Source organism: Bradyrhizobium sp. USDA 4369 (assembly GCF_054056435.1).
Genome location: NZ_JBSRYH010000001.1, coordinates 8,207,085 through 8,322,427, shown reverse-complemented (window position 1 = coordinate 8,322,427; position 115,343 = coordinate 8,207,085). Strand labels below are relative to the sequence as shown.

The following is a 115,343-nucleotide window of genomic DNA, read 5'->3' as shown; positions in this document are numbered from 1 at the left end:
GTCGCCGAGCCCGGCGCCGATCGTATCATGGCCCAAACACGTGCCATCGAAGCTTTTGCCACCAGTGCACGAATCCGGGCCGATGGCGTGGAATTTATCGATCTCCTGGAGGAGAACGCGTCGCTGATTGTAAACAAGAAAGACGCTTAGCCGGCGTGAGATCCAGCGCGCAAGGCGCGCCGCCTCGTTCGTTTGCTCGTAGAGGGCAAGTCGCGATGGTGAAGCGAAGGACCGGCATCGTACTGAAGGCCATCCAACAGTAGGCTCTGCAACATCACAATCAATTCAGACAGCGAATAGTATCCATCGCGTTGGCCCTTTTCTGGATTGAACCACTCTACAGTCCAGTTGAGCGCTCCCAGCATGGCCTGCCGCAAAGGCACAACCTTGATATCGGAGCGCAGCTCACCCGCTTCCTGCGCTTTGCGTAAGCAGTCATCCCAAAGGTTCGCGTACTTGTGTCGTATTGGCTGATGACGTGCTCGCACCTTCTTGGGTAGCTGCCCGAAAATGCGGATATTCGCAGACGTAAATTCGCTCAAACGAAAGAGGTACTCCATATGGGTACGGATCGCTGCGGCGATCCGGCTGCGGTGATCGGGAAACTGATGTGTCTTCGAAATGGTCGACGACATTCCGCGCAGGACCGCTCGCAATCCAATATCGAGCACTTCGTCGAGTATCTCATCCTTTGAATTAAAATGATAATAGATGCTGCCTGCTTCCATGCCGGCTTCTTGCGCGATATCTCGCATTGTTGCAGCCTTGTACCCTCTGTCGCGAAAAATCCGCGCTGCAGCGGAGAGCACTTGGACGCGGGTGCGGGATGATTTGCTGTCGTCGGAATCAATCAGGTCCAGGGTTTCCAGTTCGATTGGACCTGGCTGTTTCAATGGCATGCCGCGTGCGGTGGACATTCCGTCCAAAAGAAGTTTACACAAGCGCTCAGACAGCATGCTTACGGGATAGCGCGTCGCATCATACCATTCGACTGTCCAATTCATTGCTCCCAGCACGAACTGTCGCAGCGGTACGACTTTGATGTCGCTCCGAATGTCCCCGGCCGTTTGAGCCTCTGCAAAGAAATTGTCCCACACGGAGGTGTAGGCTTGGCGCAGTGGTCGATGGGTCACGCGCATGTCCTGAGGAAGCCTCGAGTAATTTCGGATATTTGCCGAAGTGAAATCACTTTCTTTCAGGAAATACGTCAAGTGCGCGTCGATCATCAAGGCGAATGTCTGTCGGAAATCCCTGCCGGAGAGCCGGCAATCCTCTCGGACCTTCTGCACGGCGTCGAAAACGTGCCGTACGCCCAATCGAAGGATTTCGTCGAAGATCGCCTCCTTCGACGCAAAGTGATAATATAGGCTACCCGCCTCCATACGCGCAGCCTTCGCGATCTTGCGGAGCGTCGTGGCATCGTATCCTTCATCTCGAAATAGCTTCGCGGCGGCGCTCAGGATGAGGGCGCGCGTCTGCTCCGACTTGCCATGATTTTTTCCAGTAGTTCCAAGCTGCGGTGAGGGCGAATTCATATTGTGTAATTTGCCTCTAGACATCGAAATAGCAAGTGCGATAATCTAACATACGTTAGAATTTGGTCGCCTAAGGTTAGAACACCTATGGCGTATCCGCGGAAGGGAGGGGTGATAACCATGCGCGGGCTAAAAGGGAAGCGGACAATCGTAACCGGCGGCGGCAGCGGGATCGGACGCGAAGTATGCAAGCGATTCGCCGAAGAAGGCAGCGAGGTCGCCGTATTCGACATAAATGCCGCGGGTGCGACTGAAACTGTGAAGATCATAGGGGACGCAGGTGGCAAAGCGACTGCCCACGCCGTTGACATCACCGAACGTGCGGCAGTCGATGCGGCTGTGGCCGAGGTGGAGAAAGGCGGGCCCATCAATGTTCTGGTCAACAATGCCGGCTGGGACGTCCCTCGACTTTTCCTGGAATCCGACGCAACGCTCTGGAAAAAGGTTATTGACATTAACCTCTACGGTCCCCTGAACATGCATCACGCGGTACTTCCGGGCATGGTTAGAAACGGAGGCGGGCGCGTGGTCAATATCAGTTCCGACGCGGGCCGCGTTGGCTCCTCAGGCGAAGCTGTTTACTCGGCCTGCAAGGGCGGCATTATCGCCTTCACCAAGACAGTGGCGCGGGAATTGGCGCGCAAGGGAATACAGCTCAATGCCGTGGCCCCAGGGCCGACCGACACACCGCTTTTCGCCGAATTCTCGAAGGGCGAAGGTGGCGAGAAAATCGCGGAAGGTCTCAAGCGTTCCATTCCGATGCGACGGCTCGCGCAACCGACCGACTACCCGGGGATCATCTGCTTCCTTGCCTCCGACGACGCTGGTTTCATCACCGGCCAAGTGATTTCGGTCTCCGGCGGGCTGACGATGCATGGATGACGCGCGCGACGGCGGCGCCCTCAACTTGTGGATTGATACGGCCGGACCGTGCCGAGATACCGTATCGGATGAAATGGTATGTTTACGCCATCTAAAGACATCCAGGACTGCAGCGCGATCAGAGCTTTTCTCACGCGCTGCGGCCTGACAGATTACGAAAGTCTCGTCGCGCGGGCCGACGCTGAACCCGATTGGTTCTGGTCACAAATTCTCGATCTTGCGAACGTGCGCTTTTCGCGTCGTTACCGAACGTTGCGGGACGTGAGCGGTGGGCCAGCCGGAATCCGTTGGGCCGCGGACGCCACTCTCAACCTCACCGAGACTTGCCTTGACGCTCGTATCGAAGTTGGGCTCGGGGAAAAAGCCGCCATCGACTGGATCGGCGAAGACGGGGAACGGCGCGTCTGGACCTACCGCGATCTCGCCTGCGAAAGCGCCCGGGTTGCCAGCGCCCTGGCCGCCCGCGGCGTAGGCGCGGGTGATGCGGTTGGCATCTACATGCCGATGGTGCCCGAGATCGAAGCGGCCCTCCTGGGCGTTGCGAGGCTCGGCGCTATCGCCGTCCCCCTGTTCTCCGGATACCCGGCGCCGGCCGTGGCGGCACGCTTGAACGACTGCACGGCCAAAGCGGTTTTGACGGCCGATGCGAGTAGGCGTCGCGGCAGGCCTGTTCCCATGGAATCCGTGCTGGTTGAGGCTCTGGCCGACGTATCCAGCGTGCACACGGTGATCAGCCTGCGCCGCTTCGGCGGCAGCGCCGCCGACCCACGGCGGGATCTGGACTGGGCTGCCACAGTCGGGGCCGCAAAGGCGGATTTTGCACCTGTTCCGGTTGCATCAGAGGCGCCGCTGATGATTGCCTACACTTCTGGGACAACCGGCCGGCCCAAGGGGGTGGTTCACACGCATCTCGGTGTGCAGGCGGCGGCAACGACCAATTTCTTGTTGTGCCTCGACTTGAAGCGCGAGGACCGGCACCTGTGGATGACCGATATGGGCTGGGTTATGGGCCCGCTGACCCTAATCTCGACGCTTCTGGCGGGCGCGACACTGGTGCTGGCCGAAGGGGCGCCCTCCACGCCGGACGATCCATTCCGCCTGCTGCGCCTCGCGAGCGAACACGGCGTTACCCATCTTGGCGTCGCGCCCACGTTGGTGCGACAGTTTATGAGAAGCGATCCCGGTCCGCTGGCGCGGTACAATCTCTCCGCTCTGCGCATCGTCGCTTCCACCGGCGAACCCTGGACCGAGGATGCCTGGCTCTGGCATCTGGAACACATCTGCCGCCACAGGGCGGTGCCACTCAACATCTCCGGCGGGACTGAGCTTTTTGGCGCAATCCTGACGTCGACCGTGCTGCACACGTTGCGGCCCTGCGGTTTTTCCAGCGAGGCGTTGGGCGTCGGGGCGAAAGTGCTGCGACCGGATGGGTCCGAGGCGACAGACGGCGAGATGGGCGAGCTGGTGGTCACCAAGCCGCCGCTGGGCCTGACCCCGACGATCTGGCGGGATCACTCGCGATATCTCGAGACCTACTGGTCCGATTACCCCGGCGTTTGGCGGCATGGCGATTGGGCGCGCCGCGATTCCGACGGAACATGGTTCATTCTCGGCCGTTCGGACGACACACTCAACATTGCCGGCAAGCGTATCGGCCCGACCGAGATCGAGGCCGCACTAACCGCCACTGGTAATGTAATCGACGCCGCTGCAATTGCAGCGCCGGATGATCTAAAGGGCCTAGCTGTGGTCTGCGTCTGCGTCCTCGCCCCCGGCGTGAAAACCGACGACACCTTGGTGGAGCAACTGAAGGACAATGTAGCCGCCGCGGTCTCCCAACCTTTCCGCCCGCGCGAGATACACTTTGTCGAGGCGCTGCCAAAGACTCGCAGTATGAAGACCATGCGCCGCGTCGTCCGCGCGGCGTTTCTGGGCGAGAATCCGGGCGACCTGTCGCCGTTGCAGAATCCCGAGGTCATTGCTCCCATCGCTGCATTGAGGAACAAAGGCCGCTGAACGCCGTCTTGGAAGGGAGCGACAGGCTGCAACTCATCGACCGCCCCGCCAAGGGGGATCGCCGCTTTGGTATGGTATTGTCGGTCCTTCGAGGCGCGGTGCCCCAACAGGTTTCTTTTCGATAGCTTGGCCGCAATGCCGACGGCCCGCTGCGAGCGGGCTAGCTGTGAGCTTTCAGGAGGTTGTCCATTCGACCGCAACCGTGAACGCTGATGTCGCCAAACACACAGTGATTCGCGGGGGATCGAATGGACACTCACAAGAATGCGCCTCTGACGCCCAAAGGTCGAGAGGCCATGGTGCGCAGTGTTGTTGAAGGAGGGCTCAGCAAGGCCGCAGCCACGCGCCAATTCAACATCACCAACGATTGTCGCCAAGTGGGTCACCCGCTTCCGCACAGAAGGCGTGGATGGGCTGCGGGATCGTTCCTCACGGCCCCATTCATTGCCAGGCCAAACCCCGGCAGCTACATGTGCCACTGTCGAGGCGTTGCGTCGGCAGCGCCACACGGGCAGGCAGATCGCTGCCGAAGTCGGAATATCGCCCGCAACCGTCAGCCGCATCCTGCGCTGGCTCGGCCTGAACAGGTTGGCCGAGCTGGAGCCGGCCGAGCCGATCCGCCGCTATGAGCGCGAGCACTCCGGCGAGCTTATCCACCTCGACATCAAGAAGCTCGGCCGGATCGGCTCTGTGGGACATCGCATCACCGGGCGGTATCCCGGCGCGATCAATCGCCACCATGGCATCGGCTGGGAGTTCGTCCATGTCTGCATCGACGATGCTTCACGCATCGCCTTCGTGCAGGTGATGGCCGATCAGCGCAAGGAAAGTGCAGTGGCTTTTCTTGAGGCCGCTGTCACTTACTTTGCCAGGCTCGGAGTCCGCGTCGAGCGCGTGATGACTGATAATGGCTCGTGCTACCGCTCAAGGATGTTCCGAGCAGCTTGCAGGCGCCTTGGTCTTTCACCAAATCTTCACCAGGCCATATACCCCGAAGACCAACGGCAAGGCCGAGCGCTTCATCCAAACTTCCCTTCGCGAATGGGCATATGCCCGCGCCTACCAGAACTCAGATCAACGATCAGCCGAGCTGGTGCATTGGCTCATCGCTACAATTGGCATCGGCCGCATGGTAGTCTGAAGGCCAACACTCCCATCAGCCGACTCGGTTTAGCCAGGAACAACCTCTTGAGGCCCTACATAGACCAATGTCAACAGACGATATCATCCACCCTTAAAGCGATTGTGCCAGCCGGATGCCCTCGTCAATCGCGCGTAAGGCGTCCAGTTCGGTGGCTTCCTTGGCCCCGCCGACTACTGTGGCCGGGATGCCGCGCTCAATCAGTGCGGCGTGAAGCGCGCGCTCAGACTCCTGCCCGGTGCAAAGCACGATCGTGTCAGCTGCGATGACCTGACGTCGGCCGGCGATCTTGATGTGTAGGCCCTCATCGTCGATTCGCTCATAGCTGACGCCGCCCAACATCTCGACGCCGTATTTGCGTAGCGCGTTGCGAACGATCCAGCCCGTGGAAACGCCGAGTCCGTCACCGGGCTTAGTGGTCTTACGCTGCAGCATGACGACTTTGCGGGTGCCGCCCACCGGTGCTTGCGGATCAGCCTTGAGCGCGCCGGGCGCGGAGAAATTTCCATCCACGCCCCAAGTGTCGAAAAAAGCCTCGCTGCCGTTAGCCTCGGCGGTAGGAGTGACGAGAAACTCGGCCACGTCGAAGCCGATCCCGCCAGCGCCCACGATGGCGACGGTCTTTCCCGCGACCCGTGTGCCCGATAGGATTTCCGCATAGGTTGCCACCTTGGGATGGTCAACGCCCGGCAGATCGGGGATGCGGGGGCTGACGCCGGTAGCAATCACCACATGATCGTACCCGCTCAGATCCTCGGGGGAGGCGCGGCGGCCAAGATGCAGGTTGACCCCGTGCTTGTCTACCTGGCGTCGGAAGTAACGCAGAGTGTCGTCGAACTCATTCTTGCCAGGAACTGCGCGCGCCAGCGTAAGCTGTCCTCCGAGCGTTTGAGAAACTTCGAACAACGAAACAAAGTGACCGCGTCGCGCCGCTTCCGTTGCGGTAGCCATCCCCGCCGCGCCGCCGCCGACCACCGCGATCTTTTTCCGGACCTCCGCGGGCGTATCGCGCAGCTCGGACTCGCGGCCAGCGCGAGGATTTACAAGGCAACTCACCGCGCGGCCAGAGAAGATGTAGTCCAGACAAGCCTGGTTGCAGGCGATGCAGGTATTGATCTCGTCCACTCGTCCATCGCGGACCTTGTTGGCGAAGAACGGATCGGCCAGCATTGGCCGCGCCATAGAGATGAGATCTGCATCGCCGCTCGCGAGGATGTCCTCGGCCATCTCCGCGGTGCTGATGCGGTTGGACGCGACCACGGGGATGGAGACGGCAGCGCGGACCCGTGCGGCGGCCTTGCGCCAAGCTCCTCGTGGCACGGGGTAGGCGATAGTAGGCACGCGGGCCTCGTGCCAGCCAATTCCAGTGTTGATAATGTCGGCACCTGCGGCCTCCACCTTGCGGGCAAGGGCGGCGATCTCATCCGCCGGTGCGCCGTCTTCGATGAGATCGGCAGCCGAAATGCGATAGATGATCAGTAGATCCGGACCGCAGCGCTGGCGCACCGCGCGCACGACCTCGACAGGAAAACGATGGCGGTTCTCCGCGCTGCCGCCCCAAGCATCTTCGCGCTTGTTGGTGTGGGTCACCGTGAACTCGTTAATGAGATAGCCCTCGGATCCCATGATCTCCACACCGTCAAAGCCTGCAGCCTGCGCGTTCGCTGCCGCCTCGGCGAATTGGCTGATTGTGCGGAGAATGTCGCTATCGAGCATCTCGCGCGGGATATGGCGGTTGATTGGTGCCCGAATTGGGGAAGGCGCCACGCAGCCCGCAATCTTTGCATAGCGCCCTGCATGAAGGAGCTGCGCGCAGATGAGAGCGCCCTCGTGATGTACTGCATCGCAGATCGGGCGAAGCGCCTGGGCCTCTTCGGGATCGTCGAGCCGCGGTCCTTGAGCGTCAAGCACGCCTTCGGCGTTAGGCGAAAACCCCCCGGTGACGATGAGCGCAACGCCGCCGCGCGCACGTTCGACATAGAAGGCAAGTTGCGCGGCGATCGGGTCGGGCTTGCATTCGAGCTTGGTATGCATTGAACCCATGATGATCCGGTTGCGCATTTCGTGGCGCCCGACCTTGAGCGGTGAGAGCAATCTGGCGTAGGTCGACGAAGCCGTCGTGTTCATAATTTTCCTCCCTTTGGCACTTGCCGGGTATTCTAACGTTTGTTAGGTTTCTTGGAAAGTCGATTTAAGACGCTCCGCGGGAGGATCATTCAATGCCCTTTCAGCCGACCGAAGATCAGTTCGCCTTTCGGGAGGTCGCACGGCGTTTTGCGCGCGAAAGATTGGCCGATGGCTATCAAAAGCGCGCCAAAGGCCATGTCCTCGATCGGGGACTGATCCGTGAAATGGGCTCGCTCGGTCTGATTGCGCCGGATCTTCCTGAGAAGTTTGGCGGAATGGGTGAAAGCTCCGTCACGGCCGGGTTGATCACCGAACAGATCGCCTATGCCGATTTCAACGTCAGCTACGTGCAACTCCTGGGCTCGCTCATGGGCGGCATGGTCGCAAAACACGCCTCGGAGGACATCGCCCGCGATTGGGTGCCGCGAGTGATTGCAGGGGACGCGGTGATCGGACTTGGCCTTACCGAACCACGCGGCGGTTCGGACGCGGCAAATCTTCAGCTGCGCGCCGAGAAGTCAGGTAATGGCTGGCGGCTGAATGGCGAAAAGACCTCCATGAGCTTTGCTGCGCAGGCAGACGCTGCAGTTGTCTTCGCCCGCACCGGCGATCCAAAAGGCGGGTCGCGTGGCGTCAGCGCTTTCTTTGTTAACCTGACGGAAAAGGGGATCAAGCGGACCCATTTTGACGACATCGGCACCAAGCCGGTCGGCCGTGGCTCGGTTTTCTTCGATGATGTCCATGTGCCGGCTGAATGCTTGATGGGCGAACAGGACCGAGCCTTCGGGACCATCATGGCGGGCTTCGACTATAGCCGCGCGCTGATCGGGCTGGAGTGCCTCGGTCCGGCGCAGGCCTCTGTCGACGAGACCTGGGCCTATGTCCAGGAACGCGAGGCGTTCGGCGCGCCGTTGGCTCAATATCAGGGCGTCACCTTTCCGCTCGCCGAGGCCGAGACGCAACTGACGATGATGCGCCAGCTCTGTTACTATACCCTCGACCTGCGCGATCGCGGCATGCCGCATACGGCCGAGGCGGCCATGTGCAAATGGTATGTGCCAAAGACTGCCTGCGAGATCATCCACCAGTGCCTGATTTTGCACGGGCACTATGGCTACACAACCGACCTGCCGCACCATCAGCGTCACAACGACGTGCTCGGGCTTCAAATCGGCGACGGCACGGCGCAAATCCAGAAGCTCGTCATAGCGCGCGAGAAGGTAGGGCGCGTGGCGCTCCAATACGACAAGAGAGCGAAGGGGGCGGGAAAATGAGCGTTCCGGTCAAGATCCGAACCGAAGGCAGCACCGGGATCATCGAGTTGAGCCGGCCGGAGAAGCTCAACTGTCTTTCGCTCGAGGTACATCAGCTTATCGATGCCGGTCGTGCGAAATTTGAGGCCGACCGCTCGGTTCGCGCTGTTCTGATCTGCGCCCAGGGCAAACATTTTTGCACCGGAGCTGACCTCGTCGAAGTGAAAGGCAAGATGGACGATCCGGCGGCGCTGGATCGCTTCATTGGTTTCGGCATAGGCGTGTTGCGCCGGCTCGAGCAGAGTCCCCTACCGGTGGTCGTGGCGGTCCAGGGGCTGTGCCTGGCGGGGGGCATCGAATTGATGCTGTCGTGCGACGTCTGCTTCGCGGCGGAGACCGCGCAATTTGGTGATCAGCATGCGCAGTTCGGTCTCATTCCGGGTTGGGGCGGCAGTCAGCGGTTGGTCCGTCTTATGGGACTGCGCCGAGCGCTCGATCTGATGTTCTCTGCGCGTTGGTTGAAGGCGGACGAGGCCAAGGAGGCTGGACTCGTAAACTATGTCGTGGCCGATGATCAACTCCACAGCGCGGCCTTGGCTTACTGCCAGAAGATCGGCACGCGCTCGCGGCAGGGCATGGCTGAGATGAAACGGCTGGGTCGCGAGGGTCTGGAACTGACGCTCGACCAAAGCATGCGTCTTGAGCGCGACGCTGCATTGCGTCACCTGCCGGGAGCGGAGGTGGCCGAAGGGCTGGATGCCTTCGCCAATCGCCGCGAGCCGAGATTTGAACAATAACACCGCGTCGGAGTTCAATATGGATTTCAACTTGAACGATGAGCAGCGCCAGATCTACGAATACGGCGCCCAGTTGGCACAGCGTTTCGACAACGCCTATTGGCTCGATCATGCGCGTCGGCATGTTTTTCCGCGAGAGATGTTCTCTAAGATCGCCGATGATGGATTTCTGGGGCTTATGGTGCCTCAAGAGTTTGGCGGGGCCGGCCTCGGCATGACTGAGATGGCTTTGTTCATGGAGGGGACGGCCAATCACGGTATTCCGCTTCTGATGATGGTCGTCGGGCCGACCATGTCCTTGGCGCATATTGCGAACCATGGAAGCGAGTTCCAGAAAAAGGAGCTCCTGCCGCGGGCTTGTCGTGGCGAAATCCAGTTCTGTTTTGCGATCACAGAGCCCGGAGCTGGTTCGAACACGATCAAGGCTCGAACATTGGCAAGGCAAAGAGGTAACCGCTTTTCATTATCGGGGGAAAAGACCTTTATTACCGGCGCTGATGTCGCGGACTACTGCTTGGTAGTAGCCCGTACCAAGCCGCACGAAGAGGTCAAGCGCAAGACCGATGGCTTCACGCTTTTTGCGGTCGATCTGAAAAAGAAAGGCGTCGACAAACAACGGGTGAAGATTTCGATTCCACTACCCGAAGAACAATGGACGCTATTTTTCGACGAGGTTGATCTTGGTCCCGAAGATGTTGTGGGCCAAGTGGACGAAGGCTTTTCGATTCTTTTCGACTCGCTTAACCCCGAGCGCATCATCCTGGCTGCTCTATGCTGCGGAATTGGCCGATTCGCGCTAAATAAAGGCGTCGCCTATGCGTCGCAGCGCAACGTTTTCGGCCAGCCGATCGGTGCGCATCAGGGTGTCCAACATCCGATGGCCAAGGCCCACACCGCAGTCGAAATGGCGAGCCTCATGACCCGCCGCGCCGCTTGGGAATTCGACAACAGCCTACCCGCTGGCGCCTCGTCCAATATGGCCAAATATGCTGCGGCGGAGGCTGGCATCGAGGCGGTGGATGCGGCGCTCCAGGCTCATGGCGGATCGGGGTTTACCGAAGATACCGGCATTTACGAGCTATATCCACTGATGCGCTTGCTGCGCACGGCCCCAGTGAACCGCGAGCTTTGTCTGAGTTTCATCGGCGAAAAGATCATGGGCCTGCCACGCTCTTACTGAGAGCTGCGGATCGGCAAGGAGGTTAAGCAATGAATCTCGGGATGCGTTTCCGACGAGCGGACGCTCACGACAAGTCAAGCGCGCGCTGCTGGCATGCGATCGAAACAACGCCGCTCAGCGAAGTCCGACGCATTCAAGAAGAGAAGCTGATCGCGCAGATGGCCTACTTGCAGGCCAACTCGGAATTCTATCAGAAGAAGCTGGGCGCGGCCGGTGCGAGGTTCGACGACGTGCGCACTATCGATGATCTGCAGAAGCTGCCCTACACGTTCAAAGCGGAGATCCGCGACAGTCTTGCCGCTCGCAAGCCTTTCGGCCTCCACCTCGCGGCCAAGCCCGAAGATATAATTCAGATGCAGGCGTCCTCCGGCACTACAGGCAGCCCATCTTACGTGGCTCTGACCGAATCCGACGCCGCAATGTGGCATGAAATGTCGGCACGCTGTTTTTTCGCAACCGGCGTGCGGCCCGGCGACATGGTGCTGCATGCCTTCTCGCTGGCCAAAGGCTTTGTTGGCGGCATCCCGGTCATGCAAGGTTTGCAATACTTGGGCGCCATCGACATCCCGATTGGTGCCGATGGCGGTGCCGACCGTCTCATCCGAGCTTGTGCCGACATCCGCCCGCGCTGCGTGGTCGGTGCGCCAAACTTTGTTCTGCACTTGGGTGAGAAAGCGCCTGAGATCCTTGGCATTCCCGCATCGCAGCTTGGCGTCGAGCGGGTCATCGTGGGTGGCGAGCCGGGCGGTGGCATCCCCACCGTCCGCCGCCGCATTGAGGAGCTGTGGGGCGCAAAATGCACCGAGTTACTTGGTGGCACGGACCTCGGTGTGACCTATTGGGCCGAGTGCGACGAACAGTCGGGCATGCACATGGTCAGTATGGACTACATTATTACCGAGCTGCTCGACCCCGAAACTGGCAAGATTATCCCGTTCCAGGACGGGGCCCGTGGTGAGATGGTCTATACGGCGATAGGCCGTCAGGCGAGCCCGCTGCTGCGCTTCCGCTCCGGCGACTACATTGACGTCCTGGCCACCAGCTGCTCGTGCGGGCGAACAGGGCCAAAGATCCGTTGTATCGGTCGCGCCGACGATATGCTGATTGTCCGCGGTGCCAACGTCTTCCCCTCAGCCATCCACAGCATCATCAACGAAATGATGCCCGAGACCAACGGGGTTGTCCGCGTTGTTGCCGATTTCGAGGGGCATACGACGCAGTCGGCACTCAAAATCATTGTCGAACGCGGACCCCACCGTCCGCCCAACAGGGACGACGAACTAAGAAACAAGATCGAGACGCGTCTTCGCGATGCGCTGGTATTCAAGGCCGACGTCCGCATTGTGAAGCCCGACACATTCGAGAAACCCGGCGCGGCGAAGGTTGCGCTCACTCTTCGCAAATACCCCGATCTGTCATGACAATCCTTAAATCACTTCTCGATAAGGGTTCGGAGAATTTCCGGGCCAATGAGACGCACTATCGCGCGAGAATCAAAAGGCTGCACGAACTGCGGCTGGAGCAACGTGCCGGCGGCCCGCTGAAGGCACGGGAGCGACACGAGGAGAAGGGCAAGGTCCTGCCGCGTGATCGCGTCGAACGGCTGATTGATTCAGGCACCCCCTTTTTGGAACTGGGTGAACTTGCGGGCTTGAATAAATATGAAGGCGTGCCCCCTGGCGCTGGCATCATTACCGGCATCGGCATGATCGAGGGCCGGCATTGCATGATTATTGCAAACGACGCCACCGTAAAGGGCGGCACTTATTTCGGGATGACGAGCAAGAAACACGTTCGCGCCCAGCGCGTCGCTTGGACCAACCGGCTGCCAGTGATCACACTGGTCGACAGTGGTGGGGCTTTTCTGCCCGAACAAGCAAATATTTTTCCCGACGAAGGCCAGTTCGGCTCCATCTTCCACAACCAAGTGGGCATGTCGGGCGATGGCATACCGCAGATTGCTGTTGTGATGGGACCATGTACCGCGGGTGGTGCCTATATCCCGGCATTATGCGATGAGGTCGTGATCGTGCGCGGGCAAGGATTTATGTATCTTGGCGGGCCCGAATTAACGTTTGCCGCGACTGGCGAGAAGGTCGACGCCGAGACTTTGGGCGGCGGGAAGATGCATTGCGCGATCTCCGGCGTGACCGACCACTTGGCCGAGAATGACGCCCATGCGCTGGCGATTACTCGGCAAATCGTGGCACATCTGGGCGAAAAGACCAGTCCTCGGAAAATCCCCATCGTTCCGAAGCCTCCCGTTTATCCGGTTGATGAAATTTACGGCATCGTCAGTCGTGACGCCAAGGTACCGACGGATAATCGCGAAATCGTCGCGCGGCTGGTCGATGGCAGCGAATTGCACGAGTTCAAGCCGCTGTATGGCGACACATTAATAACTGGTTGGGCTCGCATTCACGGCCATGAGGTCGGCATCCTGGCCAACAACGGAGTGCTTTTCGTCGAGGCAGCTCTGAAAGCGGCTCATTTTATAAATCTATGCGTGCAACGCGACATTCCGCTGGTCTTTCTCGTCGACGTTAATGGGTTCATGGTCGGTCGCGAAGTGGAACAGGCGGGCATCGCTAAGGCTGGCGCCAAGATGATCACTGCTATGTCGTCGGCCCGCGTGCCGAAGTTTACGGTGATTACCGGCGGCTCCTACGGCGCGGGCTACCTCGCTATGTTGGGCCGACCGTTTCAGCCGGACGCCATGTTTGCCTGGCCGAACGGACGCGCGGCTATCATGGGGCCAGAGCAGGCAGCGAGCGTGCTGGCCCAAGTGCGTGCCCAGATCAATGACCGCGAAGGTAAAATTTGGACGGCCGAAGAGGAAGAGGTCTTTAAAGCTCCAATTCGCCGGGAGTACGAGACATTTCAAGACGCGTACAATTTCGCTTCGAATCTTTGGATCGACGGCGTTATCGAACCCGCTGAAACGCGCGATGTGCTGGCGCTGCTTCTGGATGTAGCTTCCCGACGTCCGAAGGTCGACAGTCACTTCGGCGTTTTTCGGTTTTAGGTGCGCGACACCATGCGTATTAAGTCTCTTCTCATTGCCAACCGCGGCGAAATCGCATGCCGGATCGCACGCACGGCTCGCTCGCTCGGAATCGTTCCGATCGGCGTCCATTCTGACGCTGACGCCGAGGCGTTGCATGTGCGCGAAGTCGGTCGGTCGCTCAGGATCGGAGGCGGACCGGCTGTCGAAAGTTATCTGCGGATCGACGCGGTGATAGCGGCCGCTCGGCAAGCCGGCGCGGACGCAATCCATCCCGGCTATGGCTTCCTCGCGGAAAATCCGGACTTCGCTCGTGCGGTGGAGGCCGCCGGTATGATCTTCGTCGGCCCTACCGCCGAGACACTACAGCGGTTCGGCGACAAGGCCAGTGCTAAAAAGGCCGCGACAGCCGCCGGCGTGCCGGTCATTCCCGGAGGCCATGGTGTCATGTCCGACCCCGATCAAATCGCACGGGCGGTACGAGAAGTTGGGCTTCCGGCTCTTTTGAAGGCCGTTGGGGGCGGCGGTGGGCGCGGTCAGAGGCTGATCGACAATGAGGCTACGCTGAAGGCCGACATCGAGAGCGCGCAGCGCGAGGCGAAATCCGCTTTCGGCTCCGAGGGACTTTTGCTCGAGCGCTTCCTGCCTGCGGCGCGCCATGTCGAAATACAAATCGCCGGTGATGGCACAGGCCACGTGGTGCACCTCTTCGAACGCGACTGCACGCTACAGCGCCGCCATCAGAAGGTGATCGAGGAAGCTCCCGCCTGGGGTCTCCCGCGGCCACTTCTCGATCACATCGCCCAGGATGCGGTCCGGCTTGCGGAGGCGCTGAACTATCGTGGGCTAGGCACTGTCGAGTTTCTAGTGCTAGGCGAAGAGTACTTTTTTCTGGAGGTCAATCCCCGAATCCAAGTCGAGCATCCGGTAACCGAAGCGGTCACCGGATTGGACCTCGTGGCGCTGCAGCTGCGCATCGCAGAGGGCGCAGGCTTGGGCCTGACCCAAGATCAGATCACCTGCACGGGGCATGCTGTGGAGGCTCGGCTCTACGCCGAGGATCCGCGGATGCAGTTCTCTCCTTCAACAGGGCGGATCACGGCGATTTCGCTGCCCGACGGTCTTAGGATTGATAGTGGCGTTGAGGCAGGCGACAGTGTTAGCCCTTTCTATGATCCGATGATTGCAAAGCTCATCGTGCATCATTCCGATCGGGATGCGGCGCTGGCGCGCCTGGCTCAAGCGTTGGATCACGTGGTTGTGGACGGGGTCGAGACGAACCGTACCTTTCTTGCTGCACTCACCCGAGACGCCGATTTTGCGCGAATGCAGGTGCATACCCGCTGGATCGACAGTTGCATCAATGCACTAACCGCCGCTCCGCAGCGCTCGGATGGGCGGCTGTGGCAGGCGGTGGCCGCCGTTCTGTTCGTCACCCGTGGCCGCGCCGACGGCGATGCCAACCCTTGGCGCAACCGTGATAGGTTTACCGGTTGGCGGCTCGGCCTTGGCGGCGCTCTGGACGAGGCAGGCCAGCGTGTGATCCTCGCGCATCCGGGAACATCCGGCAAAGAGCTGCGCGTCAGCCCGGTGGGAAATGACAACCTCTTTGTTGTCTACAGCGACGACAGCATGCCCTTGGCGCTGAACGCAACTGAGCTTCGATGCGGCCGCTTGCAGATCACGCATGAGGACGAAACGATTACCATCGAAGCGCGCGTCCGAGGCAATTCGATCGAAATCGACACGCCTGGCGGCCGTCTGCTGTACCAAGCGTCGACATCGCTGGCTTTCGCTGAAGTAGATAGCACTGCGGACCGCATTCTCGTGTCTCCTCTAACCGGCACAATTGTGAAGGTATTGATCGACGAGGGGGCCTCAGTAGCGGCCGGCGAGGTTGTGGCGATCCTGGAGTCCATGAAGCTTGAGATCTCGATAAAGGCGATGGTTTCGGGAGTGGCGAAAAATATATCCATCTCGCGAGGCGCAATGGTGGACCGAGGGCAGCCAATCGTCGAGATAACTCCCTTAGAAAGTGAGAGTTCATGAGCGATTTTCCAAAATTCGTCGAGTTTAGAGAAGAGGGACCCCGCGAGGGGTTTCAGATCGAAAAAAAGATCTACCCGATCGAAGAACGGGTCGAACTGATCGATATGCTCAGCGAAACCGGGCTGAAGCGGATTCAGGTAGGTAGCTTCGTCAACACCCAAAAGGTGCCCCAAATGGCCGATACAGCCGAGCTGTTCAAGCGCATTAGGCGGGTGCATGGCGTAAGATACACGTCGCTCTGGCTGAACGACAAGGGCTTTCGCAAGGCGCTCGCAGCGCCTCAAGTCGATATCGATCCGCGGCTATTGTTCTATCCATCCGACACATTCTCGCGAAAGAACAACGATGCTTCCTCGATGGAGATGCGCGAGAAGCAGCGCGAATGGGTCAACCTCTACAAGCAGGAGGGCTACACTGTCGACACGGCATATGTGATGACCGCATTCGGATGCAACTTCGAAGGACCGATCCCGCAGGACCGGGTCTTAGACGATTTCCGTTTCGTGCTGGATCTCTGCGCAGAAGAAAATATTCCGCTACCGATCCTTGTTGTCGCCGACACGATGGGGTGGGGCAATCCTGAGGCAGTTAAGCGCATGATCGGGGCGATAAGGGAAATCAAGCCGGATGCGCGCATCGGCATGCACCTGCACGACACCAGGGGCCTCGGCATAGCCAACATCTATGCGGCGCTTTCTATGGGCGTTGACATGTTTGAGAGCTCCGTCGCTGGACTGGGCGGATGCCCGTTTGCCGGTCACGGCCATGCGCGCGCGGCCGGGAATGTCTGCACCGAAGATGCAGTTTTTTTGTGCCATGAACTGGGCATTGCGACTGGCGTCGATCTCGATAAGCTCATTGCCGCTTCCGTTTATGCCGAAAAGATAATTGGTTCACCACTAATGGGCCGTGTGATGCATTCCGGCGGACTCGATAAGTACCGTAAAGTTTAGCTGAGGAAAAAACCGAGATGGCTAAGTTGCTCGACGGAAGTGGTGCTGCGGCAACTCAATTTTAGATATGCTGCAAACCGTACGTCGACGGCGGTGTTAGCGTTCATTCGAAAAGGGCGGCCAAATCGCAGAGCGATCTATCACAACGGCAGGAATGCGACTTGGTTAGAGTGACCGAGGGAGGAATTGATGCCGGAAATACTCCTGGCTGCGGGTCAGGCCAACGTCTATGGCCTGTTCAGAACCTGTGCACGAAAACAGCCATCCAGTGCCGCGATCGAGTATGAGGGGCTAACCGTTTCATACGGTGACCTTCTGAAGAGGGTCGACGCGATTGCTTCCGCGCTGCTCGGCCGAGGTGTCAATCCTGGCGACCGTATCGCGATCCTTTCGCATAACCGTCCTGATTACGTCGAACTGCAGCTGGCTGCAGCTGCAATCGGGGCCATCGTTGCTTGCTTGAACTGGCGACTTTCGCCGGCTGAACTCAAGCATTGCATCGAACTGGTGGAACCGGTGATGGCTGTCGTCGAGCCGGAATTACATGCGACGTTTGCAGCCGTGTCGGAATTGCCGACAATCCAAGTCGGCCCTGAGTTGAGTCGAATGAGCTCGTCGGCCGCCCTCGATTCTCGGCTCGGCACGTTGCTTGAAAGTGATGAGGAGGGGCTGACCATTCTTTTCACCTCAGGAACCACGGGACTGCCCAAGGGCGCACTTGTCAGCCATCGCGCACATGTGGCGCGTGCGATGGCTTTTTCGGCTGAATTAATGCTGGACCCACGTGACGCGTTCGTTGCTTGGGCGCCCATGTTTCATATGGCATCGACCGACCATATGCTGGCGACACTCATGCGGGGTGGTACGGTCGTCATCATAAACGGCTTCCAGCCGGAAGCGATCAATATGGCGTTGTCTCAGCACAAGATTGGTTGGCTGGTGATGATGCCGGGTGTGGTCGACGCATTCATCGAAGAGCGAAAAGCGCGACCAACACCCATCAAAGGCATCAAAATCTGTGGCGCCATGGCGGATCTCGTACCGCGGCATCAAATTGCGGAATTGACCCGCCTGCTTGACGCTCCCTATCTGAATTCCTTCGGCGCAACGGAGACCGGTCTTCCGCCAGCAAGCGGTTCTGTAATAGAGGTCGGAGTGACGCCGACCGATCTCGCCAAACGCATTTCTTCATTCTGCGAGATCAGGCTGGTCGATCCGCTTGACAACGACGTACCTGATGGCGAGCCGGGTGAAATGGTGGTCCGAGGACCCACGCTTTTTTCGGGCTATTGGAATGCGCCGGAAACCAATGCTGTAGATTTCAGAGGCGGTATGTTCCATATGGGCGATACATTTCGGCGGCTTCCTGATGGACGTGTGGATTTCGTTGACCGGGTAAAATACATGATCAAGAGCGGAGGTGAAAACGTTTACCCAGCCGAGATCGAGCGAGTGTTACTGGCTCATCCAGCAGTTTTGGAAGCGGCGGTAGTCAAGGCTAGTGATCCAAAATGGGGAGAAAGGCCCGTAGCGTTCGTCGCTTGTGACGAGGCAAACATATCCGCCGATGAAATCTTGCGGCTCTGCAGCGAACGCCTCGCCGGATACAAACGGCCAAGGGAGATCCGGTTCATTGCGTTCGATGATTTTCCGCGTTCGACCAGCGGCAAAGTCCAGCGTCACGTTCTCGAAGATCGGCTGAAGGATCAAGCTTCTGGCAGCCGAACACGTAACGCTGACTGATCGGAACTGCTATGACGATCTAGGCTTTCGGCGGAACTACGAGGCCTTTGTATCGTACTTGATAATGTATTTGTTCTTTGCAGGCCGGTTAGTGCCAAGGTCTGTCACCTGCGTTATTGTCGGGCGATAAGCGATCGCGCTCTCAAGCGAGCAGAAAATGAAATAGCCCTTTGGCGACAGAAATCTCCGGCTCCGCCTGCCAACTCACGGCTTCGACGCTTGCCATCCGACGCCCTTTTCGTAAGACCGTCGCCCGCACATTCAACGGCTCTGCGATGGCGGGCCGCAGGTAGTCAACCGTAAGGTTGATTGGCTTCGGACTTCGATTCCTAAGATCTTGCCAAACTGCGACGGATGCCACCGCCTCCATAACACTGGCAATGATGCCGCCATGATAGTAGTTCATGACAGGATTACCTATATAGCTTTCGGAAAAGGGCATTTGGGCAGCGACGTGTCCCTCCTCAATGTTCACGATGGTAAAGCCGAGGAACCTGAAGAAGGGCCTCTTCATCAGTAGCGTGTTCGTTTCCTCGGGCGTCATTCTGGTTTCCGCGGTGTTGTCTGGATATCGAAAAGATTTCTCTCGCCTCGTGTGAGAGCGAAGGTAGCACAGCCACGTGCGACTTCGTCGCCCTTGTCATCATCGAACCAGATAACGCCGGAATTGAAGGCAATATGGCGGGTCTGGTGATAGCATTTGGCGCGGACCAACACGTCGGCGCGGGATTGTGCCGGTCGAAGATAATCCACGCGCAGATCAAGCGTGGCCATCGTGCTGATGTCGTCGATCGCGATGAAATTGACCAGCCCGAATACACTGTCCAGCAGCGCAGTCAGCACTCCGCCATGGAGAAGAGTTGGTGGCTCGTCGATACAAAAAGCGGGATTGAACGGCATCCGGACGGTTACGCCGTCAGGCCCGTGCCCCTCAATCCGCAAGTTCATGTGGGTAATGAAACCCTTGGCTCTCGTGATCCAGAGAGTGCTGATTTGCTCAAAGCGTTGCTGGTCTTTGAGGAGCATCGGTGCGACCTTAGCTGATGACTATTGAAAAAAATAAGCGCGGTTTCTTTCAGTTCATGGAGATTTTGACTCTTCGAGGGGAAGCGGCGTTGTCTTGACAACAGCAACCCATTTCAGTGCTTTCCTCTGTAGGCCGCTCGAGCGCCGTCAAAATGCGAGGGTGCGCAAGCAATACTCCGGATGCGGAACGGTTACAAAATCAGCCATGTCGGCGATCTCCGCGTTGACGGTTGGCAAACATTTCGGTGTTGATCATGTCACGGGCATCGTGTGCTAGGTGAAGGGTTTCGCCGCCGTCTACGTACCAATCTTCGCCGGTGATGAAGTTACCTAACTTCGACGCAAGAAAGACAATCGCGCCAGCGACATCCTCGGGCGCGCCCATGCGGTTGAGAACGGAGCGGTTAAACTCATTCCATTTCTGTGGTGGGATCGGATAGCGACCGAGCGCCTCCGTCTTTACAGTGCCGGGTGCTACGCAATTTAGCCGAATGCCGTATTGTGCCCACTCGGCGGCGAGGGTCTTCATCAGTCCGGTCACGCCGGCGCGTGCAGCGGCGGTATGAGCAAAGCCGGTCAACGCGGTGCGGCTGACCGCCGTCACGAATACGATGGAGCCGCCATGTTCGAACATGAAATGATCGGCGACAGCGCGCGTCATCTGCCATGATCCAACTAGATTGTTACGCACTACGGCCTCAAAACCCTTGTTGGTGATATCGCGTGCGGCGGCAACATATTGCCCACCAGCGTTGTTGACCAGGACATCCAGCTGCCCGTAATTCTCTTTAATCCGGCGCATCGCAGCAGTAACACTTGCTTCATCTCGGATGTCGCCTGAGATTACCAATGCTTCGCCGCCCTGGGCACGAATCATCTCGGCGGTTTGCTGCAGCGGATCCTCGCGGCGGGCGAAAAGCACGAGCTTTGCACCGCAGAATGCCATTTCAAGCGCGGTAGCGCGGCCCATGCCAGAGCCGCTTCCGGTGACAAGTGCAACCTGACCGAGCATTAAACTAGGGGCGAAGCGACTTCCGATTTCTCTCTTCATCTCCGCTTTCCAATATTATTCCCAGAACGACTCGCCGATGATGGTCAGATTGCCATTTCTTGCACACGTGCACTCTCCGCAGATGCAGCTTACCGAAGACGTTGACAAAAATCAAACGGATGTTAGAAAACGGCAATTGCTCTGGACGCATCCGCGACAGTAGCACCGGTGAACAGTCTGAGAAGAACGAATGAGGAGCCTTTCTTCATCACTCAACATCGCCTCTGAACGATTTATTCGCAACCGCGCTACACAAAAGGCGCGCATAGCGCTTCTGCGCGACCGAATGGCCGAGGCCACAGGTGGTGGACGGGTTGAAATTGTTGAGCGGCACCGCGCTCGCGGCAAGTTGCTGGTGCGCGAGCGCATCGACGTCCTGGTCGATCCCGGCTCGGCATTTCTGGAGCTTTCGAGCTTGGCGGCATGGGGGCAGTATGGCGGCGAGGTACCGGGTGCGGGCATCGTCACTGGCATTGGAATCATCCACGGCCTGCACTGCATGCTGATCGCCAACGACGCTACGGTCAAAGGCGGATCATTCTATCACGAGACGGTGCAGAAACACATTCGCGCACAGGAGATCGCTGACCAAAATCGGCTGCCTTGTCTCTATCTCGTTGACTGCGGCGGTGCCTATTTGCCCGAGCAGGACCGAGTGTTTCCTGGGGGGCGCGATTTCGGCAACGCCTTCTATCGGCAATGCAACATGTCGGCTTCGGGGCTGCCGCAGATATCGGCAGTGTTTGGCGGCTGCACCGCTGGTGGAGCTTATATTCCCGCGCTCTCTGACGAGGTCATCATGGTGCGCGGCAATGCCCGCATTCATCTGGGTGGCCCTTCGATTGTCAAGGTGGCGATCCGCGAGGAAGTCGATGGCGAGACCCTCGGGGGGGCCGAGATGCATACCCGCGTCTCGGGCGTGAGCGATCATCTAGCCGAAAACGAGCATCACGCGCTCGCACTCATGCGCGATATCGTCGCTAGTCTGGGGCTGACACGCCCAACCGCGCCCACAGCTCCACCGCGCCGTCCGCTTTATGATCCCGAGGAGCTTCTGGGTGTCGTGAGCGGCGACCGTAAGGAGCCCTATGACGTGCGCGAGCTCCTGTTGCGCATCATCGATGCCGGTGAGTTCCACGAATTCAAACCCGATTGGGGGGCAACGCTGGTCTGTGGCACTGCACGTATTCACGGCTATCAGGTCGGCATCTTGGGTAACAACGGCGCGCTTCTGTCGGACTCTTCGCTCAAGGGTGCACAGTTCGTCTCAATGTGCGATCAGAGAAATCTGCCCCTTATCTTCCTGCACAATGTCACAGGCTTCATGGTCGGCACGGAGGCCGAGCGCGGCGGCATCGCCAAGAATAGCGCCAAGCTGGTTTATGCCATGTCGGTGGCCAAAGTGCCCAAACTTTCGATGATCGTTGGCGGCTCCTATGGGGCGGGTAACTATGGAATGTGCGGCCGCGGATTTGCGCCGCGCTTCCTGTTTGCATGGCCGACGGCAGAAGTTGCCACCATGTCAGCGGACATCGCAGCAAGCGTGATGATGGAGTTGCGTCGTCAAAAGGGGGGCGACGAGAGGCAGATGCAGGCGGAGCTGGAGAAGATCGAGCTCGCAGTGCGCGCGCAATATGCGGAACAATCCGATCCTTACTATGCAACCTCGCGGCTGTGGGACGACGGTCTGATTGAGCCGGGTCAAACGCGCGACGTCCTCGGGCTGTGCCTGGCCATCGTGACCTCGGTGCCCGAGGCCGGGCGCCATACGCCCGTCTTTAGAATGTGAGACAATGCAACCATGAAGCTCGGCGTACACAACACCGTCATCGTCGACGTGGATGCCCGCGGGGTTGCGACGCTGACGCTCAGTCGTGCGGAGAAGCACAATGCGATCAATGGCGAACTGATGGCTGACCTGGGTGCGGCAGCTCAGATACTGGCGGACGACCCAGCCGTGCGCATCGTGGTGCTGACCGGTGCAGGCAAGAGTTTTTGCGCGGGAGGCGACTTCAACTGGTTTGCCTCGAACGTGGAAAAGACGCGCATTGAGCGGGTGGCACAGAGCGCATCGCTGGCTCATCTGCTACGCAGCCTCGACACCCTGCGCAAGCCGTTGATCGGGCGCGTCAACGGCCCGGCCTACGGTGGCGGCGTTGGCCTGATCTCGGTGTGCGACTACACGATCGGCATCGAAGGCTCGAAGTTCGGTCTTACGGAGGTACGAATGGGCCTGCTGCCCTCCAATATCTCCCCCTATGTGGTGGCGAAGATCGGAGCGGCTGCCGCACGCGAGACCATGCTGTCGGGAGCGTTATTCGATAGTGCGCGTGCCGAGCGGCTCGGGCTTCTGACCGAGGTCGTGGCAGCCGAGGCGCTAGACAAGGCAGTCGAGCGCGTCGTCAATGCCCATCTACAGGCCGCTCCGGGGGCAGTGGCCGAAACCAAGCGGCTCATCGCCTATGTCGCCCGGCACGATCTCCACGCCAACATGATCTATACCGCCGACCGGTTGGCCGACGCCTGGGAGACCGAAGAGGGAGTTGAAGGCATCAACTGCTTCTTGAGCAAGGGCACGCCCTCATGGCGCGTGAAATGAGCTTCACGCGCGTCCTCATCGCCAATCGAGGCGAGATCGCACGGCGCATTCAGCGCGCCTGCGCGAAACTCGGGCTTGAAAGTGTCGCCACTTATTCCGAGTCTGACCGCGACGCCCCCTTCGTAACCGAGGCCAATCACGCTATCTGCGTCGGCCCGCCGGCACCTTCGCGGAGCTACCTGAACATCGATGCGATCTTGGAGGCCGCGCGCGCTGCGGGCGCGGGCGCGGTGCATCCTGGCTATGGCTTCTTGTCGGAAAGCGCCCAATTCGCTCGCCGCGTGGCGGAGGCGGGGCTCGTCTTCATCGGCCCCTCTGTCGAGGCGATCGCGCGGATGGGTTCGAAGATCGAGGCCAAGGCGGCCGCTGAGGCGGCGGGGGTGCCCGTTCTGCCCGGCTATCGCGGGGCGGATCAGTCCGAAGCGCGGCTGCTCGCGGAAGCCGAGAGCCTCGGCGTGCCATTCCTCGTCAAAGCCAGCGCCGGCGGCGGTGGGCGGGGGATGCGGCTTGTTATGGAGCTCAAGACGGCAAGTGAGGCGATCCGCGCCGCCAAAGCCGAAGCGCTTGCCGGCTTTGGCGATGCAACCGTGTTTCTTGAACGCTACGCTCCACGCGCACGCCATGTCGAAGTGCAGATCTTGGGCGACAGCTATGGTCATGTTGTGCACCTGTGGGACCGCGATTGCTCGCTCCAACGCAACCACCAGAAGCTGATCGAAGAGGCGCCAGCTCCCGGCCTGCCGGCGCCGCTGCGCGAGAAAATGCTCGGGGCCGCCGTCAGCCTCGCCCGCACCATCGGCTACAGCTCGGCTGGCACGGTGGAATATCTCTACGACTCTGAACGTCGGGAATTCTATTTCCTCGAAATGAATACGCGCCTTCAGGTTGAACATCCCGTAACCGAGGCGATCACCGGCATCGATCTCGTGGAATGGCAACTGCGAGTCGCGCGCGGCGAGGAATTGGCCTTCACCCAGAAGGACATTGGCTGCGCGGGTCATGCCATCGAGATTCGCCTTGCAGCTGAGAATCCCGCCGAACGCTTTCGCCCCGAAACTGGCACGATCACCCTCTGGGCACCCCCCAAGGGTCCAGACCTTCGGCTCGACTCAGGGGTCGAGATGGGCAGCGTTGTGAGCCATCACTACGATTCGATGCTCGCCAAGCTGATTGCGAAGGCAGGCGATCGTGAAGGTGCAATCCGCCAGGCCGTTGCTGCGCTCGACAAATTCGCCGTCGGGGGCGTCGGCATGAATATCGCCTATCAGCGCGCGCTGCTCACTCATCCAGATTTCGCCTCGCTGCGCCACCACACCGCAGCGCTCGAACAGCTTTTTCCCGGCGGCTGGAAGGCGCCAGAGGCAGACAATGAAAGTCGAGCGCTAGCTGCGTTGGCGCTGCATCAGCATCTTTCCAAGAGCGCGAATGCCGACCCGTGGCATACGCTGGGTGCCTGGCGTGTGACCGACCGGGCGGGACGGCCTGGTGCGGCACGCTATTGGCAAGCAGGGGACGAGCTGGAAGAGCTTTTGGCGGTCGGGCAGGATTTGCGGCTGGAGGTTCGCGGAGCAAAGATGACACCGGTCTCGGTTGAAGACATCTCACTCCGCGATGGACGATTGATGGGGCGCGTTGCCGGGCGGCCATTTGCCCGCATCGCGCACTTGGAACGTACCGACGGGAGCTGGCGTGTCCATCTTTCGGGCCGTGATGGCATGATGCAGGTCCATTTCCTCACGCTCGAGGATCTTCATGGCCACGGCGCTGGTGCGGGTTCAGCTGACGAGGATACTCTGAATGCGCCGATGCCCGGCACGATCGTCGAGCTCAGCGTCAGGCAGGGCGACTTTGTCGAACGAGGTCAGACATTGGTGGTGCTGGAGGCAATGAAGTTACTGCAAAGCCTGGTCGCCCCCTTGAGCGGCAACGTGAAGGAGATCTATTGCGTGACCGGCGACACCGTTGCTGGTGGCGCCCCGCTCGTCCGAATGGAGCGAAAGGAAGACACATGAATACCCGTCAAGTCCTAACCGAGGCGACCGCGTTCCCCTTCAACGAAGAGTTGGAGATGATCCGCGCTCAATTGCGGCGGTTCATCGAAACCGAAGTTATTCCGGTGGCACACGCGTGGGAGGAGCAAGGCTTAGTACCTCGCGACGTCCTACGCAGAATGGGCGGGCTCGGCGTCCTGGGAATGCGCTATGATCCCGAATATGCCGGTGCCGGGCTCGACACGATGGCGAGTGTGATGCTGGCCGAGGAGCTGGGCCGCTCCACCTTTGGCGGATTCTCGGCGACGGTTTTGGTCCATACCGATATGGCATCGCCGCATCTGGAAAACGCCGGGACGCCGGAGCAGAAGGCGCGTTGGATGCCCGCCATCACCAGCGGTGAGAAGATCACGGCAGTGGCCGTCACTGAGCCGGGCGCGGGATCGGACGTCGCCGGTATGCGTACGCGCGCTGTGAAAAGCGGTTCTGATTGGGTGCTGAACGGCACCAAGATGTTCATTACCAACGGCGTGCACGCCGACTTGTATTTTGTCGCCGCCAAGACCGATCCGGGAGCGAAGGGCTCCCGCGGGATCACGATGTTCGCCGTCGAGAAAGGTGCGCCCGGCTTTTCGGTAAGCCGAGCGTTGAAGAAAACGGGATGGCTGTGTTCGGACACCGCCGAGCTGATTTTCGAGAATGTTCGCGTGCCTGCCGAAAACGTGCTGGGCGAAATCAATCGCGGCTTCTACTCGGTGATGAAGAATTTCCAGAATGAGCGGATTGTGCTGGGTGCACTAGCAGTGGCCGAAGCGCAGACCGCACTGAACCTGACCGTTGCTTACGTCAAGCAACGCAAAGCATTCGGCGGCGCATTGTGGGACAAACAGACTGTGCGCCAACGCCTGGCGGTTTGCCAGACCCGGGTCGAAGCGGGGCGTCAACTCGTTTATCACGCTGCTCGTCTCGACTGCGAGGGCCGCGACTGTGTGCGTGAAGTCTCGATGGTCAAGGCCTACTCCGGTGAGTTGGTGAACCGGGTTCTCTACGACTGTGTTCAGTTTCACGGAGGCATGGGGTACATGCGTGAGATGGCGGTGGAGCGGATGTCGCGCGATGCCCGAGTTCAGGCCATTGGCGGCGGCGCCAGCGAGGTCATGCTAGAAGAGGTCGCCAAACGAATGTAGTCGTTTGGCCTACACCTGCGACATCTGAGAATGCTCGCGTGAAGTATTTGGCGGCTGTATAGATTGCGGCGATTGTGCCAATTGAACAGATTCAGGAAAGCGGTCGTTGCAGCCGAGATGCGGACCAACGACATGCCGATGGAGCGATCGTCGTTCCTTCGGCGCGACCGGGCGCGGCATGCAGCGTCAGTGAAGGTCATCGGATCACGGCCGGACACAATAGACTGCGTGTTGAACCCGAAAGGCTCGTTCCTTTTTCTGGCTAAGAGCGAAAGCGCCTCCCCTGAAGCACCTTGCGGTGTTTTCTAACACATGTTAGATGTGATCGAGCCCGACAACAACAGATCGGGGGGAGGGAGGAAATGGACAGTTCACCGCGAGCGCAGTTCGGGTTATCGGAATCCAAGTTGCGCAATTGCGCGACGGTTTTCAGGCCTGATCTTTTCAAAGGAAAAGCCGTCGTCGTTTCCGGTGCTGGCAGCGGCTTGGGTCGGGCAATCGCTTCGCTCTTCGCGCGGCTTGGTGCATCATTGGCGATTTGCGGCCGCAATGAAGAAAAACTGAATAGCGCTGCGGATTATTTGCGCGGATTCGGCGGCGATGTCCTCAGCGGTCAATTGAGCATCCGCGATCCAGAGCAGGTAGCAAATTTTATCAGCGCAGTCGGCGAGCGATTTGGCCGGCTGGATGTTCTCGTTAACAATGCTGGAGGGCAGTTCCCACAGCCGGCACTCGACTACTCAGTTAAGGGCTGGAACGCAGTGGTCGACACCAACCTCAATGGCACATGGTGGATGATGCAGACGACAGCGAAGAGATGGGTTGCGACAGGACAGCCCGGAACCATCGTAAACATCGTCGCCGACATCTGGCGCGGCCTGCCAGGCATCGCGCATTCCTGCGCGGCGCGCGCCGGCGTGATCTATCTGTCCAAATCGGTGGCCGTGGAATGGGCGCCGTACAAAATCAGGGTCAATTGCGTCGCGCCCGGATGCTGTGAAAGCAGCGGATTCGGCAACTATTCGCCGGAAGGCGCGGCCACCTTCGAGGAATCAAATCCCATGCGCCGGTCTGGAGACGAGTGGGATATTGCCGAAGCTGTAATTTACCTGGCTGCGCCGTCGGGCAAGTTCATTACTGGAGAAGTCTTGACGGTCGACGGTGGTCAGCAGCTGTGGGGTGATCCGTGGCCGACGGGGCGTCCAGACTATTTTAAATTAGGCTAACCAGGTTCAACGGGCCGCGAATGCGAAGCGAGCTGGTATGACAGAAGATTGTGTGCCGAAATCGTTTCACCAAGCGGAACCGGTACTGCAATGCACTGGCATTGAACGACGCTTCGGCGGCCTTGTTGCCGTGACCGGTGTCGATCTGAGTGTGTACCGCGGCGAAATCTTTGGGCTCGTCGGCCCAAATGGTAGCGGCAAAACTACGCTGACAAACGCCATAACCGGCTTTTATCCGCCTAACAAGGGAACAATCAAACTCGACGGCAAGGACATTACTGGCACAGCACCTCACAAGGTGGCGAGTTTAGGCGTTGCCCGCACGTTTCAGAATCTGGCGCTCTTCAATGGCATGAGTGTGCTCGACAATATTCTGCTTGGACGACATATTCACATGCGCCCGGGCGTCATTCGTACGGCGCTATACTGGTGGTTGGCGCGTCGCGACGAAATGCGAAGCCGCGAAATCGTGGAGGAAGTGATCGAGTTCTTGCAACTCGAAAGTGTCCGTCACGAACTCGTCGACGGCATTCCGATCGGAATGAAGAAGCGTGTCGAGCTTGCACGCGCGTTGGTGGCGGAACCGCGCCTTCTGATCCTCGATGAACCGATGGCTGGAATGAACCAGGAGGAGAAGGAGTATATGGCAAGGTTCATTCTCGATGCGCGCGCGGAACGCGGCGTGAGCGTTTTGTTGATCGAACACAGTATGGATGTGATTACCGGCATATGTGATCGCGTGCTGGCATTGAACTACGGAGAAATGATCGCAACGGGCAAGCCCAGGGAGGTTGTCAAGGATCAGCGGGTCATTGAAGCCTATATTGGTGTCGGTCATGCGGCATGAAAAAGTGATGAGCATGCCTACATGCGCTGCAGACGATACCCTGCCGCGCCTACTAGTCCACAATGCCGCCCAGCATGGCAACAAAATCGCGATGCGGGAAAAAGATCGCGGCATCTGGAAGGAGATGACGTGGTCAGAATATTTCAATGAGGTGCTGGTTTGCGCTGCTGGCCTTGACGCTCTCGGAGTTCAACCGGGCAATGCAGTCATGATTCTTGGCGATAATCGCGCGCGCCTTTACGCGGGCATGATTGCATCGTCGATGCTGGGAGCATACGCGATGCCAGCCTACCCTGGGACGACGCTGGACGAATTGCGCCACTTCGTCGGTGAAGTGAAGGTTGTGGCGGCGCTCGCCGAAGACCAGGAGCAGGTCGACAAATTTCTCGATTTGCGGGAGGCCGGCAGTACGATCGAATATATCGTCTACGAGGATAAGAGAGGCCTTAACACCTATGACGCGTCGGGGCTCCTGTCGTGGGAGGAACTTAACGATAAAGGCGAGACGAACCTTAAGGCCGATCCGCAACTGCGGGACCGCATCGTCAATCGCGCGGCGCCGGATGATCCGGCAATATTCCTGCATTCGTCAGGCACGACCGGTAAACCAAAGGGGGTCGTGCTCAGCCACAGAAATGTCATCGCCGCAGTTCGCAATGCATATTCTGGCGGGGCATTCAATTATGGTGAAGAGGTTCTCGCTTACTTGCCGATGGCATGGGTCGGAGATTTTGCCCTGACCGTGGCTGCCGGAATCGCTTTTCGTTTCACCGTCAATGTACCGGAAAGGCAGGAGACGGTCTTGCGTGACATGCGCGAGATTGCGCCCAGCCTTTATCTTGCTGCCCCGCGCAGCTGGGACAATTTGCTGACCTCTATTCAGGTCGGAATCGAAAACTCCACTCCGTTAAAGAAATGGCTCTACCACTTTTTCACGGACAGAGCGATTGCTTCGGAAAGGCGAAAGCTCGACGGTCAAGAGGGTAGCCATCTGGAATGGCTGGGCCGGTTGCTCGGCGAACGCATTGTCTTCGGACCGATAAAAGACCTCTACGGTCTTAGCAGACTAAAAAGCGCGTTCACGGGCGGCGAGGCCATTGGGGAGGACACCTTTGTTTTCTACCGCGCGCTGGGGATCAAGTTGCGGCAGCTCTATGGCCAGACCGAGAATGCAGCCTTCAACGCTATCCAGATGCCCGATGAGGTCAAGCTACACACCGTAGGGCGACCGCTTCCCGGCGTTCAGGTCAAGGTCACGGACGGGGGTGAAATACTGCTGAAGGCAGAAAGCGTGTTTCGGGGGTACTACAACAATCCCCTGGCAACCGCGGAAACGCTCAAGGACGGTTGGCTGCACACCGGCGATGCCGGATATTTGGAAGACGATGGTCACCTTGTCGTGCTGGGGCGTGTGTCAGAGGTCGTCCATACCAAGGAAGGTGAGCGTTACGTCCCCAACTACATCGAGAATCGGCTGAAGTTCAGCCCATACATAAAAGACGCAGCCGTTTTCGGAGCCGGTCGGGACGAACTAACGGCTATTGTTTGTATCGATCTGGAGGCCGCCGGGCATTGGGCAGAGACCAACGCGGTGCCCTATGTCTCCTACGCTGACCTGTCGCAACGGAACGAAATTGCCGGACTACTTGGCGACGCGTTTCATCGGGTCAATAAAGCGCTTCCAGAATCACTGAAGCTGCATCGGTTCGTCAGCCTTCACAAGGAATTCGACCCGGACGATGGAGAGATAACACGCACCCGCAAGCTTCGCCGCTCTGTTGTTGAAGAACGATACGCATCGGTTATCGACGCACTTTATGATGGATCGAAAGAAATCCACGTCAAAGCTGCGGTGACGTACGAGAGCGGTGAGGTCGGGTTGGTTGAGCGCACGCTGGTAATTCGGGAGGTCTAATGGACATCGCATATGTCAGCGAGTTAGCTGTAAATGGCGCATTGACCGGACTGCTCTATTCGCTTTTCGCACTTGGACTAGTGTTGATCTACAAATCATCGTCCGTTCCCAATCTTGCCCAAGGCGCATTGACGATGCTGGCCGCATACGTGGTGCTGGCCTTGTCCCGGCAGTTGGGTTTCCCATTGTGGCTGGCAATCGCTGTGACAACGATCATCATGTTTTTGGCCGGCTTTGGTGTGGAGAAGGTGACGTTGCGGCGCATGGCGGGGCGTCCGATTGTCATGATCCTGATGATGACGCTCGGCCTCGACATCTTCATACGAGGTTCGACTTTGGCAGTGTGGGGCGGTACCTCCCGTTCGATGGAGCTCGGCGTCAGCTACGATCCTTTGTTTCTTGGACCGTTGCTGCTGAGCCGCATCAATCTGGCCGGGGCCTGCGTCGCGATCGCACTTTTTGTAGCATTCCTCCTGTTCTTCCGAACGCGCCGTGGAATCCGGTTACGCGCAATCTCGGACGACTACGTCGCTTCTTGGTCGATCGGAATCTCCGTTGAGCACGGCGTAGCGTTGTCATGGGGTATGGCTTCGGTGGTCGCCGTTGCGTCAGCCGTGATTTGGGGAGAGATCCAGGGCGTCGACCAATCGCTTTCGCAACTCCTGTTAAAAGGACTGACTGTCGCCGTCCTGGGTGGGCTTGACAGCATAGTTGGTGCGATCCTCGCCGGAATTGTCCTTGGGGTCATCGAGAACGTGGGCTCCTCCTACCTCGATTTGGTGGTTGGAGGAGGTAGTCGTGACCTAATCGTCGCTGCCGTGCTGATCTTCACCGTCATGTTGCGTCCACACGGACTCTTCGGACGCCATGACATCGAAAGAGTATGACGCATGTTTTATCCTCTCGCGGGCGTTCGTCATCAGAGCTATGTATCGGACAGCAAGCTATTTCCGGTGCCAACGGACCGGAACCTGCTTATCGTCCTTACCGTCGCTGCTATCGCTGCGCCGTTCCTGTTGAGTTCGTTGTATCTAAACAGCTACGTTCAGCCTTGGCTGATCTGGACGGCGCTGGCGCTCGGTCTCAATTTGGCGACAGGCTGGGCGGGGCAGCTGCATCTGGGATACGCTGCGACGATGGCGGTGGGCGCCTATGCGGCCGTCCACGCAGCCAGGTTCGGCATACCCTGGGAATTTGCTCTTCTGATCGGCGGCCTCGCCGCATCCCTGATAGGAAGCCTGTTTGCGTTCGCGGCCCTGCGGGTGAAAGGGCTTTATCTCGCGATCGTGACACTTGCGATGCAGTTCGTCATGGATTGGGTACTGAATCACTCACCAGCGATATCTGGCGGCTCACATGCCTCGCTTCAATCCCCTCGTTTTGCGCTTCTTGGGCAGGAAATCGCTTCAGGCAGAGGGTTATACTACGTGGCGCTGGGATGGTGCGCGTTGGTGACCGTTTTCATGATGAACCTGCAGCGAACCGCCTTGGGACGTGCCCTGGTTGCCGTGCGCGAGAAGGATTATGCGGCTGCAATTCTCGGCGTGAACAGCTTCTACTACAAGCTAATCGCGTTTTCGATGTGCTCGTTCATCGGTGGGATTGGTGGCGCCCTGCTTGTTGCTACGTTCTTTTTCCTTGCTGCGCCCGAGCAATTCTCGGTCAATGTTTCAATTCAGGTGCTTGCCATGATCATCGTCGGCGGGCTCGGCAGCATCATCGGTACGTATTTTGGAGTGGCATTGATCCTCCTCATGCCGGGAATCGCCAATGAGATAATTGCGAATTTGACGTCTTTCCTTGGGCTTCCACTCGGAAATGAAACCCTTGCTCATATCCCTACCACCGTCTACGGCGCTTTGATCATCATTTTCCTGCTGGTTGAGCCTTTGGGACTCGGGAAGCTTTATGCGAATATCAGGGACTATTTCCTGGTCTGGCCCTTCGACCAGTTCAAGAAATAGAAATCGGCATGAAACCAAACGACATTCAACAAGATGGCCCAATCCTGTCGATGAACAGCGTGGAGGTGCTTTACAATTCGGTCATGCTCGCCATCAAGGGCGTGTCGATTGAGGTGCCCTACGGCGGAATGGTCGCGCTCCTCGGATCCAATGGAGCTGGGAAGAGTACCACATTGAAAGCCATAAGCGGCCTTCTGAGCGCAGAACGCGGAAAGGTAAGCCGGGGCGAGATCCGCTTTGACGGTAGAGTGATCGGCGACAATCCGCCTCAGCAGCGTGTCGGACTGGGGATTTGCCACGTGATCGAGGGGCGCCGAGTTTTCGAGCATCTTACGCCAGATGAGAACCTCGAGGCTGCCGCTCCGATGTCATTGTCGAGAACGCGGGTCGCATCGGAGAAGGCGCGCATTTACGACTACTTTCCGCGTCTAGCTGAGCGAAAATCTTCGCTTGCCGGATATCTTTCGGGCGGTGAACAGCAGATGCTCGCAATCGGACGGGCCTTAATGACGCAGCCGCGCTTGCTCATGCTGGACGAGCCAAGTCTGGGTCTGGCTCCGTTTCTGGTCGCCGAGATTTTCGAGATCATCAAACGGATCAATCGCGATCATGGCCTGTCCGTCCTGCTTGTCGAGCAAAATGCGCTCGCAGCTCTCGATATCGTCTCGCGTGGCTATCTGATCGAGAATGGACGTGTCGTCATGCACGACACGGCAGAGAGGCTGAAAGCAAACTCCGATATTCAGGAGTTTTACCTCGGGGGCAGTCAAGCCAAGAGTTTTCACGACATCAAGCACTATCGCAGACGCAAGCGCTGGCTCAGCTGATCAGAACGCCCCAATGTGTCAGTTGTGAACGGAGGAGACTCATGATGGGATTTTTGAAATACTCAGTGGCTGCGGCAATCGCTGGCATTGTGGCGCTTTCGGTAGCTCCGCCTGCCGGCGCCGCACAACCGCTGAAGCTCGGCGTCTGCTACGATCTAAGCAAGGCCTACACGTTCGCCACGCCTCAGGTATCGCAGGCGGCACAGGATCTGGTCGCGCTAACCAATCTCAAGGGTGGGATCGGGGGCGCTCCGATCGAAGTCATCGTGCAAGACCACGGCAATGAGCCGCAACGCGGCATCGAATGCTACGAGAAACTTAAGCGGGAAGGCGTGTTCATCTTTGACACGCTGTCGACTCCCGTTTCAATCGCCATGTTGCCGCGAGTTATGCAGGACAAGAACATCCTCATCCAAGCACTAGTTGGCCGCGGAGACGCCGTCGATGGCGGCGTATTCGGGTGGGTTTTTCCGCTGGGTCCTACTTATTGGGGACAGGTTGCCAATAATGTTGCCTACTTAAAGCAGGTGCACGCTGGCAACCTGCGCGGGGTAAAAATCGGCTTTGTCTATCTCGACTATCCGTTCGGACAGGAGCCGATTCCAATTTTACAGACGCTCGCCAAGGTGGAAGGATTTGAATTGAAGCTCTATCCGGTGCCGCTCCCTGGCAAAGATCAGACGAGTGTCTGGACCCAAGTGCGCCGTGACCAGCCAGATCACATCATTAGCTGGCTGCTAGCGGGAGCGCATGTCGTGGCATCCAAGGAGATGAAGCGCAATGGTATCCCAATGGATAAGTACATCTCGGTTAATTGGTTGAACGAAGTTGACATTGCCAATATCGGCGCTGAGGCTGCAAAAGGATTGAAGCGTGGCACCAACGTCGCGGGCGGTCAGGATATTCCAGTGATTCAAGAGATTATTGCTGAGCTTTACAAGAAGGGTAAGGGCAGCGGGCCAGAGAAGAATCTCAAAGATGTATACTACAACACCGGACTAGCGATGTACTCGATGGTCCTTGAAGGCGCTCGCCAAGCTGCCAAGTTGCATGGCACTCCAATTTCCTCCGCCACAATGCGCGAGGGTCTCCAAAATATCGCAAGTTACGATGCCGGTGGACTTATGGCGCCGGTAACTGTGACATCAAGCGATCACGGCGGTGGTGGGAAGACCCGCATCGAGATGTGGGATGGAGAAAAATGGATACCCCAAACAGAATGGATCGCCGCCTACACAGATATCATCTGGGAAGTGGTAAGGAAAAGTTCTTCCAACTATCACAACTAGCACTTGAAGACATGACGAACGCCAACTCCGTTCAGCAGCGCTCTTAAAGGCCGAGGACAGCAGAAGGCGTACTGAAATTCGACCAACAGATTGGGAGGTAGAATGTTAATCGGGAAAGTGACAAAGGGCTTGGCGGTCGCTGCCGCTCTCAGTGCCGCAGGCTGGACAGACGCTTTGGCTCAGGAAGGAACCCTGAAGTTCGGCTTGTGCTTCGATCTAAGCAAATCCTACACGTTCGTCTCGCCACAGGTGGCGCAAGCTGCGCAAGACCTTGCCGCCCTGACGAATATTAAGGGTGGTATCGAAGGGCACAAGGTAGAGATCGTGGTTCAGGACCACGGCAACGAGCCCCAACGCGGCATTGAATGCTACGAAAGGCTTAAACGTGACGGCGTGTTCGTATTCGACATGCTGTCGACACCGGTGTCGATAGCTGTCCTACCGCGGATCATGAAGGATAAGAACATTTTGATGCAGTCATCGGTCGGACGCGGTGATGCCGTTGACGGCTCGGTGTTCACGCAAATCTTCCCCGTGGGTGCGACTTATTGGGGGCAAGCCGCCAACGATATCGCCTACATCAAACAACAGCGCAGCGGCGATTTGAAGGGGGCCAAGATCGGATTTATCTATCTCGACTATCCCTTCGGTCAGGAGCCGATCGGTGTCTTGAAGACACTCGCTGAACGCGAAGGCTTCGAGTTGAAGCTCTACCCGGTGCCGTTGCCCGGCAGCGATCAGACGAGCGCTTGGACGCAGGTAAGGCGCGACCGGCCTGATTTCATGATCAGCTGGCTCCTGGCCGGAGGACATGTCGTCGCGGCTAAGGAAATGAAGCGCAACGGCTATCAGATCGAAAAGTACATTTCGGTCAACTGGCTTAACGAGGTGGATATTGCCAATATTGGTCCCGATGTTGCCAAGGGCATCAAGCGTGGCACAAACGTCGTCGGCGGCCAGGATGTCCCTATCATCAAAGAAATAATGGCTGAGCTTTACGCAAAGGGTAAGGGAAGTGGCCCCGAAAAAAACCTGAAAGATGTGTATTACAACTTGGGTCTCGCCAACTACTCGGTTGCCTTTCAAGCCGCACGAAATGCGGTGAAACAAGCTGGTTGGCCAGTGACCGCCGCATCGATGAAAGTTGGCTATGAGAGCCTCAAGGATTTCGATGCCAATGGCCTTCTTGCCCCTGTGACCGTCACTGCTCAAGATCATGGTGGCGGAGGCAAGACAAGAATCGAAATGTGGGACGGTCAGAAGTGGGTGCCGCAGACCGGCTGGCTGGCGGACTATCAGGACCTCATCTGGCAGATCGTGAAAACGAGTTCATCCGGATTTAAGGCCGAATAGTTCCGGCGATCCCGTTGGCTCAAATCCTACGTGTCGGCGGGTGCAACCGCCCGGGGGCGGTGGATAATGCATCCGCCGCCGACTGCCAACCTTCAGCGCGAAAGCCAGTGAACTCCATGATCGATAGTCCAATCGAAGTCAGCGTCGAAGAAGGTATTGCTACCGTTCTTATCAATCGTCCTGACCGCAAGAACGCGCTATCTGTGGCGGCGGCTAATGGACTGGCCGATGCCTGGGACCGGATCGAAGCGGACAGCAAGATCCGGGCGGTAATTCTAACCTCTGCCGACTGTGGCGTCTTCAGCGCGGGGCTTGACCTCAAGGAGGCGGCCGAGATCGCTCGCAACGAACAGATCGATATCCTGTCCAAAATGCGCGATCCTTTCCACGAGCGCATGCGCACGTGCTCCAAGCCAATCATTGCCGCGATGACCGGCTCGCTGATGGCGGGCGGAATGATGCTGTCGCTGATGTGCGATCTGCGCGTCGGTCTCAAAGGGACTAAGGCCGGCATCACGGAGGTAAAGATCGGTCGTGGCTCGCCCTGGGCCGCTCCGGCCCTCTATATGCTACCTCAGGCAATCCTTATGGAGATCGTTCTGACGGGCGATCTCATGCCAATTGAACGGCTGCACGATTACGGTTTCACTAATTATCTTGAAGATACACCACACGCTGTGCGCTCTCGTGCCAAGGATTTGGCTATGCGCATTGCCAACGGTGCGCCATTGTCTGTCATTGCTGCCAAAGCCAGTGTTCGCTCGACGATGGACCTCGGATGCCGCGAGGGACTGGTAGAGGGTAAACGCCTTCACGAAGTTGTCTATGCCAGCCAAGACGCAATCGAAGGTCCCAGAGCGTTTGCCGAAAAGCGCAAGCCGGTCTGGCAGGGCAGGTAAGGGTGCGCGTGATCTAGCGGCTCTGTCGGGAGATCAGAACGCAAGGTTCCGTGACGAGCGTTGCCTATTTAGAAACTAGCGGGGCGATCGCAGTGGGCAGTGTTGCGTTTGAACTTCCCGAGTACGTCGTTGAAGTGCGCGATGGCGTTCTGCGTTTTGTCGATTCGCAGGTCGTGCCGCTGATCGATGGGAATCGCACGCTTCTCGAAGATCAGCGACGGCTGTACGACGAATATGGTCGATACAGCGCCGAAGTACGCACGTTGATCCAACAAGTTAGGATGCTTTCGGCCGAAGCCGGCTTCTATGCGATGTGCGCACCGGCGGAAATCGGGGGAGGTGGGCTGGGGCACCTTGTCTACTACGTGGCCTGGGAGGCGATATATCGCCGGCTCGGGGGGCAGGGCGTCATTATTCCCTGGGTCATTGCACACTGGGCTTTCGGGCCCAGCCGACTGCTCACCCAGGTCACAGAGGTAGCCCGCGAGAGATGCTTGGCGGGCATGATGGCCGGGAAGACATCGATGTGCTTTGGTCTTTCCGAGCCGGGGGCCGGCTCAGACGCCAGCATGATCAAGACGCGGGCTGACAAGACCGGAACAGGCTGGAAAATCTCTGGCCGCAAGCTCTGGACAACCAACGCTCCCACTGCGGAATGGTGCATTGTTTTCGCCATCACCGACGTCGAGAAAGCTGTGCGAAAGGCTGGAGGCATCAGCGCATTTCTCGTTCCAACCGATGCACGAGGATTTCATGTTGAGAGCGTCGTGCGCTTGTTTGGTCACGTCGGCGGGCACGAGGGCGCTCTTGTGCTTGAGGAGGTAGAGGTACAGCCTTGGCAATTGGTCGGCGAGCTCGACCAGGGATTCAAGATCGCACTATATGGAGTCTCGCTGGGTCGGGTGTACAACGCCGCCCGAGCTGTCGGACAGGGAAGATGGGCGCTGGAAATGGCCATCGACTATTCGAAGCAACGTGAGGCCTTCGGTTCAAAGATCGCGGAGTATCAAGCCGTCTCGTTTCCGATAGCCGAAGCAGCTACGGAATTGCACGCTGCGCACCTGATGGGATTGAATGCAGCGATGCTCCTCGACCGCGGCGATAAAGCGCCGAAGGAGCTTTCGATGGCAAAGGCCTATTCGGTACAAGCCGGATTTCGCGCCGTGGATCGTGCAATTCAGACACACGGCGGCATGGGATTGACGAACGAAATCGGTCTTGTTCACGCCTGGCAAGACCTGAGGATCGTCAACATTGCCGACGGCACGAATGAAATCCTGACGCGAATGATTGCCCAGCGATTACTGTCAGGCGACGTCGATCTCTAAGCCCGGGAGGAAGTTGACGATGTGTCCGCCGTCGATTCCCGCGGCCAAACCGGTCAGGTGAACCGAAGTTGCACCTCCATGGCGATGGTTCCGCCCGACGTCATTGCCCACAACTCGGCTCCCGCCCCGCCGTCGGCCGGGCGCCCCGTGACGTCGAATGGCGCGGTATCGAACAAGGGTGCGCGCGCGCGTTGCGTGAATGAAGCAATCGTCCTGGTCGGATTTTTGTCGCGAGCGAGATCAATGAGACATTGCTGAGAATAGGGGCCATGAACCACCAGGCCTGGGTAACCCTCCACGGTCATCGCGTACGTCCGATCGTAGTGAATACGATGCGGGTTGAAGGTTACAGCCGAATAGCGGAATAACGACACCGGATCCGTTTCGATCTGTCGTGTCCACGGTAGACCGGCGGGTGGCGTGCTTCGCTTTGGAATGCCGCTTTGCTCTCCCGGTTTCACGGCGTCGCGAAACACGGTGTAGCTCTCCTCTACGATCGCGAGACCACGTGGTGAAAATATACGTCGCGTTTGCGTAGCAAAGAGAAGAGGGCCCGTACTGCCGGAACGCAAGGTAATATCCGTCAGTTCCGTCTCACGTTTGAGAGAGTCACCCACGAGAAGCGGATGATGAAACGCCAGGGTCGTACCCGCGTACATGCGTCGCGGGAAAGGCACCTCGGGTATCACACCCCCCGAACTGGGCAAGCCGTCCTCGCCCAGCGTCGCCCTGCGCGCGAATGAATGGAAATAGGCGAGGTGCCATCCGGGCGGAATCGCTCCACCTTTGATGGGTACCGCATCGTCTCGATCGAATGCCGCGACGAGACCGAAGAGGGGCGCTCGCGTAGCTTCGTCTTCTTCCACGATCTTGGTGCCTATGTGTTTGCGCAAGCCGTCAATGTCGATTTCGGCAGCCATCATCGTTCTCCCGAGCTGGGTGCGGACATATCGGTCGCGGGCGCTGCAAGAACGAATCCGGGCAGCGTAAGGCCTGGTTTAGCTCTCTCGACGACGAGGCGGACGGGCATGCCGATATCGAGTCTCGTGTCCACGGGCGCATGCAGTCGCGCTAGCATGCGCACACCTTCCTCCAGATCGACGGTCACCAGCGTGTAGGGAAGATCCGACCGGTAACCGTCGTGAAACGGATGATGCGTGATCGTCCAGCTGTGAATTGCACCTTGCCCCGATGCTTCGATCCACCGGGTTTCGAACGAATGGCACGCATCGCATACTGGCCGAGGATAATGCCGGACTCTCCAGCAACGCGCGCATTCCTGAAGCAGCAGCCTTCCCTCGTTGAGGCCCTTCCAGTAGGGCATGGAGTCGGGCGTCGGTTCGGGCACGAGTTTCGAATAGATGTTTTCGGTCATGCTCTCAACCTCTCCTCATGATCGCTATCGACCCGTCGCCCATGTCGCCGTAGCCGGAGACGAGACCCAGTTCGGCTCCGTTTACCTGGGCCTTTCCGGCACTTCCCCTGAGCTGCTTTACAAGTTCGACCACATGGTTCATCCCGACCATGTGCGCTTGGGAAAGCAGACCGCCATGCGTGTTGATCGGCAGGTTTCCGCCAAGCCTTATGGCGCCGCTCTCGACAAACGATCCGCCCTCGCCCTTCTTGCAAAAGCCGATATCTTCCAGCTGGCAGAGAACGACATACGTAAAACAATCGTAGATCTCGGCCACCTGAATTTCCCGAGGCGATACGCCCGCCATCGCAAAGGCCTTGGGGGCGGCTTTTGCAATGCCCAAACGTGTCATATCGGGACGCTGGGTAATCGAACTCGGAGAGTCGGGATGTCCTTCAGCCACGCCCATAACGAGGATTGGCTTCTGTCTCATATCCTTGCCGCGCTCGGCAGCGCTGACGACGATCGCGGCACCGCCATCGCTCTCAAGACTGCAGTCCAGCAACCGAAGCGGATCGGAGATCATGCGCGAATTCTGGTGATCTTCAATGGTGATAGGCTTCGTCATCATCGCATTGCCATTCAGGACTGCGTTGTGGCGGGTCGAGACGGCGATCTCCCCAAGTTGGCGGCTTGTCGTGCCATAGAGTTCCATGTGCCGCCGCGCCATCGCGGCGTAGAGCTGCGCTGGCGCGATTGCCCCGATCGGCATCTCGAACTCGCCGACGACCTTGAACTGCGGCATCTGCTGGACCCGGGTGCCAATGCGACCTGCAGACGAGCCGTTCCGTCCGATCGGCAGCAGCACATGGTTGCAGAGACCTGCGCTGATCGCTAAGAGCGCGGCTTGAATTCCGGCCACGCAACTTGCGCCTCCGAGAGGCGTGGTGGCTGAAAAGCGAAGGTCGTCGATGCCGAAATTTGTCACGAAATCCTCCGCGACGACCGCTGAGTTCGAATAGGGAATGATACCGTCAATGTCTTTAGGCGACAGTCCGGCGTCGTCGATGGCTTTTAGTGATGCTTCGAGCTGAAGAGCGAGCACGCTTTTTCCAGAGTTGCGGCTATATGCCGTTTCGCCGACGCCGGTTATGGCGATCCGTTCCCGGAGTGACATCTAAAGCCTCCTTAATTGTACTATGTTGTCTTTGGCCATCGCGACGCCGACGATCTGAGCTGATACAAGGCCGACCGAAACAGTATGGCCGTCTTGCTCGTATGTCTCGAGTAACCCTTTGCTTCATCGAACAAGCTCGACGCATCCGGATATGCCGACTCTCCGAGCTCCTACGGCCGGCCAATTGGGTCGTCCCGAATGAACCAAAATCATGTAGCAGCCTCCTTGACCGCGGCTGCAGAACATAAGAGTATAAACCAAACAAACGTTAGAATTGTTGCGCAATGAAGGCAAGTGCCCGGCTGCTCGGTCAGGGGCTGAGGGGGCGGTTCGGAAGCTGCGAGATCTTGCGCAAGCGAGGGCCACGTCCGTTGTGGCGCATCGCACCGACTGTGCACGGAGCACTTGGCGGAGGAGGATGCTCATGGACTTGAGCTACGGCCCCAAATATCGAGCGCTACGGGAGGAGGTTCGCGGCCTTCGTGAGGCGCCACGGCGACCTATCGCCGCGAACGGGCGGCGGCCGCAAGCGACCCGACAAGCGGGCGCTCGAGTGGCAACACCTGCTGCTTCGACACGGATATTTCGCGCGCACGATTCCCAAAGAGTATGGCGGCTTCGGATTACCTTTGGACGTAAGGGAGCTGGCGATCATAGCCGACGAGTTTTCGACGGCCGGTGTTTCCGCTGGCATTATGAACCAAGGGATATCGATGCTCGTTCCGACCCTTCTTGAGGTCGGATCCAAGGAGCAGTGTGCGAAATGGATCGGTCCGACCATCCGCGGCGAGGTCATCTGGTGTCAAGGTTATTCTGAGCCGGGGTCTGGCTCGGACCTCGCTGCCGCAAAAACACATGCGCGGGTTGAAGATGGTCAGTCGCACGTCTGACCACGGAAGTGCATGGAGGGATGGGCTTCACTGACCTGCTTGGCTTGCACTATTGGTTCAAACGCATCGCGTTTAACCGTCAGATGCTGGGAGCGCCCGAGTATTGTCGGCAGGAGGCTGCAGCCGTGCAGGGCTGGCTAATGGCGTGAATTGGAATACGGCGGCTTGGTCCGGCCGACGCTCGCCAGACCGCAAGTCATCTTTGAACGCTTGGGAGGCAAAATTGAGTATCCGTCCACCTGTCGAGGATTGGGCAACAGACTTCGATCACCTCGATCCACGATGGATCGAGGACCCCTTTCCGATCTGGGCCGAGTTGCGCAGTTCTTGTCCCGTTGCGCATACCAATCGGTTTCAGGGGGTATACTTGCCTACGCGCTACAAGGACATTCGCGAGATCGCATATGACACGCAAGCCTTCTCCTCGCGCCGTGTGCAAGTACGCGCGACCCCGCCGCCCATAAAATCGCCGGCACCGCCCATCACCTCCGATCCCCCACACCATCGCCTGGCGCGGATGGTGTTGCTGCCGCCTTTCACGCCGGCAGCCATCGACAAGCTAATTCCCGAAACGCGCGTCATCTGCAACGAGCTAATCGACCGGTTCGCCGGCAACAACGAGTGCGACGCGGCGCTCGACTATGCCCAACATATTCCCGTGCGCGTGATAGCAAAATTGCTTGGATTACCGGCGGATCATGGTCAAAAATTCCGCGACTGGGTGCATGGAGTGGTCGAAGCGGCAGTTCTTGATGACGAAGCGATGGTGCGCACGCTGGAGGAAATGACCACCTACTTCCTTGACCAGGTGCAACGGCGGCGAAGGGCCCCATCTGAAGATCTCATCAACTATCTTGTTGCCGCTCGTGTCGACGGGCAACCTCTTACGGACAATCACATTCTGGGAACTCTGCGACTGCTCCTTATTGCCGGCATTGACACGACGTGGAGCGGGATCGGGGCTTGCTTGTGGCATCTTGCCAAGACACCTGAAGACAGGCGCCGGCTTGCAGTGGACCCTTCCCTGATGCCGACGGCGATCGAAGAATTATTGCGAGCTTACTCACCCGTGACGATGGCCCGCATGGTAACCAAGGATACCGTCGTTGAAGGCTGTCCGTACAAGGCAGGTCAGATGGTCCTCCTTTCGTTCCCCGCAGCCAATCGCGATCCTGCAATGTTTCCGGACGCCGACACGGTCATCATCGATCGCAAGGAAAATCGACATGCCGCCTTCGGCCTCGGCGTCCATCGTTGCATAGGATCGAATCTAGCTCGAATGGAGCTTAGAGTGGCCGTCGAGGAGTTTCTCAAGCGAGTTCCCGAGTTTCATATGGCAGATCCCAAGGCGGTGAAATGGTCCGAAGGAGCCGTAAGAGGGCCCCGCGCGCTGCCCTTGAAGCTTGGATAGAATATGGCCGTGAGAATCGTAAGAGCTGTGTCGTGGTGTGATTGACCATAGACGAGAAGAAAAACATGAACTCCGAATTGTGCGACAAGCTCGGTATAGAGTTTCCACTGTTTGCATTTACCCACTGCCGCGATGTCGTTGCGGAAGTGACCAACGCGGGAGGCTTTGGCGTCCTCGGCGCGGTCGGTTTAACACCGGATAGTCTTGAGATCGAGATGGACTGGATCGACAAGAAGGTCCAGGGCAAGCCGTATGGTATTGACTTGCTCATCCCAACCAGGATGGAGGATAAGGCAGGTGTACTAACCGACGACAAGCTCCGCGAGCAGATCCCTATGGGTCACCGCAAGTTCGTTGAAGAACTTCTCGATCGGCATGGAATCGACTCAACTGATTTGTGGAACGGCGAATACGACGGCCGCTCTTCGGACAACATGCGGGAAGTTGGTGCTCTAAAGCTCATTGACGTTGCTTTCAATCATCCGATCAAGCTCTTCGTGAACGCGTTGGGTGTGCCGCCAAAATCGGTGATGGAGCGCGCTCGAGAGAGGGGCATCATGGTTGGCGCGCTGACTGGTGCAAGAGAACACGCTGTCAAGCACGCGCAAGCTGGAGTCGATATTCTAGTGGCCGCTGGCGGGGAGGCTGGGGGTCATTGCGGAGAGATCGCAACGATGGTGCTGATTCCGGAAGTGCTTGAAGCGATCGAAAGTTACAAGGATATCTATGTCTTGGCGGCGGGCGGCATTGCGACTGGCCGGCAGATGGCGGCTTGCATGGCCATGGGGGCTGCGGGTGCCTGGACCGGCTCCGTGTGGCTGACGACGACAGAGGCGGAGACGACACCCACCGTCAAAGAGAAGATGCTGAAGGCGACCTCACGTCAGACGGTCCGTTCTCGCAGTCGAACCGGCAAGCCCACGCGCCACCTGCAGTCAGCATGGTCGGATGCCTGGGCTACAAAAGATGCGCCTGATCCGCTGCCCATGCCACTGCAGGGACTGCTCAGTCGCCCCCCGTTTTCGAAGATCGATAAGCTTGCGGCCGGCGGGCACAGCGGTGCAAAGGAGCTTGCTGCCTATTTCGTCGGTCAGGCAGTCGGTCTGATGAATGCCGAGCAGTCGGCGCGATCCGTAGTTTTGGATTTCAAGCGAGATTTTGCGGAGGCGGTCGAGCGGCTATCCGCAACGTTGGCTGACTGAGCTCTTACGATTGGGAAGACTTCGTACAGTGCTCCCGACCCAAGGTGGTCGTCCGTTAAGAAGCCGAATTGAGCGGGGCTGGACAGGCCAGCGTGCGCCATAGAGCTGACAGGAACAGGCACCAGAGTTCTCTCAGCCAGGCGAGGATGCGGCGGAGGCCCACGGCTGAGAGGACGACGTTGGCGGCGTCGCCGGCGCGGTCTTTGAGGAAGCTGCGGCCGAGATGGCCTTCGGCCTTCATGTGACCGATGATGAGCTCGATGGCGGAGCGACGGGGCAGCTCGCGCTTGATGACACCAAAGACGTCGCGCTTCTGGCCGGAGATGAAGACGCGACGGGGGTTTGCCTGAAAGGCGCTCCCGAAAAACCAGCTCCATAACTGTCCGCGATTTAGCGGAATCCTTGTCCCGCAATTACTGAAATCACTGTCCGCGAATTACCGAAATCGGTGTCCGGGAATTGCCGAAACACGTAAACAGAAGTGCCAACAAGCTGACGGGCGGTATTAGCTGGCTAAAATAAGTCAGCAGGCTCCCAAGCGGCAGGCGCGCCCCATGCCGTTCCGGTATCCACAATGGCTCGGACCGGAATCGAACCGGGTCTGACTCGGAAGCCCGATGGGGTTGACCGACTATAATATCGCGAGGTCAAGGGAGGGCCTTGATGCGTACCCTCATCCATTGTGCTCCATGATGCCGAGCGAGACACTTACCTCGGGCTGGGCGACTTCGGGGGCAACTCGGTTGCGCTGGACGCTGCGATTGTGGGCTGCGATAATGGCACCGGCGGCGATCACCGCGCGCACGGCTTCTGCTTGAGCGCGTCGACCCTGCTCAACGAGGAGGCTTCGATTTTGCGTCACGATCGCCCTTGAACTCAGCACAGCAAAGCACGTGAGCGGCCGATTATCATCGATCGCGAACCAGACGACGTCCTTTTTCTTGGTCTCGAGGTTCGGCTCGGGCGCGTACTCGGCCAACCTATTGGATGGCCCCAGCATCGGTTTTTCGGCTTCAGTCATCCGCGCCAGCGTGGTGACGACGTGTTGCGGATACCCATGGCAATTGTATGCCAGTATTGCTTTCCGTGTTGGTCAGTCCAGCCAGCGCTTTTTCAATTGCCCTGCTTTACCGAGCCGCAGCGCTGCGAAATACATGGAACATCGCAGCCGTGACTTCGTCCGGAGTGGATGCGCCTGTGTTCGAGAACCACTGCGGAGCCCAATTGAACGCACCAAAGATGGCAAATATGAACATTTTCGGATCGTCCACGCAGATGGTGCCATCTTTGCTGCCTTCTTCGAGAATTTTCCGAACGGTGATCTCAAATTGCTTCTTGAGCGAGCGAAGCTTGCGTCGTGACTGCGCGTTAAGCGAGCGGTCGCTGACCAGAGCCAGGCACACCCCGAACTCGGACAGTATGAGTCTGCCATACATCGTGAAGAACTGTTCGAGGCGGTCGATTGCGGGAAGCTTCGCGTCTTGATCGCGAGACAAGGCCTCATTGAGGTCGACGAGAGCCGTATGCGCCACCTGATAGAGCAGGTCTTCCTTACTCTCGATGTAGTAGTAGATCGTCGGCTTGGTTACATTGAGAGCTTCGGCGATCTGATCGATCGTTGTTTCGTGAAAGCCGCGATCCGCGAACAGAAGTGCTGCCTGTTTAAGGATTAGACGACGCTTGGCCTCGTGCTGCTCCTGGCGCAGGTCGACGCTTTCCCAAACATTGGGACGCTTTCTCCCCACTGGTTTTTTCGTCATCCCTGTACTTCCCCAAGTTGCGGCACGATGCAGGAAGCGACACACCGTCGCGCCCTGTCTCCAATGCACATTTCTCCGCCTGCGTTCAAGCCGCAGGTCGCAAGCCGCTCCGCGGCTTGACATTTACCTGGAGGTCAGAGATAGCCTACTCCTCAGTAAGATACATCTAAATGACAGGTTTTTGGGAGGTTTTATGCATCGTCGTACATTTTTGCTGAGCTCGGCCGGTGCGGCGCTGTCGGCCTTTGCTCCGGCGACAGGTGTTCTCGCTGCGGATGAGCCGGCTGATTTTCATATCGCCGGTATCCTGGCGTTTTCCGGCGCTTACGGCATCATCGGCAAGGACATGCGGCAGGGCGTCGAACTCGCCATCGCCGACCGCGGCGGCAAGGTGCTCGGCAAGCCGATCCGGGTGTCGTGGGAAGACGACGAGACCAAGCCGCAGCCCGCCGTTCAGAAGGCGACGCGCCTGCTGGCGGGTGGCGCGCAGATGATGTTCGGCGCAGTCGGCTCGGCATCGACGCTGGCGCTGCAGGGCCTGGCCGACCAGCGCAAGATCCCGCTGCTGGTGACCATTTCCGCCGACGACAAGATCACGCGGCCGCAACGGTTCGCGCTACACGTTCCGCACCTCGAACACGCTCGGCATGGAAATCCGGATGTGCATCGAGTTCGCGAAGGTCAAGGGGCTGAAGAAGATCTACGGCGTGACCGCCGACTACCAGGCGACCCGCGACGGCTGGGAGCTGTTTGCCGCCGAAGCCAAGAAGGCCGGCATCGAGATCGTCGGCAATGACTACGCGCCGCTCGGCAACCGCGATTACTCCGTGATCGTCGACAAGATGGCGAAGTCCGACGCCGACGGCATCGCGGTCATCGTCACCGGCAATGACGCGGTCACCTTCCTCAAACAGTCCGGCCAGGTCGGCCTCAACAAGACCAAGACCCAGTTCGGTCCGGTGCTGCAGGACGAGACCCTCGCTGCGGCGGTCGGCCCGGCAGCGGTCGGCGTCTATTCGGGCGTGCGCTACCACTTCACGGTCGATAATCCCGCCAACAAGAAGTTCGTCGAGGCCTACCGTGCCAAGTACAACGAGTGGCCCTCGAGCTTTGCCGGCGAGGCCTATGACGGCATCAGCTGGTGGCTCGATGTCGTCGAGTCGACCAAGAGCTGGGACCGCGAAACGTGGGTCGATGCCTTCGCCAAGAGCACCCGCGAGAATTCGCTCGAGGGCAAGAAGGTCATGCGCGGCTGCGATCACCAGGCGGCGCAGGTCGGCCTGTGGGGTGTCGTGACCGAAGGCCAGGCGCCGTTGCCGCCGCTGACCATGAAGATCACCGACGTGTTCGACGCCTCCAAGCTGTTCGACGTCTGCTCGTGAAACGAGGCGCGTCCCGGGCCGGGACGCGCCTCACTCCTCGTCTTTCCAACCCCCGGATCTCCCTGGCGTGTCGACGATCGTCATCGGCCTGAGCTTGAGCTTTCTGCTGTTCCTGCTGGCGGCGGGCCTGACGCTGATCTTCGGCATGCTGGGCGTGATCAACTTCGCCCACGGCGCCCTTTATATGCTGGGCGCCTATGTCTGCTACCAGATCGTGCACTGGACCGGCTCGTTCTGGATCGGGCTGGCGCTCGCGCCGCTGGTCGTTGCGGCGCTCGGCGCGGCGATGGAGGTGATCACGCTGCGGCCGGTCTACAACCGCGATCACATCTATCAGCTGTTGCTGACCTTCGGCTTCATCCTGGTGATCGAGGAATCGGTTCGCCTGATCTGGGGACTCGATTACAAGCAGGTGCCGACGCCGGCCCTGTTTTCGCAGCCGATTGCACTGTTCGGCAGCCAGATCCCGTCCTATCGCCTGTTCATCATCGGCTTCGGCGCGCTGGTCTCCGTCCTGCTGTTCCTGCTGCTCGATCGCAGCAAGCTCGGCATGGTGATCCGCGCCGCGAGCTCCGATTCCGAAATGGCACAGACGCTCGGCGTCGACGTGGCGCGGGTGCGCACCGCGGTGTTTGCGCTCGGCTCCGGGCTTGCTGCGCTCGGCGGCGTCGTCGCGGCGCCGCTGGTGCCGATCGAACTCGGCATGGGCTTTAGCGTGATCATCGATTGCTTCGTGGTGGTGATCATCGGCGGCCTCGGCAATATCAAGGGCGCGATCTTCGCCGCGCTGTTGCTCGGCATGGCGCGCGCGGCCGGGTTCACCTATGCGCCGGAGTGGGTGGAACTGATTACCTTCGTGCTGCTGATCGTCACCCTGTTGACCCGCCCGTCAGGCCTGTTCAGCCGCAAGGGACGTGCGGCATGAGCATGTTCCGTCTCGACCAGATCCTGATGGCGGCCGCCATCGCCGCCATGATCGTCTTTGCGATGGTTTCGACCAGCGAGGAAAGCCTGAACCTGATCAGCCTGATCCTGATCTGGGGGCTGTTCGCGATCGGCTTCGACCTGATCTTCGGCATGGCCGGCATGCTGTCCTTCGGACATGCCGCCATGTTCGGCGCTGGCGGCTATGCGCTGGCGCTGCTGGCGCCTCAGTTCGGCTTCCTGCCCTCGCTGCTGGTGGCGGCCGTCGCCGGCGCGGCGCTGGCCTTCCTGCTCAGCGTGTTCGCATTGCGTGTGTCGGGCCTGTTCTTTTCGCTGCTGACGCTGGCGCTGGCGCAACTCGTCTACATCCTAGCCAGCACGAAGCTGCGGGCCTTCACCGGCGGTCTGGACGGTATTCCCGGCGTGCTGCGGCCGGCCCTCTTCGGCGTCGATTTCTACAACAACCGCAACTATTTCTACTTCCTTGTCGCGGTGTTCGTGATCGGCTTGGCGATCATGGCGCTGTTGCGCGTCTCGCCTTTCGGCAGCGCGTTGAAGGCGGTGCAGGCCAACGACGTCAGGGCCGAGCAGATCGGTTACAACGTGCAGCGGCTGCGCCAGTGCGCCTTCATGATCTCGGGTGCCTATGCCGGCGTCAGCGGCGCGCTGCTGGCCTCGCTGATGTTCTATGTCAGCCCGCAGATGCTGCACTGGAGCACCTCCGGCGATGTGCTGATCATGACGCTGCTCGGCGGCAAGGGCACCTTGCTCGGTCCGGTGCTGGGCGTCGCGGTGTTCGAGGTCCTCAAGGAGGAACTGAGCCAGTTCACCGAGCACTGGTACGGCATCCTCGGCATCGTCTTCATTCTCTGCACAATCTTCCTGCCGAAGGGAATCGCCGGTCTCTTTGCCGTGTTCGGACGCATCGGGAGAGGTGCGTCGAAATGAGCACCGGCGCCGGCGTTTCCCTGCAGTGCGAGAACATCCAAGTCGCGTTCGGCGGCCTCAAGGCCGTCGCGGGCGTCAGCCGCAGCTTCCTGTCCGGGCGGATCTATGGGCTGATTGGGCCCAACGGCGCCGGCAAGACCACGCTGATGAATGCACTCTCTGGCCACGCGACGCTGGCCGCCGGGCAGGTGACCCTGAACGGGCGGGACATCACGAAACTGTCCATCCATGCGCGGACGCGGGCCGGCCTCGGCCGCAGCTTCCAGATCACCAAGATATTCTCCGGCATGACCGTGCTGGAGAACCTGAAGCTCGGGGCTTTCGCCCACCGCTATCGCGTGCAGCCGTTCTGGATGCCGGCCGGCCGCTTCGCCGAGATCCGGCAGGATGCCGAACGGGTGCTCGAACAGATCGGGCTTGAGCGGCTGGCGCATGCACCGGCCGAGAACCTCTCGCACGGCGACCAGCGGGCGCTCGAGGTCGGCCTCGCGCTGCTCAGCGATCCCAGCGTGCTGCTGCTCGACGAGCCGCTCGCCGGCGTCGGCCATGAGCGCCTCGAGCAGGCCATCGACCTGATCCGGCGGATCGTGGCGGGACGAACCGTCCTGCTCATCGAGCATAACATGGACGTCGTGATGCAGATCTCCGACGAGATCGTCGTGATGGTGCAGGGACAGTTGCTGGCATCCGGTTCACCGGCGGAGATCAAGGCGAACCCGGCGGTGCGCGCCGCCTATCTCGGGAACGACGAATGAGCGCGCTGGCCCTGCAGGATTGCGACGTTTTTTACGGCAAGGCGCAGGCCCTGCATCACGTCTCGATCGACGTGGCGGCCGGCGAGGTCGTGTCCCTGATCGGCCGCAACGGCGCCGGCAAGAGCACACTGCTGAAGGCGGCCATTGGCCTCAATGCCGTTCACAGCGGGCGACGGCTGATCGGCGATCGCGACGTCACGGCGCTGAAGCCCCATCAACTCGGGCGGCTGGGGCTTGCCTTCGTTCCGGAAAACCGGCGCATCTTCCCGAACCTGACGGTCGAGGAAAACCTGAAGATCGCGACCGTAATGGGCCGCAAGGGGCCGTGGTCGCTGCAGCGCATCTACCAGCTGTTTCCGCGGCTGCAGGAGCGCGCGGCGCAGGGCGGCGATACGCTGTCCGGCGGCGAGCAGCAGATGCTGGCGGTCGGCCGCGGCCTGCTGACCAATCCGGAGGTACTGCTGCTCGACGAGCCGACCGAGGGACTTGCGCCGCTGATCGTCGACCAGCTCATCGAGTCCATGCGCGTCATCAATGCCGAAGGTATTGCCATGCTGCTGGTCGAACAGAACCTGAAGGTACCGCTGAAGCTGGCGCGCCGGCAATTTGTTATCGATAATGGCCGGGTCGTCTGGTCGGGCACTACCGCAGAACTGCAGGCGGATCGCGCCCGCATTGAGTCTCTCATCAGCGTCTAGGAGGAAGTCATGGCCGACGTCTACATCATCGGGGTTGGCATGACGCGGTTCGGCCGCTACCTCGACGATCGGCTCGAAACGATCGCGCGCGGCGCGGTGGAAGAGGCGCTCACCGATGCCGGCATCGCGCGGAGTGATGTCCAGGCTGCGTTCTTCGCCAATACCGCGCAGGGCGTCGTGGAGGGCCAGCATCTGGTGCGCGGCCAGCTGGTTCTCAGGGCGCTCGGCTTCGAAAGCATTCCGGTGACGAACGTCGAGAATGCCTGCGCCAGCGCCTCGACGGCGCTCAACGCCGCCTTCGCTTATATCGCGTCGGGGCAGGGCGACATCGCGCTGGCGATCGGCGCGGAAAAGATGAACGCCAATGACCGGGAAAAATCCTTTGCGATCTTCGACGGCGCCTGGGACGTGCATGACGTCGACGGCAGCGTTCGGCGCTTGACGGCGCTTGGCAAGGATCTCGCGCTGCCGCCGGGCGCCGGCCAGAACAGCGGCAAGCGCAGCGTATTCATGGACGTCTACGCCTCGCTGGCGCGCTATCACATGCATCGCTTTGGAACGACGCAGCGCGACATCGCCGAGGTTTCCGCGAAGAACCACCGGCATTCGTCGCTCAATCCGAAGGCGCAGTACCAGGACGCGATGACCGCTGACGACGTGCTGGCGGCGCGCGAAGTGTCGTGGCCGCTGACGCTGCCGATGTGCGCGCCGATCAGCGACGGCGCGGCCGCCGCGATCGTCTGTTCGGCGGAGAAGGCGCGCGCGCTCGGCGCCACGCGGGCGATCCGGATCGCCGCCTCCGTGCTGGCTTCCGGCTCCGACCGCGAGGCCAACGACCTCGAGCGACATCTGTGCCGGCTCGCCTCCAACCGCGCCTACGAGATCGCCGGTGTCGGCCCCGCCGACATGTCGGTGGCCGAAGTGCATGACGCCAGCGCCTTCGCGGAACTGCACCAAGCCGAACTGCTCAGCTTCGCACCGCTTGGCGATGGCGGCCGGCTGGTGCGGGACGGCGACACGGCGCTCGGCGGCCGGATTCCGATCAACGTCTCCGGCGGGCTCGAATCCCGCGGTCACCCGATCGGGGCGACCGGCCTCGCGCAGATCTACGAGCTCGTGAGCCAGCTTCGCGGCGAGGCGGGGGCGCGGCAGGTCGAGGGCGCGCATCACGCCATTGCCGAGAACGGTGGCGGCTTCCATCACTATGAGGAAGCGACCGCCTGCATCACGATCCTGGAACGCTGAGGGCCATTCATGCGGCTGATCGATTTCTTTGACCGCGGCGTCGGCATCAATCCGTCCCGCATCTGCCTGAAGGATGCAACGGTGTCGCGGACGTTCCGCGAAGTGCAGTTCCGCAGCTACCGGATCGCCAACGCGCTCGCGGCAACCGGCCTCAAGCCGGGCCAGATGGCCGCGGTGTATAGCCCGAATGGCGCGACGGCGTTCGAGTGCATTCTCGGCATCATCCGCGGCGCCAATATCTGGGTGCCGATCAACGCCCGCAACTCCGCGGAAGACAACGCCTACATCCTCGATAATTGCGACGTCGAGGTGCTATTCTATCACAGCGAATTCGAAGCCAATGTGCAGGTGTTCCGCAAGGAGTGCCCGAAGATCCGCCACTATGTCTGCATCGACAAGGCGGGCGCGGATGCGCCCTTCCTGCTGGACTGGATTTCGGATGCGCCTGAGACGGATCCCGATATCCCCGAGGATCCCGGCAAGCCGATTTCGGTTTTCTCTTCGGGCGGCACCACCGGCCGGCCTAAGGGCGTGCTCTGGACCAACCTGGTCTGGGAAACCATGATCTCGAACTTCTTCACCTCGATGCCGGTGAAGAAGCCGCCGGTTCATCTCGTCGTGGCGCCGATGACGCATGCGGCGGGCGGCGTCGGCATCATGCTGATGGCGGCAGGAGCAACGCAGATCATCCTGCCGGGCTTCGACGCCGCCAAGGTGGTGAACGCCATCGAGACCGAGGGCGTCACCCACATGTTCCTGCCGCCGACGGCGATCTACATGCTGCTCGCCCATCCCGCCATCAAGCAGCACGACTTCTCCTCGCTCGAGCATTTCATCTATGCTGCCGCGCCGATGTCGGTGGACAAGCTGAAGGAATGCCTTGAGGTGTTCGGGCCGGTGATGACGCAGACCTTCGGCCAGGCCGAAGCGCCGATGCTCTGCACCTTCCTCTCACCGCAGGAGCACATGGTGATCGGCGATCCCGACAAGGAAAAGCGCCTGGCGAGCTGCGGCCGGCCGACGCTGCTGACGCCGGTCGAGATCATGGACGACGACGGCAACCTGATGCCGGCCGGCGAGCGCGGCGAGATCGTGGTGCGCGGCAACCTGGTGATGCCCGGCTACTACAAGAATCCGGAAGCGACCGCGGAGGTGTCCACCTTCGGCTGGCACCACACCGGCGACATCGGCTTCAAGGACGAGGACGGCTACGTCTATATCGTCGACCGCAAGAAGGACATGATCATCTCCGGCGGATTCAACGTCTATCCGAGCGAGATCGAGCAGATCATCTGGGGCCACCCCGCGGTGCAGGATTGCGCCGTCATCGGCGTGCCCGACGAGAAATGGGGCGAGGCGGTCAAGGCCGTCATCGAACTCAAGCAGGGTTCGAGCACCAATTCCGATGAGATCATTGCGCTGTGCAAGGCGAAGCTCGGCAGCGTGAAGGCGCCGAAGTCGGTGGATTTCTGGGACAGCCTGCCGCGCAGCGCGGTCGGAAAGGTCCGTAAGAAGGATATTCGCGAGACGTTCTGGAAGGGACGCACGCGCGCCATCTGAACGGGGAAGAAGCCCATGAATATCGCCATGGTACTCGCCAATGCGGCGAAAGCGTTTGCGGATCGCCCGGCGGTCTGTCTCGGCAGCGCGACGATCCATAGCTATGCGCAGCTTCTGCAGCGCAGCGCGGCGCTCGGCCAGGCCTTGCGCAACAAGGGCTTTGCGCCGGGCTCGCGGGTCGGCGTCTTCCTGTCCAATCGCCCTGAATATTTCGAGATCCTGTTCGGCGCCTGGTTCGCTGGGCTGGCGGTGGCGCCGATCAATGCCAAGCTGCATCCGAAGGAACTGGCCTACATCCTCGACAATTGCGCCGCCTCGGTGCTGTTCACCGACATCGAGGGCGGACTGTCGCAGCCGGGCAACGTCGTCGATGTCGACGGCGAGGCGTATCGCGCGATGCTTGCGACGGTGCCGTCCGATCTTCGGCCGGCACCGGCCGCGCCCGGCGACAATGCGTGGCTGTTCTACACCAGCGGCACCACAGGTTATCCAAAGGGCGCGATGCTGACCCATCGCAACCTTTACAACATGACGATGAGCTTCCTCGCCGATATCGGCCCGGTCGACGAAACCGACGCGTCGCTTTATCCGGCGCCGCTGTCGCACGGCGCAGGGCTGCTTGCGCTCGCGCACCTGGTACGCGGCGCCGCCAATGTCGTGCCGGAGAGCGGCGGCTTCGAGCCGGCCGAAATCGTCGACCTCATCAATCGATACCCGGGCAGCTCATTCTTCGCCGCTCCGACCATGGTGAACCGGCTCGTCCTCTCGCCGTCCATGGCCGACCTCACGGTGGAGCACCTCGATCACATCTTTTACGGCGGCGCGCCGATGTATGTGGAGGATCTCAAGCGCGCGCTGTCGGCGCTTGGCCCGCGGCTGTGGCAGGCCTATGGCCAGGGCGAGTCGCCGTGCACGATCAGCTACCTGCCGCCCCACATGCATCTCGACAATGGCGACGGCCGTCTCGACGACCGGCTGTCATCGGTCGGCATCCCCCGCACGGGCGTCGCGGTCCGCGTCGTCAATGCCGACCGCAACGACATGCCGCCGGGCGAGAACGGCGAGGTCATCGTATCAGGCGATGTCGTGATGGCCGGCTACTGGAACAATCCGGCCGCCACCGCGCAGGCGCTGCGCGACGGCTGGCTGTGGACCGGCGATGTCGGCACGTTCGACGCGCACGGTTTTCTCTATCTGAAGGATCGCTCGAAAGACGTCATCATCTCCGGCGGCTCCAACATTTATCCGCGGGAAGTTGAGGAGGTGCTGCTGCGCCATCCCGCCGTGGCGGAGGTCAGCGTGATCGGTCGCCGCCATCCCGACTGGGGCGAGGAGGTCATCGCCTTCGTGGCGTCGTCGGCGCCGGTGACGGCCGCGGAACTGGATGCCTTCTGCATCGAACATATCGCCCGCTTCAAGCGGCCGAAGTCCTACCGGTTCCTGCCGAGCCTGCCGAAAAGCAACTACGGCAAGATCCTCAAGACCGAAATCCGGAAAATCATCGAAAGCGAAACGGCCGCGTAATCGGCGAACACAAGGAGCGCACAATGACCACGATCGTTGCAGGTGTCGGCATGATCCCGTTCGCAAAGCCGGGCGCATCAGCGCCCTATGACGCGATGGGCGAGGAGGCGGTCAAGCTGGCGCTTGCGGATGCCGGCCTCGGCTACGACGCCATCGAGCAGGCCTATGCCGGTTTCGTCTACGGCGACTCCACCGCCGGCCAGAAGGTGCTCTACCGGGTCGGCATGACCGGCATCCCGATCGTCAATGTCAACAACAACTGCTCCACCGGCTCGACCGCGCTCTATCTGGCGCGGCAGGCGGTCGAAAGCGGCGCGGCGGATTGCGTGCTGGCCGTCGGCTTCGAGCAGATGCGCCCGGGTGCGCTGGGGTCGATCTTCGAGGACCGGCCGTCGCCGTTCTCGGAATTCGACCGCGTCACCGATGAACTTGTCGGCCATGGCGAGATTCCGCTGGCGCTCCGTTATTTCGGCGGCGCCGGCAAGCAGCACATGGACAAGTACGGCACGCAGCTCTCGACGTTCGCGAAGATCCGCGCCAAGGCCAGCCGCCATGCCGCGCGCAACCCGCTGGCGCTGTTCCGGAAAGAAATGACCGAAGGCGATGTGATGCAGGCGCCGGTGATCTGGGAGGGCGTGATGACGCGCTCGATGGCGTGTCCGCCGACCTGCGGCGCCGCCGCCGCCGTGCTCGTCTCCGAGGCGTTCGCCAGACGCCATAACCTGAACGACACAGTTCGCATCCGCGCGCAGGCCATGACGACGGACCGTCCCAGCACCTTCGAGACCCGCGACATGATGCGCGTCGTCGGCTTCGACCTGTCGAAGTCGGCGGCCGAAAAGGTCTACGAGAAGGCCGGCATCGCCCCCGACGATGTCGATGTCGTCGAACTGCATGATTGCTTCGCGCAGAACGAACTCATCACTTACGAGGCGCTTGGCCTCTGCGGCGAGGGCGAGGCCGAGAAGTTCGTTCTCGATGGCGACAATACCTATGGCGGACGTTTCGTCACCAACCCGTCCGGCGGCCTGCTGTCCAAGGGACACCCGCTCGGCGCGACCGGCCTCGCGCAGTGCTACGAACTTGTCCATCAGTTGCGCGGCACCGCCGAGGCCCGCCAGGTCGACGGTGCGCGGCTGGCGCTCCAGCACAACCTCGGCCTCGGCGGCGCGGCCGTCGTGACGCTCTACGAAAAGAACTGAACCAGAAGCGGGAGTAATTCACCGATGTCGCAGCGGCTCAAGGACAAGATCGCGTTCGTCATGGGAGCCGGCTGCGTCGGTGAAGGCTGGGGCAATGGCAAGGCCACGGCCGTCCTGTTCGCGCGCGAAGGCGCGACGGTGATCTGCGTCGACCGCGATCTAGCATCGGCGGAGCGCGCCGTCGCGATCATCACGGAAGAAGGCGGCAGGGCCGAGGCCCTGCGCGCCGACATCACGTCGGCCGCGGACATCGATGCGGCCGTCGGTGCGGCCATCAGCCGTCATGGCCGCATCGACATCCTGCAGAACAATGTCGGCATCGCCGAGCCCGGCGGTCCCGAGCATATCGACGAGGCGAGCTGGGACCGCGTCATGGCGGTGAACCTGAAGGGGTTCTTTCTCACCTGCCAGCGCGTCCTCCCGGAAATGGTCAAGCAGGGCGGCGGCGCGATCGTCAACGTGTCATCGGTCGCATCGATCACCACGATCAGCGTGCCGATGATTTCCTATTATTCCTCGAAGGCCGGCGTGAACCACTTCACCCGCGCCGTAGCGGTCGAATATGCGCCGAAGGGCATCCGCTGCAACGCGGTGTTGCCGGGCCTGATGAACACGCCGATGATCGTCGAGCCATACAAGCACGTTTACGATTCCGTCGACGACATGATTGCCCGGCGCGATGCGATGGTGCCGATGGGCAAGATGGGCACCGCCTGGGACGTGGCGCATGCCTCGCTGTTCCTGGCGTCGGATGACGCGAAATACGTCTCCGGCGTGCTTCTTCCTGTCGATGGTGCGCTCACGTGCCGAACTGGCTAACGAGACTTTCTGGGAACGTGTCATGAGCGAAGAAAAAGAACTTGTTATCCGCGATGATCGGGGTGCGGTATCGTACATTTCCTTGAACCGTCCGCGTAGCGGCAACAGCCTTTCCTTGTCGACAATCGATGAATTGACCCGCCATCTGATGGACCTCCGGGGGCAGCCGTCGATCGCGGTGATCGTCCTGACTGGGATCGGCAAGAAGATCTTCTGCGCGGGGCATGATCTTACCGAATTTGACGGGGAGACGGATCCCGAATTCTTCAAGACGGTGTCGACGCGCTGTTCGGCTCTGATGCAGACGATGCGGGATCAACCGCAGGTCATCATTGCCAGCGTCGCAGGCGTGGCCTCGGCCGCCGGTTGCCAGTTGGTCGCCAGTGCCGATCTCGCGATCGCCTCCAGCGAGGCGCGGTTTGCGACACCGGGCGTGAACATTGGCTTGTGGTGCCTCACGCCCATGGTGGCGTTGTCGCGCGCCGTGATGCCGAAACACGCGATGCAGATGCTCACCACGGGGCGCCTCTACGACGCGGCGTTTGCGCTACGCATCGGGCTGATCAACGATGTGGTCACGCCCGAGCAACTCGAGCAAACGGTCGAGTCGCTGGCAGCGGAGATCGCCTCGAAATCGACCTACACGTTGGCGCTCGGCAAACAGGCGTTCTATCGCCAGCTGCAAATGCCCATCTCCGATGCCTACGAATATTCCGGCGAACTCGTGGTGAGGAACATGGCCCACGCTGATGCGCGCGAGGGCATTGCTGCCTTCGTACAAAAGCGCAAGCCGCTCTGGAAGGGACGAAAGTAACATTGCTCTTGCGCCTCCGTCCGGCGGATCGTTTTCGTGGGTTCCAGGCGTCTTTTGCGAGCAGCGTTTCGGCTCCGCTGGGGCGGCGAGGCGCGATCAGCGGCTCCGCAGAGCTCCCTCTACGAGATCGACAAGTTGCCGGGCGACCTGCTCGCCGGTGAGCGGTCCTTCAGTCGTGAACCATCGCGTCATCCAGTTGATCGACCCCATGAAGAAGAACACCGTCAGCTTGGGATCGACGGCACGCACCGTCCCGTCGGCAATACCTTCAGAGATCAATTTCCGGAAGCCGCGGTCAAACTTGTCGCGACGCTTGCCGATGATCGCCTTGTTCTGCGACTCCAGCGCGTCGTACTCGCCGAGCACCGCGAAAGAGCCCATCTCGCTGGTGATGGTTTTGACGTACTTGTCGATAAGCAGGAGAATTTTTTCAAGCCCGGTCTTGCCATGCTCTTCGCTGTACTTCATCGCCTCGTCGCCGAAGTCGAGCGACATCATGTGGCATTCGAAGAGAATTTCCTGCTTGTTCGTGACGTAGTAGTAAAGCGCGGCCTTGGTGACGTCCAAGGTCTTCGCCACATCCTCGAGCGAGGTGTTGTGATAGCCGCGAAGGCTGAATGCGCGGCCCGCCTCGCGAAGCAGCGCGCCCCGCTTCAGCGAGAACTGCTGTTCCCGGTTGAGGACTACGCTTTTCCAGGCGGAGGCATGGCGGCCGCGCCTTGCTGTCGATGCCTTCTTCATGAGAGCATGCCGAATATCCGGAGCATATAGGGAACGATTCCCTATGCTTGAGGCCCCATAGTCAAAATTATTGCCTCGAAGTCAATTTCTGGAACCTCAGGCCGAAAGGCTGCGCGCGATGATTTGCTTCTGGATATCGCTGGTTCCCTCATAGATCTTGCAGACTCGAACGTCACGATAGTAGCGCTCGACCGGAAAATCCTTCAGGTAGCCGTAGCCGCCGTGGATCTGCAGGGCGTCCGAGCAGACCTTCTCCCCCATCTCCGAAGCGACGAGCTTGGCAATGGCCGCTTCCTTGGCGCAGGACGCTCCGGCCTCGAGGAGCCGCGCGGCGTGGATATAATATTGCCGCGCGACGTCGACCTGAGCGGCCATCTCCGCGAGATGGAAGCTCACCGCCTGCAGTTCAACGATCGGCTTGCCATAGGCCTCGCGCTCGTTGGCGTAGCGGATCGCAGCGTCGAGCGCTGCCTGGGCAACGCCGACGGCCTGCGCGGCGATTGCAATCCGACCGTCAGACAGGCCACCCATGACGATCCGGTAGCCAGCGCCGACTTCGCCGAGCACGTTCTCCGCCGGAACACGAAGATTGTCGAGCTGAATCTGAGCGACATGGGCCGTCCGCTGGCCGAGCTTGTCCTCGACGCGCGCAACATTGTAGCCGGGTGAGGTCGGGTCGACGATGAACGTCGTAAATCCACTTTTACCGGCCTGCGGATCGGTGCGAGCGAGCACGATCGTTGTACCAGCCTCGCTCCCGTTGGAAATGAACTGCTTGGTGCCGTTGAGAATGAAGTGATCGCCTTCGCGGCGCGCGGTGGCACGAAATGCGGCGGTATCCGATCCGGCCTGCGGCTCAGTGAGAAGAAACGCGCCGATCTTTTCGCCGCGCAGCATCGGCGGCAGATACTTCTGCTTCTGTTCCTCGTTGCCGCGCAAGGCGATGGTGAAGGCGGTGACGTTGTGGACGTGGAAAATGGTGCCGACACCCGCGTCGGCCGCAGCGATCTGCTCCAGCGCCAGACAATAGGCGACGAACCCCGCGTTCGAGCCGCCATATTGTTCCGGCGGCAGCATGCCCATGAAGCCAAGATTCGCGAGAGCCTTCAATTCGGCGTGCGGCCACGTCGCGGTGCGATCGCGTTCCGCTGCCGTGGGGGCGATCGCGTCGGTCGCAACCTTGCGCGCGACGTCCCGAACCATCGTTTGCTGGTCGGTTAGGAACGAAAAAGATTTGCTCTCGGCTCCTGCCATCCCGGATTCTCCTCCTGCCTGTCCTTACCGGAAATTGGCAGCGTTGCTGGAGCGACGCGGTTTCGCGAGCGCGCGAAACCGGTGACAGACGTTGCTCACGGAGAGCTGCAGATCTTCCGTATTCGACCACATATTAGGATATTTGACGTTATGGTCAATTCATATTCGAGGCTTTGCCTTTTCGGTTTGGTGCCATTGCAGGTCGAAAAGTCGAGGCCGCTTCGTCGAAAGGCGCGCCTGAATGCGCCCAATCACGAGCTTCCTCCAAAGCGGGAAGTGCCTGCTGCCTGCTGCAACCGGAATCCGTGCCTCTTGATGCGTTCGCGCCGGAGTGTTCGATCTGCCTGTTTCGTCGTGGTGTGTTGCAGGCGCCCGAATGGGCTTGACCGAAATTGACCGTCGAGTTAAAAATAATGCTCATCGGTCATAAAAATCCGCAGAGGATGGGTCGATTTGAGGGTGGGGCGCTGTTCGGTCGAAATGCCGCATACCGTGGGGAGGATGAATGTCGCAGGACTGCGTTGGTGAAGGGGGAGCGTGTTGAGCGCTGTTTCGCCTCTCTATTCAGCATCGCAGAGCCGTGCGGCGCAGAATGCCGCGGTTCTCGTCGCCGACGGTATCCGGATGGCTTTCGGTGGCGTTGTCGCGCTTGACAATGTGTCCATCGCGGTCGGGGTGGACGAGTTGCTCGCGGTGATCGGGCCGAACGGTGCCGGCAAGACCTCCCTGATGAATTGCCTCAGCGGCTTCTATCGGCCGCAGCAGGGCGAGGTACGATTCAATGGCTCGCTGCTGTCCGGCATGGGCGTCCACCATATCGTGAAGGCCGGCCTGGCCCGGACCTTCCAGGGGACGCATATCTTTTCGAACATGACCGTGATCGAAAACATCATGGTCGGCCGTCACATTCACATGAAGAGCTCGATTCCGTCGGCATTCTTTTACTTCGGGCCTTGCAGACGCGAGGAGATCCGGCACCGCGAGGTCGTCGAGGAAATCATCGAGCTGCTCGAAATCGAATCCATCCGCCATCAGCCGGTCGGCAGCCTCGGCTACGGCTTGCGCAAACGCGTCGATCTCGGTCGGGCACTGGCTCAGGAGCCGAGCATCCTGCTGATGGATGAGCCGATGGCCGGGATGAATACCGAGGAGAAGGAGGACCTCGCGCGATTCATTCTCGACGTTCGCGAGGCGCGACAGATCCCGGTGGTGCTCGTCGAGCACGACATGGGTGTCGTCATGGATCTAGCGGACCGGATCGTGGTGCTCGACTTTGGCCGCAAGATTGCAGAGGGGACTCCGCTGGAGGTTCAGAAGAATCCTGCGGTGCTCAAGGCATATCTGGGCGAAGGAAATCGCTGATGCTGCCGATGCGTACCATTCCGCAACTGTTGCTCGAGCGCGCCAGCGCGGCGCCGGACCGGCTCGTTGAGCGGCACAAGTATCGCGGCATCTGGCGCGAATACACCTATGGTGATGTTCTCGAGAAGGTGCGTTCCTTCGCCCTTGGCCTTGACGCGATGGGTATTCGCCGCGGCGAGACCGTGGCCATTATCGGCGAGAACGAGCCGGAGAACTTCTGGAGCGAGTTTGCGGCGTTCTCGATCGGATGCAAGATCGTCTCGCTCTATCCTGACATCACTGCGGACGAAATCGAATACCTCCTCAACGATAGCGATGCGGTCTGTCTGGTAGCGCAGGATCAGGAGCAGGTGGACAAGGGGTTCGCGATTCTCGATCGCGTTCGGCACCTTCGCCAGATGATCTACTGGGACGATACCGGGATGTGGTCCTATCGTCACGAGCGCCTGACGCCGTTCGAGAAGGTGGTTGAGGTCGGACGCGCGCGCCACGCCGAGGATACCGATCTGTTCCGGCGCCTGGTCGAGACAGGCCGACCCGACGACGTGGCCGTGCTGTCTTATACCTCCGGCACCACCGGGCGGCCGAAGGGCGTGGTGCTGACCCACCGCTATCTCGTCGACAACGCGCATCGCGTCATCGCGGCGACCGGCATCAAGCCCGGCATGGAGTATCTCACCTATATCGCCCCGGCCTGGGCGACGGAGCAGTTCTTCGGCGTCACTATCGGCCTCCTGCTGCCGCTGGTGGTGAATTTCCCGGAATCGCCTGAGGAGGTTCTCAACAATATCCGCGAACTCGCAGTCGAGGTGATGGTATTCGCTCCCCGCCAGTGGGAGAGCCTCGCCGCCACCATCCAGGGCCGGATGCTCGATGCCGGCCGGACGCGCAGGGCGATCTATGCCTGGGGTGTCGATATCGGCCACAAGGTCCATGTCGCGCGTCTTGAAGGCAGGCCCGTCCCGCTCGGCGCGCGGCTTGCGCTGCCGCTTGCGGAGATGCTGGTATTGAAGCCGCTGCGGGACAAGCTCGGCCTCACGCGCATCAAGCTCGCATTGTGCGGCGGCTCCACGATGGCGCCGGATGTGTTTCGCCTGTTCCATGCCATCGGCGTGCCGTTACGCAATATCTATGGCGCCACCGAGATCGGACTCCTGACCCTGCATCAGGGGAATCGGTACAATCTCGAGACGGTCGGGCACTGGCTGAGCTCGCACCCCGAATCCGGTGCGGCGCTGGAATGGAAGGTGTCGGAGCAGGGTGAATTGCTCGTTCGTGGCGGCAGTGTCTTTCAAGGCTATCACAAGAAGCCCGACAGCGTCGCCCAGCGCGTTGAGGACGGATGGTATCGCACGGGCGATGCCGTGTCGGTCACCGACAGCGGCGAGCTCGTATTCCTCGAGCGCCTCGACGATCTTCGACAGCTTCGCTCCGGCGAACGGTTTCCGCCTCAGTTTATCGAGACCCGGCTGCGTTTCAGCCCGTTCATCAAGGACATCATGACGCTTGGCGACGATACGCGCGACTATATCGGCGCGCTGATCAATATCGACATGAGCGTGGTGTCGCGTTGGGCGGAGGATCGAAACATCAGCTTCTCCACCTTCACCGACCTTTCGCAGAAGCCAGAGGTGGCCGAATTGATGCGCGGCGAGATTGCGCGCGTCAACACGTTCCTGCCCGAGCACGCGAGGGTCCGTCGCTTTGCCAACTTCCCCAAGGAGCTCGATCCGGATGAAGGCGAATTGACCCGCACACGCAAGCTGCGACGCGAATTCCTCGCCGAACGCTATGCCGTGCTGATCGAGGCGATGTACGGCAGTCGGGATCATCAGAAGCTCGACATCGCGGTGACATATCAGGACGGGCGAAAGGGCGCGCTGTCTGCTCACGTCGCCATCCACGACGTCGTCAAGGCAGGCAAGTCGGCAAACGCCGCTGAACCGTTGCGGGCCATCGCATGATCGATTTCGTCAACTACTTCATCAACGGTGCGCTGGTCGGGCTGCTCTATGCCCTCATCGCCATGGGCTTCGTGGTCATCTATCGGGCGTCGAAGGTCTTCAATTTCGCCCAAGGCGAACTCGTCGTGTTCGGCGGCTTCATCGTCTGGTGGATGGTCGCCTCGCTGGGCCTGCCGCTCTCGATCGGCATTCCGCTCGCGTTCGTTGCGGCGGCGCTGTTCGGACTCCTCATCGAGCGGGTGTTCTTTTCCCGCCTCGCCGGTGAGTCGGTGTTCGCCATGGTCATGGTCACGATCGGACTTTTGATCCTGATCCGCGGCCTGATCCTCGTGCTGTTCGGCCCGCAGGTGCGCTCGTTCCCGATCATCTTTCCGCTTCAGCCGGTGATCATCGGGGAGATCCTCATCCCTCGCTCGCTTCTCATCGGCGGCGCAATCACGGTCATCGTCGGTTTCGGCCTGTCGTGGTTCTTCAACCGCACGCGGGCCGGGCTGCGCATGACAGCGGTTGCCGAAGATCATCAGGTGGCGCTGTCGATGGGAATTTCAGTGAAGCGCTCCATTGCGTTCGCCTGGATTCTCGGTGCCGTGCTGTCGACGCTTGGCGCCATCATCTTCCTCAGCGGAAAGTCGCTGAACTTCCTCGCCTCCGACATCGGCCTTGCGGCGTTGCCGGTGGCGCTGCTGGCGGGTTTCGAGGCGATCGCCGGGGTTCTGCTGGCCGGCCTTATCGTCGGTATCATTCAGGGGCTCGTGACCGCCTACCTCGATCCGATCGTGGGCGGCGCGATCGGCACCGTGTTTCCGTTTATCATCATGCTGCTCATCCTCTTTATTCGGCCGACCGGAATGTTCGGCTGGAAGACCATCGAAAGGGTGTGACCGATGGATCCGGCAGGCGTATTCGCCACCAGCTTCGAACGCGATCAGGCGTTGATCCGCACCCGCGGACAATGTGTCGCGCTCGTTCTGCTTTTCGTCGCGCTGGTCATCCTGCCCCATGTTCTGGGACCGCGGCTCGTCGCCATCTCGACCAATATGCTGATCATGGCCGTGGTCGTGATCGGCCTGCAGATCAACATGGGATATGCGGGCCAGATCAATCTCGGCCAGGCTGCGTTCATGGGAGTCGGCGCCTACGCCACCGGAGCGCTGGCGATCAAATTCAATCTGCCGTTCTGGCTCAGTATTCCGTTCGGGGGCTGCGCCGCCGCGGTGTTCGGGTTCATCTTTGGCTTGTCGGCGGTTCGCATCAAGGGCTTTTACCTGGCGCTCACCACCATCGCGGCACAGACCCTGTTTCATTTCCTCATTCTCAATCTGCCGCAGTCGTGGTTCGGCGGGTCGAACGGGTTGACGCTGGAGCCGGCACAGATTTTCGGCTTCAGTTTCGTCAGTGAGACCTCGATCTACTATCTCTGCCTGGCCGTGACCGCGGCGATGGTGTTCGGCGCCTATGGCATCGTGCGCAGCCGGCACGGGCGCGCCTTCGTCGCAGTCTGCGACGACGACGTCGCTTCCGGGCTGATGGGAATCAACGTCGTGCGGACCAAGGCAACCGCCTTCCTGATCGGTGCGTTCTACGCGGGGATCGGCGGGGGGCTGTGGGCCTACTACGTGCGTTTCGTCGCCGTCGATCAATTCACGCTGTTCCATTCGATCTGGTTCATCGCAATGGTCATCGTCGGAGGCCTCGGTTCGATCACCGGAGCGTTGATCGGCGTCTTCGTCATCAAGGCAATTCAGGAAAGCTTCGTTACACTTGGGCCCAGCATCGTCGCGCAATTTCCCTCGCTCGGTGGCGATGTGGTGTTTGCGATGATGAACGTGTTTCTCGGCGGGATCATCGCAGCGTTCCTGATTTTCGAGCCGCGCGGGCTGATGCACCGCTGGAATATCCTGAAACGATCCTATCGCCTTTGGCCATTTCCCTATTGATGCCTGGGCGATCGGAATTAGAACATTCATGGGAGGAACTGAAGATGACAATCTTGAAGCACATCAAGATCTTTGGGGCGGCCGCTGCGCTCGGTTTGCTGACGATCTCGGCGCCGGCCGGTGCCCAGACGACCTACAATGTGGCGTCGCTTGCCGATTTTACCGGTCCTTATGCGGATGTGATGAAGGACCTGATCGGTGCGCGCCGGCCGGTCATCGAATGGTGGAATGCCGAAGTCGGCAAGAAGATCGGCGTCAAGCTCGGCACCAAGGATTACGATCACCGCTATGATGCGGCGCAGGTGGCGAGCCTGTGGCCCGGCATCAAGGCCGAGCTAAATCCGATTATCGTGCTTGGGGTCGGCGGACCCGACGTCGCCGCGCTTCAGGGGCGGCTGCCGTCCGACAAGATCCCGATGGTGATGTCGACTGCCGCGTATGGCTTTGCCTGGAAGCCCGATCCGTGGATCTTCAACCAGCGCCCGACCTACAGCCATGAGGCCACTGCGTTCTTCGAGTGGTTCCGCCAGAAGCGCGGAGGCAGCGGGCCGCTGAAGGTCGCGATCATCTCGTCGGAAGCCTCGCCGGCCTATGTCGACCAGCACAAGGGTGTCCAGCGATATGCCTCCGACAATCCGGACAAGGTCGAAGTCGTCGAGGTTGTGTTCACGGAAGTTCAGCCCACCGATTTGACCACCCAGGTCAACCGCGTGACCCGTAAGGGAGCCGAAGTGATCATGGTCATGACGAACACGGCCGCCGTGGTCGCCACCAAGCGGGCGCTGCAGTCGCTCGGCAAACAGGTGCCGATTGTCATGAGTTCGCACAACGGACTGGCGGAATCCGGCCGCGCGATCGGCGACGTCAAGCAGATGGAGGGCGATTACGAAGTTTATGCGATGGCTGCGCCCACCGACACAAAGACGCCTGGCCGCGAGTTCTTCGAGATGCTTCAGAGCAAGTACGACCTCAAGGCCAAATGGACGGTTTCGGCTGTCCAAGGTCTTGGTCAGGCGCTGATTGCGATGCGGGCCATCGAAGCTGCGGCCAAGAAGGTCGGCGCGGACAAGGTCACGGGCGAAGCTGTCCGCGAGGCGCTGATGTCGACGACGATCTCCGCGGATGAGACCTACAAGATTCTCGGCAACACCAAGTTCTCGAACGACGGGCCGTTCCCGACGCAGGGGCTGGTCGCGAGTATCGTCACCATCAAGGACGGCAAGTACACGGAGGCTGCTGCCAACGTGCCGGTGCCGTCCATTAACAAGTGGTGAAGTAACGCCATCCGGCCGGGTCCCGCGGGCCCGGTCGGATCCCCTCGGGAGGCTTGCGTTTTGCTCGAGCTGAACAACGTTGAAGTCATCTACAGCGACGTCATTCTGGCGGTGAAGGGCATTTCGCTCGCCGTGCCGGATGGCAAATGCGTTGCGTTGCTCGGCGGCAATGGGGCCGGCAAGTCGACGACGCTGAAAGCGATTTCCGGCATCATACGCGTCGAGGACGGCCGGGTGACCTCCGGCAATATCGGTTTCGACGGCAAGAGAATCGACAGGGCGGACCCGACCGAAGTCGTTCGAGGCGGCATTATCCATGTGATGGAGGGCCGCCGCGTGTTGCGCCATCTGACCGTCGAGCAGAATCTGCTGGTCGGCGGCCACATGGAATCGTCGGGGCGTGAGGTACGCAAGCGCCTTGATCATGTCTACGATCGCATTCGCCGGCTTGCGGCGCTCAAGGATCGGATAACCGGCTATCTGTCCGGCGGCGAACAGCAAATGGTCGTGATCGGGCGCGCGATGATGGCCAATCCCAGGCTGATCATGATTGACGAGCCGTCGCTTGGCCTAGCGCCGTTGATGATCGACGAGGTGTTCGAGCTGCTGAAGGACCTCAAGGCAAGCGGGACCACGCTTCTGATCGTCGAACAGAACACGCGCGTCGCGTTGGATATCGCCGACTACGGCTACGTCATGGAGAATGGACGCATCGTCCTCGAAGGCGCCGCGGAAGAGCTGCGAAACAACGAGGACGTGCGGGAGTTCTACCTCGGGCTTGACCTTAAGGGCGAGCGCAAGAGCTACCGCGACATCAAGCATTATCGACGCCGCAAGCGGTGGCTCGGCTGAGGCGCTGCGTGCCGGTGCGGGGTCAGGCGTCCTTCCGGTCGACGACGAATGGAGCGTCGGCCGGCAGTTCGTCTGTTCCTACCACCTCGATACGGTCGGCCTTCAGACGAGACAGCGCGTTGAAGCGGGCCGGCGCCGCCGCCAGGACGGCGTCGCGGTCCGCATCCGGAAGCAGCGAAAGCCGCACCGTGATCTCTTCCCGCTGTTGCGGGCGGGTGACGATGGCCTGCGCGCGGCCGATTCCCGGAATGGCAATGGCGAGGTCTTCGAGCTGGCGCGGATAGATGAATATCTCGCGCGCCTTCACCGCCTGCCCGACGCGTCCCTGCAGCATGCCGATCCTGCGCACCGTGCCATCGGCGTTCATAGCCGTGGCGACGGCGACGTCGCCGGTACCGAACCGGATCAGCGGCCAGCCCGGCGTCAGCGTGGTAACCACGATCTCGCCGGGCTCGCCGTGCGGAAGCGGAGCCCCCGTCGTCGGGTCACAGATTTGCACGATGCGGTCCTGGTGAACCTCGTAGCCGCCGTCCTGCGCGCCATTTTCGAAGGCGATCACGCCGAAGTCCGCCGTCGCATAGACTGCGAAGGTGCGAACGCCGTACCTGGCTTCCAGGCGACGGCGCTTGCCGAGCCAGTCGCCGAGTTCGCCGCCGAGCAACGCAGTTCTGACCTTCCAGCCACCGGGCAGCGAATGACCCATCGCCTCGATGGCTTCCGCTAGCGTGATGAAGAAGGCGGTCGAGGCGCAGATGCAGGTCACGCCAAGGTCGGTCACCAGCTTCGCCTGCAACTCGCTGCCGCCGGTGCCGGCTGGAATCACCGTCGCGCCGACCGAGCGCAGGCCCTCGTCGAGCAGAAGGCCGGCAGGCACGAGATGATAGGACCAGGTGTTGAGCACGCGATCGCCGGGGCCGAGGCCGGCGGCGGCAAAGGCCGTGCCGAAGCCGCATCCGTCGCGGTCGTGCCTCAGTTGAGGTTCGTTGATGGGGCCGGGAGAGACGAAGATACGGACGATTTCTTCATCCTTTGCTGCAAGGAAACCCCCGAATGGCGGCCGCTGGCGTTGTAACTCGACCAGCGACTCCTTTTTGAATACGGGCAGCCGCGACAGGTCGTCCACGGTCTTGAGATCGGCTGGAGCGAGGCCTGCGCGATCGAACATCTCCCGAATGGCGGGTGCGAGCTGGTGGGCCGCACGCTGGATCTGTTGCAGGACCGTGAAGCGCGTCTCCTGGCTCATTACCGTCTCCTCTTGGCATTCCCGACTTGCTTTTCCTATTTGCCGGTGAAGCGTGGTTTGCGTTTTTCCTCGAATGCGGCAAGTCCCTCCTTCAGGTCGTTGCTGCGGGCGTGGACTTCGCTGGCGAGCAGTTCTTGTCGCAGTGCTATCGCACAAGGTTGCTCGAGGCCATCATCGACCAGCACCTTCATGCGCCGAAGCACGAGCGGGCTCTTGTTGACGAGCTTGGCGACCAGCGCCTCGGTCGCCGGGATCAGCATGTCGTCATCGACGACCTCGTTGACCAGTCCGGCGGCAACGAGCTGTTCGGCTGGCACGAACTCGCCGGTGTAGAGCAGATATTTTGCGCGGGTCGGGCCGATCTTACGCGGCAGCCGCACCGAGCTGCCGCCGCCGGGCAAGAGCCCAAAATTTGCATGGGCGTCGCCCAGCTTGGCCGAGCGCGCCGCGACGACGAGATCGCAGCACAGCATCAGTTCCAAGCCGCCAGCCAACGTCAATCCGTTCAGCGACGCGATCACCGGCATGGGAAACGTCTCGAGCCGGTTCATGACAAGGAGAACGGTATCGAGAAGGCGGCTCAGCGACGTTTCGTTCCCGGCTTCGCCGCGTACGAATTTGAGGTCGGCGCCGGCGCAGAATGCGCGCCCCGTTCCGGTCAGCACTACTGCGCGGACGTCTGACAGCTGAGCCTTGTCGAGCGCCGCGTTGATGCCCGAAATCACCGCGGGAGTGATGGCATTGAGTGCATCCGGCCGGTTCAGCGTGATCCACATCGCGCCACCCCGAATTTCAGAGATAACCGATTCCACCGGACTTTCCTCGGAATTGACTTTCGAGTTAGTTGATTATTCGTAAGGTTATGTTACAGACTGTCGGGATTAATGCAAGTCAAGCCGCTGCCGGAAAGAGCGATCGAGATGAGTCTTCCCCTCGCTGGAATTCGGGTGATCAGTCTGGCTGAGCAGTATCCCGGGCCTTACGCAACCTTGTTGCTAAGTGATCTTGGCGCCGACGTGATCCTGGTGGAACGTCCGGGCGCGGGAGATCCTGCACGGCAGTTTCCGGCCTTTCACGGCGCGCTCAATCGCGGCAAGCGCTCGGTGGCGCTGGATCTCAAGAGCGTTGAAGGCAAGCTGAACCTGCGCAGGCTGGTCGCTTCCGCCGACGTGCTGATGGAAGGATTTCGTCCGGGCACCATGGCGCGTCTCGGCTTCGGCCATGAGGCGATGGCGGAGCTCAACCCAAGGATGGTCTATGTCTCGATCTCCGGCTTCGGGCAGGACGGGCCGTATCGCGATCGCCCCGCCCACGACATCTCCTATCAGGCACTTGCCGGGTTTCTCTTTCGTCACGCCGAGCAAGGCTCGGTGGAGGATCCGGGAAGCATCGCGATCGGCGACCTGTCCTCCGGCATGTTCGCTGCCGTCGGCACGTTGGCGGCGCTGTTCGAGCGCGCACGTACGGGAGAAGGAAAATATGTCGACGTCTCGATGACGGACGGCCTGGTGTCCTGGATGTCGGTGATGCTCGGTCCGGTGATGAACGGTGCGCCGCTCGCCGACATCGGCGCCGAGCCGGCCTATGGCGTCTTCAAGTGTGCCGATGGCCGTCTCCTCACGTTGTCGATTGCTCATGAAGACTGGTTCTGGCGGCCGCTGTGCGAGTTGCTCGGCATGCCTGATGCGGCCGGCTTCAATCGCAGCGAGCGGGTCGCGCGCGGCGATGCCTTGCGAGGCAAGGTCGCTGCCGTGCTGGCGACGCGCGATCGCACCGATTGGGCGCAGAAGCTGGATGCCGCCGGGATTCCATGGGGGCCGGTGAACTCGTTGAGCGAGGTGACCGCCGATCCGCATTTCCGGGCGCGCGGGCTGTTCCGCGAGGTGGCGGATGGGAACGGCGGGCGGAGCCACCATGTGGCGCAGCCGTTGATTTTTTCCGGCGAGCATCCCGGTCCGCGCTCCGGCGTGCCCGGCCTTGGCGAGCATACGGAGCAGGTGCTGCGTGCACTGCCGGAGCTCAAGGACTAGCAGGTAGAGACCAGAGAAGATTCCAATCCTCAAGGGAGGGCGCGATGAGCGACATCTATGTGGTCGGTGTTGGCATGACCCCGTTTGGGCGCATGCTCGATATCGATATGAAGACCCTGTCGCGCAGCGCGGTGGATGCCGCGCTCGGCGATGCGGGATTGCAGAAGTCTGACATCGAAGCGGCCTTCTTCGCCAACGCGTCGCAAGGCCATATGGAGCGCCAGCACATGATCCGCGGCGAGATCCTGCTACGCGAAATGGGAATCGGCGGCGTTCCCGTTGTCAATGTCGAGAACGCCTGTGCCAGCGGCAGCACGGCGTTCAACCTTGCCGTGACTTTCCTTAAGGCGGGTGAGGGGGACGTTGCGCTCGCGCTCGGCGCCGAGAAGATGTTCTCGACAGATCGCAAGCTGATGTTCGAGGCATTCGATAGTGCCTGGGACGTCAGCCGCGACGGCGAAATTCGCGACAGGCTGCTAGCGCTCGGCGAGGGAGTCGAGGTGCCGGAAGGCACGACCTCGGACAAGCCCTACAGCGTGTTCATGGATGTCTACGCCGCGTTCTCACGTCAGCACATGAAGCGCTTCGGCACCACGCAGCGCCAGCTTGCTGCGGTGGCGGCGAAGAACCATCGGCATTCCGTGGAAAATCCGCTGGCGCAGTTTCGCAATGCCTATTCGGTCGACGAAGTGCTGAATGCCCCGCCGATCACCTATCCGCTGACGCTTCCGATGTGCTCGCCGATATCGGACGGTGCGGCGGCTGCGATCCTCGCGACCGAGGCGGGCTTGAAGCGGCTTGGTCTCGACAAGTCGCGGGCCATCCGCGTGCTGGCATCGGTCATCCAGACCGGTAGCGATCGTGATCCGTCCGAAGTGGAGCGGCACTGTACCGCGCTCGCGGCGAAAAAGGCCTACAACAAGGCCGGTATCGGCCCGGACGACGTCGCTGTCGCCGAGGTGCATGACGCGACGGCCATGGGCGAGATCATCCAGATCGAGAACCTCGGATTCTGCGATTTCGGTGAAGGCGGCATCATTTCGGAGCGCGGTGACACCGCGCTCGGCGGACTTATACCGGTCAATCCGTCCGGCGGACTTGAATCCAAGGGACATCCCGTCGGCGCCACCGGCATCGGGCAGGTACATGAACTGGTGGCGCAACTGCGCGGCGAGGCGGGACCGCGGCAGGTCGAGGGGGCGCGCATCGCGCTCGCCGAAAACGGCGGCGGCCTTCAGGGCATCGAAGAGGCGGTAGCCTGCATCACCATCCTTGGCCGCTGATACAGAAGATCGAGCAAGAGGGGCTCTCATGCAGTTGAATGGAAAAGTTGCAATCGTGACCGGCGCGGCGTCGGGGCTCGGGCGGGCATCGTGCGTCACACTGGCGAAGGCGGGCGTGCGTGTCGCCGCCTTCGATCGTGACGAGTCGCGGCTCGCCGATCTTTGCCGGGAACTGGGGAGCGCGGCATTCGGGCGTGTTGTCGACGTTGCCGACGAGACCAGCGTTAGCTCCGCGATCGAGGCTGTGCTCGAAGCATTCCAGGCGGTTCATATCGCCGTCAATTGTGCGGGCGTCGCCGATGCGGCCAAGACCGTATCGAAGGGGCAGCCGTTTCCGCTGGCGACCTGGAACAAGGTCATCGGCATCAATCTCACCGGCACCTTCAACATCATCCGCTTTGCGGCGCTCGCTATGACCTGCAACCAACCGGAGGGCCCGAGCGGCGAACGTGGCGTCATCATCAACACCGCATCCGGCGCAGCCTCGCAAGGGCAGGTGGGCCAGGCGGCCTACAGCGCCAGCAAGGCCGGCGTGGTCGGCCTCACCTTGCCTGTCGCGCGTGACCTCGCTGAACATGGCATTCGCGTCGTCTCCATTGCACCGGGCTTGTTCGACACCGGGATGGTCGCCGGCATGCCGCCGAAGGTTTCGCAGTCGATCGTTGACCGTATGATCCTTTATCCGAACAGGATGGGGCAACCCCACGAGTTCGCCAGTTTGGTCAAGCACATCGCCGAGAATGCCTATCTTAACGCCACAACTATCAGCATTGACGCAGGCGCGCGAATGCAGCCGCGCTAGATGATGCCGCTTCTGGCCCTCCGAAATTTCAACAGCGGTTCAATGACCGCCGCCGATTACTTTGGGCAGGATGTGCAGAATTCAAAGCCGCGATTTCGATAACGAAAGAGTTCGCAGTTTTATTCCGAGTGGTGCTCCACCAAGACACTACTGGCGAACTCTCGTTATGCAACAAGCCCAGGAATTTTCTCGTCGACGAAAAGCAAGAACCGGGTGTTGCGGCCCTCCGCCGCGAGATTCTGGCCGAAAGAGATCCTCGCGTCGTATCGGTACTCGCTCGGCACTGGACGGGTCAAGAACCGCTTCACACGGTCACCCGCGGGTTTCTAGCCATCGCGCTTACCTTGACCGCACGAGAGCACGCTACAAGCTGCCCCCTGAGTCCCGCATTCATTTGGAAACAGCAGCTAAGGTATTAAAATTACTGGAGCGAATTTCGTCCATTTTTCCAAATACGTCTTGAAACAGCAGAATAATCAAGCGGATTTTGATTCCGCCATTCGGAGGTTCGATCCCTCCCGCCCCAGCCAGTTTTCTGAAGCCTGATCAGTATCTTACATTTTCACGATTTCGTTGTTCTGAAACTCGCCAGACACCGCATTCTGAAATTCCGTTTGCATTGTGTTCGCCAAAACGTGAGCTCGCCGCTTGCGTGTTGCCGCAAGGATGCGTGGGGGTGTGCGCTTGGCGTAGCCGGCGTAACTTTCCCTTGTGCGGTGTGCGGTACGCATCCGGTGAAGACCGCAGGCGGAGTAGCCCGCGCGGATGGACGATTGATCGGAGCGATCAGGCAGCGGCAGGGATGGCGGTGTGCTTCCAGCTCCAGGGCAGCAGGTCTGCGATCCTGCTGGCCGGATGATCGGGCAACCTGGCGAGGACGTCGGCAAGCCACGCCTGCGGGTCGAGGTTGTTGAGCTTGGCGGTCTGGATCAGGGTGTAGATGGCGGCAGCACGGCGGCCGCCATCGTCGGAGCCGGCGAAGGTCCAGTTCTTGCGGCCGACGGCCACGGCGCGCAGCTCGCGTTCGGCCGCGTTGTTGGTCATGCACAGCCGGCCATCGTCGATGAAGCGCGTGAACACCTCCCAGCGCTTGAGGCTGTAGTCGATCGCCTTGGCGGTCTCGCTCTTGCCGGAGAGCTTGGTGCGGCGCTCGTGCAGGAAGGCATGAAGCTCATCGACCAGCGGGCGGCTGCGCGCATGGCGCGCGGCTTTGCGCTCTTGGGCCGGCAGACCGTTGATCTCGCGCTCGATCGCAAACAGAGCGTCGATCTTCGCGATCGCTTCGATCGCGATCGGCGCCTTCTTCAGCCGTGCGATCTCGAAGAACTTGCGCCGTGCATGCGCCCAGCAGCCGACCTCGATGATCGGGCCCGGCTTCCGCGATGGATCGTAGAGCCTGTTGAAGCCGGCATAGGCATCCGCCTGCATCGGTCCAGCATAGGTCGCAAGATGCGCCTCTGGATGGGTGCCGGAGCGGTCGGGCGAGTAGAAGAACAAGGCGGCCGGCGGCGCGTGCCCGGCGAAGGGCCGATCGTCGCGCACATAGGTCCAGACGCGCCCCGTGCGCGTCTCGCCCTTGGCCAGAACCGGCACCGTGGTGTCGTCGGCATGGATGCGCTCGGCAGCGAGGACATGCGCCTTGATCGCATCGACCAGCGGCATCAATGTCGCCGCCGCCGCGCCGACCCAGTCGGCCAGCGTGGAGACGTCCAGCATCACACCTTCGTGCGCATACGTCGTGCTCTGCCGGTTGAGGGGCAGGTGCAAGCCGTATTTGGCGAATAGGATGTGCGCGAGCAGACGCGGTCCAGCGCGCCCGCGCGAGATCGGATGGAACGGCGCCGGCGGCTGGCTGATCGCCTCGCAGGCGCGGCAGGAGAACTTCTCACGCACATGCTGGATCACCTTCCACTGCCGCGGCACGAGCTCCAGCGTCTCGGTCACGTCCTCGCCGATCTTGCGCAACCTGTCCCCGCCACAGCATGGACAATTGGCCGGCGCGGGATGAACGACGCGCTCCCGCGGCAGGTCTTCGGGCAGCGGCCGCCGCGCCGGACGCCGCCGCTCGAATGGCTGCACGTCTATCTTCGCGGCCTTAGCGCGTTCGCCTGCCAGCTGCGCATCGGCTTCGGCCTCCGATGCATCCTCCTCGAGGTCGGCGAGTTCCAGCTCGAGCTGATCGAGCACCGAGGCGCGCTCGGAGGATTGGCCGTGCTGTTCGTGCTTGAGCTTGGCGATCGTGAACTTCATCTGCTCGATCAGCAGCGTGCGGGCGCGGACCTCGGCTTCGAGATTGCGTGCCTTGGCTTCCGCCGCAAGCTTGGCCGCCTGGCCGGCGAGCACCAGCGCCTTCAGCGTCGCGACATCATCAGGGAGCGAATCGGCTGTGATCATCACAGAAGATGGAATCACAGCTCCGCCCGGCACGCATCAGTGCCGTGACGTTCGAGCCCTCAACCAACAGCTTCCGGGCGCCACGTCCGCTGCGGATGCCGCCAGTCGATGCCTTCGAGCAGATAGCCGAGCTGGGCCGGCGTGATCGTCACCGCTCCGTCAACAGCCTGTGGCCAGATGAAGCGGCCGCGCTCCAGCCGCTTGGCGAACAGGCACATGCCCTGGCCGTCGTGCCACAGCACCTTGATCAGCCCGCCGCTGCGGCCGCGGAACACGAACAGATGGCCGCCATGCGGATCGCGCTTCAAGGTCTCCTGGACCAGCAGCCCCAGGCCGTCGAAGCCCTTGCGCATGTCGGTATGGCCGGTCGCCAGCCAGACCTGTGTGCCGGAAGGGATCGGGATCGTCATCGCGAGCCCGCCCGGAGCGCCGTGATCACCGCCGTCACCGTCGCGGCATCCGCCGCGCCGCTGATCCGGATCTTGGTCTCAGTCCCGATCTCGACTTCGATCAGCCCCTGAGGCGGAGCTGCCGCTGCGTGAAGATCGGGATCGGCTGCAATCGTCACAGCGGCGAAGCCGGGCACGGCAGTCTCCTCGCCGCACAGCTGCTGGCGCCAGCGGAACACCTGGCTGGAATGCACACCAAACGCGCGCGCCACGCCCAGGATCGTCGCACCCGGCTGCAACGCTGCAGCGACGATGCGCTCCTTGTCAGCCCGCGACCAATGCCGCCGTCGCCGCTCCGACGTGATCACTTCAACTTCCGCTTTGGCCATAGGACTAGCTCCAGGACTAGTCCTATGGCTTCGCGAAGCCTCACTGCCGACGCAAGGTGGCCGTCACCGGGGGCTTACGGTGTGCGCCCAGTCCCTCCGTAAGTTCGGCCTCCTCAAGCTCGGTGATCCCGCCATGCCGGCAGGCGTCGAGTTTGAATGTCACGGGCAGGCCGATTTCTTTCGGCATCTTCTGCATGCCGGAGAACGCATCCGGTATTTCGGCGATCGCATCGACGAGTTCGGGCCGGGTCAGAAGCCGCGATGGATGCGGCAAGTCCTGGGGCCAGCTCACACCGGCAAGCTTCGCCATGGCAGAAGCGGGCTTTGCCGCATGCAGGCCGACTTCCGGATTGTGCGTTATCCAGAGTTTGTCTCGCGAGCGGAGTAATTGGCCGATGATGCCAAGTCTCGCGAACCACCGCCAAATGAGCGGGATTTTGAGGGCTCCCGTGCAATTCCACTGGACCAGGTCAATGTCGAGGACCACGCCTCGACTTGGCTAAGCCAGGAAGCTGCAACTTTCCGCGCGGCTTGTTCCGTTTATTGATCATAATACTGCCCACGCTCTCATAAAAAAATCTCTTACGCGTTCTGGAAAGGAATGTGGATAATGCGTCAGAGCCCCTTCCTTGCACTCCCTGTCTGCATGCCAGGGCGTTTCCCTATCCACCCCATTTGGACCCACCTCGCGGAGCAGCGAGCAGACTTTGCGCTGGAGCTGAGCGGGATCGAGGTCCCAGAAATCCAGCTTATCGGCGCTCGATATGAGCCGCGCGCCAGTCATGCTAAAGGCAAGAAAGCCAGGCGCCGCAGGGTCATCCGTGTTTGGCGTGAGCTCAAATGGGAGCCAGCGCGACGTATCCCACAGACGTACAACCCCCTGCGAATCGGCTGCAGCGACAAGAGATTCATCGTGGCTGAATGCGATAAACGACACCCCATGCGTGTCGACCCGCATTTCGGTGGCTTCCTTGGTGTTGAGAACCCACCGGTATATCGTCCCAAACCGCCCGCCAACGAGCAGCATTGGGATGCCTTTTTTATCTGATGCGAAGGCAAGGTCCTGTACGGTCTTGGCTAGAGGCGTGAGGGTTAGTGCCGACCGTCTCGGCGTGAATCCAGAGCCATCCACTGACCAAAGCCGGATCTGATCCCGGTTGTTTTCCGCCTTGTCGGTTGCGCAGCACCCTCCCGCTGCAAACATCTTGCTATCAATGCTGAAAGCAATCTCTCTGACCCGCCGCAAGTTCGAGTCAATCCACATTCCCTTGCCGGGATCGTTGAGCCTCAACACAAACAACGGCTGTGGCGAGTCTTGATCCCTCGCGGTAGGTGCGGAGCCGTACAAGAACGAAACCACGAGCCACCGCCCGTCAGGGCTTAGAATAGCCCGAACAGGTGCCCGGCCCTGGAAGTCGGACGCTATAAAGTCGGAGTTAGTAAGCGAGACAATTCGCGTGGGCGCATCCATGAGTTCGGTGAACTGCCAGACAATGACTTCGTATGGATCGTTCGCCAAACAGTCCGGCACGTCGGGCGATCGGATACATCCAATCGTGGCGAGACGGAGCGTTTGTGGACTCGCCGCTAAGCGCTGGATCTCACCCGTTCCTGCCGCAAAATGCAGGACAACATCTTCGCCGCGTTCCTCATCGAGCTTGAGAATTGTAACGTTGGATGGGTCTGCTTTGGTTGGAGGGTTCTGGAGTGCCACCCACGCAGCCGAGTCCTTCTCGGCCAGGAGCGCCCCCCGGATCTTCGAACTCTTGGGCTGAACCACCCGTTCGCGAAGGGGATCCCGCTTGCCGGCCGGATCGAGTATCGCAACATATCCTGATTGCGTCGCTGCAGCGATCAGGCCGCTGCGGCTATCGAAGGCGACGCTATAGACTTGGTCTCCGATTTGGGCCCATCTGGCTCTTGCGCAAAACTCGACCGGTCCGGCTTGCTGCAAGCCGTCGCCAATGGGGCTGTATTCCAGTCCGGCGTTCGTGCCAATGGCTAGTTGCCACTCCTTGCAGGCTTTAAAGAATGTCAGGCCATACACCGCAGACGGTGACTGATGGTAAATCGTTCTACGGCTATCAGCGGAAAACTGCGCATCCCATAGGTCGACAGCCCCCCGCCAATAGTGACCGACGGCGATCTGCCGGCCGTCAGGAGAGTATGCCAACGTCAGGATCGCGTCATTCTCCACCCGCTGATAGCCCTGCGGGTTCCTGCAGTCCCACGATTCGGCGCTTCCGGTCTTGCAGACAAAGATATTGCCGTCGCCGTCTCCGGCCACGAGCGTGTCGCCGTCCGGTGAAAACGCCACGGTCTGAACTCCGCCGCCGGACGCCTCGTTTCCCTCGGCCAACCTTATCGTCTGTTTCGACGGGGCGCCTTGTTCATCCAGTTGAACGAGCGCAACATGTTTTCCTCCGCTGACGGCAACGAGACGCCCATCCGGTCTAATGCTTAGGCTCCTGATGAAGTTCTGAGACACTTGCTGACTACCAATGGGATGCCAGTCGTCGGCAGACCACACTGCCAGCTTGCCGCTGCGGCATCCGGCGACGAGGAGATGCCCATTCGACGCGAAAGCTAGAGCGGACACCCCCTGGTCATCGCCGCAGGTCTTGAGTGAGTTCGGGAACGGCTCTCCGACATGCCCCAGGGTCGCCAGGTAGATCTGGCCGTCGCTGCCGCCGAAAGCAATCAGCGTATCGGACCGTGTGGGGTGGAATGCAACGGCGTTGAACGTGCCACCATCCTTGACGAACAGCCGCTTAAGCTGAGTAGCATTCTGGAGCGTCGACAGCAGAGCTTCACGCAACTGCGGACGCAGGGCGGCTTGAACCTGATCCGGCAACATCGTCATCTTGAGTCCGGCCTCCAGCGTCTCAGTGAGCGCGTCGTCGATCTGGCCGCGATATGACGCTTCGGTAGCGTGCGCGAATTCCTCCAGCACTTGCGAGCGTTCGCGAGCCGTTTGAGCATTCATGACCCACAGTAGGCTGTCGAACAGCACGACCAGCACGACGACTCCTAAAGCGGCAAAAAAGTACTTGAATCGTCTTTCTCGGTCGCGGGCGCGCTGCTCGGCGTTCGCGTAATCTTCGCTGGATTGCAAATAGTCTTTCTCGAGTTGGGTCAGGCCAGTCAAGCGCTGCGCGTCGTGCAGCTGCCAGGGACTCAGCAGGTCGGTAGTGCGGCTGCGCCCACGCGCATCCCATCGCTGCGCGGCCTCTGTCAGCGCAACGCGTTGCCGCACCCCCTCCCGCTTGCCGCCGATCCATTCTACATAACGGGGCCAATTGCGCAGCAACGCTTCGTGCTTGACCTCGACTGTCGCATCGTTGTCAGCCGTCGGCGTAATGCGTAGGAAGTCTTCGCGCGCGAGCATCTTGAGTACTTCATCGGTGCGCGGATTCCCGCTCTCAAGCAAAGCGCTCCGCATCCGCGGCTCGCGATAGGCTTCCATCATTCTGTCGATGCGAACGAGTTCGAGGAGAACTCGCTGCAGTTCTTTCTGATTTTCGGGCGATAGTCCGCTGTAGAACCCATCAGCGTAGCGTTCCAGCGCGACGAGCGGGCTGCCCACGCGTTCGTAGGCCTCGCGCGTAACGCGATTATGGTCGCGCTGCTTCCATAGCGACTGTAGCGCAAACTGCAAGAGCGGCAGCGCCGTGTCCTGCCCGAGCACGCTCTTGACTAAATCATCGATAATGCCTGGTGCAAAATGCAGGTTAACAAGGGCCGCCGGCCGCTCGATAGCGGCCCTGAGCTCGTCGTAGCCCATCGGCCATTCCTTCATCGAAAAGCGTGCGTGCCGCGCAAAATAGGGACGCAGTGGCTCGAGCTTGTCGAGCTCGTTAGTGAATTCCTCTCGCAATGTAAGTATGACGCGGCAATCCGGAGACGATTTCAGCAGAGCATCAATGGCGCTGGCGGCGATCGCTCGATCACGCTCCTTACATAAGGTGAAGATCTCCTCGAACTGGTCGACGACAAGTAAGACCGGCGTTGCCGTCGCACAGACGACCTTGGGTAACAAGGCAGGATTCGCCCGTAAAATCTCGGCTTCTGCAACGCGGTCGTAGGGCACATCGGGATTTGGGGCGCGGAGCGCATCAATCAGATTTTCGAGCATTGTATTGCCGGGCGTGAATGGCCCAATCACGCGGAACCGCGGCGCATGCTCTGCCGCCGCAAGCACCGGAAATGCACCGCCCATCACCAGCGATGACTTTCCGCTTCCCGATCCACCCTGCACCACTACTAGTGGAATCTCTCTCACGCGCTGAAGCAGGTTGGCAACAGCGCTTTCGCGGCCGAAGAAAAACGTGTTATTGCGGAACGATTCCAAGCCCACATAGGGGCATTTCTGGTCGCTAAGATCGGGCAGGCGCGCAGCGTCGAAGGGCGCCAGGCGGGAGCGCGTTACACGCATGCCGGCATGCGACAGGGTGGAAGACCAGTAGTCGAGCAAGACCTGGCAGGCTGTTCGTTCCTTGATGTCTTCGACAAAGGTACCGGTCGCCGCGCCGCGGTCAAGAAAGATACGAATGCCCGCCTCAAGCTCCTGAAGAGCGGCGGCCTCGCTCTCGGGGCTGCTGTCACGTCCGAGTCGCCGGTCCATTGCCTCTAGCAGGCCGGCGTTTACACCTCGCATCTCGGCGGCATCCCCGAACGGAGCGGCTGGGGCGATGGAGGCGAGTTGATCAGACATTCTGGGGCTCCGGCTCAAGTTGATCCAGGATCGCCTTTAATGGTTGTGTCCTCTCACGCAGCTTGGCGCAGAAATCCTTTAGCTCGCTATCCACCTCGCGAAAGAGCTCTCCGACTTCGTTGGAGTATTCGCTGAGCAACGCGAGGACGTCCGCGCCCTTTTCGTCGCGTTTAAATGCTAGTTCGATACCGGCTTCGAGGTCCTCCAGATCCTGTTTACGATCCCGGAAGATTGGCGAGAACGGTACGACGAAACGTTCGCGCAATCTCCGTATCGAGTTCCAGTTGATGGATAGGCTCTCACGGTCCGCCTCGTCCCATGAGCCGGGTCTGTATTGGCCACCGAACATCCGGCGAAGCGTATTATCGAGTCCCTGCAACAGGCCATGATCGCGTACGCGCAAAGCCAAGTCGTCGCGCAGATCGTTGAGCGCAGCGATACCCGCCAGCATCGGCTTGAGTTCGCGGTTGGCGGCAGCAGTCGGGTCCAGAAGGCCCGCCACCGCGGCCATGAGATCGAGCAATTGCCTTAATTCCAGCTGCCTCATTGCCCTTTCGATTTCGTCGTTTAAGCGCACAGGTATCTCGCCACCGAGGTGTTCCAGCGTGCCGACGAGACGATCGAAATCCGTGGCCCTTTGCGTTTTGGCCGCTTTGTCGAAAGCCATGGCTGTCGCGCTCAGATGCTGTGGCAGATCGATTTCCAGCAAGACATTCAGGTTTGGAACGATCGCAGTCAGCTCACCCCGCAACGCCTGGATATCGCGAACCTGCTGATCGAACTTTCTGCGCGCGCTGGCGAGCGCTTTGACCGCGACTGATTCTCCCATTTTCGGGTTCAACTCGAGTAGCTGCAGTTCGCTGCGAATGGGAATCAGGGACTTCGATTCGATCTCGTGCAGCGCATCGTGAATGTTCTTGAGCAGCCTGATCTCGTCCACTCCGCGATCCGTGGTCTCGATCACGACCCGCGACCGACTGACCTTGTCTGCTACCTTTGCATTCTGGCGGATCAGCTGCTCAAGCAGCCGAATCCCTCTCTCGCCCGTCGTAAGATCGTACAGCTGCTTGAGCTTTGGCAGTTCCTTCAACGCGTTCACGAGCTGTCCGGTTTCTTCCTCCCAGTGCACCTCCGAGATTGGGTAGGCCTCGTTAAATTGGAAACGGAGATCGCAGAGCTCCGCAGGCAACTCCCCTTCGGATGGCGGCTTGTCCCTCCTGATCAGTACCGGCAGAACCTTCTTCGATCGCTTGAGCGCTGTCGCGATTTCGTTGCGGACCCAGTCGTCAGGAGCATCAAGAGCACGCATCCCGGGTGACCGTTCACAGGTGGTCCATTGTGGTCCGATCAGCGCCACCAGGACCTCGCAATTCTCCAATCCGTCCTTCAGCGCTCGGTCCCAATCCGCGCCCCATGGGATACTTCTTCGCGTATCCATGAAGACCGCATCTTTGCCGAACATTCGGCAGAGATCAGCGTACAAATGTCCGGCCGACTCCATGGTGTCGATCCGCCGGTAATTGATGAAGATCTCGCGCATTGCCATCCTCAACAGACATTTCTTTCCAATACGCGCCAAAGCCCACTTGGCGGGTTGACCCGAGTGTGCTCTATTGGAAGTTGAATGTTGGACCGTATCAAAGGTTTGTGGAACGCGCCAGCATTGATGAATATCGCCGTCAGCAGCGTGGACGGGGCGATCGACCTCCACGAGGATTGTGGATCCGCTCGCTGGAGCGCCGGCTTTCTCGTTGAATGGTGCTGCATGAAGCCTGCGCTTCGCTTGGCTAGGGCAACATGCCGGCCGCGGGTGCCTCGGCCGATAATGACTAGCCTTTGGCATCTTGGGTCGGGATGGATCCTGCTGCTCCTGGTGATGACTGCTCCGGGCGCCACCGCTTTGTCGCAAGAGGCTGGCAACGCGAGCTGCGAGCGTACGCAGTTTCGGGTTGTCGTAGATGTTGGACATACGGCACAGGCACCCGGGGCTATCAGCGCCCGCAACGTTCTCGAGTATGATTTTAATCTGCGGCTAGGCCGGCAGATCCGCGAACGGTTGGCCGTCGACGGGTTTACCGACGTCGCCTTGCTGGTGACCGAAGGGGAGGCAAGAGCAAGTCTCTTCGAGCGCATCGCCACCGCAAACGAGCAGTCAGCAGATCTGTTTCTATCAATTCACCACGATTCCGTGCCTGATTGGTTGCTTGAGGACTGGGAGTTTGAGGGAACACCAAGCCACTTCAATGATAAGGTCAGCGGCTATTCAATTTTTGTTTCTCATGAAAATCGGCAATATGATGCAAGCCTGCTTTTCGCGACTCTGCTCGGAAGGCAGTTGAAGGTACGAGGTTTGCAATATGCTCGGCAGTATACCGAAGCTTTCATGGGGAATTACCAACATGAACTACTGGACGCCGAGCTTGGGATTTACCGATACGATCAGCTCATTGTGCTCAAAGAAGCCAAAATGCCTTCTGTCTTGTTTGAGGCCGGTTCAATAATCAATCGAGATGAAGAGCTTCAAATGGAGTCACTCGGACGGCGCGATCTGATCACGGCTTCGGTGAGTGGGGCCATCAGTGCATTCTGTGATGCGCGGTCCGGCAGGTGAACCCGTTCGTCTATGAAGGTACCGGTTGAGACGAAACATAGACGGTCTACACCCAGCCCGGGCGCGAGTATCAGTCGCACTGAACGGCAGGATGCGCGTTGGGTCGACCTTAGCGCGGTTCGTCAAGAAGGCGGGGGCGTTTCATGCGCTCCGGTGGACGCACGAGATCGCGCAGGGCGCGCGTTGCGGGCATGTCGTCCGGCAGCACGACACGGGCGAGCTTGGAGCGCTTCTTTGGCGCGATGCCGAACTGCGCGCGCCAGCGGAACAGCAGCCTGGTGACGATGCCGTACTTGCGCGCGACTGCAGAGACCTTGGCGCCTGGTAGCTCGGTTTCCCCAGCGATCGCGAGCTCTTCCTCGTCGCTGAAGAAGCGCCGAACCGGTGCCGGCGGCGCGGCCAGATCGCCGATTTCGGCGGCTGGCAAGCGGCGTTCGGGCTGTGAGTGCCTAGCACTAGTGCTAACGGGCGGAGGGGGGAAGATGGGTGCGCCAGTCGATCGTAACCTCCCGGGTGGCCATTCGGTCGCGCCATTTGCGCAGCGAATGCGGCGGCAGCTGCATCGCCGCGGCATAGGCGCGGAGCTCCATTCTGCTCCAGTTCAACGCCTCGACATGCATCGCCCAGAACGCCTGAGACGTTAGCGCGGGCTTTGAGTCACGATGGCAGTCCATTCGTGATGAGGGCAGCAGCCGCTTGGAATGGAATAGCCTCGCCTGATCACGGCAGAACAGCAGGCTTGCACCCGGATAGCATTGGTCGGCGTTGCTCGACATTGGACGGCGATGTGCCTCCAAATAGAGAGCCGCAGCCGAAGGTTCGAGAGTTGGTGCACTTATCAGTGTCAGAATAGCGACGGGCGCTCGCGCCGATTGTGGAGGTGATCTTGATTTGCATCGGGGTGAACCTCTTGCCGCGTCATTGAACAATCCTCTCTTCGCGGACGTATCCTTTCAGTCGATGTAGCCCCGTCCTCGCCAAGAGCTGCCATGGGAAGTTTTCCCGACTTGATCGCAAAAGATCTGAGCGAACTTTAAGAGATCGTCCTGGTGCGTTTCTTTGCCCGACGAATTAGGGTTGCTCGATGCGATGCTCGGCATAGTGGGAATCGCTGGAAGTGCGGGCAAAAACGCACTCCATCAAATCATGGGCGTGGCTTCTGTCGATTACGGCAGGGCAGGAAACAGCAGGAGATGGGCCTACCATGTACAGGCTACTACAATCCGCATCTTTCGCAGCGCTTCTTGCAATGGGGACGCTGGGAGGATCGGGGCTTGCAAGCGCGAACGACAAGCTCGACCAGCTCTCGCAAAGCGACGAGAACTGGGTCATGCCCGGCAAGGACTATAAGTCTGACAATTACAGCAGGGCGAACCAGATCAATGCCGAGAACGTCAAGAATCTGAAGCCCGCCTGGACGTTCTCGACGGGGCTGCTCAACGGTCACGAGGGCGCACCGCTCGTCGTCAACGGCACGATGTATGTGCACACGTCGTTCCCGAACAACACGTTTGCGCTGGACCTCAAGGATCCGACGCGGATCTTGTGGCAGGACAAGCCGAAGCAGAATCCGGCGGCGCGTGCGGTCGCGTGCTGCGACATCGTCAATCGCGGCCTCGCCTATTGGCCGGGAGATGCCAGGACGCCCCCACTGATCCTGAAGACGTTGCTCGATGGACATGTCCAGGCGCTGAATGCCAAGACTGGCGAGCTCCTCTGGAAGATGGAGAACTCCGACATCAAGGTCGGCTCGACGCTCACCATCGCGCCCTACGTGGTCAAGGACACCGTGCTGGTCGGATCGTCAGGCGCCGAGCTCGGCGTGCGTGGCTATCTGACGGCCTATGACGTTCACGATGGCGCGCAGAAATGGCGTGCCTACGCCACCGGTCCCGACAAGGATCTGCTGCTGGCCTCCGACTTCAACATCAAGAACCCGCAATATGGCCAGAAGGGGCTCGGCCTCTCGACCTGGGAAGGCGATGCCTGGAAGGTTGGCGGCGGCACCAACTGGGGCTGGTACGCCTTCGATCCGAAGACCAATCTGGTCTATTTCGGCACCGGCAACCCGGCGCCGTGGAACGAAACCATGCGTCCAGGCGACAATAAGTGGACGATGACCATCTTTGGCCGCGACGTCGATACCGGTGAAGCCAAGTTCGGCTATCAGAAGACGCCGCACGACGAGTGGGACTATGCCGGCGTCAATGTGATGATGCTCTCCGAGCAGAAGGACAAGGACGGCAAGACCCGCAGCCTGCTGACGCACCCGGATCGCAACGGAATCGTCTACACGCTGGATCGCACCAATGGCGATCTGGTGTCCGCCAACAAGATCGACGACACGGTGAACGTTTTCAAGACCGTCGATCTCGCCAGCGGTCAGCCGGTCCGCGATCCGGAATACGGCACGAGGATGGATCACCTCGCCAAGGACATTTGTCCGTCGGCGATGGGCTATCACAATCAGGGCCATGATTCCTACGATCCGACCAAGGAGCTGTTCTTCATGGGGATCAATCACATCTGCATGGACTGGGAGCCCTTCATGCTGCCCTACCGCGCAGGACAGTTCTTCGTCGGCGCGACGCTCAACATGTATCCCGGTCCCAAAGGCGATCGCCAGAACTATGAAGGTCTCGGCCAGATCAAGGCCTACAACGCCATCACCGGCAAGTTCAAATGGGAGAAGATGGAGCGCTTTGCGGTCTGGGGCGGCACCTTGGCGACGGCAGGAAATCTCGTCTTCTACGGCACGCTGGACGGCTTCATCAAGGCCCGCAACAGCGACACCGGCGAGCTGCTCTGGAAGTTCAAGTTGCCCTCCGGCGTGATCGGTTACCCGATCTCCTACATGCATGAAGGCACCCAGTACATCGCCATCTACTATGGCGTCGGCGGCTGGCCGGGCGTCGGCCTGGTGTTCGACCTGCAGGATCCGACGGCCGGTCTCGGCGCAGTTGGTGCCTTCAAGCAGCTCGCCAACTACACCCAGATGGGCGGCGGGGTGATGGTGTTCTCCCTGAACGGCAAGGGCCCCTATGACGACGTGAACCTCGGCGAATACAAGTCGTCGAACTAGTAGCGTCGCTGCACCGACGCGGACAAGGACGCCGTTCCGGCCCCGGTGGTGCCGGAACGGGCGGTCGCCTGCCTCGCGCGCCGCTCCCTCGACTCCCAGACATCTCGATCGGTTTTTCGCAAACCAACGGATTCATCATGTCACGATCGATGTTTGCCGCGCTCGCTCCCGCCGCGGTTCTCGCCTGTCTGATCCTCCCTCCGTCGGCGGCGGTCGCGGCCGAAGCGCGCGGTTCCGATGTCACGGGCGGAACGGCCCAGGCTGCGCCGGCCGAGGGATCGAAGCTACGTATTTGTGCGGCCGGAAACGAACTGCCGTTCTCGTCCAAGGAGCAGACCGGCTTCGAGAACAGGATCGCCAGTGTCGTGGCGAAGGCGATGGGGCGCGAGCCTGTCTTCGTGTTCGCGGACAAGCCCGCGATCTATCTGGTCCGCGACTGGCTGGACAAGCGCAGATGCGACGTGGTCGTTGGCCTGGACAGCGGCGATCGGCGGGTCCTTACGACGAAGCCCTATTATCGCGCGGGCTACGTGTTCGTCACCCGCAGGGACAGGAATATCGAGCTGGAGTCATGGCAGGATCCGCAGATCAAATCTGTCGGCCATATCGTCGTCGAATTCGGCTCGCCGAGCGAAGTCATGCTGAAGGAGATCGGCAAATACACCGATAACATGGCCTATCTGTATTCGCTGGTCGGCTTCCGTTCGCCGCGCAACCAGTACACGCAAATCCCACCGCAGAAAATCGTCTCTGAGGTTGAGAGCGGCAATGCGGGCCTGGCGGCGGTGTTCGCGCCCGAAATTGCCCGTTACGTCAAGGCAAATACGGCGCTCAAGATGGTTCCGATCAAGGATGATGTGGACCGCGATGGCGAGCGCATGGCGCAGCAATACGATCAGTCGATGGGCGTGCGGCATGGCGAGGAGGCGCTTCTCGCTCTACTCGACGCCGCGCTGACAAAGGCGGCGCCGGAGATCGCGGAAATCCTCAGAGACGAGGGCTTACCGGTCCTTCAGGGCTCTAGCTCGAACTGAATGATGATCACTGGAAGCGCGTTAGGATCAATAATGAGAAGATCGTTCCTCGTCGTCCTTTCTCTCGTGTTTGGAATGACAGCTCAAGGCCTGTGGGCAACACCGGCGGAGCCGATACCGCCCACCTCGATGGATCTCCGCAACACTGATACAGGGGAGCCGCTCGACCTGTCCAATGCGCAGAAGGAAGGCCGCAACACCGAAGGCGTGCGCAGATTCTTGCAGACCGGGATCAATCCCTATGTCGAGGACATCAGTTGCCTCAAGGTGGGTGAATCGTTCTATCTCACATCCTGTTCCGGCTGCCACGGAGAGATCGGCGAAGGAAAGATCGGTCCAGGTCTGAATGACGATTATTGGACCTATCCAAAGAACAAGACCGACCAGGGCTTGTTCGAGACCGTCTTTGGCGGTGCGAGAGCGCAGATGGGACCGCACTACGATGATTTGACGCTCGATCAGATGCTGCAGGTGATGGCGTGGGTCCGGCATATCTACAAGGATGACGTCAAGGCCGCGACGTGGCTGACGGACGATCAGAGAAAGAAGTTTACCCCGTTCAAGCGGGGAGAGACCTTCCCGGATGATCCGCCGGGATTGTGCAAGGCGCCGTGAGTTTTGGCGAATGGCGTGAGCGAGTCAACGACAACAACGTGCTGCAGAAAGAGGAGGAGACCCCATGACAAGAGCCCTGAACTCCATTGCGTTCGGCATCGTGTCGCTTGCGGCGGCGGCAATGACCGTTCCGGCGTCGGCCTATGACGGCACCAGGTGCAAGGCGCCCGGAAACTGCTGGGAACCGAAGCCCGGCTTCCCGGACAAGATTGCCGGCTCGAAATATGATCCCAAGCTCGATCCGAAGGAGGTCGCCAAGCAGGACGCCTCCGAGCGCGAGATGGAAGCGCGCAACGCGCGGCGCGTCGAGAATTTCCGAAAGACCGGAAAATTCGTCTACGAGGTGGAGAAGATCGCCGACAAGTAGACGGCGAGCCGCGCCCATCCAAGGCTCGCGCTGACGATCCGTCAGCGTGAGATCTCGCTGCTGGCGGCACGATGCCGAAAGTCGATCGCAAAGTCGATTGTCAGGGATCCGTTCGGTTTTCGTCGTCAGCGGTCGGTGGCAGGAATCGACGGTCATTCCGCGGAGTCGCGATGAACGATGCCGTTTTAACCGCCTCTTTGCTGGAGCGCTGGCGATCAGCAGCATCGGCCTTCGAGGCGTCGGTCAAGCAGGTGATCGTCGGGCAGTCGCGTGCGGTCCGTCTCGTGACGATCGCGGTGTTCGCACGGGGGCATGTGTTGTTGGCCGGCGATGTCGGCGTCGGCAAGACGACGATCCTGCGCGCGGTGGCGCGTTCCCTCGGCGGCAGCTACGAGCGCATCGAGGGCACCGTCGACATGATGCCGAGCGACCTGCTCTACCATACGTTTCTCGGTGATGACGGACGGCCGAGGGTCGAGCCGTCAGCAATCCTGGCGCGATCGGACGAGTTGTCGGTGTTCTTCTTCAACGAGATCAACCGCGCGCGTCCGCAGATGCATTCGCTGCTTCTGCGTCTGATGGCGGAGCGCAGCGTCACGGCCTTCAACAGAACCTTTGAGTTTCCGCACATGCAGGTCTACGCGGACCGCAACCGCGTCGAGAAGGAAGAGACCTTCGAGCTCCCCGCCGCTGCCCGGGATCGCTTCCTGATGGAGATCGCCGTTGAGGCGCCGGTCGAGGCGGATATCCGGCGCCAACTGGTGTTCGATCCGCGCTTCCATGATATGGAGGCGCTGCTGCAGGCGATCGACAGGCCGGCGCTCGACTTCAGGTCCCTGGCCGTCTGTGCGCCCTTGATCCAGAAGAGCATCTATACCAGTGAGGCGTTGCAGGCCTATGTGGTGCGGCTGTGGGATGCCATCGTGCGCCCCGCCGCTGCTGGCATTGCGATCCCCGGCGTCGATATCGGACGGCTGGTGCAGGGTGGTGGCAGCCCCCGGGGCATCGCATTCGCGGTGCGGGCGGCGCGCGTGCGCGCCTGGCTTGAGGGGCGCGACATGCTGGTGCCCGAGGACATCCGCGACATCTTCACCGAAACCATGGCCCATCGGATCTTTCTCGATCCGATCTATGACATGCGCCGCGAGGAGATCGTCCGGGATCTCTGCACCGCTGTGCTTACCAGCGTGCCGGCGCCATGACGGATGCCCGCGACATCGTCTACCGGCCGCGCGGCCGCATCTCCGGCCTGCGGGCCGGCGCGCATCCAAGCCATGGTGTCGGCGCTTTCGGCACGTTTCGTGACCAGGTGCCGTTCATGGCGCATCCCGACGCGCGTCGAATCGATGTCCGCGGTACGCTGCGTGATCCGTTCGAGCACACGCTGGTGCGCCGCTTCCAGCAGCGCAGTGCAATCGACGTCTACGCGCTGGTCGATATGACGCGGTCGCTGTCCTATGAAGGGCGGGCACGGAAGCAGGATCTGGTCGCCGAGCTTTGCGGCGCGCTGGCGCGCTCGGTGATCCGCAGCGGCGACCGCTTCGCCCTGATCGGTTTCGACAACGATATCCGGCAGGACTGCTTCATTCCGCCGAATCGGCGCGTTGCGACGGCGGAGGACGTCGAGGCGCGGCTGCGGCAGGCAGAATGGTGCGGGCGCGATGCCGAGGGCTTGCGTGAGGCGGCGTGCCGGGTCGCCGGCAGACGCAAGATCGTCTTCGTCATCTCCGATTTCCTGCTGCCGCTCGATCTCCTGGAAAAGGGCTGTGAGGCGCTCAGCCGGCACGATCTCATTCCTGTCGTGGTCGACGATTCGTCCGAGGGCGAAAATCTGCCGGATTGGGGCCTGCTGGAGGTGACGGATCTCGAGACCTTGCAGCGCAAGGTCGTGTTGATGCGTCCCGCCCTTAAGCGCCGCTGGCTTGCACAGGAGGCCGAGCGCCGGGCCGGGATCAGGCGGATCCTGCTGAGATTTGGGCGCGCTCCCATCGTAATCACGGATGCGTTGGATGTCGACCTGGTCTCTCGGCAGCTCATGGAGGCCTAGAGCCGTCATGCGGAGGTTTGTCCGGCGTATCGGTCTGGCGATGTTGATGCTGGTGGCGCATATGCCGACCTCGGTGCCGGCCGCGGTCGCGGCCGATGTGTCCGTCGTGAAGCAGGAGACGATCCGGACGCCGCGGGATGTCGGCTATTTCGTCGGCGATTTGATCAAGGCGGATATCACGCTCACCGTCGAGGGCGACGCCAGCATCGACACAGCTTCGTTGCCGCGTCCCGGCAGCCTCACCTATTGGCTCGACATCCGGTCTGTCGATGTCCGGCAGGACACCGTCGACGGCGACCGCCGCTATATCCTGACGATCGTCTACCAGAATTTCTATGACGCGCTCGACGTGCGGCAGCAGGAGATTCCGCCGATCCCGCTGCTGTTTCACCGCGGCGGCAAAGCGGTCGCGTTCGGGGTGCCGGCCTGGACCATCGGCGTCTCGCCGCTGCGCGAAGTTGCCCCACCGGTCAAGAGCGATCCAAAGGGCTATCTGCGACCGGATCGCGCGGCTGCGATCATCGATCTTTCGCCGTGGATCTGGTCGCTGATCGCAGCGCTCGGGGCTGCGTTCCTGTGCCTGGCTCTCGTGGCGTATGATCGCGCCTGGTGGCCGTTCGTTCGGCGCCCGGCCCGCGCATTCTCTCAGGCTGCTGATCGGTTGCGGCGACTGCGCGGCCGCAAGGGCGAGATCGCGGCCTATCTTCAGGCGCTCGAAATTCTGCATCGTGGTCTCGATCTGGCCGACAATCGGTCGGTGCTCGCCGATGATCTCGATCTCTTCCTGCAGCGTCATGCGGCCTATCGCGCCTTGCAGGACGGCCTTGGCGACTTCTTCGGTGCGTCGCGTCTCGCGTTCTTCGCCAATGATCCCGAACGGGCGCGTCGGGAATTTTCGTTCGATCGGGTCGAGATGCTCACGCGCAACCTGGCGATCGCGGAAAGGGCCGGGCCATGAACCTCGCCGTCGACCGTCCCTGGGTGCTGCTGGGTCTGCTGCTTGGGCTGTTGCCGCTGGTGTTTTCCGCGCAGCGTGAAGCCCGGATCGGCTCGGTGTCTGTGATTCCCGCCGATCCGCTGTCGACGCTGATTGGCTGGAGCTTGCGCTGCTCGGCTGTCGCCGCCATCGCGCTGGTCGTGGCCGCGCTCGCCGGTCCGTATCGTCTGGGGCAGACGGTGAGCCGGGCCGGAGAGGGTGCACAGGTCGTCATCCTGCTCGACCGCAGCGGCAGCATGAATGACACGTTTGCCGGTCGAACGCCGGCGGGCGGCGAGGAGTCCAAGGCGTCGGCTACCAAGCGGCTGCTGCGGGATTTTGTCGGCAGGCGGCCGCACGATCTGTTCGGAGTCGCCGCTTTCTCGACGTCGCCGATGCTGGTGCTGCCACCGACCGATCATCACGACGCCGTCAGGGCCGCCATCGATGCCAGCGACCGCCCCGGCCTCGACTTCACCAACATGGCGCGCGGCCTCGGCATGGCGCTGTCGATGTTTGCCGCCGATCATCCGGACGAGCACTATTTGATCCTGCTGGTGTCCGACGGCGGTGCCGTGATCGAGACCCATCTGCAGGATCAGCTCCGCGCAGAGTTCCGCAGGTTCAAGGCGGACTTGTTCTTCCTGTTCCTGCGAACGGCCGGAAGCCACGGCATGTTCGACGAGCCCGGCCCGGATGAGGATACGCCGCGGGCCATGCCGGAGCATTTTCTCAATCTCTTCTTCCAGACTCTGGGCGTCCCGTATCGCGCCTTCCAGGCCGAGAACCCTGATCAGGTCGCCGATGCCATCAACCAGATCGACCAGCTCGAACGCTTTCCGACCACCTATGTCGAACGCATTCCGCGCCGCGATCTGACGGGGCTGGCCTACGCGATCGCCTGCGTGTTCATCGTTGTGCTGGTCGCCGGCAAATTGCTCGAGGTGCGTCTGGTGACCCGCGCCGGTACGTCGAAAACGGCTGTCGGAGTGCCAGCATGAGCGGCCTCTCACATCGAGCGGTTGCGGTTCATCGCAACGATTCTCGGTCCAACCGGGCGTTCGAGATGCTGGCGCTGTCATGGTCACGATGGCGATCGGGTCGGCTGGTCGCAATGTTGATCTTGTCCGTTCTGGCATCTCTTGCGCTGCTTGCCGAGACGCTTCGCATCGGGATGGCCAACGAGACCATCCGCCGATTGAGGACGGGCCATGATGTGGAGGTTCCGCTGAACGCACCGGCCGAGCTGCTGCTGGCACGCGTCTCATTCCTGCTCGATCACGACCGGATCGACGAGGTGCGGCCCTATCTGGACGCTCTCGACAGGCAGGATGGCGGACGGCTCGCCGCCATCGCGCATTTCGATCTCGCCAACAGCCGCCTGCGGCAGGCCTTCGACCTCATCACCGCCAGCAAGCTCGACAGCGCAGGCCCCTTCGTCGTGCTGTCGCGCGACGCGTATCGGCGGGCGCTGACGCTGGCGCCCGACGATTGGGATGCCAAATTCAATTTCGACGTGGCGTCGCGGCTGATCCGCGATTTTCCAGCGTTCGAGCGGACCTCGGGCGACGACATCAAGGCCGACCGGAAGAAGATCTGGACGGACATTCCGGGCAAGCCGCAGGGGCTGCCATGATGTTTTTCGGGGGAGGCGCGGCGATGTGGGATTGGCGGCAGAAATTGCGCGACCCCTTGGCGCTGCTGCTGCTCGTGGCGATGGTGCTGGCGTGTGCCGCCATCGCGCTGCCGCCGGTGCCGATGACACGGGTGGGGGCCGATTTGCTCGTCATCGTCGACATCACCGGCAGCATGAACACGCGCGACTATCACGCGGCCGGGCGGCCGGCCAGCCGTCTTGCCGTCGCCAAGACGGCGCTGAAGGACATGATCGGCCGGCTGCCGTGTCCGAGCCGGCTGGCATTGGGGCTGTTCAGCGAGCGCGTGCCGTTCCTGCTGTTCGAGCCGATCGATGTCTGCCAGGACTACGGTGCAGTGTCCGGCGCGATCGATGCGATCGATTGGCGCGAGGCCTGGGAAGGCGACAGTCACATCGCCGCCGGCCTGTTCCGGTCGATCGATATGGCCAGAGGTCTCGGCATCGACCTGATCTTCATCACCGACGGCCAGGAGGCTCCGCCCTTGCCGCCATACGGCCCACCGTCGTTCGAGGGCAAGCGAAACGAGGTGAGGGGCCTGATCGTCGGCGCCGGCGGTTATTCGCTCTCACCGATCCCGAAATTCGACGATCGCGGCAACGAGGTCGGCTTCTGGGGCGTGGACGATGTTCCGCACGAGAACCGCTTCGGACCGCCGCCGCCTGACGCCGAGACCTGGCCGGGCTACAATCCACGGAACGCGCCGTTCGGGTCGGTGGCAGCAAAGGGATCAGAACACCTGTCTTCGGTGCGCGAGCCCTATCTGAAGCAGCTCGCTCAGGAGACCGGCCTCGCCTACGCGCATCTCGATGGTCCGACCGGCCTTGCCGAAGCCTATCTCCCGGCGTCCACGCCGCGTGCCTGCCGTGGTCTGACCGACCTGCGCTGGCTGCCAGGGCTTCTTGCTCTATCCGCTCTTCTCGCCGTTTTCTCGCCGCTGGGCCGGCGTCTCGCCAGCCTGAAACCCGCCACCCCATGAGGTCTCCCGATGGGCTTTCATCCTCTTTTTGCAGCCTCTTGCTGGTTCGTCCTGACGACGGCGGTGTTCGCGCACGGGCCGACGCCGCAGAAGGTCGACGAGACCATCACGATCAAGGCTGCACCCGACAAGGTCTGGTCAGTGGCAGGCGATTATGCCGGCATCTCCCGATGGGATCCGTTGGTGACGGCGAGCCAAGGGTCGAACCAGAAGCGGGTCATGACCTTTGCCAACGGCGAGATTCTGGAGGAAGAGGTCGATGAATATGATCCGGCCAGAATGACGTACTCCTACCGAATGCTCAATCCGAACGTCAAAGCATTGCCGGCGAGTTCCTATTCGGCAACCCTGGTCGTGACATCGGACGCAGAGGGCGGCAGCCGCGTCAGATGGTCTGCGCATGTCTACCGCGGTGACACGGAGAACGAGCCGCCGGACGAATTGAACGATGAGGCCGCGAAAGCCGCATTGCGGAAATTGTTCCGGGCTGGACTCGAAGGGATCAAGGCAAGGGCCGAGGCGGAGTGATGCGCGGCGGTCCGTCCTTTCTGCTGCTCGGATGCGTACTGGCTCTTGCTGCCTGCAAAGAGGAGCCCGACACGCGGCGAGAACGGACAGTCGTCGTCAAGAAGCCCGAAGATGTCTCGACGTGGCTTGCGGTCAACGACAAGGTCGAGGCCGCGGTCTGGCTGCGGAGTCGGGAGGTTGGTCATGACGTGCTTGCGAGTGATCCCGAGGCCGGTCGGTTGCGGAGGGCGATCCGGCAGGCCGTATCCCGCTTCTATGAAGACGAGCGCATGATCGCAAACCGGACGGCACAGACGGGGGACGCGTTGTCGGAAGCCGGGCAACCCGAACGCTATGTCGACATCCTGACAGGCATGATCGATGTCGCCGACCTTTCGTCGGTCAGAAAGCTCTATGGCGAAATGTGCCAGCATTATCTGATCCTCAGGCGAAGCGGCGAGGGCCGTATGCAGGCGCTCGAGCATGTCGGTGCAACGTTTGCGCGTGCGAATGCCTGCAGGGAGTTTGCGTGCACGGACGCAAAATGATGAAATCCTCGATGGCGCCGGTGAAACCGGGTGGTACGACGAATGCGCAGACGGCATGGAAACAAGCCGCGGCGTCTTTCCTGAAGCCGCTGTCCTTTCGTTCGCTGCGGATGCGTTTGATCGCCATCGTACTGCTGATCGATTGCACTGCTGCGGCGTTAACGACCACCGTGGTGATCTTAAATGCGCGAGCCAACACGCGGAGGGAAATCGTATCGTCGATGCAACTCGCCGATGCCCTCACGGCGGATACAATACGTCTGCTGCAGTTCATGCCGGCATCAGTGCTGCTGAAGAGCATCGATCTGCACTTTCAGTCCGTTCGTCATATCAGGATATCCGTGATCGATGCCGAGGGTCGATCCGTCGCGGCGCCGGCGCCCTCTTCGGGCAAGATCTTGGAAAGCGCCGATATACATGACGCTCCGGAGTGGTTTACTCGCCTCGTCGCGCCGCCGGTCGAGCGCAACAACTTTCCGATTATTGCGGCGAGCCAAAGACTCGGTACCGTCGTGATTACCTCGGATCCGAGCGACGAGATCAACGAAGCCTGGAACTATGTCCGCGCACTGGTCTTCACGGCATTCTGCCTGAACACAGCCGTCCTCATCGCTCTGTTCCTGCTATTCGGGCGGATCCTGGAGCCGCTCACGCGCCTGGTCTCCGGCCTGAAACATCTTGGGCATAGAAACTACGCGGTACGCCTGCCAAACACATCCATGACGGAGCTGGCCATCATTGCAGATCATTTCAATCAGACTGCTGAAGCACTCGCCAGCGCGTACCAAGCCAATCGCAGCCTGAACGTGAAGCTCCTGACGGCACAGGATGAGGAGCGGCGGCGAACGGCTCTGGAACTCCACGACGAGGTCGGCCCGTGTCTTTTCACGCTGGAAGCCGGTGCGACGTCGATCGCCCGCATGTCCAAGGATCGACCCGATCTCGTCCGATTGCATCAGAGGGCCTTGGACGTCGTCGATATCGTTTCGCAGATCCAAGGGATCAATCGGCGGCTCCTCGACCGGCTTCGTCCCATGGCGCTGGGGCAGATTCCACTGAGGGATTGTCTGGTCAAACTGCTCGTCGAGTTCGATAGGACCGAGAATACGCCCGAGTTCGAGCAGACGATCGGCGAGCTACATGAGAGCTATGGTGCGATCCTCGATCTGACGATCTACCGATGCGTCCAGGAAGGCATGTTCAACGCGATCCGGCATGCCCAGGCGCAGAAGATCGTTCTGATGATCAATCAAAAGGATTTGCTTGGACGGCAGTTTGTCTTCATCCAGGTCGCCGATGATGGCGTCGGCCTGCGCCGGCCCTTCAAGCCCGGGGTAGGCTTGGCCGGAATGCGCGAGCGGGTCGAGGCGCTGAGCGGTGCTTTCAATCTGGAGAGTTCATCATGTGGCACGGTGCTGACTGTCGTGCTCGCGACGGACGGAGGTGACGTCCCTCTCGTCCTGCTTTCGGGAGATACCGTGCCATGACGTCAGTGCTTCTTATCGACGATCATCCTATGATGCTGCAGGGGTGCAGGAATCTTCTGAAGGATATCGGCGTCGATCCGATCCACGAGGCCACCGATGTGCGAAGCGGCCACGGCGCCTTCCTGAAGCACAGGCCCGATGTCGTGATCGTCGACCTCACGCTGGCCGGGGACGATCTGGGCGGGCTGTCGCTGGTTCAGCGGATCATTCAGGCCGAACGAAGAACGCGGATCCTCGTCCTGAGCATGCACAACGATCCGACGATCGTGAAACGGGCGTTGGATAGCGGCGTGACCGGCTATGTCCTCAAGGACTCGCCATCCTCAGAGTTTGTCGCTGCATTTGAAAAAGTGGCGGCTGGATCCACGCATCTCAGTCACGAAATAGCGGTGCAGGTTGCGCTGTTGCGTACCAAAAGTGACGAACTGGCGTCCAAAAACCTGACCGATCGCGAGATCCAGATCCTCTCGCTGCTCGCAAGAGGAAACTACTACGATCAGATCGCCGTCAAGCTGGGCATCAGCTACAGCACGGTAACCAACGCCTGTTCGTCGATGCGGACGAAGCTGCAGGTCAGGACCTTGGCCGACCTGATCCGCTTCGCGATTCAGAATGACCAGGGCAATGCGCACTAAGTTGCGCGCGCCGGCTATCCGTGACGTCCCAGTCCATGTCGGACAGGGCCGTCCGCTCTGCCTCCGAACAGCATCGATCTCTTTCCGCGAATGCAGAGGCTCGAACCGGCTCGTCAGCGGAAACGGGGCATGGCGATCATCAGCATCTCGCGCCTGGACGGCCAATGTCGGGCAGACCAGTGCCACCAATGTTAGGACCGCCATAAGCTTCCACAACCAAACCTGATCAGATGGTTTTCCCGCATCAGCTCTACGGCAGCGATCTGGCGGGCCTCGTGGTCTCATGCTGATCGTCGGGCCCTACGTTTCTTATCGCGCAAATATAATCCGATCGTGTCAAAAACAGCATCATTCCACGAGTCAGAGGCCTCAACGATGCCATTTCGGGAAATGTGAGTCCCCAAAAAGGGAGTTGTTGTTCCAAATTCCGGGAGGATCCGGAGTTTGGTTCGCGAAGTATCGGGCAAGGATTGCCTCGTACAAGGGGGCCCATCGTTGCGACCCAAATCGCTTTCAGGTTACCGACCCAGGAGGCTAAAGGCAGAGCCGCCAGAGGAATCTGGGCCAATACCTGGAGAGACAGACGTGGATCGAGTGAAGGTTGCTCTGCGCTGCTTGTTCGCTGCGCCGGTCCTGGTGATGACGCTTGCTGCGAGCGCCCAGACGCTGAAAACCGTGCTCGTCTTGTCGTCATGAAAGACTGGATCGCATTGTGGGCGTGGTTGTCGCACCATCTTCAGCTGCGGGAGCGCCGCATGATCGCGACGACGATCCTGTGCGTGATCGTCGCGGCAGGATGCATGGCGATGTCGCCTCTTCTTCTCGCTCGATTGATCGATGGCCTCCTTGCAGGACGGCCAGGATCAGGCGGGTACATCATGCTTCTGGTGTTTGGATATCTGGCAGCAATCGCAACGCCGCGAATCATAGGCGTGGTTGTTATCCGGCTCCAGAATACGTTACGTATCTACGCCAACAGCTCGCTGCTTGCCGCTTATTTCAACTATCTGTGTGAACAACCCGACAGCTTCTTCGCGAAGAGAAATGGCGGCGAGCTGAGTCAGGAAATTGCGCAGGCGTCGAACGATCTTTACATCATCATACGAAGCCTTTCGTCATCAGCCATCGCGCCGCTGGTTCAGATCGGCATCGCAGTTGCCGTGCTGGCGACGAACCGGAATGTCATCATGGCCGGAATGATCTCGGTCTATGTTGCGCTGTTTCTGGCGAATCATCGTGTCCAGGGTAGAAGGCTTCGTGAACTCAGGACGGGATTGATGGGGGCAGGGCGTAGGACCTATGCCACGTTGGTGGATTCGATTTCCAATATTCACGTCGCGCGCCAATTCAACGGTTACGGCTTTCTGCTTGCGAGGTATCGCGAAGTGCTCGATGAAGATCGAGATGCGCAGGGCGCGTATTGGAAAGTCAGCACGCAAATGCAGCTTGTGAATGCGCTGCTATTTGTCGGACTGTTCGGCGCGTCGTTCATGTTGGCCTTGTACGATGTGGTGCAAGGAGGTCGTTCGGTCGGCAATCTCGTGCTGGTCGGCACATACGCGCTGACGCTGCTTTCGCCTATCGAGACTCTCGGTAATATGTTTGCCGAGATCAATCGGTCGCTCGCGACATTCGGAGAATTCATCAAAAAGCTGTCTGGCGCTCCGGCTCCTGCTCTCAGGCCGGCTTCAACGAGCTCTTCTACCCCGCCGTGCCCGGCGATCGAGTTCGAACATGTGTCGATGACCTATCCAGGCGCAGAGACGGCCGCCCTGAACGATGTCAGTTTCACCGTGCTGCCAGGGCAGCGCGTCGTCATAACGGGACCGAGCGGCGCGGGGAAGAGTTCGATCGTCAAGGCGCTGACGAGGCAATACCTTCCGGACAAGGGGGCAATCCGTCTCTTCGGACAGGATCTCGCGAGCGTTGAGGTGCGGACCTTGAATGAGCGGGTTGGGTGCGTGTCTCAGGACGTGTTCCTGTTCAAGGACACGCTCCGCTTCAATTTGCTGATCGCGCGTCCATCGGCGTCGGATGAGGAGCTGCTTTCCGCGCTCGACCGCGCCGGGTTAGGTGATCTCTTGAGGAGTCTACCGGCCGGCCTGGATACCCTCCTCGGCGACCGCGGTGCCACGATCTCGGGCGGTCAGCGACAGAGACTGGCTCTGGCGAGAGTGTTCCTGCGCGTCCCTGACATTGTGGTGATCGACGAAGGCATGTCCTCGCTCGACGTGGTCACCGAACGCCGGGTGATGGACCAGATTCTCACGTCATTCGCTGGGGCGACAATCGTGATGGTGACGCATCGCCCCAGTGCAATGGCAATGGGAGATGCGGTGATTGTCGTGAAAGGTGGACGCATCGACGGCTGTGGCACGTACGATGATCTGCGATCCCGAAGCGCTTTCTTTGCCCGCGTGGTCGGTGAAGCGACGCGTTGAGCCGTGCGACCGCCGTTTGTGTGGCGCCGCGGTTGCTGCGGATCATAGGTTTGTGCTGCTATCCGAGCCCGTGCGTCCGCGACCGCAGCCGATTCAGGTCAGTATTCGGGCGGCGATCTCGCCTACACGTTTCATTACTTCCGCCTCGGCTGAACGGATGAAAAAATGGTCGCCTTCGAACATGTGCATGGTCGTGCGCTCGGGGGCATATGTGTCCCAGGCGCGTAGATCGTCTGGCGTCGTCATCGGATCACGCGTGCCGCCGAACACCGTAAGCGGACATGGCAGCCTTGGACCCGGCCGATATCGGTAGGTCTCGCTTGCCGCGAAATCGGCGCGCAGCATCGGCAGCAGAATGTCCAACAGTTCGCCATGATGAAATACGTCAGGGGGCGTGCCGTTCAGGGTTCGCAGACGCGCGATGAACTGGGGCTCGGGCAGGCCGTGCGAAGGCTCCAGCGGATCGGGCAGATGCGGTGCGCGTCGCCCGGAAACGATCAGATGATGTGGGGCGGGACCAGATGCTGCAGCGATCCGTTGCGTGACCAGAAAGGCCAGCAGCGCACCCAAGGAATGGCCGAAGAAGCAGACCTGCCCGTGCAACTGGGGGGCGATGGCCGCGGCGATCGCGTCTGCCAGCGGCTCGGCCCGGTCGAACGGCGTTTCCGCGAAACGTCCCTCACGTCCGGGATATTGGACTGCCCACACATCGCACCAGTCTGGCAGAAAATCGGTCCACCGGCGTGCCATCGATGCCGTTCCACCCGCGTGCGGAAAGGTCAGGAGAGTCACCCGTGCTGCGGACATGCTCCGCCACTTCACGATCCAAGGTGTCTCGCTCGCTATCGTCAAAGATGAGGTCCCGGCGTTCGGACTTGGCAGTGTCTTGCGATTGGTCCTTTACAGCGTCCGAACGAGCACAGAAAGGGTCTTGGAAGGTTCTCCTGGCGGCGATCGTGATGTGTGCCGGCCGGCAGCGTTTTGATGCGACCATGCGAGCGGCCGACGTCGTGATTGTGACCATGGTTCGACAATGAATCCAACGAATGCCATGATCGTCCGTGCCAACCACCTACGAGCGATGCGTCTTGTTAATATTACGAGCGTTGCGCAGATACATCATCTTTCGGTTTGACGGTCGGTATGGCCACGTTTTGGGAGGTTCTCGTTTTAACGAAAGGAGTCGTTGTGACGAATTTCGGGAGGATTTGGAAACGAGACGCCTGACCTGCGGGATGCACCGTTTCGCGTGGTGTTGCGGTCAAAATTAGTTTCAGGTTACGACTTTAGCCAAAGCGGATCGTCGCCGGATTGTGGGAGGGGACATGGTCAAACGTCGTTTCAGTGCTCAGCGGTCCGCGGCGGTTGAACTAAGTCCGTCAGCGCAGTCCGTGCTTGCGACAACTCAGTTCGCCTCAACCGAAGTCTTCGTGTCCGCTCTGACGCAGGGCAAGCCGCGCGGGCGGGTGCAGCAGAGCGGCGGTAAACGTCAATCCGCGGCCGGTGAGCGTCGCTAGTTAGCGGGCACGTCGTAGCGCAAAGCTAGCGCACATCCGTCGGCAAAGCGATCGCGGGGAGTAGGCGCTGATTGGCGATCGGCGAGCCGAACTGCTGCGCCCTGAGCCGTGCTCGGACGCGTAGCTCGATGGATTCGTGCTTCGGGTGTGGCTGAAGGCAACGGCAGATGGGCTCCGTTTGGAAGGGAGGCTCTCTTGTTGGATCGATCTGACGTGACCGCGCAGCCATTGCGCGAGGATGGACGTCTACCGCTGGTGGTGCGGCCGGTGAGGGCTGGTCTCGATGCCGGATCGTTTCTGCAAGCTAATCGCGCAGGCCTCGACCATCTGCTGTTGCAGCATGGGGCGATCCTGTTCCGCGGCTTTTCGGTCGGCTCGGTCGAGCGCTTCGAGGTCGTCGTCCGGGCGCTGACAAACGAACCGCTGGCGTATGAATACCGGTCGACGCCCCGGGAGAGGCTTGGAGGCGCCACCTACACAGCCTCCGAGTATCCGGCGATGCATACGATTCCGATGCATTGCGAGAATGCCTACCAGCGTGATTGGCCGACGAAGATCCTGTTCGCCTGCGCGCGCGCCGCGCTGACCGGCGGGCAGACCCCCCTGGCCGACATGATTGCGATGTCGCGCCGGCTCTCGCCGGAGTGTTTCGGCAGCTTCAGGACGAAAGGGGTCTGCTACCTCCGCAACTACCATGAGGGGCTCGATCTGAGCTGGCGGAATGTCTTCCAGACCGAGTCGCGGGGAGAGGTCGGCACCATCTGTCGGCGGTTGGGGATCGACTTCGAATGGGTGGACGGCGAGCGTCTGCGGACGCGGCAGCTCGCGCAGGGCGTCGCGCGCCATCACGTGCTGAATGAGATGGTCTTCTTCAATCAGGCCCATTTGTTTCATGTCTCGAGTCTCGGCAGCGAAACGGCCGAAGCGCTCATCGAGACCTTTGGACTCGGTGACCTGCCACGCCACGCGTGTTTCGGTGATCACAGCGAGATTCCAGCCGCGCAACTCGCCGAGATCAGGGCTGCGTTCGATGCGGAAAAAGTACATTTCGACTGGGAAGAGGGCGATGTCCTCCTTGTCGACAACATGCAGGTCGCGCATGGGCGCGAGCCGTTCACGGGAAACAGACTGATCCTGGCGTCGCTCTGCGATGCGTATTCCAAAAGCGCGATAGTCTAAACATGCAGCACGTCTCGAAGCCTGCATCATATGTGTCCGGTCTCCCGTCACCCTCGACATCAGCACTCTCCACACCGACCGCCCTGTCGGCGGCGCAGACCGAAATCTGGCTCGCGCAGTCGCTCGCGCCGGACAGCCCGATTTATACGCTCGCCCAGAGGGCGACGCTGCCAGACGACGTCGATGCCACTCGCTTCGAGCAAGCGGTGCAGGCCACGGTCGATGAGACAGACGCCTTGCAGGTGCTGTTCGGTTCGGACGAGACCGGACCATTGCAGAGGCTGGGCGTGACCCCGCAATGGAGCCTTGAGGGCGAGCGAAGCGTCGCGTTGCCACCGGCTGAGATCGACAGGGTCATAGACGAGGCCTTGCGGGAGCCGTTGCGGCTTACCGGAGGTGCACTGTTCCGGGTGTTCTTGTTTCGACGCCAGGATGGTGCGTGGGAGTACTGCCAGCTCTTTCACCATATTGCGATGGATGGCCTGAGTTGCGTGTTGTTCGCTACGCGGGTCGCGGAGCATCATGCGAACCTCGTTCGCGAGGGCCGGCCGGCGCCACGCCGGTTCGAAGCCTTCGCCTCTCTGTTGGCTGCCGATCGCGACTATCGCAGCTCCAGGCGGGCCGAGGAGGATCGCGGGTACTGGCGAGACGCGCTCGCTGGATTGGATGACGGCTTTGAGGGGCAGCGAGCCAAAGCATCTTATGCGGCGGTTCTTCAGACGGCACGTCTTTGTCGTGAGCAAACCGAGCGGCTCAAGGCGATCGCAGCCTCCGCCGGGACGACCCTCCCGAGCTTGTTCTGCGCCGTGGCCGGGGTTCTGTCCTCGAACCGGAAGGATGCCGACGACGCAGTCATCGGCTTTGTCGTCGCAGGGCGGCCGGACGTGCGGGCCCGGAGCATCCCCGGAGCGGTATCCAACATCATTGCCCTGCGGTTGAGCGTGCCAAACGGCGTTCGTTGGCGCGAGCTGATCTCGTCCACGGGCAGGCAGGTCAAAAAAGGGCTTCGACATCAGCGGGCGCGCCTGGAGGACGTCAGGCGGGACCTCGGCTTGTTCGGCCAAGGCGATCAGCTCACCTCGGTCGTCGTCAACTACACTCCTTTCTATGGGCCGATCTGCTTCGGCTCGTCCACGGTACGCCTTCGTAACATGGGAAATGGTCCGGTCGACGATTTTGCCATCGTGGTCTATCACCATCCGGACGACGACGAGATTCTCATCGATTTCAAGGCGAACGACTCTCGGCGTAAGACGTCCGAGGTCACGCAATTTCGTCGGCAGTTTGAAGCTCTACTTGCGGCCCTCGTCGCAGAGCCTGATGCGCCGGTCGACTCCGCATCGTTACTCGGACCTGATGAACGGGAACGGATTCTCACGGGCTGGAACGATACCGACAACGCTCTGCCGGACGCGACCCTGCCGGAACTGTTTGCCGCGGCGGTCCGGCGCGCCGGCAGCGACGTCGCCATGGTGGCCCGCGATGTGAAGCTCAGCTACCGCGACATCGACAGGCAATCAAATCGCATGGCCCGTGCCTTGATTGCGCGCGGCGCAGGCCCCGAAACCCGGGTCGCGGTTGCAATGCGCCGCTCCGAGCGCCTGATCCTGGCCTTGCTCGCAATCCTGAAGACGGGGGCGGCCTATCTGCCGCTCGATCTCGACAGTCCCCGCGACAGGCTCGCGCTGGTCCTGGCGGATGCGGATCCGATCGTCATCGTCTCGTGCCAGGACGATCGCGCGACCATCGAGGTTATGGCCGGCACCGGGCTCCCCGACGACAGGGTCGTCATTCTCGATGATCCCGACATGAGTTGGGACGAAGAGGAAATCTGCGAAACTGCTGCGCTGGATGTTGTCGGATCCCGCGCGCTCCTGCCGGATCACCCGGCCTATCTCTGCTACACATCAGGCTCGACGGGTCAGCCGAAGGCGGTCATCGTCACGCATCGTGACGTGGCAGACTTGGTCCGCGATCGCCGCTGGCTGCAGCCGGCGCCTGCCCGGATGCTGGTGCATTCGCCGGTGGCGTTCGATGCCTCGACCTATGAAATATGGGTTCCTCTCCTGAACGGCGGCTCGATCGTGGTCGCGCCTCCTGGCGCTCTCGATTCGCGCACGCTGGAGAACATCATCGCTTCGCAGGGTGTGACCGACCTGTGGCTGACGGCTGGCCTGTTTCATCTGATCGCGGATGAATCTCCGACCTCGTTCTCTGGCCTTCGCCAGGTCGTGGCCGGAGGCGACGTTCTCTCGCCCGATGCCATCGACAAGGTTCTCGACGCGTGCCCGAATCTCCGTGTCGTGAATGGCTACGGCCCCACGGAAACCACCACCTTCTGCACGACCCACCGGATGATGGAGCGTCCGGTTCAGCCGGCCCCGGTGCCGATCGGCCGGCCGCTCGACAATGTCAGGGCCTATGTTCTGGATCGTCGGCTTCGTGTGTTGCCCGCCGGCGTGGTCGGCGAACTGTACATTGCAGGCGCGGGACTGGCGCGGGGATATTGGAGGCGGCCCGATCTCACCGCCGAGCGCTTCGTCGCTTGCCCGTTTGGGCCCGGCGGCCAGCGCATGTATCGGACAGGGGATCGCGCCTCCTGGCATCAGGACGGATATCTGATGTTCGCGGGCCGCGCAGATTCGCAGGTCAAACTTCGCGGATTTCGCATCGAGCCGCGCGAGATCGAGGCTGCGCTCGCGGAGCTCGGGATCGGCCAGAGCGCGGTCGTGCTGCACAAGGGATCATCGGGCCGCGATCTCCTCACGGCTTACGTCGTCGACCAGGGCACCGACCCGCAAATCCTCAGGCATCAGCTCGCGACGAGGCTGCCGGAGTACATGGTGCCGGCGACGATCATCAGACTCGACGTTCTGCCTTTGACGCCAAACGGCAAGCTCGATCGGCGTCGTCTCCCGGCGCCCAGTTTCGCAAGCCGTGACCTCATGGCGCCGCGAACCGCGATGGAAGAGATCATCGGCCGGCTGTTTGCCGACGCGCTCCAACTGGAGACGGTCGGCATCCACGACAATTTCTTCGATGACCTGGGCGGCAATTCCCTGCTGGCGCTGCGCATCGCCGGTGCCATCCGCCGCGACATCGGTGTGGACGTCGCCGCGACTGCCATGTTCACTGCACCGACGGTCGCCTTGCTGGCCCGCCATATCGAGAGCTTCAAATCGGCCGCTGCTGCGGTTGCCGCCCCCGCGGTCTTGGTGCCGGCTGAGGAGATCGGCACCACGGCCTCCCTTTCCGAAATCGAAACCATCCTCGAAGGCCGATTTCGCAGCGAGTCTCCCGACGCCAAGGCCTTCGTGGCGACGGTCACGGAGCAAGGCGATCAGTTCCTGCTGTTCTCGCGTGGCGAGCGGCGCGACAGCGATCGGACGGACGTCGCCTTTCCCTTGGGATCAATCTCGAAATTCCTCGCCTCGTTGCTGCTGGGCATGATGGAGCAGGCGGGCCGGATTACGATCCACACTGCCTTTGGAAGCCGGGTACCTAGCGATTGGCGGCTCCCCCCAATGCTTGCCGAGGGCATCTCGATGGCCGACCTGGCCACGCACACGTCCGGTTTGCCGGCCTATGTCAAGGAGCTCGCGAATTGTTCGGAAGACGCTCTTCGCAACTATCTCGAGACGTTCGAGGGCGAGCTGAGCGACAGAGCGTATGAATATTGTTCGCTCGGAATCTCGCTGCTCGGCTTCGCTTTGCGTCACGAAGAGGCAGATGACTATCTGAAGGTCCTGAAACGATATCTCCTCGACCCGCTCGGCATGACCAACACGGTTTCGAGGACACGACGAACTCTGCCTGACGGAACGCCAGAGACAGGCTTCCATTTCTACGAATGCAGTTCGGACATGGCCGCCTCGATCGACGATCTGCACCGGATTCTCGCCGCCTTCCTGGCGCGCGAGTCCTCGCCAGCCAAATCCGCTCTGTCCCGCATGCGGACAGTATCACGGCCCACGGGTATGCCTGAACTCGACATGACGATCGGGCTTCGATCGAGAACCACCCATGGCGATCATCTTCTCTATCATGGCGGCGGCGGTCCCGGCTTTCGGGCATTCTTCGGCCTCGCACCGAGAAGAGCGAAGGGGATCGTGATTCTCACGAACCGTGAGATTCACATCGGCGACATCGGCCAGCATTGGCTCAGCCCGGCCTATCCGCTCATCGTCCCGCGGCGCCCATAGCCATGCGCAGTCGTCGAGGCTGCCGCGGCAGCGCGCTGAGTAGCGACCGGAGCCCGGATACAGGCTCGGTCTCTTGTCCTTCCAACGAACGGCTTTGACCAATGATGACGGGTCCCCTGGTTTCGCTCAGTGCTGCACAGTTGGAGATCTGGTTGGCGCAGGCACTGGAGCCTGACAGTCCTTCCTACACCGTCGGCGAGGTGATCCATCTTCCCAATTCCCTGGACATCGACTGTTTCGAGCGCGCGCTCCGGCAGACGGTCGATGAGACGGATGCGTTGCACGTCCGATTTTCGCACTCGGATCGGGGACCTGTCCAGCGGCTCGGTGTGCGGCCGCGTTGGCATCTCGCGAAGGAGCCCACGTCGCTGCGGTCGGACGCCGATCTTGCGGCCAGACTCGCGCACGAGCTGGCCGTGCCCATCGAGATCGAAGGCGATTGTCTGGCGCGCTCGCTGCTGCTGCGGTTCGAAGACGGACATTTCGCCTGGTGCCAGCTCTATCATCACATCGTGATGGATGGCTACGCACGCGCGCTTTTTGCAAAGCGCGTTGCTGATATCTACAGCAGGCTCGTCTCGGGCAGGGATCCCGACTCCAGATCCTTCGGAGCCTTCGCGGAACTGCTCGTCGATGATCGCGACTATCGCGCGTCCGATGAGGCTTTTCAGGATCGCGCCTACTGGCGCAAGGAGCTCGACGGCTTTGTTCATGGCGCATCTGCTGACGGGCATCGGCCGAATAGCAACGGCTTTCGGCGTCAGACCGAGCATCTCTCCGCGGGGCTCAACGCTGCTGTTCAGGCATTGGCTGCAACGACCGGCATCAGCATAGCAACGATCCTCTCCGCTGTGGCCGCGGTGGTCTCGTCGTCGAGCCATGGATCTGGCGATATCGTTCTCGGTTTCGTGGTTTCGGCGCGGTCCGGCGCGGTGGCGCGGAACACGCCTGGCACCGTTTCGAACGTGGTCCCGCTTCGGTTGTCCGTCGATCTCCGCGCCAGCTGGCGCGAGTTGCTGGCCGAGATCAGGTTGAAGATAAAGACCGCGCTCCAGCATCAGCGCACACGCCTCGAAGACATCCGCCGCGACCTGTCCCTGACCGGGGGAGGGGACGAACTCACCTCCGCCGTCGTCAACGTCATCCCGTTCTTCGACCTCCTGCAATTCGGGGACGAGACCGCGAAGCTGGAAAACCTGTCGAATGGTCCGGTCGACGACTACTCGGTCGTCGCCTACCCGAACGGTGACGAACCCGCGTTGCGGATCGACTTCAACGCCAATGCCGGGCGGCGGAGCGACGAGGACCTCACGCAGTTTCGTCGGCGCTTCCTGCGTCTTCTCTCGCGTTTGACGTCGGACGTGGATGGCCGTGTCGGTGCGGTGGACCTGTTGCTGGAGGATGAACGCGATCTGGTGCTCGGGCGCTGGAACGCGACGGCGGCCCCGCTGCCCGAGATGCTGCCCGCGGCCTGGTTCGAGGCGCAGGTCCGCCGCGCGCGTGGGGCGATGGCGGTCGTCTGCGGTCCCGCCGCCTGGACGTATGACGAGCTGAATCGTCGTGCCAACCGGATCGCCCATACGCTGCTCGCCCAGGGCCTCGGGCCCGAGGACCGTGTCGCCATCGTGATGTCGCGCGCGACGCCTGATCTGATTGCGGCGCTGATGGGCGTGCTCAAGAGCGGGGCCGCCTACCTGCCGCTCGATGCGAGCTATCCGCCTGCGCGCATCGCCGCGGTGATCCGCGACGCGCATGTGCGCTTCGCCCTGACCGATGACGCCAATGCGGCGCGTCTGCCGGCGGACCTGGCCCGCCTGCGTCTCGGCCACGATGCGCTCGCCGATGAGGAGAGCGATCCGTTCCCGCATCAGGGCCATCATCGCCTGGCTCCCGGCAACGCCGCTTACGTGATCTACACCTCCGGATCGACCGGCCTGCCCAAGGGAGTCGTCATCGAGCAGCGGGGTGTCGCCGATCTCATTGCCTGGGCTCACGACATCTATAACAGCAGCCTCGATCGCGTCTTCGTCACGACATCGCTCGCCTTCGACGTCTCCGTCTTCGAGATCCTGGCGCCGCTGTGCCGGGGAGGGCGCATTGATCTCCTGGAGAACCTGCTCGCGCTCGCCGACCATGCCGGCGATGCGGGGCCCGCCGCGATGATCAGCGGCGTTCCTTCCGCGCTGGCGAGCCTGCTCGACCACGCCGCCCTGCCTCCGACCCTGTCCGCCGTCGTGCTGGCGGGCGAAGCCTTGCCGGCCCGCCTCATCCGCCGGCTTCGGGCCGAACGTCCCGGCTGCCGCATTTCCAACGTCTATGGTCCGACGGAGGCCACCGTCTACGCGACCGCCTGGCATGCTCCGGACAGCGGCGACGAGGTTCCGCCGATCGGGCAGCCGTTACGCAACCGGCGCGTCTACGTCCTCGACAAGGCTTTGCGGCCACTGCCTCCCGGCGTCGCCGGCGATCTGTACCTTGCCGGTGTCGGGCTTGCGCGCGGTTATCTTGATCGACCCAATCTCACCGCCGAACGTTTCGTGGCCAATCCCCATGGCGCCCCCGGCGAGCGGATGTACCGCACCGGCGACATCGTCCGGTGGCGCAGCGACGGCAACCTCGACTATCTCGGCCGCGCCGACCATCAGGTGAAGGTCCGCGGCTACCGGATCGAGCTCGGCGAAGTGGAAGAGCGGCTGGTGCGTCATGCGGCCATCAAGGACGCCGTCGTCGTGCCACGCGACCTCGGATCAGGCCTCGCCTCGCTGGTCGCCTATGTCGTGGCGCGCGAGGCCATGCCGCCGGTTGCGGAGTTGCGCGCTCATCTGGCCGAGACCCTGCCGGACTACATGGTGCCGGGAGCCTTCATCGGCATCGCCGCGCTGCCGCTCAACGCCAACGGCAAGCTCGATCATGCCGCGCTGCCGGCGCCCCGGGCCGGAAGCTGGGGCGAGACCGCCGTCGCGCTCTCCACGCCCACCGAGGCGATCATCGCCGAAATCTTCGCGGACTTGCTCGCCACACCCGACATCCATGCGAACTCCAACTTCTTCCATCTCGGCGGGGACTCGTTGCTGGCCGTTCGCCTTGCCGCTGCCCTGCGCAGACGAATGGGGGGGCGCTGGCCGCTCAGCACGGTGTTCAGATTGCCGACCGTGGCCATGCTTGCCCAGCATGTTGAGAGGGAAGCCGCCAGCAGCGACCGGGGCGACGACAACCCGCAATGGATCCGTCACAGCTCACGGCCCGAACGTATCCCGCTCTCCAGGGCCCAACGCCGCCTTTGGCTGTTGGATCGCCTCGAAGGTTCATTGCCAGCCTATCACGTTCCCGTCGCGATCGAACTTGTAGGTCCCCTCGATGAGGCTGCGCTGCGCAGGGCCGTCAACGACGTTGTCTCGCGCCACGAGTCGCTTCGGACGCGCTTCGGCGAGGAGGACGGCGAGCCTTTTCAAATCGTCGTCGCCGAAACGCGCATCAATCTCGAATTGAAGATCGTGCAGGTCGCATCGGAAGCAGTCGACGCATCGATCCTGGCCGAAGCACGACTTCCCTTCGATCTCGAGCATGACATCCCCTGTCGCGCGGTGTTGTTTCGGATCGCTCCGGAACTGCATGTTCTCCTTTTTACGGTGCATCACATTGCGATCGATGGAGCGTCGTTGACGCCGTTGTTGCGGGACCTCATCCGCAGTTATGCGGATCGCCATGCCGGGCGCTCTACGACGTTGGCGCCGTTGCCTCTCCAATATGCCGATTTCGCACTCTCCGAGCGGGGCGGAGATGGCGATGGCGCGCCGGGATCGCGTCTGCCCGATCTCGAAGCCTTCTGGACGAGGACCCTCCAGGGCTTGCCGCAGGAAGCGGCGCCGCGCACCGACTACGTCCGTCCGGCGGTTCTCGATGACCGTGGCGACGAGCACCATTTCGCCATTCCTATCGAACTGCATCGCCGCATCCTCGACATTGCGGCAGAAGCCGATGCCACGCCCTTCATGTTCATCCATGCGGCGCTGGCCGTGCTAGTGTCGCGGTTCGGCGCCGGAACGGACGTGCCGATCGGCACGCCGATCAATGGACGGCACGATCCCGTGCTGCGAGACCTGGTCGGATGCTTTGCCAACACGCTGGTGTTGCGGGCCGACCTCGGAGACGACCCATCGTTCAGAACTCTGCTGGCCCGGGTTCGGGAGGGAGATCTCGCCGCCTACGATCATCAGGCTCTGCCGTTCGAGCGCCTCATCGAAATCCTCGAACCGCCCCGTTCGCTGTCTCTTCACCCGCTGTTTCAGGTGATGCTGGCCTTTGGCAACGCCGATCCGTTGCCCGACGCGCCCCGATTGTCGATCCGACGCCGTGCGGTATCGACCAAGACGTCGAAATTCGATCTGTCGTTCACCTTTCGCGATCACCGGGACCCGGACCTGCGGCCGCTCGGCATGAGCGCCGTGATCGAATACAGCACGGCGCTTTATGCCCCGAAGACGATCGAGCTCTACGAAAAGCGCTTCCTGCGTCTTCTCTCGCGTTTGACGTCGGACGTGGATGGCCGTGTCGGTGCGGTGGACCTGTTGCTGGAGGATGAACGCGATCTGGTGCTCGGGCGCTGGAACGCGACGGCGGCCCCGCTGCCCGAGATGCTGCCCGCGGCCTGGTTCGAGGCGCAGGTCCGCCGCGCGCGTGGGGCGATGGCGGTCGTCTGCGGTCCCGCCGCCTGGACGTATGACGAGCTGAATCGTCGTGCCAACCGGATCGCCCATACGCTGCTCGCCCAGGGCCTCGGGCCCGAGGACCGTGTCGCCATCGTGATGTCGCGCGCGACGCCTGATCTGATTGCGGCGCTGATGGGCGTGCTCAAGAGCGGGGCCGCCTACCTGCCGCTCGATGCGAGCTATCCGCCTGCGCGCATCGCCGCGGTGATCCGCGACGCGCATGTGCGCTTCGCCCTGACCGATGACGCCAATGCGGCGCGTCTGCCGGCGGACCTGGCCCGCCTGCGTCTCGGCCACGATGCGCTCGCCGATGAGGAGAGCGATCCGTTCCCGCATCAGGGCCATCATCGCCTGGCTCCCGGCAACGCCGCTTACGTGATCTACACCTCCGGATCGACCGGCCTGCCCAAGGGAGTCGTCATCGAGCAGCGGGGTGTCGCCGATCTCATTGCCTGGGCTCACGACATCTATAACAGCAGCCTCGATCGCGTCTTCGTCACGACATCGCTCGCCTTCGACGTCTCCGTCTTCGAGATCCTGGCGCCGCTGTGCCGGGGAGGGCGCATTGATCTCCTGGAGAACCTGCTCGCGCTCGCCGACCATGCCGGCGATGCGGGGCCCGCCGCGATGATCAGCGGCGTTCCTTCCGCGCTGGCGAGCCTGCTCGACCACGCCGCCCTGCCTCCGACCCTGTCCGCCGTCGTGCTGGCGGGCGAAGCCTTGCCGGCCCGCCTCATCCGCCGGCTTCGGGCCGAACGTCCCGGCTGCCGCATTTCCAACGTCTATGGTCCGACGGAGGCCACCGTCTACGCGACCGCCTGGCATGCTCCGGACAGCGGCGACGAGGTTCCGCCGATCGGGCAGCCGTTACGCAACCGGCGCGTCTACGTCCTCGACAAGGCTTTGCGGCCACTGCCTCCCGGCGTCGCCGGCGATCTGTACCTTGCCGGTGTCGGGCTTGCGCGCGGTTATCTTGATCGACCCAATCTCACCGCCGAACGTTTCGTGGCCAATCCCCATGGCGCCCCCGGCGAGCGGATGTACCGCACCGGCGACATCGTCCGGTGGCGCAGCGACGGCAACCTCGACTATCTCGGCCGCGCCGACCATCAGGTGAAGGTCCGCGGCTACCGGATCGAGCTCGGCGAAGTGGAAGAGCGGCTGGTGCGTCATGCGGCCATCAAGGACGCCGTCGTCGTGCCACGCGACCTCGGATCAGGCCTCGCCTCGCTGGTCGCCTATGTCGTGGCGCGCGAGGCCATGCCGCCGGTTGCGGAGTTGCGCGCTCATCTGGCCGAGACCCTGCCGGACTACATGGTGCCGGGAGCCTTCATCGGCATCGCCGCGCTGCCGCTCAACGCCAACGGCAAGCTCGATCATGCCGCGCTGCCGGCGCCCCGGGCCGGAAGCTGGGGCGAGACCGCCGTCGCGCTCTCCACGCCCACCGAGACGATCATCGCCGAAATCTTTGCGGACCTGCTCGCCACACCCGACATCCATGCGAACTCCAACTTCTTCCATCTCGGCGGGGACAGCATCACATCGCTGCGGCTGGTGGCGCGAGCACGGGCGCGCGGTCTTGCCATCAGTCCACGTCAGGTCTTCCGTCATCCAACCGTCGCCGGACTCGCGCTGACTGCCAGCCCGGCCGCCAATGGTCCTTCGTCCGCCCCGATCCCGGGGACATCGCTGCCAGCAACGCCGATCATGCTCTGGCTGCGGGATCGAGGGCCGTGCGAACATTTCAGCCAATCCATTCTGCTCGATGTTCCGGGCGACTTGACCGAAACAACAATGGCGTTGTTGCTGGACCGGCTCGCCGCTCGCCACGATGCTTTCCGGCTTCGTCTCAACGCCGGCTGGACCCTTGAGGTGCGTCCGGCCGAAACCGGATTCCATACCGGCTCGGTTACCACATTGCCGGCGGGGGCCGACCTTGCGTTGGCGGAGCAGGAGGCGGCGATGAGGCTTCAGCCTTTCGAAGGCCGGCTGCTTCAGGCGCGGCTCATTCCCGAGACCGGAGATCGCGGACGCCGCTTGCTCCTCGTGATCCATCACCTTGCCATCGACGGCGTGTCGTGGCGCATCGTAATGAACGAACTCGCGGCGTTATGGCAGGAGTTTACGAACGGGACCGCGCTGCCGCCGCCACCGCCGTCGACCTTTCGCGCCTGGGCTCTTGGACTCAGCGACGCGGCGGGAAGCCCTGCCGTCGTCGGAGAGATTCCTTACTGGCGCGGTGTTCTGGATGCGCCCACGATCAGGTTCGCATCAGGTCCGCTGGTGGCGGCCCGCGACCGCGTCGCGGTCGCAAATCGAATCACCCGATCTCTGACGCCGGCGGAGACGAAATCGCTCTTGACCGCTCCCGGCCGGCTGAACCTGAAGATCCATGAGCTTCTGCTGACGGCGCTTCTCATGGCCGCGCGCCGGACGTCACAGTCGAATGATGGTGCGTTGAGGATCGACATCGAGGGGCATGGACGCGAAGACATCGTCGCGGGGGTCGACGCCGGCCAGACGGTTGGCTGGTTCACGAGCCTCTTTCCAGCGGTCTTGAGTAGTCCGCCCGGGTACGAATCGGCTGAATTTCCCTCGCTCCTGCGCAGCATCAAGCAGGTGATGCGCACGGTCCCGGCCAATGGCGTGGGCTTTGGGCTGTTGCGCTACCTGAACGAGTCCGAGGGCCGGTCGCTTCGGGACGCTGAGACGCCCGAGATCTGCTTCAACTATCTCGGTCGCTTCAGCGACGGAGCGGGATCATGGCTTCCGGCGTCGGAGCATCCGGCGCTTGGTGTTGTGCGCGATCCCGATATGGCCATCGCACATGCCATCGAGGTCCTTGCCCACATCAGGGATGACAGATCCGGTCCCGTCTTCACGATCGAATGGGCATGGGCGCCGGACATCGTATCAGGCGCGACTGTGGAAACATTGGCGCGGTCGTGGGACGATGCCGTTCGATCCCTGCTCGATTTCGCGAGCGCGGACGACATCCGTCCGATCTTGACGCCAACTGATCTGCCGTTGGTCAAGTTGTCACAGGCCGAGATCGATTGGCTCGCCTTACGGCGGCCGCAGCTTGAGGACGTTCTTCCGCTCACGCCGCTTCAGGAAGGGCTGCTGTTCCACACCCTTTATGATGACGAGGGTCATGACACCTATCTCATCCAGTTGGTCTTGAGGTTCGGAGGGCTGGTGGATCCGGTCCGCCTGCGCGCGTCATGTGCTGCGCTTGTCGAACGACACGCCATTCTGCGCTCATGTTTCGAGCACCAGGGCCATGATCGTCCGATCCAGATCGTCTCATCCGCGGTCGAGCTGTGCTGGGAAGAGGTGCGCATCGCTGATGCGCATGAAGAACAGGCCTGGCTCGCCTCCAATCAGGCCAGGCGCTTCGACCCCGCGCAGCCCCCTTTGGTCGCCTTTACGCTGCTGCGACGAGAGGACGGCACCTCGCTCCTGGTCCTCAGTCTCCATCATCTTCTTCTCGATGGCTGGTCCATTCCGGTCGTGATCCGCGATCTTGCCGCGCTGTATGACGGCGTTAGCCTGCCGGCGGCTATTCCCCATCGTCGCTTTCTGGAATGGCTGGCCGCTCAAGATCAGGCTGAGGCGGTCAAGTCCTGGACCGAAGCGCTTGCCGGTGCCCCGCCTCTTACGCCCTTGGTGGAGACGAAGGATACGAGCCGGTCGATGCGCCATGCCGTTGCGCGCGAGGCATTGAGCGTCGCGGAAACCTCCGCGATCGCATCCTGTGCCGCAGCCTTGTCCACCACCCCCAGCGTCCTGGTGCAGACCGCGTGGGCGGTCCTGTTGTCGCGTCTGACGCGCCAGGACGAGGTTTCATTTGGAGTCACCGTCTCGGGCCGGCCACCCGAACTCCCAGGCGCGGACCAGATCGTCGGTCTCCTGATCAACACGCTCCCGCTGCGGGTCACCGTACGCCAGGACATGACGTTGCGGGAGCTCTGCCAATCCGTTCAGGACAGAGTAGCCTTCCTCCTCGCGCATCCCAACGTGCCGTTGGTCGATCTCCAGCGCATCGCGGACGGCAAGCTCTTCGATACACTGGTGGTGTATGAAAGCTATCCCGATCGCGATGCCGGCCTTGCGTCGGGGGGCTTGCGCATCGACGCCGTTGAGGGACGCGAAACCTCGCACTACACGCTGTCGTTTCTCGCGCTTCCGGGTCGGCAACTCGCTTTCAGGCTCAACTACCGGGCCGATTTGTTCGAGCCTGGCGTCGGCGATGAACTCCTCACTCGCTTTCGCCG

88 protein-coding genes and 6 pseudogenes (2 of these 94 cut by a window edge) are annotated in these 115,343 nt (G+C 61.0%); 69 read left to right on the top strand and 25 right to left on the bottom strand.

Annotated features, from left to right (window positions below; genetic code table 11):
• Positions 1 to 150 carry the 3' end of a phenylacetate--CoA ligase family protein gene (locus tag ACVIJ6_RS37590; RefSeq protein WP_057199267.1) on the top strand. Its footprint begins 1,047 nt before the window's first position, so the window shows 150 of its 1,197 coding nt (coding positions 1,048–1,197); its start codon lies beyond the left edge, outside the window; the stop codon is at positions 148 to 150.
• Here the strand turns inward: ACVIJ6_RS37590 and ACVIJ6_RS37585 are convergent.
• Positions 147 to 1,535, bottom strand: a complete 1,389-nt coding sequence (locus ACVIJ6_RS37585; protein WP_063997042.1) for a TetR/AcrR family transcriptional regulator — start codon at positions 1,533 to 1,535, stop codon at positions 147 to 149. The genes ACVIJ6_RS37590 and ACVIJ6_RS37585 overlap by 4 nt on opposite strands.
• Positions 1,536 to 1,655: 120 nt before the next feature.
• On the opposite strand from ACVIJ6_RS37585, the gene ACVIJ6_RS37580 reads away from it, so the two are divergent.
• The 3 genes and pseudogenes from ACVIJ6_RS37580 to ACVIJ6_RS37570 all read left to right on the top strand — a co-directional run.
• The gene (locus ACVIJ6_RS37580; RefSeq protein WP_057199307.1) at positions 1,656 to 2,417 is read left to right on the top strand and encodes a glucose 1-dehydrogenase; all 762 of its coding nucleotides are present in this window, start codon (positions 1,656 to 1,658) and stop codon (positions 2,415 to 2,417) included.
• 78 nt (positions 2,418 to 2,495) lie between these two features.
• Positions 2,496 to 4,433 carry an AMP-binding protein gene (locus ACVIJ6_RS37575; protein ID WP_057199266.1) on the top strand — a complete coding sequence of 646 codons (1,938 nt, stop codon included), beginning with the start codon at positions 2,496 to 2,498 and terminating at the stop codon, positions 4,431 to 4,433.
• Between the two features lie 248 nt (positions 4,434 to 4,681).
• Positions 4,682 to 5,627 (top strand): annotated as a pseudogene (locus ACVIJ6_RS37570) (IS481 family transposase); the annotation flags it as partial.
• Positions 5,628 to 5,667: 40 nt separating this feature from the next.
• On the opposite strand, the gene ACVIJ6_RS37565 reads toward ACVIJ6_RS37570, so the two are convergent.
• Positions 5,668 to 7,701 (bottom strand): NADPH-dependent 2,4-dienoyl-CoA reductase, encoded by a 2,034-nt coding sequence (locus ACVIJ6_RS37565; RefSeq protein ID WP_057199265.1) that lies wholly within the window; start codon positions 7,699 to 7,701, stop codon positions 5,668 to 5,670.
• 92 nt (positions 7,702 to 7,793) lie between these two features.
• Between ACVIJ6_RS37565 and ACVIJ6_RS37560 the strand changes: the two genes are divergently transcribed.
• From ACVIJ6_RS37560 to ACVIJ6_RS37525, 8 genes are all read left to right on the top strand, one after another.
• Positions 7,794 to 8,975 (top strand): acyl-CoA dehydrogenase family protein, encoded by a 1,182-nt coding sequence (locus ACVIJ6_RS37560; RefSeq protein ID WP_057199264.1) that lies wholly within the window; start codon positions 7,794 to 7,796, stop codon positions 8,973 to 8,975.
• Entirely contained in the window at positions 8,972 to 9,751 is a 780-nt protein-coding gene (locus ACVIJ6_RS37555; RefSeq protein ID WP_057199263.1) for an enoyl-CoA hydratase/isomerase family protein, read from the top strand. The genes ACVIJ6_RS37560 and ACVIJ6_RS37555 overlap by 4 nt, the downstream gene beginning before the upstream one ends.
• Before the next feature lie 19 nt (positions 9,752 to 9,770).
• The gene (locus ACVIJ6_RS37550) at positions 9,771 to 10,931 is read left to right on the top strand and encodes an acyl-CoA dehydrogenase family protein (protein ID WP_024343085.1); all 1,161 of its coding nucleotides are present in this window, start codon (positions 9,771 to 9,773) and stop codon (positions 10,929 to 10,931) included.
• A gap of 29 nt (positions 10,932 to 10,960) precedes the next feature.
• The gene (locus tag ACVIJ6_RS37545; protein ID WP_057199262.1) at positions 10,961 to 12,352 is read left to right on the top strand and encodes a phenylacetate--CoA ligase family protein; all 1,392 of its coding nucleotides are present in this window, start codon (positions 10,961 to 10,963) and stop codon (positions 12,350 to 12,352) included.
• Positions 12,349 to 13,956 carry an acyl-CoA carboxylase subunit beta gene (locus tag ACVIJ6_RS37540; RefSeq protein ID WP_057199261.1) on the top strand — a complete coding sequence of 536 codons (1,608 nt, stop codon included), beginning with the start codon at positions 12,349 to 12,351 and terminating at the stop codon, positions 13,954 to 13,956. Before ACVIJ6_RS37545 ends, ACVIJ6_RS37540 begins: the two co-directional genes overlap by 4 nt.
• A 12-nt stretch (positions 13,957 to 13,968) precedes the next feature.
• Entirely contained in the window at positions 13,969 to 15,984 is a 2,016-nt protein-coding gene (locus ACVIJ6_RS37535; RefSeq protein ID WP_057199306.1) for an acetyl/propionyl/methylcrotonyl-CoA carboxylase subunit alpha, read from the top strand.
• Positions 15,981 to 16,937 (top strand): hydroxymethylglutaryl-CoA lyase, encoded by a 957-nt coding sequence (locus tag ACVIJ6_RS37530; protein WP_024343089.1) that lies wholly within the window; start codon positions 15,981 to 15,983, stop codon positions 16,935 to 16,937. The genes ACVIJ6_RS37535 and ACVIJ6_RS37530 overlap by 4 nt, the downstream gene beginning before the upstream one ends.
• A 189-nt stretch (positions 16,938 to 17,126) precedes the next feature.
• Entirely contained in the window at positions 17,127 to 18,680 is a 1,554-nt protein-coding gene (locus ACVIJ6_RS37525) for a class I adenylate-forming enzyme family protein (protein WP_057199260.1), read from the top strand.
• A 142-nt stretch (positions 18,681 to 18,822) separates the two neighbouring features.
• On the opposite strand, the gene ACVIJ6_RS37520 is transcribed toward ACVIJ6_RS37525, so the two are convergent.
• The 3 genes from ACVIJ6_RS37520 to ACVIJ6_RS37510 all read right to left on the bottom strand — a co-directional run bounded on the left by ACVIJ6_RS37520 (position 18,823) and on the right by ACVIJ6_RS37510 (position 20,757).
• Positions 18,823 to 19,224, bottom strand: a complete 402-nt coding sequence (locus ACVIJ6_RS37520; protein WP_057199259.1) for a PaaI family thioesterase — start codon at positions 19,222 to 19,224, stop codon at positions 18,823 to 18,825.
• The gene (locus tag ACVIJ6_RS37515) at positions 19,221 to 19,706 is read right to left on the bottom strand and encodes a PaaI family thioesterase (protein WP_057199258.1); all 486 of its coding nucleotides are present in this window, start codon (positions 19,704 to 19,706) and stop codon (positions 19,221 to 19,223) included. Before ACVIJ6_RS37515 ends, ACVIJ6_RS37520 begins: the two co-directional genes overlap by 4 nt.
• 199 nt (positions 19,707 to 19,905) lie before the next feature.
• Positions 19,906 to 20,757 (bottom strand): SDR family NAD(P)-dependent oxidoreductase, encoded by an 852-nt coding sequence (locus ACVIJ6_RS37510; RefSeq protein ID WP_057199257.1) that lies wholly within the window; start codon positions 20,755 to 20,757, stop codon positions 19,906 to 19,908.
• A gap of 190 nt (positions 20,758 to 20,947) precedes the next feature.
• Here ACVIJ6_RS37510 and ACVIJ6_RS37505 point away from each other — a divergent pair, with 190 nt between their 5' ends.
• The 14 genes from ACVIJ6_RS37505 (at position 20,948) to ACVIJ6_RS37440 (ending at position 38,182) form a co-directional block, all read left to right on the top strand.
• Positions 20,948 to 22,546 carry an acyl-CoA carboxylase subunit beta gene (locus ACVIJ6_RS37505; RefSeq protein ID WP_057199256.1) on the top strand — a complete coding sequence of 533 codons (1,599 nt, stop codon included), beginning with the start codon at positions 20,948 to 20,950 and terminating at the stop codon, positions 22,544 to 22,546.
• Positions 22,547 to 22,558: 12 nt separating this feature from the next.
• Positions 22,559 to 23,356, top strand: coding sequence for a crotonase/enoyl-CoA hydratase family protein (locus tag ACVIJ6_RS37500; protein ID WP_057199255.1), 798 nt, complete (start codon positions 22,559 to 22,561; stop codon positions 23,354 to 23,356).
• The gene (locus ACVIJ6_RS37495) at positions 23,353 to 25,368 is read left to right on the top strand and encodes an acetyl/propionyl/methylcrotonyl-CoA carboxylase subunit alpha (RefSeq protein ID WP_456776849.1); all 2,016 of its coding nucleotides are present in this window, start codon (positions 23,353 to 23,355) and stop codon (positions 25,366 to 25,368) included. Before ACVIJ6_RS37500 ends, ACVIJ6_RS37495 begins: the two co-directional genes overlap by 4 nt.
• Positions 25,365 to 26,534: an acyl-CoA dehydrogenase family protein gene (locus ACVIJ6_RS37490; RefSeq protein WP_057199253.1), complete on the top strand. Its 1,170-nt coding sequence runs from the start codon at positions 25,365 to 25,367 to the stop codon at positions 26,532 to 26,534. The genes ACVIJ6_RS37495 and ACVIJ6_RS37490 overlap by 4 nt, the downstream gene beginning before the upstream one ends.
• A gap of 362 nt (positions 26,535 to 26,896) precedes the next feature.
• Entirely contained in the window at positions 26,897 to 27,760 is an 864-nt protein-coding gene (locus ACVIJ6_RS37485; protein ID WP_057199252.1) for an SDR family oxidoreductase, read from the top strand.
• 37 nt (positions 27,761 to 27,797) lie between these two features.
• On the top strand, positions 27,798 to 28,607 hold the full coding sequence (locus tag ACVIJ6_RS37480) for an ABC transporter ATP-binding protein (protein WP_024343099.1): 810 nt from the start codon (positions 27,798 to 27,800) through the stop codon (positions 28,605 to 28,607).
• Entirely contained in the window at positions 28,597 to 30,522 is a 1,926-nt protein-coding gene (locus ACVIJ6_RS37475; RefSeq protein ID WP_200948601.1) for an AMP-dependent synthetase/ligase, read from the top strand. Before ACVIJ6_RS37480 ends, ACVIJ6_RS37475 begins: the two co-directional genes overlap by 11 nt.
• Entirely contained in the window at positions 30,522 to 31,409 is an 888-nt protein-coding gene (locus ACVIJ6_RS37470) for a branched-chain amino acid ABC transporter permease (RefSeq protein WP_057199251.1), read from the top strand. Before ACVIJ6_RS37475 ends, ACVIJ6_RS37470 begins: the two co-directional genes overlap by 1 nt.
• Before the next feature lie 3 nt (positions 31,410 to 31,412).
• Positions 31,413 to 32,486 (top strand): branched-chain amino acid ABC transporter permease, encoded by a 1,074-nt coding sequence (locus ACVIJ6_RS37465; protein ID WP_024343102.1) that lies wholly within the window; start codon positions 31,413 to 31,415, stop codon positions 32,484 to 32,486.
• An 8-nt stretch (positions 32,487 to 32,494) separates the two neighbouring features.
• The gene (locus ACVIJ6_RS37460) at positions 32,495 to 33,313 is read left to right on the top strand and encodes an ABC transporter ATP-binding protein (protein ID WP_029674699.1); all 819 of its coding nucleotides are present in this window, start codon (positions 32,495 to 32,497) and stop codon (positions 33,311 to 33,313) included.
• Between the two features lie 41 nt (positions 33,314 to 33,354).
• Entirely contained in the window at positions 33,355 to 34,602 is a 1,248-nt protein-coding gene (locus ACVIJ6_RS37455) for an ABC transporter substrate-binding protein (protein WP_230646581.1), read from the top strand.
• Positions 34,603 to 34,704: 102 nt separating this feature from the next.
• A complete protein-coding gene (locus ACVIJ6_RS37450; protein WP_057199250.1) occupies positions 34,705 to 35,955 on the top strand; it encodes an ABC transporter substrate-binding protein in 1,251 nt (416 codons plus the stop codon).
• A 116-nt stretch (positions 35,956 to 36,071) separates the two neighbouring features.
• Positions 36,072 to 36,854: an enoyl-CoA hydratase/isomerase family protein gene (locus tag ACVIJ6_RS37445; protein ID WP_057199249.1), complete on the top strand. Its 783-nt coding sequence runs from the start codon at positions 36,072 to 36,074 to the stop codon at positions 36,852 to 36,854.
• Positions 36,855 to 36,904: 50 nt separating this feature from the next.
• Positions 36,905 to 38,182: an acyl-CoA dehydrogenase family protein gene (locus ACVIJ6_RS37440; RefSeq protein ID WP_057199248.1), complete on the top strand. Its 1,278-nt coding sequence runs from the start codon at positions 36,905 to 36,907 to the stop codon at positions 38,180 to 38,182.
• A 53-nt stretch (positions 38,183 to 38,235) separates the two neighbouring features.
• Here the strand turns inward: ACVIJ6_RS37440 and ACVIJ6_RS37435 are convergent, their stop codons facing one another.
• From ACVIJ6_RS37435 to ACVIJ6_RS37425, 3 genes are read right to left on the bottom strand one after another with little or no spacing between them, the layout of a single operon-like run.
• Positions 38,236 to 39,102, bottom strand: a complete 867-nt coding sequence (locus ACVIJ6_RS37435) for an FAS1-like dehydratase domain-containing protein (protein WP_063997051.1) — start codon at positions 39,100 to 39,102, stop codon at positions 38,236 to 38,238.
• Positions 39,102 to 39,557, bottom strand: coding sequence for a Zn-ribbon domain-containing OB-fold protein (locus ACVIJ6_RS37430; RefSeq protein WP_057199246.1), 456 nt, complete (start codon positions 39,555 to 39,557; stop codon positions 39,102 to 39,104). Before ACVIJ6_RS37430 ends, ACVIJ6_RS37435 begins: the two co-directional genes overlap by 1 nt.
• Before the next feature lie 4 nt (positions 39,558 to 39,561).
• Positions 39,562 to 40,713 (bottom strand): thiolase family protein, encoded by a 1,152-nt coding sequence (locus tag ACVIJ6_RS37425; protein ID WP_057199245.1) that lies wholly within the window; start codon positions 40,711 to 40,713, stop codon positions 39,562 to 39,564.
• A 482-nt stretch (positions 40,714 to 41,195) separates the two neighbouring features.
• Here ACVIJ6_RS37425 and ACVIJ6_RS37420 point away from each other — a divergent pair, with 482 nt between their 5' ends.
• The 3 genes from ACVIJ6_RS37420 to ACVIJ6_RS37410 all read left to right on the top strand — a co-directional run bounded on the left by ACVIJ6_RS37420 (position 41,196) and on the right by ACVIJ6_RS37410 (position 44,216).
• Positions 41,196 to 41,603 (top strand): acyl-CoA dehydrogenase family protein, encoded by a 408-nt coding sequence (locus ACVIJ6_RS37420; RefSeq protein ID WP_230646580.1) that lies wholly within the window; start codon positions 41,196 to 41,198, stop codon positions 41,601 to 41,603.
• 223 nt (positions 41,604 to 41,826) lie between these two features.
• Positions 41,827 to 43,014 carry a cytochrome P450 gene (locus ACVIJ6_RS37415; protein ID WP_082529128.1) on the top strand — a complete coding sequence of 396 codons (1,188 nt, stop codon included), beginning with the start codon at positions 41,827 to 41,829 and terminating at the stop codon, positions 43,012 to 43,014.
• Positions 43,015 to 43,079: 65 nt separating this feature from the next.
• Positions 43,080 to 44,216 carry a nitronate monooxygenase gene (locus ACVIJ6_RS37410; protein ID WP_057199303.1) on the top strand — a complete coding sequence of 379 codons (1,137 nt, stop codon included), beginning with the start codon at positions 43,080 to 43,082 and terminating at the stop codon, positions 44,214 to 44,216.
• 55 nt (positions 44,217 to 44,271) lie between these two features.
• Here ACVIJ6_RS37410 and ACVIJ6_RS37405 read toward each other — a convergent pair.
• The 3 genes and pseudogenes from ACVIJ6_RS37405 to ACVIJ6_RS37395 form a co-directional block, all read right to left on the bottom strand.
• Positions 44,272 to 44,559: pseudogene (locus ACVIJ6_RS37405) on the bottom strand (IS5/IS1182 family transposase); the annotation flags it as partial.
• 499 nt (positions 44,560 to 45,058) lie between these two features.
• A pseudogene (locus ACVIJ6_RS37400) lies at positions 45,059 to 45,269 on the bottom strand (SOS response-associated peptidase); the annotation flags it as partial.
• Between the two features lie 74 nt (positions 45,270 to 45,343).
• Positions 45,344 to 45,976 carry a TetR/AcrR family transcriptional regulator gene (locus tag ACVIJ6_RS37395; protein WP_162250102.1) on the bottom strand — a complete coding sequence of 211 codons (633 nt, stop codon included), beginning with the start codon at positions 45,974 to 45,976 and terminating at the stop codon, positions 45,344 to 45,346.
• A 193-nt stretch (positions 45,977 to 46,169) separates the two neighbouring features.
• Between ACVIJ6_RS37395 and ACVIJ6_RS37390 the strand changes: the two are divergent.
• The 12 genes and pseudogenes from ACVIJ6_RS37390 to ACVIJ6_RS37335 all read left to right on the top strand — a co-directional run.
• A pseudogene (locus ACVIJ6_RS37390) lies at positions 46,170 to 46,529 on the top strand (ABC transporter substrate-binding protein); the annotation flags it as partial.
• An 85-nt stretch (positions 46,530 to 46,614) separates the two neighbouring features.
• Positions 46,615 to 47,358, top strand: a pseudogene (locus tag ACVIJ6_RS37385) (ABC transporter substrate-binding protein); the annotation flags it as partial.
• 67 nt (positions 47,359 to 47,425) lie between these two features.
• Positions 47,426 to 48,283 carry a branched-chain amino acid ABC transporter permease gene (locus ACVIJ6_RS37380; protein ID WP_057199238.1) on the top strand — a complete coding sequence of 286 codons (858 nt, stop codon included), beginning with the start codon at positions 47,426 to 47,428 and terminating at the stop codon, positions 48,281 to 48,283.
• Positions 48,280 to 49,230 (top strand): branched-chain amino acid ABC transporter permease, encoded by a 951-nt coding sequence (locus ACVIJ6_RS37375; RefSeq protein WP_057199237.1) that lies wholly within the window; start codon positions 48,280 to 48,282, stop codon positions 49,228 to 49,230. The genes ACVIJ6_RS37380 and ACVIJ6_RS37375 overlap by 4 nt, the downstream gene beginning before the upstream one ends.
• Positions 49,227 to 49,985 carry an ABC transporter ATP-binding protein gene (locus tag ACVIJ6_RS37370; RefSeq protein ID WP_057199236.1) on the top strand — a complete coding sequence of 253 codons (759 nt, stop codon included), beginning with the start codon at positions 49,227 to 49,229 and terminating at the stop codon, positions 49,983 to 49,985. The genes ACVIJ6_RS37375 and ACVIJ6_RS37370 overlap by 4 nt, the downstream gene beginning before the upstream one ends.
• Positions 49,982 to 50,683 (top strand): ABC transporter ATP-binding protein, encoded by a 702-nt coding sequence (locus ACVIJ6_RS37365; RefSeq protein ID WP_057199235.1) that lies wholly within the window; start codon positions 49,982 to 49,984, stop codon positions 50,681 to 50,683. The genes ACVIJ6_RS37370 and ACVIJ6_RS37365 overlap by 4 nt, the downstream gene beginning before the upstream one ends.
• 9 nt (positions 50,684 to 50,692) lie before the next feature.
• Positions 50,693 to 51,928 carry a thiolase family protein gene (locus ACVIJ6_RS37360; protein WP_057199234.1) on the top strand — a complete coding sequence of 412 codons (1,236 nt, stop codon included), beginning with the start codon at positions 50,693 to 50,695 and terminating at the stop codon, positions 51,926 to 51,928.
• Positions 51,929 to 51,937: 9 nt separating this feature from the next.
• Positions 51,938 to 53,488, top strand: a complete 1,551-nt coding sequence (locus ACVIJ6_RS37355; RefSeq protein ID WP_057199233.1) for an AMP-binding protein — start codon at positions 51,938 to 51,940, stop codon at positions 53,486 to 53,488.
• A 15-nt stretch (positions 53,489 to 53,503) separates the two neighbouring features.
• Entirely contained in the window at positions 53,504 to 55,012 is a 1,509-nt protein-coding gene (locus tag ACVIJ6_RS37350; RefSeq protein WP_057199232.1) for an AMP-binding protein, read from the top strand.
• A 23-nt stretch (positions 55,013 to 55,035) separates the two neighbouring features.
• Positions 55,036 to 56,214, top strand: a complete 1,179-nt coding sequence (locus ACVIJ6_RS37345; RefSeq protein ID WP_057199231.1) for a lipid-transfer protein — start codon at positions 55,036 to 55,038, stop codon at positions 56,212 to 56,214.
• Positions 56,215 to 56,238: 24 nt separating this feature from the next.
• Positions 56,239 to 57,033 (top strand): SDR family NAD(P)-dependent oxidoreductase, encoded by a 795-nt coding sequence (locus ACVIJ6_RS37340; RefSeq protein WP_057199230.1) that lies wholly within the window; start codon positions 56,239 to 56,241, stop codon positions 57,031 to 57,033.
• Positions 57,034 to 57,055: 22 nt separating this feature from the next.
• The gene (locus tag ACVIJ6_RS37335; protein ID WP_024343234.1) at positions 57,056 to 57,847 is read left to right on the top strand and encodes an enoyl-CoA hydratase; all 792 of its coding nucleotides are present in this window, start codon (positions 57,056 to 57,058) and stop codon (positions 57,845 to 57,847) included.
• A 96-nt stretch (positions 57,848 to 57,943) separates the two neighbouring features.
• Here the strand turns inward: ACVIJ6_RS37335 and ACVIJ6_RS37330 are convergent, their stop codons facing one another.
• The 3 genes from ACVIJ6_RS37330 to ACVIJ6_RS37320 form a co-directional block, all read right to left on the bottom strand.
• Positions 57,944 to 58,588, bottom strand: a complete 645-nt coding sequence (locus tag ACVIJ6_RS37330) for a TetR/AcrR family transcriptional regulator (RefSeq protein ID WP_057199229.1) — start codon at positions 58,586 to 58,588, stop codon at positions 57,944 to 57,946.
• A gap of 96 nt (positions 58,589 to 58,684) precedes the next feature.
• Positions 58,685 to 59,842, bottom strand: coding sequence for an acyl-CoA dehydrogenase family protein (locus ACVIJ6_RS37325; protein WP_057199228.1), 1,158 nt, complete (start codon positions 59,840 to 59,842; stop codon positions 58,685 to 58,687).
• Between the two features lie 564 nt (positions 59,843 to 60,406).
• Positions 60,407 to 60,658: a hypothetical protein gene (locus tag ACVIJ6_RS37320; protein WP_456777189.1), complete on the bottom strand. Its 252-nt coding sequence runs from the start codon at positions 60,656 to 60,658 to the stop codon at positions 60,407 to 60,409.
• Between ACVIJ6_RS37320 and ACVIJ6_RS37315 the strand changes: the two genes are divergently transcribed.
• The 6 genes from ACVIJ6_RS37315 to ACVIJ6_RS37290 are packed head-to-tail and all read left to right on the top strand — an operon-like array spanning position 60,539 to position 67,231.
• Complete coding sequence (locus tag ACVIJ6_RS37315) at positions 60,539 to 61,204, top strand: ABC transporter ATP-binding protein (RefSeq protein WP_456777175.1); 666 nt, start codon at positions 60,539 to 60,541, stop codon at positions 61,202 to 61,204. The two genes, ACVIJ6_RS37320 and ACVIJ6_RS37315, sit on opposite strands and share 120 nt — an antisense overlap.
• Positions 61,204 to 63,168 (top strand): AMP-dependent synthetase/ligase, encoded by a 1,965-nt coding sequence (locus ACVIJ6_RS37310; protein WP_057199227.1) that lies wholly within the window; start codon positions 61,204 to 61,206, stop codon positions 63,166 to 63,168. Before ACVIJ6_RS37315 ends, ACVIJ6_RS37310 begins: the two co-directional genes overlap by 1 nt.
• Positions 63,165 to 64,049: a branched-chain amino acid ABC transporter permease gene (locus tag ACVIJ6_RS37305; RefSeq protein WP_057199226.1), complete on the top strand. Its 885-nt coding sequence runs from the start codon at positions 63,165 to 63,167 to the stop codon at positions 64,047 to 64,049. Before ACVIJ6_RS37310 ends, ACVIJ6_RS37305 begins: the two co-directional genes overlap by 4 nt.
• A gap of 3 nt (positions 64,050 to 64,052) precedes the next feature.
• Positions 64,053 to 65,105, top strand: coding sequence for a branched-chain amino acid ABC transporter permease (locus tag ACVIJ6_RS37300; RefSeq protein ID WP_057199225.1), 1,053 nt, complete (start codon positions 64,053 to 64,055; stop codon positions 65,103 to 65,105).
• Positions 65,106 to 65,149: 44 nt separating this feature from the next.
• Positions 65,150 to 66,379: an ABC transporter substrate-binding protein gene (locus ACVIJ6_RS37295; protein ID WP_057199224.1), complete on the top strand. Its 1,230-nt coding sequence runs from the start codon at positions 65,150 to 65,152 to the stop codon at positions 66,377 to 66,379.
• A 9-nt stretch (positions 66,380 to 66,388) separates the two neighbouring features.
• Positions 66,389 to 67,231, top strand: coding sequence for an ABC transporter ATP-binding protein (locus tag ACVIJ6_RS37290; protein ID WP_200948603.1), 843 nt, complete (start codon positions 66,389 to 66,391; stop codon positions 67,229 to 67,231).
• 22 nt (positions 67,232 to 67,253) lie between these two features.
• Here ACVIJ6_RS37290 and ACVIJ6_RS37285 read toward each other — a convergent pair whose 3' ends face one another.
• Positions 67,254 to 68,354 carry a phenylacetate--CoA ligase family protein gene (locus ACVIJ6_RS37285; protein WP_210164252.1) on the bottom strand — a complete coding sequence of 367 codons (1,101 nt, stop codon included), beginning with the start codon at positions 68,352 to 68,354 and terminating at the stop codon, positions 67,254 to 67,256.
• 155 nt (positions 68,355 to 68,509) lie between these two features.
• On the bottom strand, positions 68,510 to 69,286 hold the full coding sequence (locus tag ACVIJ6_RS37280; RefSeq protein WP_230646578.1) for an enoyl-CoA hydratase/isomerase family protein: 777 nt from the start codon (positions 69,284 to 69,286) through the stop codon (positions 68,510 to 68,512).
• 108 nt (positions 69,287 to 69,394) lie between these two features.
• On the opposite strand from ACVIJ6_RS37280, the gene ACVIJ6_RS37275 reads away from it, so the two are divergent.
• The 3 genes from ACVIJ6_RS37275 to ACVIJ6_RS37265 are packed head-to-tail and all read left to right on the top strand — an operon-like array spanning position 69,395 to position 72,589.
• Positions 69,395 to 70,504 carry a CaiB/BaiF CoA transferase family protein gene (locus tag ACVIJ6_RS37275; RefSeq protein ID WP_057199301.1) on the top strand — a complete coding sequence of 370 codons (1,110 nt, stop codon included), beginning with the start codon at positions 69,395 to 69,397 and terminating at the stop codon, positions 70,502 to 70,504.
• 44 nt (positions 70,505 to 70,548) lie between these two features.
• The gene (locus tag ACVIJ6_RS37270) at positions 70,549 to 71,787 is read left to right on the top strand and encodes a thiolase family protein (protein ID WP_057199221.1); all 1,239 of its coding nucleotides are present in this window, start codon (positions 70,549 to 70,551) and stop codon (positions 71,785 to 71,787) included.
• A 55-nt stretch (positions 71,788 to 71,842) separates the two neighbouring features.
• Positions 71,843 to 72,589, top strand: a complete 747-nt coding sequence (locus ACVIJ6_RS37265; RefSeq protein ID WP_444837216.1) for an SDR family NAD(P)-dependent oxidoreductase — start codon at positions 71,843 to 71,845, stop codon at positions 72,587 to 72,589.
• Between the two features lie 56 nt (positions 72,590 to 72,645).
• Here the strand turns inward: ACVIJ6_RS37265 and ACVIJ6_RS37260 are convergent.
• From ACVIJ6_RS37260 to ACVIJ6_RS37230, 7 genes and pseudogenes are all read right to left on the bottom strand, one after another.
• A pseudogene (locus ACVIJ6_RS37260) lies at positions 72,646 to 72,696 on the bottom strand ((2Fe-2S)-binding protein); the annotation flags it as partial.
• A 679-nt stretch (positions 72,697 to 73,375) separates the two neighbouring features.
• Complete coding sequence (gene tnpC, locus ACVIJ6_RS37255; RefSeq protein ID WP_456772119.1) at positions 73,376 to 74,983, bottom strand: IS66 family transposase; 1,608 nt, start codon at positions 74,981 to 74,983, stop codon at positions 73,376 to 73,378.
• A 59-nt stretch (positions 74,984 to 75,042) separates the two neighbouring features.
• Positions 75,043 to 75,393 (bottom strand): IS66 family insertion sequence element accessory protein TnpB, encoded by a 351-nt coding sequence (tnpB, locus tag ACVIJ6_RS37250; protein ID WP_456772120.1) that lies wholly within the window; start codon positions 75,391 to 75,393, stop codon positions 75,043 to 75,045.
• Positions 75,390 to 75,761: an IS66-like element accessory protein TnpA gene (gene tnpA, locus ACVIJ6_RS37245; RefSeq protein WP_039187448.1), complete on the bottom strand. Its 372-nt coding sequence runs from the start codon at positions 75,759 to 75,761 to the stop codon at positions 75,390 to 75,392. The genes tnpB and tnpA overlap by 4 nt, the downstream gene beginning before the upstream one ends.
• A gap of 40 nt (positions 75,762 to 75,801) precedes the next feature.
• Positions 75,802 to 76,248 (bottom strand): hypothetical protein, encoded by a 447-nt coding sequence (locus ACVIJ6_RS37240; protein WP_456776848.1) that lies wholly within the window; start codon positions 76,246 to 76,248, stop codon positions 75,802 to 75,804.
• A gap of 60 nt (positions 76,249 to 76,308) precedes the next feature.
• The gene (locus ACVIJ6_RS37235) at positions 76,309 to 80,475 is read right to left on the bottom strand and encodes a WD40 repeat domain-containing protein (protein WP_456776847.1); all 4,167 of its coding nucleotides are present in this window, start codon (positions 80,473 to 80,475) and stop codon (positions 76,309 to 76,311) included.
• Positions 80,468 to 82,015 carry a toll/interleukin-1 receptor domain-containing protein gene (locus ACVIJ6_RS37230; RefSeq protein ID WP_456776846.1) on the bottom strand — a complete coding sequence of 516 codons (1,548 nt, stop codon included), beginning with the start codon at positions 82,013 to 82,015 and terminating at the stop codon, positions 80,468 to 80,470. Before ACVIJ6_RS37230 ends, ACVIJ6_RS37235 begins: the two co-directional genes overlap by 8 nt.
• An 84-nt stretch (positions 82,016 to 82,099) precedes the next feature.
• Between ACVIJ6_RS37230 and ACVIJ6_RS37225 the strand changes: the two genes are divergently transcribed.
• Positions 82,100 to 83,086 carry an N-acetylmuramoyl-L-alanine amidase gene (locus ACVIJ6_RS37225; RefSeq protein ID WP_456776845.1) on the top strand — a complete coding sequence of 329 codons (987 nt, stop codon included), beginning with the start codon at positions 82,100 to 82,102 and terminating at the stop codon, positions 83,084 to 83,086.
• Positions 83,087 to 83,195: 109 nt separating this feature from the next.
• On the opposite strand, the gene ACVIJ6_RS37220 is transcribed toward ACVIJ6_RS37225, so the two are convergent.
• Entirely contained in the window at positions 83,196 to 83,513 is a 318-nt protein-coding gene (locus ACVIJ6_RS37220; protein WP_456776844.1) for a transposase, read from the bottom strand.
• Positions 83,514 to 84,290: 777 nt separating this feature from the next.
• Between ACVIJ6_RS37220 and ACVIJ6_RS37215 the strand changes: the two genes are divergently transcribed.
• From ACVIJ6_RS37215 to ACVIJ6_RS37145, 15 genes are all read left to right on the top strand, one after another.
• On the top strand, positions 84,291 to 86,168 hold the full coding sequence (locus tag ACVIJ6_RS37215) for a methanol/ethanol family PQQ-dependent dehydrogenase (RefSeq protein WP_456776843.1): 1,878 nt from the start codon (positions 84,291 to 84,293) through the stop codon (positions 86,166 to 86,168).
• Between the two features lie 149 nt (positions 86,169 to 86,317).
• Positions 86,318 to 87,202 carry a methanol oxidation system protein MoxJ gene (moxJ, locus tag ACVIJ6_RS37210; protein WP_456776842.1) on the top strand — a complete coding sequence of 295 codons (885 nt, stop codon included), beginning with the start codon at positions 86,318 to 86,320 and terminating at the stop codon, positions 87,200 to 87,202.
• A gap of 3 nt (positions 87,203 to 87,205) precedes the next feature.
• Positions 87,206 to 87,817: a cytochrome c(L), periplasmic gene (gene moxG / locus ACVIJ6_RS37205; protein WP_456776841.1), complete on the top strand. Its 612-nt coding sequence runs from the start codon at positions 87,206 to 87,208 to the stop codon at positions 87,815 to 87,817.
• A 121-nt stretch (positions 87,818 to 87,938) separates the two neighbouring features.
• Positions 87,939 to 88,184, top strand: coding sequence for a methanol dehydrogenase (locus ACVIJ6_RS37200; protein ID WP_456777174.1), 246 nt, complete (start codon positions 87,939 to 87,941; stop codon positions 88,182 to 88,184).
• A 170-nt stretch (positions 88,185 to 88,354) separates the two neighbouring features.
• Positions 88,355 to 89,386: an AAA family ATPase gene (locus ACVIJ6_RS37195; RefSeq protein ID WP_456776840.1), complete on the top strand. Its 1,032-nt coding sequence runs from the start codon at positions 88,355 to 88,357 to the stop codon at positions 89,384 to 89,386.
• Entirely contained in the window at positions 89,383 to 90,231 is an 849-nt protein-coding gene (locus ACVIJ6_RS37190; RefSeq protein ID WP_456776839.1) for a DUF58 domain-containing protein, read from the top strand. Before ACVIJ6_RS37195 ends, ACVIJ6_RS37190 begins: the two co-directional genes overlap by 4 nt.
• Positions 90,232 to 90,238: 7 nt before the next feature.
• Complete coding sequence (locus ACVIJ6_RS37185) at positions 90,239 to 91,189, top strand: nonribosomal peptide synthetase MxaA (RefSeq protein WP_456776838.1); 951 nt, start codon at positions 90,239 to 90,241, stop codon at positions 91,187 to 91,189.
• Positions 91,186 to 92,208, top strand: a complete 1,023-nt coding sequence (locus ACVIJ6_RS37180; protein WP_456776837.1) for a vWA domain-containing protein — start codon at positions 91,186 to 91,188, stop codon at positions 92,206 to 92,208. Before ACVIJ6_RS37185 ends, ACVIJ6_RS37180 begins: the two co-directional genes overlap by 4 nt.
• A 113-nt stretch (positions 92,209 to 92,321) precedes the next feature.
• Entirely contained in the window at positions 92,322 to 92,843 is a 522-nt protein-coding gene (locus tag ACVIJ6_RS37175; protein WP_456776836.1) for an MxaK protein, read from the top strand.
• A complete protein-coding gene (locus ACVIJ6_RS37170; protein WP_456776835.1) occupies positions 92,840 to 93,841 on the top strand; it encodes a vWA domain-containing protein in 1,002 nt (333 codons plus the stop codon). The genes ACVIJ6_RS37175 and ACVIJ6_RS37170 overlap by 4 nt, the downstream gene beginning before the upstream one ends.
• Positions 93,842 to 93,850: 9 nt before the next feature.
• On the top strand, positions 93,851 to 94,369 hold the full coding sequence (locus ACVIJ6_RS37165) for an SRPBCC family protein (RefSeq protein ID WP_456776834.1): 519 nt from the start codon (positions 93,851 to 93,853) through the stop codon (positions 94,367 to 94,369).
• Positions 94,369 to 94,896: a hypothetical protein gene (locus ACVIJ6_RS37160; RefSeq protein ID WP_456776833.1), complete on the top strand. Its 528-nt coding sequence runs from the start codon at positions 94,369 to 94,371 to the stop codon at positions 94,894 to 94,896. Before ACVIJ6_RS37165 ends, ACVIJ6_RS37160 begins: the two co-directional genes overlap by 1 nt.
• A complete protein-coding gene (locus ACVIJ6_RS37155) occupies positions 94,896 to 96,383 on the top strand; it encodes a LapD/MoxY N-terminal periplasmic domain-containing protein (protein ID WP_456776832.1) in 1,488 nt (495 codons plus the stop codon). Before ACVIJ6_RS37160 ends, ACVIJ6_RS37155 begins: the two co-directional genes overlap by 1 nt.
• Positions 96,380 to 97,018, top strand: a complete 639-nt coding sequence (locus ACVIJ6_RS37150; RefSeq protein WP_456776831.1) for a response regulator transcription factor — start codon at positions 96,380 to 96,382, stop codon at positions 97,016 to 97,018. The genes ACVIJ6_RS37155 and ACVIJ6_RS37150 overlap by 4 nt, the downstream gene beginning before the upstream one ends.
• Positions 97,019 to 97,773: 755 nt before the next feature.
• Complete coding sequence (locus ACVIJ6_RS37145; RefSeq protein ID WP_456776830.1) at positions 97,774 to 99,459, top strand: ABC transporter ATP-binding protein; 1,686 nt, start codon at positions 97,774 to 97,776, stop codon at positions 99,457 to 99,459.
• A 93-nt stretch (positions 99,460 to 99,552) separates the two neighbouring features.
• Here ACVIJ6_RS37145 and ACVIJ6_RS37140 read toward each other — a convergent pair whose 3' ends face one another.
• Positions 99,553 to 100,266, bottom strand: coding sequence for a thioesterase II family protein (locus tag ACVIJ6_RS37140; RefSeq protein ID WP_456776829.1), 714 nt, complete (start codon positions 100,264 to 100,266; stop codon positions 99,553 to 99,555).
• Positions 100,267 to 101,189: 923 nt separating this feature from the next.
• On the opposite strand from ACVIJ6_RS37140, the gene ACVIJ6_RS37135 reads away from it, so the two are divergent.
• From ACVIJ6_RS37135 to ACVIJ6_RS37125, 3 genes are all read left to right on the top strand, one after another.
• Positions 101,190 to 102,155: a TauD/TfdA family dioxygenase gene (locus ACVIJ6_RS37135; protein ID WP_456776828.1), complete on the top strand. Its 966-nt coding sequence runs from the start codon at positions 101,190 to 101,192 to the stop codon at positions 102,153 to 102,155.
• 2 nt (positions 102,156 to 102,157) lie between these two features.
• Positions 102,158 to 106,357 (top strand): amino acid adenylation domain-containing protein, encoded by a 4,200-nt coding sequence (locus ACVIJ6_RS37130; RefSeq protein ID WP_456776827.1) that lies wholly within the window; start codon positions 102,158 to 102,160, stop codon positions 106,355 to 106,357.
• A gap of 101 nt (positions 106,358 to 106,458) precedes the next feature.
• A protein-coding gene (locus tag ACVIJ6_RS37125; RefSeq protein ID WP_456776826.1) for an amino acid adenylation domain-containing protein crosses the window boundary here: on the top strand, positions 106,459 to 115,343 show its 5' portion. 7,123 nt of this gene lie beyond the right edge of the window; the window shows 8,885 of its 16,008 coding nt (coding positions 1–8,885); it begins with the start codon at positions 106,459 to 106,461; its stop codon lies beyond the right edge, outside the window.

What these genes read in the sequence shown, in the direction of transcription:
- ACVIJ6_RS37375 (WP_057199237.1), top strand. Translation starts at nt 48,280, where the DNA reads ATGAGCATGTTCCGTCTCGACCAGATCCTGATGGCGGCCGCCATCGCC.
- ACVIJ6_RS37430 (WP_057199246.1), bottom strand. Translation starts at nt 39,557, where the DNA reads ATGACCGAAAACATCTATTCGAAACTCGTGCCCGAACCGACGCCCGAC.
- ACVIJ6_RS37330 (WP_057199229.1), bottom strand. Translation starts at nt 58,588, where the DNA reads ATGAAGAAGGCATCGACAGCAAGGCGCGGCCGCCATGCCTCCGCCTGG.
- ACVIJ6_RS37465 (WP_024343102.1), top strand. Translation starts at nt 31,413, where the DNA reads ATGTTTTATCCTCTCGCGGGCGTTCGTCATCAGAGCTATGTATCGGAC.
- ACVIJ6_RS37320 (WP_456777189.1), bottom strand. Translation starts at nt 60,658, where the DNA reads ATGGTGGACGCCCATGCCGGACAGCAGCGAGCCATTGAATCGTACCTC.
- ACVIJ6_RS37175 (WP_456776836.1), top strand. Translation starts at nt 92,322, where the DNA reads ATGTTGATCTTGTCCGTTCTGGCATCTCTTGCGCTGCTTGCCGAGACG.
- ACVIJ6_RS37130 (WP_456776827.1), top strand. Translation starts at nt 102,158, where the DNA reads ATGCAGCACGTCTCGAAGCCTGCATCATATGTGTCCGGTCTCCCGTCA.
- ACVIJ6_RS37295 (WP_057199224.1), top strand. Translation starts at nt 65,150, where the DNA reads ATGACAATCTTGAAGCACATCAAGATCTTTGGGGCGGCCGCTGCGCTC.
- ACVIJ6_RS37200 (WP_456777174.1), top strand. Translation starts at nt 87,939, where the DNA reads ATGACCGTTCCGGCGTCGGCCTATGACGGCACCAGGTGCAAGGCGCCC.
- ACVIJ6_RS37310 (WP_057199227.1), top strand. Translation starts at nt 61,204, where the DNA reads ATGCTGCCGATGCGTACCATTCCGCAACTGTTGCTCGAGCGCGCCAGC.
- ACVIJ6_RS37195 (WP_456776840.1), top strand. Translation starts at nt 88,355, where the DNA reads ATGAACGATGCCGTTTTAACCGCCTCTTTGCTGGAGCGCTGGCGATCA.
- ACVIJ6_RS37365 (WP_057199235.1), top strand. Translation starts at nt 49,982, where the DNA reads ATGAGCGCGCTGGCCCTGCAGGATTGCGACGTTTTTTACGGCAAGGCG.
- ACVIJ6_RS37500 (WP_057199255.1), top strand. Translation starts at nt 22,559, where the DNA reads ATGAAGCTCGGCGTACACAACACCGTCATCGTCGACGTGGATGCCCGC.
- ACVIJ6_RS37485 (WP_057199252.1), top strand. Translation starts at nt 26,897, where the DNA reads ATGGACAGTTCACCGCGAGCGCAGTTCGGGTTATCGGAATCCAAGTTG.
- ACVIJ6_RS37455 (WP_230646581.1), top strand. Translation starts at nt 33,355, where the DNA reads ATGATGGGATTTTTGAAATACTCAGTGGCTGCGGCAATCGCTGGCATT.
- ACVIJ6_RS37460 (WP_029674699.1), top strand. Translation starts at nt 32,495, where the DNA reads ATGAAACCAAACGACATTCAACAAGATGGCCCAATCCTGTCGATGAAC.
- ACVIJ6_RS37450 (WP_057199250.1), top strand. Translation starts at nt 34,705, where the DNA reads ATGTTAATCGGGAAAGTGACAAAGGGCTTGGCGGTCGCTGCCGCTCTC.
- ACVIJ6_RS37445 (WP_057199249.1), top strand. Translation starts at nt 36,072, where the DNA reads ATGATCGATAGTCCAATCGAAGTCAGCGTCGAAGAAGGTATTGCTACC.
- ACVIJ6_RS37470 (WP_057199251.1), top strand. Translation starts at nt 30,522, where the DNA reads ATGGACATCGCATATGTCAGCGAGTTAGCTGTAAATGGCGCATTGACC.
- ACVIJ6_RS37505 (WP_057199256.1), top strand. Translation starts at nt 20,948, where the DNA reads ATGAGGAGCCTTTCTTCATCACTCAACATCGCCTCTGAACGATTTATT.
- tnpB (WP_456772120.1), bottom strand. Translation starts at nt 75,393, where the DNA reads ATGACGATCCCGATCCCTTCCGGCACACAGGTCTGGCTGGCGACCGGC.
- ACVIJ6_RS37475 (WP_200948601.1), top strand. Translation starts at nt 28,597, where the DNA reads ATGCGGCATGAAAAAGTGATGAGCATGCCTACATGCGCTGCAGACGAT.
- tnpA (WP_039187448.1), bottom strand. Translation starts at nt 75,761, where the DNA reads ATGGCCAAAGCGGAAGTTGAAGTGATCACGTCGGAGCGGCGACGGCGG.
- ACVIJ6_RS37490 (WP_057199253.1), top strand. Translation starts at nt 25,365, where the DNA reads ATGAATACCCGTCAAGTCCTAACCGAGGCGACCGCGTTCCCCTTCAAC.
- ACVIJ6_RS37340 (WP_057199230.1), top strand. Translation starts at nt 56,239, where the DNA reads ATGTCGCAGCGGCTCAAGGACAAGATCGCGTTCGTCATGGGAGCCGGC.
- ACVIJ6_RS37535 (WP_057199306.1), top strand. Translation starts at nt 13,969, where the DNA reads ATGCGTATTAAGTCTCTTCTCATTGCCAACCGCGGCGAAATCGCATGC.
- ACVIJ6_RS37520 (WP_057199259.1), bottom strand. Translation starts at nt 19,224, where the DNA reads ATGACGCCCGAGGAAACGAACACGCTACTGATGAAGAGGCCCTTCTTC.
- ACVIJ6_RS37230 (WP_456776846.1), bottom strand. Translation starts at nt 82,015, where the DNA reads ATGCGCGAGATCTTCATCAATTACCGGCGGATCGACACCATGGAGTCG.
- ACVIJ6_RS37270 (WP_057199221.1), top strand. Translation starts at nt 70,549, where the DNA reads ATGAGCGACATCTATGTGGTCGGTGTTGGCATGACCCCGTTTGGGCGC.
- ACVIJ6_RS37215 (WP_456776843.1), top strand. Translation starts at nt 84,291, where the DNA reads ATGTACAGGCTACTACAATCCGCATCTTTCGCAGCGCTTCTTGCAATG.
- ACVIJ6_RS37150 (WP_456776831.1), top strand. Translation starts at nt 96,380, where the DNA reads ATGACGTCAGTGCTTCTTATCGACGATCATCCTATGATGCTGCAGGGG.
- ACVIJ6_RS37350 (WP_057199232.1), top strand. Translation starts at nt 53,504, where the DNA reads ATGAATATCGCCATGGTACTCGCCAATGCGGCGAAAGCGTTTGCGGAT.
- ACVIJ6_RS37165 (WP_456776834.1), top strand. Translation starts at nt 93,851, where the DNA reads ATGGGCTTTCATCCTCTTTTTGCAGCCTCTTGCTGGTTCGTCCTGACG.
- ACVIJ6_RS37395 (WP_162250102.1), bottom strand. Translation starts at nt 45,976, where the DNA reads ATGACGAAAAAACCAGTGGGGAGAAAGCGTCCCAATGTTTGGGAAAGC.
- ACVIJ6_RS37275 (WP_057199301.1), top strand. Translation starts at nt 69,395, where the DNA reads ATGAGTCTTCCCCTCGCTGGAATTCGGGTGATCAGTCTGGCTGAGCAG.
- ACVIJ6_RS37355 (WP_057199233.1), top strand. Translation starts at nt 51,938, where the DNA reads ATGCGGCTGATCGATTTCTTTGACCGCGGCGTCGGCATCAATCCGTCC.
- ACVIJ6_RS37525 (WP_057199260.1), top strand. Translation starts at nt 17,127, where the DNA reads ATGCCGGAAATACTCCTGGCTGCGGGTCAGGCCAACGTCTATGGCCTG.
- ACVIJ6_RS37345 (WP_057199231.1), top strand. Translation starts at nt 55,036, where the DNA reads ATGACCACGATCGTTGCAGGTGTCGGCATGATCCCGTTCGCAAAGCCG.
- ACVIJ6_RS37305 (WP_057199226.1), top strand. Translation starts at nt 63,165, where the DNA reads ATGATCGATTTCGTCAACTACTTCATCAACGGTGCGCTGGTCGGGCTG.
- ACVIJ6_RS37155 (WP_456776832.1), top strand. Translation starts at nt 94,896, where the DNA reads ATGAAATCCTCGATGGCGCCGGTGAAACCGGGTGGTACGACGAATGCG.
- ACVIJ6_RS37425 (WP_057199245.1), bottom strand. Translation starts at nt 40,713, where the DNA reads ATGTCACTCCGGGAACGGATCGCCATAACCGGCGTCGGCGAAACGGCA.
- moxG (WP_456776841.1), top strand. Translation starts at nt 87,206, where the DNA reads ATGATCACTGGAAGCGCGTTAGGATCAATAATGAGAAGATCGTTCCTC.
- ACVIJ6_RS37180 (WP_456776837.1), top strand. Translation starts at nt 91,186, where the DNA reads ATGAACCTCGCCGTCGACCGTCCCTGGGTGCTGCTGGGTCTGCTGCTT.
- ACVIJ6_RS37530 (WP_024343089.1), top strand. Translation starts at nt 15,981, where the DNA reads ATGAGCGATTTTCCAAAATTCGTCGAGTTTAGAGAAGAGGGACCCCGC.
- ACVIJ6_RS37145 (WP_456776830.1), top strand. Translation starts at nt 97,774, where the DNA reads ATGATCGCGACGACGATCCTGTGCGTGATCGTCGCGGCAGGATGCATG.
- ACVIJ6_RS37585 (WP_063997042.1), bottom strand. Translation starts at nt 1,535, where the DNA reads ATGAATTCGCCCTCACCGCAGCTTGGAACTACTGGAAAAAATCATGGC.
- ACVIJ6_RS37580 (WP_057199307.1), top strand. Translation starts at nt 1,656, where the DNA reads ATGCGCGGGCTAAAAGGGAAGCGGACAATCGTAACCGGCGGCGGCAGC.
- ACVIJ6_RS37300 (WP_057199225.1), top strand. Translation starts at nt 64,053, where the DNA reads ATGGATCCGGCAGGCGTATTCGCCACCAGCTTCGAACGCGATCAGGCG.
- ACVIJ6_RS37545 (WP_057199262.1), top strand. Translation starts at nt 10,961, where the DNA reads ATGAATCTCGGGATGCGTTTCCGACGAGCGGACGCTCACGACAAGTCA.
- ACVIJ6_RS37370 (WP_057199236.1), top strand. Translation starts at nt 49,227, where the DNA reads ATGAGCACCGGCGCCGGCGTTTCCCTGCAGTGCGAGAACATCCAAGTC.
- ACVIJ6_RS37190 (WP_456776839.1), top strand. Translation starts at nt 89,383, where the DNA reads ATGACGGATGCCCGCGACATCGTCTACCGGCCGCGCGGCCGCATCTCC.
- ACVIJ6_RS37575 (WP_057199266.1), top strand. Translation starts at nt 2,496, where the DNA reads ATGTTTACGCCATCTAAAGACATCCAGGACTGCAGCGCGATCAGAGCT.
- ACVIJ6_RS37160 (WP_456776833.1), top strand. Translation starts at nt 94,369, where the DNA reads ATGCGCGGCGGTCCGTCCTTTCTGCTGCTCGGATGCGTACTGGCTCTT.
- ACVIJ6_RS37560 (WP_057199264.1), top strand. Translation starts at nt 7,794, where the DNA reads ATGCCCTTTCAGCCGACCGAAGATCAGTTCGCCTTTCGGGAGGTCGCA.
- ACVIJ6_RS37555 (WP_057199263.1), top strand. Translation starts at nt 8,972, where the DNA reads ATGAGCGTTCCGGTCAAGATCCGAACCGAAGGCAGCACCGGGATCATC.
- ACVIJ6_RS37480 (WP_024343099.1), top strand. Translation starts at nt 27,798, where the DNA reads ATGACAGAAGATTGTGTGCCGAAATCGTTTCACCAAGCGGAACCGGTA.
- ACVIJ6_RS37140 (WP_456776829.1), bottom strand. Translation starts at nt 100,266, where the DNA reads ATGTCCGCAGCACGGGTGACTCTCCTGACCTTTCCGCACGCGGGTGGA.
- ACVIJ6_RS37550 (WP_024343085.1), top strand. Translation starts at nt 9,771, where the DNA reads ATGGATTTCAACTTGAACGATGAGCAGCGCCAGATCTACGAATACGGC.
- ACVIJ6_RS37510 (WP_057199257.1), bottom strand. Translation starts at nt 20,757, where the DNA reads ATGAAGAGAGAAATCGGAAGTCGCTTCGCCCCTAGTTTAATGCTCGGT.
- tnpC (WP_456772119.1), bottom strand. Translation starts at nt 74,983, where the DNA reads ATGATCACAGCCGATTCGCTCCCTGATGATGTCGCGACGCTGAAGGCG.
- ACVIJ6_RS37325 (WP_057199228.1), bottom strand. Translation starts at nt 59,842, where the DNA reads ATGGCAGGAGCCGAGAGCAAATCTTTTTCGTTCCTAACCGACCAGCAA.
- moxJ (WP_456776842.1), top strand. Translation starts at nt 86,318, where the DNA reads ATGTTTGCCGCGCTCGCTCCCGCCGCGGTTCTCGCCTGTCTGATCCTC.
- ACVIJ6_RS37185 (WP_456776838.1), top strand. Translation starts at nt 90,239, where the DNA reads ATGCGGAGGTTTGTCCGGCGTATCGGTCTGGCGATGTTGATGCTGGTG.
- ACVIJ6_RS37435 (WP_063997051.1), bottom strand. Translation starts at nt 39,102, where the DNA reads ATGGCTGCCGAAATCGACATTGACGGCTTGCGCAAACACATAGGCACC.
- ACVIJ6_RS37335 (WP_024343234.1), top strand. Translation starts at nt 57,056, where the DNA reads ATGAGCGAAGAAAAAGAACTTGTTATCCGCGATGATCGGGGTGCGGTA.
- ACVIJ6_RS37515 (WP_057199258.1), bottom strand. Translation starts at nt 19,706, where the DNA reads ATGCTCCTCAAAGACCAGCAACGCTTTGAGCAAATCAGCACTCTCTGG.
- ACVIJ6_RS37540 (WP_057199261.1), top strand. Translation starts at nt 12,349, where the DNA reads ATGACAATCCTTAAATCACTTCTCGATAAGGGTTCGGAGAATTTCCGG.
- ACVIJ6_RS37360 (WP_057199234.1), top strand. Translation starts at nt 50,693, where the DNA reads ATGGCCGACGTCTACATCATCGGGGTTGGCATGACGCGGTTCGGCCGC.
- ACVIJ6_RS37495 (WP_456776849.1), top strand. Translation starts at nt 23,353, where the DNA reads ATGAGCTTCACGCGCGTCCTCATCGCCAATCGAGGCGAGATCGCACGG.
- ACVIJ6_RS37235 (WP_456776847.1), bottom strand. Translation starts at nt 80,475, where the DNA reads ATGTCTGATCAACTCGCCTCCATCGCCCCAGCCGCTCCGTTCGGGGAT.
- ACVIJ6_RS37565 (WP_057199265.1), bottom strand. Translation starts at nt 7,701, where the DNA reads ATGAACACGACGGCTTCGTCGACCTACGCCAGATTGCTCTCACCGCTC.
- ACVIJ6_RS37225 (WP_456776845.1), top strand. Translation starts at nt 82,100, where the DNA reads ATGTTGGACCGTATCAAAGGTTTGTGGAACGCGCCAGCATTGATGAAT.
- ACVIJ6_RS37410 (WP_057199303.1), top strand. Translation starts at nt 43,080, where the DNA reads ATGAACTCCGAATTGTGCGACAAGCTCGGTATAGAGTTTCCACTGTTT.
- ACVIJ6_RS37170 (WP_456776835.1), top strand. Translation starts at nt 92,840, where the DNA reads ATGATGTTTTTCGGGGGAGGCGCGGCGATGTGGGATTGGCGGCAGAAA.